Consider the following 115,343-nt stretch of genomic DNA (forward strand, 5'->3'; position numbering starts at 1 on the left):
CGAACACGGAAGTTAAGCTCTTTAGCGCCGATGGTAGTTGGGGGCTTCCCCCTGTGAGAGTAGGACGTCGCTAGGCAACAAAGCAGTCAGCTGTGTGCTGGCTGTTTTTTTATTTGCAACTATTAGTAAGAAACCATCCAAGCATGAAAACTCTTTCTATGTATAGGTCCAATCATTCAAATTCTTTTTAAACTAAAGTTGCAGGCTAGTCCAATAATCAATCTTTATAACGAATTTAATAATAATTAAGGTGAATCGTACATAAAGACAGTATTCACGACTTGTGAATAGACTTTCACCACCTAACTATACATGTCAGATGCACAATAGAAAGTACCATAACCATAAAAGTTCGGTAATCCAAAATGTTCGCCTATCTAGCAGGATTCTTTACAGGTATGTACCGAATCAGTAGTTTGCCTAGTGAATAATTGAAAGGTATTGTGCAAAGAAAAAAATCAGGTATTTCACCAGATTTATAATGCTAGACATATAGTGTTGACAAACATTAAGTAGGAGTCCATCCCAAATTCCCCATTATCTATTTTACAGTAAGTCCAATTGTTTAAGTGCTTTATCCCTATTAATAGTTCAACTTGATTAATTGTTAGTTCATGGGCTGAACAATCTTGATGCAATATCAGGGTTATTTAGGGTAGTTAAAATTTTCCTCTGAATCCATCCTTCTTTATTTGTAACCATGAATTTATAAAAAATCAATTTGAGTAATTGAGTGTATTCTTTTCCTTACAATACGTCTTGTCTTTTTTTAAAAGATAGGGTTAGAGTAATTAGAAATGTGTGCGTTAATTACAGTGTATCTTTGCAAATTTAAATTTCACCTTTCTTATAATTTAAGGATAAACAGTAAGTTAAGGTTATTGCCATTTAATTTGAGATTATAAATGGTTTCTTGAACAGCAGTGAAAAATGGTTTGATGGTGTAAAGAGAAAAGAAAAGTTTAAAAATGTCATGAAGACGAGTGTTATAACATAAGGTATGTATGTGTTCCTGGTTCTTTAAATTCTGTTTAATGTTATTTTTATGCTCGTATTAATAGGAAAAATCTATTTGTTGCTAGACACCAAATTTTGAGAATGCTATATTTATATGGTCATAGTATTTTTATAATTAGGAAAAAAAAGAATTCTTTTATGAAAGAGAGTTGTTTTCCTGATTATAAGGAGTGATGGAGTATAGAGCTAGACGAAGGATGATAGGGCCTATGGTAAAGAAAACATTAAAGCAAAGAATTGTAGACGCTTCAGTTGAGCTGTTTCAGCAGGATGGTTATCACAATGTAACTGTTGATCGTATCGTTGAATATATAGGGGCATCAAAAGGTGGATTTTATCATAATTTTAAATCAAAAGATGAATTGTTGTATGAAATTCATGATGTTTTTATTTCATATGTTATTCAACAATCACAAGATGCATATGACAAATACGATACGCCCATTACCAGGTTATGTGCGATGCTACAAACGCTGACGCAAGTATTTGATATGTATCAAGCACATATTACAATTTTTTATGAGGAAAGTCGTTCACTCTCAGAGGAGTATAGTGAGATTATTCATAAAAAACGAGATCATTATCTGGACATCTTGCAAAAAGTGATAGCAGAAGGCCAAGAAAAGAAGGTTTTTCGTACAGAATTGCCTTGTACCATTGTTACGATGGCGATTGTGGGGATGATTAACTGGACATATAAATGGTTTAAGCAATCCGGGCCATTAACAATGGTGCAAATTACAGATGTTTTTACGGACATGGTACTACGTGCGATTGTAACAGAACAAGCAATGGAGGAAGCAAAGCAATTTATGATAAAGGGGTAGCCAGTAGAAAACACTGGTTTTATTATTTGCTTTTACAAACCGACTAGTCGGTATTTACTTGAAGGGAATTATCTTTGAGCTAAATCTACTATGGCAAATTTGACATTAGGGGGATTAGGGATGAATTTTGAATTAACAAAAGAGCAAGTGATGATTCGAGACATGGTACGTGATTTTGCTGAAAAAGAGATTAAACCGTATGCTCGTGAGGTTGATGAGACATCGACAATGAGAATAGAAAGCTTTAAAAAGATGGCGGAACTAGGCTTATTGGGTATCCCGTTCCCTGAAGAATATGGTGGTTCAGGTGGTGATACGGTGTCCTACGCTTTAGCTGTAGAGGAAATTGGTCGTGCATGTGGGGGCACTGGCTTAAGTTATGCAGCTGCTGTTAGCTTAGGCGCTTCGCCAATTTACAACTTTGGTACGGAGGAGCAAAAGCAAGAATGGCTTGTTCCATTGGCAAAGGGTGAGACATTAGGATCATTCGGTTTAACAGAGCCTAATGCAGGTTCAGATGCAGGCGGTACACGCACTACGGCTGTCATTGATGGAGATGATTATGTTATTAATGGAGAAAAATGCTGGATTACCAATGCAGGATACGCTCGACAAATAATCGTAACTGCAGTAACGGGAAAACGGGAGGATGGCAAAAAGATTATTTCTTCTATTATTGTGCCAACGAATACTCCAGGTGTAACGATTAATTGTAATTATGACAAAATGGGTGTCCGTGGTTCTAATACATGTGAAATTGTTTTACAAAATGTTCGCGTTCCTCGATCCAATCTATTAGGCGATGAAAAGCGAGGCTTTAGCCAGTTTTTAAACACTTTAGATGGTGGTCGTATTTCAATTGCAGCTCTTTCTGTAGGAATTGCACAGGCCGCTTATGAGAAGGCACTGAAGTTCGCAAAAGAACGCGAGCAATTTGGTGCACCTATTTCGAAGCTACAGGCGATCCAATTTAAATTAGCAGATATGGCGATGGAAATAGAGCTTGCTCGTACGCTTGTACATAAAGCGGCATGGCTAAAAGATCAAAAGAAACCATTTGGTAAAGAAGCGGCAATGGCTAAATTATTTGCTTCTGAAATGGGCTTCCGTACATGTAATCAAGCCATTCAAATTCATGGAGGTTCTGGATATATGAAAGAATACGATGTAGAACGTCATTTACGTGATATTAAATTAATGGAAATTGGTGAAGGAACATCTGAAATTCAGCGTCTTGTTATTTCTCGCTTAATTGGCTGTTAATGATTTTCAACACATTGTGTCCGGGAGCAGCTTTGTGCTGCATAGAGCACTTCTTTCCGATACCGAGACACCTACTAAAAAATAGCTTAAATCCGCATTTATTTCATTGCTGAAAGACGTTTAATAGCATTAACAAGGGGGATCTTCATGGCAGAACTTGTGTATCAAACAATTGGTCAATTGCTAGATGAACAATCTAAAAAGTACCCGCAAAATGAGGCTTTGGTCTATGCAGATAGGAATTTACGAATGACTTATGAGCAGCTAAATCGTCAAGTACGATTGGTAGCAAGGGGCTTAATGGCTTTAGGGATTGAAAAAGGAGACCATATTGCTGTATGGACGACCAATGTTCCTGAGTGGGTACAGCTTCAATTTGGTACAGGCAAGATGGGGGCTCCAATCGTTACAGTAAATACTAATTATCGTGCTAGTGAATTGGAGTATCTATTAAAGCAGTCTGATGCCAAAACGATATTTTTAATTGAAAATTATCGAGACCATTCTTTTATCCATACACTTCAAGAGTTATGTCCGGAGCTTGAACATTGTGAACCAGGTAATTTGCAATCAAAGCGACTACCTTTATTAAAAAATGTTATTTTAATCGGCGAGACTAAGTATCCCGGTGTATTGAATTGGTCAGATGTAGTAGCAGCGGCCAATCAAGTAACAGAGGAACAATTAGAACAAAGAGAGCAATCTCTTCATTATAATGATGTGATTAATATTCAATATACATCTGGTACGACAGGTTTTCCTAAAGGTGTGATGTTAACACATTTTAACTTAGTTAACAATGCGGTCAACATTGCAGAGTGTATGCGTTTAACAGCAGAGGACCGCTTATGCATTCCTGTTCCATTTTTCCACTGCTTTGGCTGTGTTATCGGAACATTAGCTATTACAACTAGTGGTGGAACGATGGTGCCAGTACAAGAATTTTCACCTGAAGAGGTGCTAAGGACGGTTCAACAAGAAAAGTGCACAGCCTTACATGGCGTTCCAACGATGTTTATTAGTGAGCTTAATTTACCGAATTTTGAGTCTTTCAACCTTTCAACTTTACGGACAGGAGTCATGGCAGGCTCTAATTGTCCGATAGAGGTAATGAAAGCGGTCATTGAGAAAATGGGCATGACAGATATTACGATTTGCTATGGTCAAACAGAATCATCTCCAGTGATTACACAAACGAGAACGGATGATCCGTTAACGTTAAAAGTGGAGACGGTTGGCCGTGCCTTACCAAACTTAGAGGCGAAAATTGTTGTTCCTGGGACGAACGAGGAAGCACCCACAAATGAACAAGGGGAGCTATGTACAAGAGGGTACCATGTAATGAAAGGCTACTATAAAAACCAAGAAGAAACCGATCTTGCCATTGATCAAGATGGCTGGCTGCATACTGGTGATTTGGCTACGATGGATGAAGCGGGCTATGTCCGTGTAACCGGTCGTTTAAAGGATATGATTATTCGCGGTGGTGAAAATTTATATCCCCGTGAAATTGAAGAGTTTCTTTATACACACCCAAAAATATCAGATGTTCAGGTTGCAGGGGTTCCTGATCCTGTGTATGGGGAGGAAGCGGCAGCTTGGATTATTTTAAGAGAAGGTGAGCAGGCAACAGAAGAGGAGATTCGAGAATATTGTCGGGATAAAATCTCTAGACATAAAATCCCAAAACATATTTTCTTTATCGATCATTATCCAATGACTGCTTCAGGAAAGGTTCAAAAATATAAATTACGAGAAAATTTTGTCATGACCGTCAGATAAGGAGGGGCAGTGAATATGTTTAATAAAGTATTAATTGCAAATCGTGGGGAGATTGCTAGACGTGTTATCAGAACATGCAAGCGCCTAAATATTAATACGGTTGCTATTTATTCTGAGGCTGATGCTGAAAGCTTACATGTGAAGGATGCGGATGAGGCATATTGTGTAGGGAAACCGCCTGTTGCACAAAGCTATTTAAATATAGAACGTATTCTAGAGATTGCACTAGAAAATGGCGTCGAGGCTGTTCATCCTGGCTATGGTCTACTATCAGAAAATGCAGAGTTTGCAAAGCGCTGTGAAGAGGAAGGTTTAATTTTTATAGGACCAAGTGCTGATGTAATTGCTTCAATGGGAAGTAAATTAGAAGCACGAAAAACAATGAAAGCCGCTGGGGTTCCCATTGTAGAGGGTGTAGAGGCACCTATAAAGGATGCAGAAGAAGCTACTGAAATCGCTGAACGTTTAGGCTATCCAATTATGTTAAAGGCATCGGCAGGCGGTGGCGGTATCGGTATGCAACTTGTTGAAAATGCAGAGGAACTAGCAAAAGCATTTGAGGGAAATCAAAAACGTGCCCAGTCATTTTTCGGTGATGGCACGATGTACATGGAGCGATTTATTGCTAACCCTCACCATGTTGAAGTACAAATTATTGCTGATCATCAAGGCAATGTAGTTCCGTTATTTGAACGTGAATGTTCGATCCAACGAAGAAATCAAAAAGTAGTAGAAGAAGCACCATCACCATTCATTTCACAGGAAACAAGAGATAGGATGCTTGAAGCCTCAGTGAAGGCAGCGAAGCATATTGGCTATGTCAACGCTGGAACGATTGAGTATTTGGTGGATGAGAATCAAAACTTTTATTTCTTAGAAATGAATACAAGATTACAAGTAGAGCATCCTGTGACAGAGGAAATTACAAAGCTTGATTTAGTAGAAGAGCAATTAAAAATTGCTGCACAGCAACCTCTCTCATTTACAAAAGAAAGTATTACGAAACAGGGTCATGCGATTGAAGTGCGTATATACGCTGAGAATCCTTCTACATTTTTCCCGTCTCCAGGTACGATCACAGCTCTAGAATTACCAACAGGGGAAGGGGTTCGACATGAGTGTGGTGTAGAGACAGGTTCTGCAGTTACACCATTCTATGACCCCATGATTAGTAAATTGGTAGTGTGGGGAGAAACAAGGGACATTGCCTGTGAGAAATTAATCCAAGCACTGAAAACATATAAAGTGGAGGGTATTCAAACGAATATTCCGATGCTGCTGAAAACTGTTACGCATGAACAGTTTTTAAAAGGCTATACGACAACAAAATTTGTAGAACAATTTTATTTACCTCAATTAGCAGAGTCAAAGTAAGTATGTAATAGCATTCGCGCTTCACAGAGAGTGCGAATGCAAAATTAATGAATAGTAGGAGTGAGTGTTAATGGCAACAGTAAAAGCAAGCATGGCCGGTACAGTATGGAAAATCGTCGTAGCAGAAGGTGAAAAAGTAACAGCAGGTCAAGATGTAGCTATTTTAGAATCAATGAAAATGGAAATTCCGATTGCAGCCGAAGAAGATGGCGTGGTAACAAAAATCATCGCCAATGAGGGAGATTTTATTAACGTTGATGATGATATTTTAGAAATTGAATAAGAGGAGGCCTCTTAATGCAACTACCTAAGCAGGTCGTGATTAAAGAAGTTGGTCCCCGTGATGGCTTACAAAACGAAAAAAAACATATTACAACAGCAGATAAAATACAATTAGTGAATTTGTTAAGCCAAACGGGATTAAATTACATCGAAGTGACTTCATTTGTTCATCCGAAATGGATTCCACAGTTGGCGGATGCTGTCGAGGTTCTTCAAGCCATTAAAAGGAACAATGATATTACTTACGCGGCACTTGTACCTAATATGCGAGGGCTAGAAAGGGCGTTGCAGGCGGAAGTAGATGAAGTAAGTATATTTATGTCTGCTAGTGAAAGTCATAATCAAAGTAATATTAACAAAACCATTGACGAAACATTTCCTATTTTAGAGGAAGTAGTATTAGGAGCTAAAGCGTCAAAAAAGAAAGTTCGAGGCTATATTTCTACAGTTCTTGGCTGTCCCTATGAGGGATATATACATCCTGATAAGGTGCTACGTGTTACAGATAAATTATTGGAGATGGGTGTAACGGAGATTTCCCTAGGCGACACGATTGGCGTTGGTGTACCAACTCAAGTTGAGTTTCTTTTAGAGGAACTATTAAAAAGGTATTCCGCTGAAAACTTTGCTATGCATTTTCATGATACACGTGGCACGGCGCTTGCCAACATTATGAAATCTTTAGAGATGGGTGTAACCAAATTTGATAGTGCGCTTGGTGGTCTAGGGGGCTGTCCATATGCAAAGGGAGCTTCTGGTAATGTAGCCACGGAAGACTTACTTTACTTATTTGATGAAATGGGTGTTCAAACTGGTGTGGATCAACAAAAAATACTAGAGGCTGCACTCTTTATTGAACAGAAATTAGGCAAAGCTGTAGCTTCAAAGCAAATGGCGATTGTCCGTAATGAAAGGAGTGCGAATCCATTATGACTCAACTCGTTCGTTTTGAATTACTGGAGGGAAGTATTGGACTGATTACTCTCTTAAGACCAGAGGCTGCGAACGCGATGTCAGTACAGTTACTGCAAGAGCTATCTGGGACGTTGGATCAAATCAACGGTGATCCAGCAGTGCGAGTAGTCTTACTAACAGGTGCTGGGGAAAAAGCATTCTGTGCAGGGGCTGATTTAAAAGAACGTAAAGGTATGTCTGATCGACAAGTGAAGCAAATCGTCCAGTTGATTGGTGCCACAGTCGCAAAAGTGGAGACACTCGCTCAGCCTGTCATTGCAGTACTAAATGGAGTAGCTTTTGGTGGTGGTCTAGAATTAGCCTTAGCTTGCGACTTACGTGTGGCAGCAGCACATGTCAAGCTAGGTCTCACTGAAACCTCTCTCGGTATTATTCCAGGGGCAGGAGGAACGCAACGACTTCCACGTCTAATTGGCCTTGGGAAGGCAAAGGAATTAATATATACAGCACGTCGCTTAAATGCTGAGGAAGCCAAAAATTATGGCATCGTTGAGTATGTTCATGAGGCACATGAGGTAATGGAAAGGGCACAGCAGCTTGCACTAGAAATGGCAAAAAATGCACCATTATCGTTAGTACAGGCTAAAGTAGCTATGAATCAGGGGGTTGAGGTAGATTTAGCTACCGGTTTGAAAATCGAATCACTTGCATATAGTGCACTGATCCCAACTGAAGACCGATTAGAGGGCTTACTTGCCTTCCAAGAAAAGCGAGCACCACAATATTCAGGAAAATAAGTAAGAGAATCCAATCAGATTAATCACTCTGACTGAAATCTAAGTTGATTTTTTTGCGCATTGACAAAGGGAATAGGGGCGCTAAAAAAATAATTTGGCGTAATTGAATGGGCAAAGGGAGGAAATAAAATGAGCAATATTTCAACAGAAAACACGCCACCTACAATGAAAGATAAAATTCTTTCTGGCGGTTTACCAAAATATCATGATAAAAATGCACAGCAAGGGAAGCTATTTGTACGTGAACGACTTGAATTATTATTAGATGATGGTCTTCAATCAGAGGATGGCCTCTATGCAAACTGTTTGGCAGGCGACTTACCTGCTGATGGTGTCGTCACAGGGATTGGTAAAATTCATGGTCGTACCGTTTGTATATTAGCTAATGACTCAACGATTAAAGCAGGATCATGGGGAAAACGTACCGTTGAAAAGATGATTCGTATTCAAGAAACTGCAGAAAAACTTAACTGTCCGTTACTATATTTAGTCGATTCAGCAGGGGCACGTATTACAGATCAGTTAGAAATGTTCCCAGGTAGAAGGGGTGCTGGTCGCATTTTCTACAACCAAGTCAAGTTATCAGGTAAAGTACCACAAATTTGTTTACTATTTGGTCCGTCCGCGGCAGGTGGCGCCTACATTCCTGCATTTTGTGATATCGTTGTCATGGTTGAAGGGAACGCATCCATGTATTTAGGATCTCCTCGAATGGCTGAAATGGTTATTGGAGAGAAAGTAGATTTAGAAACGATGGGTGGCGCAAAAATGCACTGTTCAGTTTCCGGCTGTGGAGATGTGCTTGCCAAAACAGAACAAGAGGCCATTGCCTATGCTCGTAAATATTTAGGCTATTTCCCTAATAACTACGCTGAACGTAGCAAGGTGGAGGTACCTAAGCCACCTGCTACATTCGATAAATCGATTGAGGAATTGATACCACAAAATCAAAACGTTCCTTTTGATATGTATAAGCTAATTGAACGTATTATTGATGAAGATTCGTTTTGTGAGGTGAAGAAATTATTTGCACCGGAATTAATTACTGGTCTAGCACGTATTAATGGGCAATCAGTAGGAATTATAGCGAATCAGCCTCGCGTTAAGGGAGGCGTACTATTCCACGATTCTGCGGATAAAGCGGCTAAGTTCATTTCACTTTGTGATGCTTTCAATATACCGCTTCTATTTTTAGCGGACGTCCCAGGCTTTATGATCGGCACACAGGTCGAAAAAGCTGGGATTATCCGTCATGGCGCAAAAATGATTTTTGCGATGAGTGAAGCAACTGTTCCAAAGCTAACAGTCATTGTTCGTAAAGCATATGGAGCTGGTTTATATGCCATGGCTGGTCCTGCCTTTGAGCCAGACTGCTGTATCGCATTATCAAATGCTCAAATTGCAGTAATGGGTCCAGAAGCTGCAGTCAATGCAGTTTATGCCAATAAAATTGCTGAGCTTCCAAAAGAAGAGCAAGCAAGCTTTATTGCTGAAAAACGAAAAGAGTACCAAGAGGAGATAGATGTGTATCGATTAGCATCAGAACTAATTATTGATGATGTCATTGAGCCAAATGATTTACGTAAGGTGCTTGAAAATCGTTTAGAGCTTTACATGTCAAAATACTTACTTTTCTCACAGCGTAAGCATGGGGTAAACCCAGTATAAATACTTACTGGGAAGGCTGTCTCTCTATCAGGAGGCAGTCTTTTTTAGTTGATAAAAATTTAACAGCTACTTGCATGGTGTAGAGGAGCATATTAAAATATGGGAAGGAATAAAGGGAAGAGGGTGTTTAGCATGTCTAAAAACAACATAACGGATGTTCAAGGTAATGCCAAGCTCCCATTACCATATCGAGATGTTATTGATACATATTATTTGCCAATAAAAATAGTGGGTTGGATGTTATTTAGCATCTATTCTTGTTTGGCTTTTTATAAATTGGTGATTGATCGCTTAGTTAATGTAGTCGTTATATTATGGAAAGGTGATTATTCAGTCGGTGATTTAGGGCTGTTTGATTACAGCAGTTGGCGATTAACTACTAATTTTATTCCCTTTGAAACGATATTCCGCTATATTAACTACTCTCAGTATTTTAATTGGGATACAATAATTATTAACTTACTTGGTAACTTATTAATTTTCACCCCTATGGGCTTTTTACTGCCATTACTATCGAAGAAATTCCGCAAAGCAGGCGTTATACTTTGCTTAGGCTTTTTTTCCAGCCTTAGCGTGGAAACTATTCAATTTATTTTTACAGTAGGCTCTGCCGATATTGATGATTTAATTTTAAATACAATTGGTGCATGGCTCGGGTATTTAGCTTATAAGGGGCTATTGCTTACACCGAAAAAATGAGAAAACAGCCAGTTACCCCGTAAAAGGTTTAGACATCAATCTAACTTTTATGGGGGTTTTTTTTATTTATTAACACTATTTATTTTGTGTAAATGGTAGTAATTTTTATTGAAATCGAAATGAAAGTAATAAACGACTGAGGAGTATATTCTAAGATAGTGGGTATTTTAACCTAAAAATGATATTAATTTTTGCTTCTTTAGGTGGTTAGTAGTCATTTATGCTTGAATTTAATAATGAAAATTCCGATAATAAGTGTATAGAAGCTGTTTCGGAGGAATAGATTTTGTCATAAAAGATGTTCATATCTAGTAACAAGTTAGCATATGAAGATAGAAGGATGAGGTGAAAACTATGAAAATATATAATTCAATGGAGCAAGAGAGATTATCGTCCCCATTTAATCGTAAAAAGTTTCTGCAACGTAAAGAAGCGGGAGATGCATATCGAAAGAATGCCATGTATTTTCAGCCAAAGAAAAATCCATTATTGCTGGAACTTGAAAACCTACTATTAGGGCGCACAGATCAAGATTTATACGAGCAGCAACAAGAAGATACAGAAGTAGTAACACCCCAACAGCAGGCCATTATGGATGATTTGCAGCAGACTTCAAAGAATGTCCATGCACATGAGCAGGCTTATAAATGGGCAAGTGGTAATCATGACGGAGCACCTGTTGTAAATAATCCGGATTTGAATGATACGTTACAGGTTTTAGAGCAAATGCGAAATGCAGCATTATCATCGTCAAAGCCATCTGCTCAAGATGTAAGGTTAGCAGAAAACGTGAATGCTCAAATTCAGCATATTCTACATGAAGTTAACTCAACAGATGAACAGGACCAACCTTTTGTCAATGAAGTGACTACAGTTAAGGTTCCTGAACGTTTCTCGAAGGAATTGAAATTGGACCCATTTGCAGATACAATTTTCCGTAAGAGCCATGATGCTACTTTAAAATTGAGAGCCTTCAAACAGGCATCTGAAAAGTATGCAGCACATGTTCAAATGACGAAGAATGGCTATCGTCCAGGAAATGATTCGATGTTCTCTTTGATAGCCTAATGTTGTAGATAGGAGATTACGGTTATGGCGAAGGCAAAGCATGCCAAAACAAATGCGATAAGATTATTAGAGCAGCAAAAAATCCAATTTGATGTGATGGAATATGAAATTGGAGACGGTCAAGTAGACGGTGTATCTGTTGCCGAAAAAATTGGTCAGCCGGTTACCCGTGTTTTTAAAACATTAGTAGCAAAGGCAAGTGCACAAAAGCTATTTGTATTTGTTATTCCAGTGTCTGAGGAACTGGATTTAAAGGCTGCCGCAAAGGTAGTTGGAGAAAAGAAAATTGATATGCTACCTGTAAAAGATTTACTTAACTATACAGGATATGTCCGTGGTGGATGCTCGCCTGTAGGCATGAAAAAATTGTATCCTACGGTAATCGATAAAACTGCTCAACAACAAGGCAGTATTATTGTAAGTGCAGGGAAAATAGGTATGCAAATCCATGTTCAACTTAATGATTTGAAGAATATTACAAAGGCCCAGCTTGCGCCAATTACAACTATCCATTAGTGAAAAATGGGTAGTTTTTTATTTTAATAGAATAGGGTTATCCATCCTTCCATTTACAAGCACGATTTCACGATATTTGCAGAAAACATGATACAGTTAGAGCATTATCAAATATAAAGAGAGGGATAGGCAATGCGCAAAATAATGGGGTGGCGCTGGACATTTTTTATTGGCGGCTTGATTGTGATGTCATTGGGGATTACGATGTCTATTAAAGGGAAGATAATTGGAACGAGCCCTTGGGATGTCTTGCATGTAGGGTTATTTCAAAACTTTGGATTAACGATTGGTACATGGTCTATATTAACAGGTCTTTTTATTGTCGCATCTACATCAATTGTATTGCGTGAGTGGCCTAAAATTGGTACATGGCTGAATATGCTACTAATCGGTTCATTCATCGATGTATTTAACTGGCTATTGCCTTCAACAGATGTGTATGGTCTGCAAATGACATATTTCACCATTGGTTTATTTGTCTTAAGCTTTGGCTGTGGTATGTATATTGCTCCAAATATGGGTGCAGGCCCTCGCGATACTTTAATGATGATACTTGTCGAAAAATTTGGCGGAACTATTAAAACTGCGAGAATGGGGATCGAAGTTCTAGTAACTATTGTAGGATGGCTACTAGGTGGCCCGGTTGGAGTGGGAACAGTATTAATTGCTTTAACTTCGGGATATATTGTGCAATATTCATTACCTTATTGCCGCAAAGTATTAATGAAATGTATTGGTCATATTGAAGACATGAAGCCTTTTTATTAAACTGTAAAGCTACTTTTATCTGTTAAGGATAGGAGTAGCTTTTCATCTTTTTTAGTGTTCCTTCATATAATGCAAGGCAGAAACAAAAGGAGGAACGACATTTGAACGGAAATGTGACGTATTATTTTGGACATGCATTGACTGGGCAAGGTGTGAAACATTTATATAAAGAAATGATGGAGGAAGCGGAGCTAGTTTATTTTTTACAAGGTGCCTCCACATCTAAAGGATCAGAACTATTGAAAGAGCTAGGTTATTTTTATGTTAAACAAGGCTTTGCTGTCGAATGGTTTAAGCATGCGTTATTAGAGGAAGTAGTCGAGGCTGTTTATGTAAAGGGTTGTAATAGACTGTATGTCTGGGCATCGGAATGGGGTATTGGGCCAACATTACTTGGTACGAAGCATCGTGTTATGTCTTTTTATGATTGCTTGGAAGATATCCAGCTTGAGAAAATAGGAGAGCAACTTGCTGAAGCAGTACAGGAACGTACGGCTTGGCGTGATAAATGTATTGCCAAGCTAAATCAAGCTATCAAGCTCCACGATGATTGGGAGGTTGTGACGCAAAGCTGCATGAATTGGCAGGCATTAAATGAACAGGTGGAAAATTTAAAATCGGAAGTCTTCCAATCTATTGTTTTAAATAAAACGGGTGAGCGAACACACCGTTTACTTGGAACATTGACTCCTAGAGGGGCAGAAAATACAGTGGAAAGCATAACGAAAAATATATCGACAAGATTAATGATTAAAGGTAAACCGGGTACAGGCAAATCCTCCTTGATGAAAGGTCTAGCAGACGAGGCGAATGCAAGGGGACTCGATGCACAAATTATATGGTGTGGCTTAGATGCAGGATCTGTTGATATGGTCATTATCCCTGAACTAAATTTCTGTATCTTTGATAGTACAGAACCTCATATTTTTAACCCACAGGATGGTCGATTAGGCGATAAGATATTTGATATAGGACAACATTGTGCGCTTACGGAAGAGGCAGAATTAGCAATTGAGGAAGTACGAGCGTGCTATAAAGAAGCCATGCAAGATGCGATGGGCTACTCAAAGCGTTATGCAGAGGCAGAATATACAGTGCGGCGTTTATTGGATAATTGCCTATCTGCCTCTTTGTGGCGAGAAAAAACAGCGTCATTATTCGAAAGATTAACAAAATAATTTAGCTATAGGCTTGCTTATGCTAAACTAGGAACTAGAACTGTTTTCCTAGGAAAGGATGATACGCTTGTCAAAAGTATTGAATGCATTTTTAGACGAAAACCTACAAGCCCTACATGAACAAGGCTTATACAATGAAATTGATCCAGTAGAGGGTGCAAATGGCCCGATAATACAGGTACGTGGCAAAAATCTTGTTAACTTATCTTCTAACAATTATCTAGGCTTAGCAACGAATGAAGAATTAAAGCGTATTGCCAAAGAAACGATTGAAAAATATGGTGTTGGGGCAGGTGCTGTTCGTACCATTAACGGGACACTGGACTTACACGTTAAATTAGAAGAAAAGCTTGCTGAATTTAAAGGAACTGAAGCAGCTATTTCTTATCAATCTGGCTTTAATTGTAACATGGCAGCTATTTCAGCTGTTATGGATAAAAATGATGCAATACTTTCTGATCAATTAAACCATGCCTCTATTATTGATGGTTGTCGTTTATCTAAGGCGAAAATCATTGCGTTTAATCACTCAGATATGGATGATTTACGTGCCAAGGCAAAAGCGGCAAAAGAATCTGGTTTATACAATAAAGTGATGGTTATTACGGATGGTGTATTCTCAATGGATGGCGACATTGCTAAATTGCCGGAGATTGTGGAAATTGCCAAAGAATTTGATTTAATTACTTATGTTGATGATGCACATGGTTCAGGTGTAACTGGTAAAGGCAAAGGAACTGTGAAGCACTTTGGACTTGAAAAAGAGATTGACTTCCAAATTGGTACACTATCAAAAGCAATTGGTGTTGTAGGGGGCTATGTAGCTGGTAAGAAGAATTTAATTGATTGGTTAAAAGTTCGCTCTCGTCCATTCTTGTTCTCAACTGCTTTACCACCAGGTGATGTGGCAGCCATTACAGCTGCTGTACAAATGCTAATTGATTCTACAGAGCTTCACGATAAGCTGTGGGATAATGGTAACTATTTAAAAGCGGGACTAGAGAAGCTTGGCTTTAATATTGGTGAATCTGAAACACCAATTACTCCTTGTATTATTGGAGATGAAAAGCTGACACAAGAGTTTTCAAAACGCTTATTTGAAGAAGGCGTTTATGCGAAATCAATCGTATTCCCAACCGTTCCTAAAGGTACAGGTCGTGTTCGTAATATGCCAACTGCAGCTCATACAAAAGAAATGCTTGATAATGCGTTAGCAATTTACGAAAAAGTTGGTCGTGAACTAGGTGTAATTCAATAATACGAAAAGGCTACCTCCACAGCTGAGGTAGCCTTTTTTAAAACGAGCGCTTCGTTCCAATTAAATTCTATAAAGTGATCTTTAAAATAAAGGGGTACTTATTTTGAGCTAATTACATGCGCTTTTTTTAGCTGTTGAACTTCATGATCAGTGATGTTTAATGCCTGCAAAATTTCTTCATTATGCTGTCCTAAAGTGGGCGCTGCACTAGTTAATTGTCCCGGTGTGCGTGAGAATTTTGCTGGGAAACCTAATGTCCTCATTGGCCCAGCAGTCGGATGGTCATAAGACAAGACCATGCCACGCTCTAAAATATGGGGATCATTCAATGTTTGGTCATAGGAATAGATTGGGCTGGATGGTACGCCGTGCTCATCTAAAAGCTCCAGCCAGTAGGTCGCTGGATGTTTCGCTAATTCGCTCTCTATTTCTACCTCTAAAGCTTTCACATGTTGGGCACGTGAATAGTTAGTAATAAAGAGGGGATTGTCTAACCAATCAGGACGTTTGACAACCTTTGTCGCAAAGATTTCCCACAGCTTTTGATTGCCAGCACCTAATAAAATATAGTCATCCTGTGTTTTAAAGCCTTGATAGGGTGCGGATACTCGATGGGCAGTTCCTGTTCGTTCTGGTAATTCGCCTTGACCAAAGTAGGCAGCAGCCTCCCAAACAGTCCAAGCAAGCCCTGACTCTACTAAAGAGACATCTATATATTGTCCCTCGCCACTACGTAGCTTATAAATATAGGCCATTAAAATAGATTGTAAGGCCGTTTGGGCAGCAGCAATATCATTGACAGCAAAGCCAACTTTTACAGGCCGACCCTGCGCTTCGCCAGTCATATGCATTAAGCCACTTAAACCCTGTGCCATAATATCATAGCCACCTTTTTGGCTATAAGGACCCGTTTGTCCGTACCCAGAAATAGAGCAGTAAATGAGTCCGGGATTAAGAGCCTTTAAAGTATCATAATCAATACCTAGTTTTTCCGTAACACCTGGCCGGTAGTTTTCCACCAGCACATCTACAGACTGGATAAGCTCTTTGAATAAAGCCAAACCATCTGGCGTTTTTAAATTTATACAAACACCTTTTTTATTGCGATTAACCATCATATACATATGACTTTCTTCATTAATAAACGGACCCATTGCTCGGGTGTCGTCTCCGTTTGGATATTTCTCGATTTTTATGACTTCTGCGCCCATATCTGCTAAGACCATCGTACAATAAGGGCCAGCTAAAACTTGAGATAAATCTACAACTTTTAAACCGTCTAATGCTTGTTTCATTTGACCTCAATCCCATCATTTTTGACTAATGTAATCGTACGTAACCCTTCGATGGAGGTTGTGCCTGCTAATGCAATGGAAACCTTTAATTCATCATAGATATTTGTCATGACTCTTTCGACACCCTGTTGTCCTTCAAGGGCTAGACCATAGATGAAGGGCCGCCCAATTGCCACAGCATCAGCTCCTAAAGCAAGCGCCTTTAAGGCATCCATCCCGCGATATACACCGCTATCTAAAATAATAGGGATTTGTCCTTTGACAGCACTCACGATGGAGGGAAGGGCATCAAGTGACCCAATAACACCGTCTAATTGTCGGCCGCCATGGTTCGATACGATAATACCGTCAACCCCATTTACAATTGCTAGCTTTGCGTCTTCAGGATGTAGAATTCCCTTTAATAATATAGGGAGATTTGTACGCCGTTTTAATTCACGAACATGCTCCCAATTGAGTGTAGGGTGGAAGACATTTTGCAAGACGCTTTGTACATACGATTCAAATGAATCATTAGGCAAAGAAGCCATAAAGACAGGATCATTTATGTAATTTCCTTTTGCGTAGCCTAGCTTTAATGGTGAAAATTGATTGCGTACATCTTCTTCTCGCCACCCAAGCATTACTGTATCGACTGTTAAAACAATGGCTTCAAAGCCTGCTGACTCTGCTCGTGCGGCCATACTAAATGCAATTTCCTCATTTGTAGACCAATACAATTGAAACCATTTTGTTGCTGAAGGGGCAGCTTCGGCAACATCTTCGAGTGCATAGGTGGAGACTGTGCTTTGAATATAGGGCATATTTAATTGCTGGGCAGCGCGTACAGCGGCAAGTTCACCTTCCTCGTGAACCATTCCGTTCATGCCTACAGGTGCAAAGATCAATGGTGTTGGATATGTTTTTCCGAATAAATTAATGGATGTATGAACGTTTGAAACATCATTTAAAAAGCGGGGAACAATGGAGTACTTTTCAAAAGCTGAACGATTATTGCGTAATGTTTGTTCACCGCCAGCTCCTGAGCGAATGTAGCCGAATGGTCCGGCGGGAATTTTTTCCGCTACTGCTTTTTCTAAATCTGCAAAGCAAATGGGGAAGGGCGCTTGGGCAGTGATATTTTTTAAGAGTAGGTCACCATCAGTTGTATTTGTCATCGTTACTACCTCACTTATTTATTGAAAATAGGCTTTCTTTTATTTAAAAAAGCTTGAATACCTTCGTTATAATCATCAGAACTAAATGAATCGAGAATCAATTGAGCCAGTTCATCACTCTCTTCATTTTCACCATCCACAATAGCTTGAATTATTTTTTTACTACCTGCATTGGCAATAGGTGATTTCTTTAAAAGATGCTCTGCAAAATGCAAAGTGGCATTTTCAATTTCCTGCGGCTCATGAAGGGCAGTAATCAAACCAATGCTTTTTCCTTCCTCCGCTGTAAAAATGTTTGCTGTGTATAAAATCTCTTTAGCCTTCGCGACACCCACAATATTTATAAGTCGTTTAGTGCTTTCAAGATTATAGACAATCCCAATGTTCGCAGCGGTAATGCCAAGCTTACTCTTTGGTGTTGCCAATCTAAAGTCACATGCATTGGCTAACTCTAAGCCGCCGCCAATCGCTAAGCCCTGAATCATGGCAATCGTAGGATGTGGAAATTTATAGAGGACATCAATGGCCTTTAAAGCTAGATTATTATAGGCTTTAGCATTATCTGACGCATAGCGGATATCTAAAAATTCACTAATATCTGCGCCTGAGGAAAAGGCGACTTCATTGACACCCCGTACAATTAATAGCTTGATAGACATATCTGTACGTAACTCTTCTAGCTCGTCTATGATCGCTTGGAACATTGCTCTCGATAAAGAATTCCGTTTGTCGGGACGGTTTAACACTAGCGTTGCGATATAGCCGTTTTTCTCTACATAAATCTCAGTTGCCATGGATATCTTCCCCCTAGTCTTTCTTCAATTTGGCTGAAATGCGATTGCCTATGGATTGTATGCTTTGTACAAGGATGATTAAAATAAACACCGTTGCATACATGACATCTACCTCGTAGCGTAAATGACCATAACGGTAAGCGAGGTCGCCTAAACCACCAGCACCAACCATTCCCGCCATTGCTGTTGCGCCAATCAATCCAATTGTAGCAATCGTTAAGCCTAAAATAATGGATGGGCGTGCTTCACGTAATAATACATGCCAAATGATATGGCGACGTTTAATACCCATGGCTGTGTAGGCTTCGATAACGCCAGAATCAACCTCTAAAAGCGCTGACTCCATCAGTCTTGCAATATAAGGAGCTGTATAAACTACAAGCGGAACAATAACGCCTTTAACACCAATCGTTGTACCGACGATAACCTTTGTAAAAGGTAAAATGAAGAATAGTAAGATGATGAATGGCACTGAACGGATAATATTGATGATTAAATTAAATAATTGATAGAAAAATTTATTTTCAAAGGATTGACCAGGTCGTGTTAAAACAATTAAAAGACCTAAAGGTATACCGATTAGAATGGAAAAGAATAATGAAATTCCGACCATTTGAAATGTTTCGATAATTGCTTTGCCAATAACCTCAGACCAATCATGAAAGAAATTATTCATGGAATTCTCCTCCTAACTCTTCAACAGTAACGCCATTCTCTGCAAAATAGGTTAGCGCTTTTTGAACAATGCTTGGCTCTCCGTTTAAATGCACCACAATATTACCGACAATGCCGTTTTTTAATTCAATAATATTGGCTGTTAGGATGTTTGGTTGTACATCATATACTTTGCTGACTTCAGCTAATAATGGCTTCCCAGTACTTTCCCCAAGAAATGTTAAACGAATGACGCTACCTGAAACATTTAGCTGCTCAATAAGAGAAGGAGTTAAGTTACGCTGTGAAATGGTACTTAAAAACTTTCTTGTAGTAGGGTGTTGGGGCTTTGCAAAGAGCTCAATAGCCGTACCAAATTCAACTACTTTCCCGGCCTCTAGAACAGATACCTCATCACATATTTTCTGAATAACATTCATTTCATGTGTAATCAGTAGGATTGTAATTCCTAATTCACGATTAATTTTTAACAATAGTTCAAGAATGGCCTCTGTCGTTTCAGGATCAAGGGCACTTGTTGCTTCATCACTAAGTAAAATCTCTGGCTCTTGCGCTAGAGCGCGTGCAATTGCGACACGTTGCTTTTGTCCACCTGAAAGCTGATTGGGGTAGCTATCTAGCTTTTCTGTTAAACCTACAATTTCGGCATATTTAGCCACACGATTTTGGACTTCTGTTTCGTTATAACCAAGTAGCTTTAAGGGAACCGCAATATTGTTATAAACTGTTGCTGTCTTTAAGAGATTAAAATGTTGAAAAATCATGCCAATCTTTTGCCGTGTTTGACGTAAGTCATGAAGTGAAAGGGTAGTAATATCCACATTATCAATCAAAACCTTGCCTGCTGAGGGACGCTCTAGTAAATTAACACAACGAATAAGCGTACTTTTACCGGCACCACTATACCCAATTACACCATGAATTTGTCCTTTTTTTACATGAAGATTAATTCCGTCCACTGCCTTAATACTGCCTTTTTTCGTCTTATATTCTTTTGATATATTTTGTAATTGAATCATCAGATTACTTGCTCCTTTCTTAGCTTCTAAAAAGCAAGAATCTGCGCGATTTCCATAGTGGACAATTGGCAGATTCTCAGCCTTATATCAGCTTTTGGCATGTATTACCAGCTAGGGATTACAGAACCTTTGAATTCCTCTTCAATGAATTGGCGCACTTCATCAGACTGGTAAGCCTCAACGAATTTTTTAATTGTTGGGTCATTTTCATTTTCAGCACGAACGACAATGTAGTTCACATATGGAGAGTCAGTAGATTCTAAAAGAATAGAGTCCTCTTGTGGATTAATGCCAGCTTCCAGCGCAAAGTTCGTATTAATAGCAGCTACATCTACTTCACTAAGCTGCTTAGGAATTTGTGCGGCTTCTAATTCTATGAATTTTAAATTCTTTTTGTTTTCTTCCACGTCACGAACAGATGCTGTTAAGTCCGCTCCATCTTTTAATTTAATATAGCCTGCCTCTTGTAAAACAAAGAGAGCTCGCGCTCCATTTGTTGGGTCATTCGGTAAGCCAAATGTTGCGCCTTCAGGAACGTCATCCAATGATTTATATTTTTCAGAGTAAATCCCCATAGGATTTAAAATTGTTTTGCCAACTGGTACTAAATCTGTATCGTGATCTTTATTAAAAGTATCGAGGAAAGGTTTATGCTGATAGCTGTTTGCATCAAGATCTCCTTCAGCTAAGGATGTATTGGGTAAAACATAATCAGAAAAAGATTTTAGTTCTACTTCTAGCCCCTTTTCCTTTGCGACTTTAGCAGCTACCTCTGCAATTTGCTCATGAGGTCCTGAAGTGACACCCACGACAATTTTATTTTCATCGATAGCGTCGCTTTTTCCTGTACTATCTTCTTTAGAGCCACAGCCCGCTAGTGCTGCTACTAATGTAAGACTTGCTAAACCTACTAAAAATTTATTTTTCTTCTTCATGAAAACTACCTCCAAAAATTGTTTTATCGGTTTTTTGAAAATAAAAAAACTCTCTTATAAATTAAGAGAGGCTCATGAAAAAAAGTCCTCTCTTATCTATCAAACGAATTTCGTTTGCAGGATTTAGCACCTTCCTTCATAAAAGGAGGTTGCCGAGCTTCATAGGGCCAGTCCCTCAGCTACTCTTGATAAGAGATTCATATTATATTTTTGTATTTCCGATAGAACTAATATAATTTATAGGGTATAGTAAGTCAATAAATATTTTTGAAATTTTTTATATTGTTATAATATTTTGTCGCGAAGGAGGGGGAAGAATGCCAGTAAGAGTTAATTATGGCATAGGTTCATTTGGTAAGGTGATTAGTGCACGTCTTCTCATGGGGACAGACATCATTGAAGGAATAGAGGCACTTTGTGAAGAGAATAATATTGATTCAGCAACCATTATTAGTTGTATTGGTAGTTTTCAAAAAAGTAGCTTTGTTTATTTAGTACCCGATGAAACCTCCCACATTAAAGTTCGATTTAGTGATGTGGTAGAGAAAGAGGGGCCACTCGAGTTTATCCAAGGTTCAGGAGTGGTTTGTAAGCGTGATGCAGGATATGAAACGCATTTCCATGGTTCCATGAGTGATCAATGGGGAGTGGTTTCAGGCGGTCATTTTATAAAGGGCGGAAATATCGTCATAACAGCAGATGTAGTACTGGCAGAAGTGCAAGGCATTCAGCATATCCGTCAGATGGATGATGAAACAGGTCACGTACAATTTTATCCATTAGAACATGGGTTAGATTTTCCAAGGGAAATTGAAAAATAGTAAGTCCTGTAGCTAGTGAAAGCTACAGGACTCTATATGGTTACATGTTAAAATAATTTCAATTGCTCAATTCTTTGGATGGCCTCTCGTAAACGTTCCTCGCTTACAAGCAAGCCAATACGCACATAGCCTTCCCCATATTGACCAAAGCCATTACCTGCGGCTACTGCAATATCAGCTTTGTCGAGCAATATATCGGCGAATTGTTCGCTTGTAAAACCTAATGGGACAGGGAGCCAGGCAAAGAAGGAGCCTTTTGGTGCTGTTACTTGCCAGCCAATTCTATGCGCTTCTTCGATTAGAACATTTCGACGACGCTCATAGGTAGCTCTTAGCTCATCTGCACATTCCTGTGAAGATGTAAGGGCAATAGCTGCTGCTTGTTGAATAGCTGGAAATTGACTACAAAACAAATGATCCTGAATAAGATTAATCGCAGCAATTAAATCAGCATTACCAACAGCAAAGCCTATACGCCAACCTGCCATATTATAAGTTTTTGATAATGTGTACATTTCGATTCCAACTTCTTTTGCGCCATTGGCCTGTAAAAAGCTAATAGGCTTATTGCCATCAAATCCAATTGCACCATATGCAAAATCATGTGATACGATGATATTATGCTCCTTAGCAAAGCGAACAGTTTCTTCAAAAAATTCAAGTGTTGCTGTACCACCCGTAGGATTATTTGGGTAATTTAAGTACAGTAACTTGGCCTTTTCCTTAACTTCTTTAGGTAGGGCATCATAATCAGGTAAGAAATGATTCTCAGCAAAAAGTGGCAACACTTCAAAATTTACATCACCTAATACAACACCTGATAAGTAGTCTGGATAGCCAGGGTCTGGTAATAGCATTGTATCCCCTGGATTTAACACAGCCAAAGGTAGCTCAACAAGACCAATTTTTGTGCCACCAAGAATCGCTACTTCAGTATCGGGATTAATCTCCACATCATATTCCCGTTTATAAAAGTCGGCAGCCGCTTGACGTAGTTCGGCGATACCACGAAATGGCGAATATTTGTGGTTTTGAGGATTTTCAGCTGCTCCCTGTAATGCTTGAATAATATGAGTAGGCGTAGGCTGGTCGGGATTTCCTTGACCAAGATTAATCACATCGCGTCCTTCTTCCAAGGCATTGTTTACTTTTTGGACAAGCGCCGCAAAAAATTGAGTGGGTAATTGCTGTAGTTTTTTCGAGAATTCCATGCATGATCACCTTTTTCAGAATATAATAATTATTATTAAAGAATATGAAGCAAATAGTATTACTTTTTTTGTTAATTGTCTATAGGAGGAATTATTATGAAAATCGGTTGTATTCAGTTAAACATTGGCTTCGGCAAAGTAGAAGAAAATTTTACACGGGCGGAGGACAAGATTCGTGAAGCAGCAAAACTAGGGGCAGAAATTATTGTGCTACCGGAAATGTGGAATACAGGCTACGCATTGGAGAAACTACCAGAATTGGCGGATGTTAATGGTGAGCGTTCAAAAGTATTTTTAGCTAACTTAGCGAAGGAGCTTAGTGTACATATTGTCGGTGGCTCCGTTTCCATAAAAAAGGACGACAAGTTTTACAATACGATGTATACATTTGATAACAATGGAGTACTTGTTGGGGAATATAGCAAGGCACATCTTTTTCGTTTAATGGACGAGCATCTTTATTTAGAGGCTGGAGATGATATGAATCGATTTGCGCTAGGACCAATTGAAGCGGCTGGTGTCATTTGCTATGATATTCGTTTCCCTGAGTGGTTACGTGCACATGCCCTCCAAGGAGCGAAGGTGCTGTTTGTACCAGCTCAATGGCCGACACCTAGAATTGATCATTGGAAAACATTGCTGCAAGCGCGAGCGATTGAAAACCAATGCTTTGTTATAGCAGTTAACCGTATTTCGAGAAAAGTAGAAAACTTTAATGGGCAATCGATGATTATTCAGCCATGGGGTGAAGTGCTTTGGGTTGGTGCTGAAGACGAGGAAGTTGCAGTAATTGATGTGGATTTCTCCATAGTTGATGAAGTACGTGGAAGAATTCCTGTATACGATGATCGTCGACCAGGACTTTATCAAGATGTTGTGGTGAAAGGATAATGAGATGGCACGTTGAAGGGGAGATGCCTCTTGAACGTGCCTATTTTTTAACTCTTGTCATCAATTAAGGAGTTTGCAAGGAGCATAAATTCTAGAGTGATGCGATTATGACCCTTCATGAAATTTTCTCCGAGTAAACTTTCAAGCTTTTTTAAGCGGTGATACAGTGTTTGACGAACAATAAACAATTGGTTAGCCGTTTGCTGCTTGGAGCCGTTTGATTGTAAATAGACTTGTAATGTTTCAAGGAGCTTGCTGTTATATTTTTCATCATACTCAATAACTGGCTGTAAATAGTCATTTATAACTTCCTTTAAATTCACCTGCATTTGTAATTTATAGATTAAATGATACAAATGCAAATCGTCGTAAAAGAATGATGAAGCTTGCACCTTGCGGCAAATATATAATGTTTCTAAAGCAGTTTGATAGCTTTTGAAGATATCTTGTACATCTGCAACAACTTTACCAACTGCTATTTGAAACTCTTGAGTTTGCTGTTTTTTATAAAATTCAGTTTTAGGAAGCGAGGTGAAGATGCTATTTAGTATTTCACGAATCGCTCGACAATCTTTGGCATGAAGTAAAATAAAAATGACATAGCTTTTTCTTTCGAATAAAAACGGGATAAAGCCATGCTGTTCAAAGAGATTACGGTAATAAAGTTTACTATAGACAATATCCTCCTGCGCTTTCATGACTGTACTAGGAGTGGCCAAAATAAAGACAACGCCACTAGATTGTGAAAAGTTGGTATAGTGGGAAACGATAAATTTATAGATTTCTTCCTTGGATAGCTTTTGGTCGATCCAATCAGCTAAAATGGAGGCGTCCTCAATATTTTTTTTCTCCTCAATATAGAACTCTCGCATTAATAATTGTGCTAATGCTGTTGCTGTACGGTCTAAAATTAATAATTCAAACTCTGAAAATAGACCATCTTCACGGAATAAGGTTAAATCTGCATAATGCTGATCAAAAATATAGATGGGCTCATGTTTAAATTGCTGAGCATATTTATTCAATGCTAATAATTGCTGACGTTTACTTTTGGTCATATTAGGATATAAGACGGGTTCCCGTCCCTTAATAGAAAACATAATTTGTGTTTTTAATTCGATATACATATTTTGTAAGATGTCTTCCGTATTTTGTCCTAACACCGTATTTTTATTTAAAGTTTGTGAGTAGGATTCTAGTGTCGAAACCATTAAATACTGCTGATTTATAATTTGACTATGTAAATCCTGTGTAATGCGAACAAAAGGAACCGCTTCATGAAAAACAATAATCGGGAACTGATGACGATTTGCAATAGCAAGTATTGCTTCTGGAACTGCTTGAATAGAAGAGCCATACTCAATACAAAGGGCAGCACAATTTTTTTCAATTAAGGATTCAATAAACGTCATAAAATCTTCAATGCCATGTTGAAGACTGATCCCCGTCGTTAACACCAACTCTTCTCCAACTAAAAAATTATCTACATGGACTATTTCAAGAACATGTGCCCACTTTACGATTCTTAATAACCCCTCATGACCTGCAACTACCTCTGCATTCTGAAAGTATTTATTGTCTAAAACATGAAGTACTTTAAGTTGGAATTGGCTCAATATAGCTCCTCCTTTGGAAACATCTTTTATGACTTTTTTATCTATTATTGCTGTTTACCGTTATTAAATAGCTAGAAAACTAAATAAAGTAATATTTTAAGAATATTTAGTCTATTTTACATTATGTTTAAAACAATTGTATAGAAATTTACAGTTTGTCTATTACTTCAACGATATGAAACATGTAAGATTTTTGTAAGCGATAATCCAATCTAATAAAAGAGGTGTCAGATATGGAGCAACAAACGCATTTACAAAGAGGATTAAAGAAACGGCATATGACGATGATCGCGATAGCGGGTGTAATTGGGGCTGGCTTATTTATGGGCAGTGGCTCAGTCATTAACTTGGCGGGTCCAGGAGCAATTTTGTCGTATATATTTGCAGGAATTATTGTCATCTTAGTGATGCGTATGCTAGGTGAGATGGCGGCTGTCAATCCAACAAGTGGGTCGTTTGCACACTATGCACATGAAGCAATTGGTCCATGGGCAGGCTTTATGATTGGTTGGCTGTATTGGTTTTTCTGGGTCATTGCTATCGCATTAGAGGCAACGGCAGCAGCGGCGATTATTCAATATTGGTATGACGGAATTCCTTTATGGCTCTTAAGTTTACTTTTAACAGTAGCACTTACTTTAACAAATGTTCTTTCTGTAAAAGCCTTTGGCGAATTTGAATATTGGTTCTCTCTTATTAAGGTTGCAAGTATAGTAGTTTTTTTAGGTCTAGGCGCATTTATTATTTTTGGTATAGCACCAAACTTTAACGCTGTTGGTCTGACGAATCTAGTTGAGCAGAGTGGATTTTTACCAAACGGCTTTGGCGCTGTATTAATGGGTGTTGTCATTGTTATTTTTTCTTTTATGGGGACAGAGATTGTGGCTATCGCTGCTGGTGAGTCAGATGAACCGTTAGCAGCTGTCACAAAAGCTACGAATTCGATTACTTGGCGCATTTTAATTTTCTATGTAGGCTCAATAACAGTTGTTGTGACGTTATTGCCTTGGCACTCCTCTGATATTTTAACAAGCCCTTATGTAGCAGTGCTAGATTATATTGGTATTCCTGCCGCTGCACAAATTATGAATTTTGTTGTTTTAACAGCTGTGCTATCGTGTTTAAATTCTGCACTTTATGCAACATCACGAATGGTATTTTCTTTAGCAGAGAAGGGGGAGGCACCGAAAGCTTTTTTAAAATTAAATAAAAATGGTGCACCAGTGAATGCAATTTTAGCCGCAACATTTTTCTCTTATATTGCCGTTATTATGAATTATGTTTCACCTGATAAAGTATTTATGTTTTTGCTAAGCTCTTGTAGTGCTATTACTTTGATTCTTTATTTAATCATCGCCTTTTCACAATTGAAAATGCGTAGAAAGATTGAACGCGAAAATCCTGAGCTACTGAAGGTGAAGATGTGGCTATTTCCTTATCTAACGTATTTCACCATAGTAGCTACAACTGCCTTATTAATGGCCATGTTCTTTATTGAGTCTATGCGCTCACAAATTCTATTTACATGTGTTGTCGTTGCCGTGGTCATGATTTTTTATTTACTTACGCAAAGAAATAAGGTGATAAAACAGGTCGATGAATCAAGCTCTATTTTTAACAAAGACGAATTTGATTTTGAACAATAATCCCATGTAAGGAGAGGTTAAATGATGACAGTACAACAAAAAATGAAAACGCTAACACATTTTATCAAAGGGGAAGAGGTAGCTGGTACTAGTGGGAGATTTTCAGATGTGTATAATCCAACAACAGGTGAAACGATAGCGAGAGTACCGCTTGCTTCAAAAGATGAAGTACAGCAGGCCATTCAACAGGCTAAGGAAGCCTTTCCTGCATGGAAAAAGATGTCCATTGGGAAGAGGGTTGAGGTTTTACATCGATTCCGTCAATTGTTAGTAACAAAGCAGGAAGAGCTTATTGAAGTGATTTGTCAGGAAAGCGGGAAAACTAAAGAGGATGCGAAGGGCGAAATTATTCGAGGGATTGAATCGGTAGATATGGCGATTAGTGCCCCACAATTACTAAAAGGGGAGTATTCCGTCAATGTAGGTGGCAATATTAATGCTTTTTCTGCCAAATCACCACTCGGTGTAGTGGCAACGATTGCGCCTTTTAATTTCCCTGTTATGGTCCCTTTAGCTATTACAAGTATGGCTGTGGCAGTAGGGAATGCTGTTATTTTAAAGCCATCTGAACGTGTTCCTCATTCTGCATTATTTTTAAGTCAATTATGGAAAGAGGCGGGACTCCCTGATGGTATTTGGACAGTAGTGAATGGCGATAAAGAAGCGGTCAATGAGCTTCTAGAAAACAAAGAGATTCAAGCCATTTCCTTTGTAGGCTCTACGCCAGTAGCCGAATATATTTATCAAACGGGAACAAAGCATAATAAACGTGTGGCTGCTTTTGGTGGTGGTAAGAATTTTATGATTGTTATGCCAGATGCCAACTTGGAGCAAACTGCGAACGCCTTTTTAGGTGCTGCATACGGGGCAGCATCACAGCGCTGTATGGCGATTTCTGGAGCGCTTGTTGTTGGTCAAGATACCGAGCAGCGTTTTACAGACATATTGAAGCAGAAGATTTCACAGCTAAAGATAGGTCCTTATACAGAAGATGATGTCGATTTTGGTCCAGTAATTAGCCAACAATCGAAGGAAACGATTATCAGCTATATTGATGGGGCTGTTACTGAGGGGGCAAACCTTGTCATTGACGGACGAAATCCTAAAGTATGCGAAACATCTAATGGTTTTTATGTTGGACCAACACTACTCAATAATATTACGCCTGATATGACTATCTTCAAAGAGGAGGTATTTGGTCCAGCCCGCATAGTAGTGGGTGTAGAGACATTACAAGAAGCTATTGAATTAATTAATGACCATGAACTTGGTAATGGTGTAACGATGTTTACCAGCAGTGGTGCAGCAGCTCGTAAATTCCAAGAAGAGATTGAAGTGGGCATGGTAGGGGTTAATGTACCGATTCCAATTCCTGTCGGCTACCATAATTTCGGGGGATGGAAGCGCTCTAAGTTTGGTGAAGGGCATATGTTTGGTCCGGATCAAGCGAGATTTTTTACAAAGGCTAAAACAATCTCGGAGCGTTGGCCAGATGAAATGGAAGATGCAACAAGCTCCTTTGCCTTCCCAAGTAATAACGATGCAAAAAGCTAATCTACTGAAAAAATAAATGAGAGGGTGTTCGGCAATGACACAGATCAATCTTAAAAGTGATGTTTTAACAAAGGATGAGCAATATGTATGGCATTCAATGAAACCCTACAATCCACAAGCAACCTATGTAGTGGAAAAATCAGATGGTGCAAGAATAATAGATACAGATGGCATCGAATATATTGATGCCATGGCTGGGCTATGGTGTGTAAATGTGGGCTATGGACGTAAGGAACTGGCAGATGCCGCACATGAGCAAATGATGAAGAATGCCTATGCACCATTATCGCAGGGACATTTACCAGCCGTACAGCTAGCTGAAAAACTAAATGACTTGCTTGGTGGGGAGTACGTTATTTTCTTCTCTAATAGTGGATCAGAAGCGAATGAAACAGCTTTTAAAATAGCACGACAATATCACCAGCAAAAAGGGCAAAGCTCCCGCTATAAGATTGTCTCTCGTTACCGCGCCTACCATGGAAATTCCTTTGGGGCATTAGCAGCAACAGGGCAAGCGGAACGGAAATATAAATACGAGCCTCTGTCTCCTGGCTTTATCCATGTTGCACCGCCTGATCAATACCGTGAACATGAAGATGATGCTATTGCGCCATTAGATTTAGCCAGCGTAAGGGCTGTCGATAAAACGATGACATGGGAACTGAGTGATACGATTGCAGCCATGATTTTAGAGCCAATTATAACAGGTGGCGGCGTCATTATGCCTCCTGAAAACTATTTAAAAGGCATAGAGGAAGTATGTAAAAAGCATGGTGCTTTAATGATAGTGGATGAAGTTATTTGTGGCTTTGGTCGAACAGGTAAGCCATTTGGATTTATGAATTATGGTGTGAAACCAGATATTATTACAATGGCTAAAGGGATTACGAGTGCATACTTACCATTATCAGCAACTGCCGTAAAGCGTGAGATTTATGAGGCTTTCACTGGCACAGATGCCTATGGCTATTTCCGCCATGTCAATACATTTGGGGGCTCTCCAGTGGCATGTGCAGTTGCATTAAAAAATATTGAAATTCTAGAGCAAGAAGCGTTGTTCGACCGCTCCAAGGAGATGGGGAAGGCCACATTACAAACATTGCAAGAAAATTTACAGGATCATCCGAATGTAGGAGATGTGCGGGGCAGAGGTTTATTAATTGGGATTGAGTTAGTAGTAGATAAAGTCTCGAAAGAACCTTTACCAGTGGAGAAGGTAAATGCTGTTATTGCTGCATGCAAAGAACAAGGGGTGATTATTGGGAAAAATGGGGCAACAGTAGCCGGCTTTAATAATGTTCTGACACTATCACCACCACTAAATATTGTGCAAGCAGATCTTCAGCACATACTTGATGTAGTCGTTGAGAGTTTAAAGAAGCTTTAATAAATACTATTGGTTCTAAAGGACTCTAAATAAGAGCTTTTAGAACCTTTTTATGAAATCAGAAAAAGGTTCAATCAATAAAATAACAATCAATTTATGTAAAATAATACTGGAAAAAGGTGAACTGTAGTTTATAAAATTTTTTTTGATAATTATCTATCAAAAGTGTCCTGGCGAGGGATATTCTTTTAATTACTTCTTTTTAAACGAACAATCAATCAGAATAATCCCTTTTTATCTAGCAAGTAGAGAAAATCCTTCTCTACTTGCATCTCTTAGTCTTCTCTTTTAAACATATACCCCTTATAGGATTTATGAATAATCATGACAATTCCCATTAGCATGAAATTTGACAAAAGTGAGCTGCCCCCGTAGCTTAAAAAAGGCAAAGTAACTCCCGTGACTGGTAAAAGTCCAAGGGTCATGCCAATATTTTGAGTAATTTGGAAGGCTAATAAGCTTGATATTCCTGCGCCCATTAATGTCATAAAAGGGTCTTTTGCTTCAACTGTAATAAGCACAATCCTGTAGATGACAAAAAACAGTAAAGCAATGACGAATGCACCGCCAGCAAACCCTAATTCCTCAGCAATAGTAGAAAAAATAAAATCAGTATGTTTTTCTGGTACATAAACATTGTTATTCAGATAGCCTTTCCCGATAAATTCACCCGATCCAATGGCTAAAAAGCCCTGGCGTACTTGAAACGAAGAATCTATGTAATCATAAGGCTGCAGCCAACCATAAATACGAGATACTTGATGTCCTGATAGGGCACCTAAAATTTTTTCCGTGAAAAAATCATTAAATCTGACATAAAGTACTACAACTGTACTGATAAGAACTAGAGGAATGGCCGTAAACACAATCAGTAACTTTCTATGAATACCCGAAAAAAGTATCATGGGTAGAATCATTGCCATGTATAACATAACCATGCCTGTGTCGGGTTGTTTATAAACAAGGAGCGATGGAGGAAGGACGATGAGTCCGATTTTTACTAATAGCCATAAATCAGCTAGATAAGAGGGGCGTCCATTTTTCTCTTGATGAGAGATAATGACTTTACTCACAACAATTAAAAAGGCGAATTTTAAGAACTCAGATGGCTGAAGGGAGCCTAGAAATGGTATTTGATACCAAGATTTAGCCTCGTTTATCGTCCGTGCAATACTTTCTGGTGCTACTATGAGTCCAGCAGTTAATGCTACGGCTAATCCATAAAACGGCCATCCAATCTTTTTTAATTGTTCAATATCAAGTAAGGAAATCCCAAACATGATCATAAACCCAATGAGATAAAAGATAAATTGCTTCATAATGAAGGAACTGGTATATTGTCCGAAATTGACACTGCTAGAATGGACAAAAAGACAGCTAAAACCTCCAATGAAAAAGAGGCTCACAACTAAACTTCCATCCAATTTCTTAAGCTGCGACAAATGTAACACCTTCTTTCTATAGTTAATATTATAAACGCTGGTAATGTGTGGAAGGTTGCAACTATTTACATGATGCAAATAAAGGATATTTGTACATGTTGATTTGTACGGTAAATTACCTATATGGGATGAGTGAGTGGGCATAATTTCTTAATTCTTCGTCTAATCTTTACAAAAATATAACACTGGCTTTATATCTTCATACTATCATTATTGGTAAGAGTTGGAGGAGGAGCCAGAGATCATGCATTTTTTTCGTTTCATTAAGGTGAAGGACAAGTTACTTGTACTTATGATTGTTTGTGTATTATCGAATGTATTGCTAGGTGTATTTAGTGTGGATTATTTGAGAAAAATGTCGTGGCATGCAAGTGAGAGTTACAAACAGGGGCTTGTTCCAATTGGATGGCTAAATGAGCTGGAGGAATCGCAACGTCAATTAGATTTTATCGTTGATTCTGATGGTGATTATAAAAGAATGTCAGCCATTTTAAAAGACGTGGATAAGCCGTTAGACCATTTAAAAGGGCAAGAAATTGATAAAAAAATGAGTCATCAAATTAATAAGTATAAATCCTTGCTAGGAAAGCAGAGAGAAAAGATTGAGGGCTACCAGCAATTGAAACAAAGTGAACAAGAGAAATTTTATTCACAGACGTTTCTACCAATAAGTCAGGAAATTCATACATTATTAGAAGAAACTCAAAACTATCTTGTTCAACGAGCAAAAGACCAACAACAGTCCTATCAAGAAGATGTACAATTTGGTTATTGGCTGCTTGGTGGGGTGTGTTTAACAGTTGTGATGCTAGTTATTATTATAGGATTTATAGCAACAAAGGCAGTCAATGTACCTACACGACAATTGAAATCATTATTAAAGCAAGCTGAACAGGGTAATTTCACTGCCAATGCAAGTTATGTGGCTCATGATGAGCTAGGTGAGGTAGTGCTTTCTTACAATCAAATGGTCACAGAAGTGAAACGTTTACTCCATACAGTTACGGACAGTGCCTACGAAGTGGAGAAAATGACCGGGAAATTGCAGGAGTCCTCAGAGGAATCCTCTACAACAACATTAAAAATAGCTAAAGATGTACAGTCTATTTCAGATTCAACAGCCGCGTCTACTAATAAATTGGCCTCCAATACATCATCACTAGAAGAAGTTTTAAATGATGTACAGGTCATATTAGAGAAAATTCAAATTGTGGAAAATTTCGCCCACAAAACTGCTAGAGATGCGGAGAGCGGTACTGAAATTGTGCAGGCCAATTTGGCGCAAATGCAGACGATTAAGCAAGCTGTCGAGAAATCCAATACAGCCATTTTTAATTTAGTTCAACGAGCATCATCTATCGATCAAATGATAGAGGTCATCGAAAGAATAACAGCTCAAACAAATCTATTGGCGTTAAATGCATCTATTGAAGCGGCAAGAGCGGGCGAGCATGGCAAGGGATTTGCAGTAGTAGCGAATGAGGTACGTAAGCTTGCGGAGCAAACCGTCCATTCTACACAAACTATTACATCCATTGTACAAAACATTCATTTGGATTCAAGCTATGCAGTGCAAATGATGGAGGGCGTTCTAGTGGCAACCGAGAAAGGCGTTACTGTAACAGGACAAACGGCTTCAAGTTTTGATCAAATTTTAGAAAAAGTACATACAATCAAGCCTTATATTATGGAAGTATCTTCTACAGTTCAAGAGATTGCCAATCATACAAAAAAAGTTAGTGATGATGCGGTTATGTTGACATCGTTATCTGATACGAATACAGTATCGACAAAGCATGTTGCTGCTTTAACAGCCAATCAATTAACAGCACAGCAACATTTCCATAATTATATTAAAGAATTACGAAAGGTATCAAAAGTGCTACAAATAGCCGTTAAACGTTTTTCAATATAATTTAGTCATTCATATCTTAATGGGCGATTGAATCTCCTTTGTAAAGTTAGCAAAGGGGATTCTTTTTATTTGCTCTAATAACTTGTTGGATGGTAGTTTTAAAATATGTCCTCTGTGAATATACAAATGTATTTGATATATTTTTGTAGCACAATAATTTAAAATGTTCATATACTGAGAAGTAAGGGATAGTATGTTTCTTTTATGAATATTTTTAATATAATTGTTGTATTTTCAAAACGAACACATTATAATGAATTTCATTGAAAGTGTTATTAAATCAATGTTTGTTAATATATTTTTGTACTTTCCATAAGTACAATTGTTCACATGTGGAGGTTTTGAGAAATGAAAAAAATTATGGTTACCGGAGCACTTGGTCAAATTGGTTCTGAGCTTGTAGAAAAACTTCGTAGTATTTATGGAGAGGACAATATACTTGCTACTGACATTAGAAAGCTTGACCATACTGAGGGCCCGTTTGAGATATTGGACGTTACAGATGGACAAAGAATGCATGATTTAGCAAAGGACTTTGGTGCTGATACAATGATGCATTTAGCAGCACTATTATCAGCTACAGCTGAAAGAAATCCTTTGTTGGCTTGGAATTTAAATATGGGTGGATTAATGAATGCTTTGGAAGTTTCACGAGAGTTAAATATGCAATTCTTCACACCAAGCTCAATAGGGGCATTCGGACCATCTACACCGAAGGAAGACACACCTCAGGATACATTGCAACGCCCGACAACTATGTATGGTGTTAATAAAGTGGCTGGCGAATTATTATGTGATTATTACTTCAGCCGTTTTGGAGTAGATACACGTGGTGTCCGTTTCCCAGGTTTAATTTCTTATGTAACACCCCCTGGCGGTGGTACAACTGATTATGCGGTAGAGATTTTCTACGAAGCGATTGAACAAGGTAAGTATACATCTTATATTCAAGAAGGTACGTATATGGATATGATGTACATGCCAGATGCTTTACAGGCAATTGTCGATTTAATGGAAGCCGATGGTAGTAAGCTTGTTCACCGTAATGCTTTTAATATAACAGCAATGAGTTTTGAACCATCGCAAATCGCAGCTGAAATAAAAAAACATTTACCGAACTTTACAATGAACTATCAGGTTGACCCAGTTCGTCAGGCAATAGCAGATAGCTGGCCAAACTCAATAAATATTGAAGCGGCACAAAAAGAGTGGGGCTTTAAAGCAGAGTACGATTTGTCAAAAATGACGGTAGATATGTTAGAAAAGCTAAAAATTAAACTGCATAAAAGAGCGATTTCAAAATAGCGATTGAACGGATGATGTGATAGACTTCATCCGTTTTTTTTATGAAATAAATGGGGGATATATATTCTTATTGGAATAGATTCGTTTATACTTGTGTTTCAAGATCAGCAGACATTACATCATTAGTGAAAGTTGAAGAGCGATTTCCGGTTTAGGAAATCGCTCTTTCAGGTTTAAATCATTTATTTAACATATGAAAAACTTGCTCAACGTCCTTATCGCCACGACCTGAGATATTAATAATAATAATGTCATCAGTTGTAAGAGTAGGCGCTAGTTTTAGTGCATGGGCAACTGCATGAGAGCTTTCGAGTGCAGGAATAATACCTTCTACCTTCGATAGCACCTGAAATGCCTCTAGGACTTCTTCATTTGTCACGGTAACATACTCTGCACGACCAATTGTTTTTAAGTGACTGTGCTCAGGTCCCGCACCTGGGTAATCTAACCCTGCGGCAATCGAGTATGTTGGTAGAGGGTTTCCCTCTGCGTCCTGTAGCACTAAGCATTTGAAGCCGTGCAGTTCTCCAGGCGTTCCTTCGTTAAGTGTAGCAGCTTGATCTGGCTCTATTCCGATAAGACGAACATTTTTATCAGCAATAAACTCTGCGAATGCCCCTATAGCATTACTTCCACCGCCAACACAGGCTAGGACAGCGGTTGGTAGTTTTCCTTCTTTCTCCAAAATTTGCTCGCGGCTTTCGCGGCTAATAACTGATTGGAAATGTTTAACCATTGAGGGGAATGGGTGCGGCCCAACAGCAGAGCCCAATAAATAAAATGTCGTTTCGTAGTTTGCCACCAAATCAGCGAATGCTTCATCAACGGCATCCTTTAAACGTCCTTGCCCCTTATCAACAGCTACTACCTTTGCTCCAAGAAGCTCCATTCGAAATACATTTAATGCCTGACGTTTAGTATCCTCTAACCCCATATAAATAGTACAATCCATCCCGAACATGGCACAGGCAGTAGCGGTTGCCACACCGTGTTGTCCTGCACCGGTTTCAGCAATAACGCGATTTGCTCCCATACGTTTTGCTAATAAAATTTGACCCAATACATTATTGATTTTATGTGAGCCCGTATGGTTAAGATCCTCACGCTTTAAATATATTTTTGCGCCAGCCAATTGCTTTGTTAAATTTTCTGCAAAATAAAGAGGGGATTTGCGACCGACATATTCATTGAAATAATAATTCAATTCTGTATTAAAGTCTGCATCATCTTTGAATTTTTGGAAATTTTCATCCAAAATAGTTAATACATGCTGAAGCTCCTCTGGAACGAAGCTTCCACCAAATTCTCCGAAATATCCTTTATTCTCTGCTACTGTACTCATCTTTTCTCGACTCCTCTGCACTCATTTTTTCATAAAAAAAAGCCACTCCAATCCTCTGTAAAAAGGACGAGTAACCGTGGTGCCACCTTTATTCGCAATTGATGCGCGCTTTCTAACTCCGATAACGGGGAGCCAATCGGCCTTACATTGGAGTAAGGCTGCTCTGAAGTCCATTCACAAGTACGTACTACTGGTTTACACCGACCACCAGCTCTCTTTAAGTAACGATGCTTGCTACTACTCTTCTTCTTCGCATTTATTAGAAAGAATTGTAGAATGTTTTCAGAATATTGTCAAGAAAAAAAGACGAATCTTGTAAGACTCGTCTATTCAATCATCTCTTTAAAGTGAAGGCGTTTATTGAGTATATACATAATAGGTGCACCCACCGCTAAAACAACGAATTCACCTGCTGCCACCGTTAGCCAAGTCCAAAAGAATGGTAGCTCTAAGGCTAAATTCAATTCAAAGGCAATTATAAACATTGTACAAGTAAATAAGAATGTATTGATGATTAAGCGTGCCCAAATATTTTTAACAAATTTACAAATCAAAATGAACAAACCCAATGTAATCATAGAATGTCCAACACCAAATACTAAGTCGTAGATACCAAGTGGTGAAAAGATATTAGCAATAAATACTCCAATTATGATACCAACGGCAAAGCGTGGATTAAAGGCCACTAAATGGTTAAAAATTTCAGATACACGGAACTGCACCTCTGTAAAACCAAATGGTGCAACAAGCATCGTCACAGCAATGTATAGAGCTGCAATAATACCACTTGCTGCTAAAAACTTTATTTTCATATTCATTTCTCCTTAGTTTTTTTTCGTGGGATGGTTACGAACCACGTAGAGCAAGTGCAATCATATCAGTATTCATGCGGGTTTGTAAATAACTATGTGTAAATAATGTGTAAAATAATAAAGCGGCTAAAATATTCATTGTATTTCTCATGAATTCAATTTATCAGGAATTAGAGCTAACACCAGAAGAAGGAACAGCAATTTTTTTTGCTAACAACTTACGTAAAAAGAAAGTTTCGAAGGTTGAAATTGCGTAGGGTGAAAGTAAAAGTGAACTAGTTAGACGATGCGCTGTGATACCGAGCCAATGACGGTATTTAGTACAAATTTTCAATTACAGGGAAATCACGTTGCAATGATTGGACTGCCATTTCTAGAATTAAGAATTTATGAAATAGTCGCCGTTGTTCAGGTTTCAGCATACAACGGAACGCTCCTTGTGAATGACTGGAACAACTGCCAATACACTATCAATCATAAATGTGCGCTTGGCTTGCCTTGTAAAACAATACGCCTGAAAGGAACCGCCAACAATTTTAATTATCTTGATACGCCTTTGTGACACAGTGCCGTCTTTAGCCATATACATCATGTTCAAAAATTGATTTCGCTGCATTGCTTTTATAAGTTGTTCTTTCATCATTCCACACCTCTCAAACAAGAACATTAAATTACAAAAATACCTATATTTACCTTTATATATGTAATAATAGAATCCTATTCTACAAAAATATAATTTCAGAGGTAATTAAGAAGGAAAAAAATTTTTACTTTATTAAGTCTTTTAGTTTTATTCAGCACTACTATTTCAGTTCCTTTTGCTAGTGCAAATGAAGAAGAGTTTCTGCACTCTACCAATGCTAGCCAAATGGAAGTAGACACACAAAGTGAGTATGATTTGAAAGCGCTCGAGATAATAAAAGAATTAGAAACATCAGATGAAGGTGTTATAGTAGAAGAATATCAAGCAGAAGAATATAAGATAGATGAAGAAGTTGAGAATGCTATAATTTTAAAAAAGGGTAAAAAGCCACCCAAAAAGGATCCATCTAAATCTGGACCTGTTTACAAGACAGATAAAGAAGCAACTACAGCTGCAAAGAAACTCGGTTATACTAAAATATCAGAGACATGTGGTAAAGCTGCAATTTTCAGAAACAAAAAAGGAAAACCTGAATATATATATCGTGATATAGATGGTCATATTGGTGGAGCTTGGAAAGGTGGCTCTTCACCTAGTACTATCTGTTCAAAAGACACTAGGAGTGGTACATATGATAAAAACCTCACAAGGATTGGCGACTAAATCTATTCATACTAAGTCTGGGGTTCCCATTACTGAACCGTGGAGTTCTTCAATGTATTTTAATGCGTCAATGGAAAACCGTGTTCGATTCTTAACGGATTATTTTAAAGAAGTTCGAGTGGATGGGATTCGAAAGTTTATTAATGACCTCACACTGGATGATCCCACTGTTGATCTATTCATTTCTTTAGAATACGATAATAAAAAGAAATACATCTCTAATAACTTATCCAAGCGTATACGCTTAGTTAATTGGAAAGAATATAAACTTACAAGTGAAGAGTTTGATCTTTATGAAGGCTTTGGTAAGATTGCATTAATAAAAGATGTAGCAGTAAATGACACCATTTTATATACAATAGATGCGCTTCTCAACAAAAATAAGTGTGCCTCTAATGCTGTATTTTTTATTGTCACGAGTAAGTATTTAGTTCATTTCGGAGCGAGTGGGGACGTAATTAATATACTTTCTACAGATTCTATAAATATTAAAAACCTAAAAATGAATTATAAAGGTATTTTTGATACTTTTTATGATGAACCTTTAAGCTAACTTCAGTAATTAAATATGTAAACGCAAAAAGCCCGTCATCACTGTGATTTGAATATTAATGACGGGCATTGATTTATATTTAACGTTACGTTCAATATAAATCAATGCATACTCCAATATTTTCTCTGTTGAATAATTATCAACATCAGTATGTGGCGATGTAAATGTACCATCCGCTACTGCTTTACGAATTAAATTACGTCCTTTGTCCTCCACAGTTGATGATGTGGAAGGCTTCAGCATTTTACCGACCGCTTTTGCTAGTTGTCCTGCAATCGCTTGGCATATCTTCTCAAAGTCTCACTTGTACATTGCAACATCTACGCTATCATTTACAAAGCATACTTCAATCAAGTAACAAGGTTTATTCGTACCTTTTAGCAATCCTAAATCAGTACGAATTTTCACCCCACGATTCTGCAATCCACTCGCATTACTAATCGCATCTGTAATAGCTGTAGCTGTATCAATATTTTTCCCACTATAAATAAGTGTCTCTGTGCCGATGCCTTTGTTGTGTGTGCCTGGAACTGAATTAAAGTGAATAGACACATCAATTTCTCGGCTCGATTTATTATGTTGTGCAATCAACCATTTGATGTTTGCTGCCTGCGATTTACTCACATTATCCTCAATGTAATTTGTAATAATACCTGCTGCACGTAAAATAGACGTTACACGCTTTGCTACGTTGATTGCTTCGGTTCCTTCGTCGATTAATCCCATAGCTCCAGTATTCTTTCCTAATGTCCTGGGGAAACTGTAATCATTTATTACCACCGTCCTTATAGGTCCAAAACCTCCAGTTGTACTAACTGGAGGGTCAACTGAATCGTCGTCTCTGCTATCATGCGTAGGAGAAGTATAATCAGTTGGATCTCTCCTAGTGTCGAGTCCTCCAGTAGCAAATGGATCTCCACTCGAATCTTCGTTCCTCATTTTGTTTTTCATTTTTTTCACTTCCTTTCTCTATATTCTTCACAAAGTAAGTGTTATATACAAAAAATCAGTGAAAAGGGAAAAGAAAATGACCACCCTAAATAGAGTAGTCATAAATTTTAAATGTGTAAAAAATGTGTAAAACAAAACAGAAACTAAACTCAACTCAACTAAATCAAACTTAAATTTGTGCAAAAAGTTGTTAACTGTTGATATTGCTAGGTTTTCATTTTTAATGAAATTACTCAATGCAAGTAAGTTTAGCCCAATTTTTTCGTGGGATGGTTACGAACCACGGTGCTTTCACACAAGTCAATATTTTATTATACATATCTAGCAGAAGTCAAATGTCAGACTTTTTATCTATATGACTAAATTCGCAAAATTGTCATAAATATTTTTTACTATTTTTTAAAAAGGAATCGAATAACAAAAATAGCGTAGTTTAGCGGTTTAAAGCGTCAAATTAAATGGAATACTAAAATTTTTTGTGAAATACAAAAGTCAGAACATTCATAATGTTGTTGACGGAGCTCAATAATAACGATAATATAGCGATACATTCACACTTTGTTTGGATAAAGTGTGATAGATATTCCAGAACTTAATCGGGGGGATTAATGGTGAAGAGCAATGTCAAAAAGCTTTCATTCCTACTCTTTGGACTAGTATTACTACTGGCTGCTTGTGGTAGTGGTGGGTCTAGTTCAACAGAATCAAAGGGAAACGAAACGAATAACGCAAGTGACAGCGGGAACGCAGATGATAAAACATATAAAATCGGAATTACGCAAATTGTAGAGCATCCATCGCTAAATGCAGCGACGGAAGGCTTTAAAAAGGCGATTGAAGATGCAGGTTTAAAAGTTGAGTATGATTCACAAATCGCACAAGGCGATAATAGTCTTAACACAACGATTGCTAACAATCTAGTAAGTGCAAACGTAGATTTAATATTTGCTAACTCTACACCTTCTGCACAGGCCGCGGCAACAGCAACAAGTGATATTCCCATTATCTTCACATCTGTAACAGATGCTGTAGGTGCTCAGCTCATAGAGTCAATGGAGAAGCCAGGGAAAAATGTTACAGGTACTATCGATTTACATCCTGAAACGATTTCTAAAACAGTGGCCTTTTTAAAAGAGCTAGGTGCTAAAAACGTTGGTATGGTCTACAACGCTGGTGAGCAAAACTCCGTAGCACAGGTGAAAGAAGTAAAAAAAGTGATGGCTGAGCAAGGTCTTGAGGTTAAAGAGGCATCTGCAGCAACTTCTGCGGAAGTAAAGCAAGCCACTGAATCCTTAATTGGTAAGGTCGATGCATTCTATATTATTACGGATAATACAGTAGTTTCTGCATTAGAGTCTGTTATTGATGTAGCAAATGCCAATAAATTACCTTTAATTGTTGGAGAGCTTGACTCTGTAGCGCGTGGTGGTTTGGCGGCTTATGGTTTTGAATATTTCGATATCGGATATGAGGCTGGGCAAATGGCAGTGAAAATTTTAAAAGGTGAGGCAACACCTGCTGAAACGCCAGCGCAATTTCCACAAAATCTAAAGCTATTAATTAATAAAAAAGTAGCAGATGATTTAGGAATTGAAATTAAAGATTCTTGGGGTGCAGAACTTCTAGAAAAATAGATTGAAGCGGGGGAACCATCCCCGCTTTATCTTCATTTACAAGCAGTAGAATAATAAAGAGATTTAGGAGATGATTCAACGATGTTTTTAGCATTATTTGGCGCAGTGGAGCAAGGAATCATCTATGCAATTATGGCACTTGGTGTATATGTAACATTTCGGGTGTTAGATTTTCCGGATTTAACGGTTGATGGAAGCTTTGTAACAGGGGCGGCAACAGCAGCAACAATGGTTTTGCTTGGCTACCACCCAATCTTAGCGACTTTAGTGGCAATTGTTGCTGGATTTATTGCTGGATGTATGACAGGAATTCTTCACACAAAAGGGAAGATTAACCCACTTTTATCAGGGATTTTAATGATGATTGCTTTATATTCCATTAACCTACGGATCATGGGGTTAACTGCAGAAAATACGATAGGTCGCCCAAATATTCCATTACTAAACTCTGAAACAATATTTTCAAAGTTTCAAGCGTTTTGGAGTAATTTAGGGATTGATGATGCTCTCAACAGCCTATTAAAAGTCATGGGGATTCAGCAAGTACCAGGTACTTGGAGTGTACTAATTGTTATCGTAATTATTACGATTTTAATTAAAATAGGAGCAGATTGGTTCTTAAAAACAGAGGTTGGGCTGGCTATTCGGGCTACTGGTGATAATAAACGAATGATTCGCAGCTTCTCAGCTAATACAGATACACTTATTATTCTAGGGCTAGGACTTTCCAATGCACTTGTCGCATTTTCTGGAGCTTTAATCGCACAATATTCAAAGTTCGCTGATGTAAGTATGGGAATCGGTATGATTGTGATCGGGCTTGCATCTGTTATTATCGGGGAAGCAATTTTTGGTACAAAGACCATTATTCGTACCACTTTTGCAGTCATCGCTGGAGCTATTATTTATCGTATTATTTTAGCGCTAGCATTACGTGTAGACTTCCTGGATTCTGGCGATATGAAATTAATTACAGCTATCATTGTCATTTTGGCGTTGATTTTGCCTCAATTTATTAACAAGCGTAAGGAACGAAAGCGTAAGGCAAAACGAGCTGCCGAACTTACACAAGTCAAACCAGTAGAGCAAGGAGGAAAAGGCCTTGCTTAAATTACACGGTATAAATAAGGTGTTCAATGAAGGGACACCGGATGAAAAGATCGCTCTAGCAGAAATTAACTTACATTTAAAGCCTGGTGATTTTGTTACTATTATTGGGAGTAATGGGGCAGGTAAATCAACGATGATGAATATGATTTCTGGCGCCTTAACACCAGATTTTGGCACGGTCTCGATTGATGGTAACAATGTTACTCATTTGCCAGAGTATAAGCGCTCGCAATTAATCGGTCGTGTTTTCCAGGATCCAATGGCAGGGACAGCACCTGCTATGACGATTGAGGAGAATTTGGCACTAGCTTACTCCCGCAATAAGAGTAGAGGATTGAGAAGAGGTGTAGACAAGAAACGTCGTGAGTTTTTTATTGAATCGTTAGAGATGCTTGGATTAAATTTAGAAAACCGTCTTTCTGCAAAGGTTGGGTTACTTTCAGGTGGGGAACGACAAGCTTTGTCTCTCTTAATGGCCACTTTTACAAAGCCATCCATATTATTGTTAGATGAGCATACAGCTGCGCTGGATCCTTCACGTGCAGAACTAATCACCCGCATTACAAAGTATTTAGTAGAAAAAGATCATTTGACGACATTGATGGTTACGCATAATATGCAACAAGCTTTAGATTTAGGGAATCGTCTAATTATGATGGATAAAGGTCAGATTATTTTAGAAGTTGGAGAAAATCGTAAACATGAATTAACGATACCTGATTTAATGGCTGAATTTGAACGCATTCGTGGAGAGAAAATGAATTCGGACCGTGCTTTATTAGGATAAAGGTATATCGTTCATACATTCGTATGAGTATAAGACTATAGGCAAACTCAATGACATTTGGGTTTGCCTATAGTTTTTTCATTTACAATGATGTGAGGGTCGTGCTTCTTCCCTCGCTCCATTCATCTATATAAATGGTTGAGAAAGATGCTGTTGAGGTGACTCTCAAATATTTAAACATAGAAAAAGCCTCACTTGCTAAAAGTGAGACTCCTTCTTTTAGACGAGTAGGCCAAATAGCTGAATATCATTGTTAACTTCTTTATATTTGAAGCCAAACTCATTCATTCTCGCTAGTAATCCCTCGTAATCCGATCGATCGCCGAGCTCAATACCCACTAGAGCAGGGCCGCTTTCTTTATTGTTTTTCTTAGTATATTCAAAGGTAGTAATATCATCATTAGGACCGAGTACGCTAGTTAGGAATTGACGAAGTGCGCCTGCCCGTTGAGGGAAGCTAACGATGAAGTAGTAAAGTAAACCTTCATGAATAAGAGACTTTTCTTTAATTTCCTGCATTCGGCCAATATCGTTATTCCCACCACTGATGATAACTACGACAGACTTTCCTTTGATTTCTTCTTTATAAAAATCAAGAGCTGCGACTGACAATGCACCGGCAGGCTCAGCAATAATCGCATGCTTATTATACAAATCTAAAATGGTTGTACATACTTTTCCTTCAGGTACAAGAATAATGTCATCTAAATAACGGCGACAAACATCATAAGTATGATGACCGACACACTTTACAGCAGCTCCATCGACAAATTTGTCAATCCAATCAAGAGCAACTGTGCCACCTTCAGCAAAGGCAGCCTTCATACTGCCAGCACCGGCAGGCTCTACACCAATAATTTTGCTAGATGGAGAAAGGTTTTTAATATAGGCAGAAACACCAGACATTAAGCCACCACCACCGATACTGCCAAAAACGTAGTCGATTGGCTCTTCCATATCATTCATGATTTCTACCGCCACAGTTCCTTGCCCAGCAATAACATCGAAATCGTCAAATGGATGAATGAAGATTTTACCTTGTTCTTCACAGAAGCTTAGTGCGCTTTCAGCAGAGTCATCGAACGTATCACCCGCTAAAATAATTTCCACATACTCACGTCCAAACATACGCACTTGGTCTATTTTTTGCTTAGGTGTAGTTTGAGGCATAAAAATGCTAGCTTGAATTTTTAATTGGGCACAGGCATAAGCTACACCCTGTGCGTGGTTGCCTGCGCTGGCACAAACAACGCCAACATTGCGCGCTTCTTCCTCGATTTTTTTAATTTTATAATAGGCGCCACGAAGCTTGAATGAGCGTACATGTTGTAAATCCTCGCGTTTAAAATAAATATTTGCACCATATTTCTCTGATAAATAGTCGTTTCTTTGTAGAGGTGTATGCACAACTACGTCTTTTAAAAAATGGTGTGCAATGAGAACATTCTCCACTTGCACGGTTCTAGTATCAGCAACTTCCATAGTATTCATCCTCCATTTTACGTTTAAAACATTTATCTATGATAGCACACTTTATTTGCTTTTTGGACTTAATTTTTAGTAAATTCTAAATTTTCCGTGTCCATTTTGTTATGTAAGCGTTTTATCTTAATTCAACATACTTTTTATATCAAAAAAGGTATCAAACACGGTCATATATCACTTCTATGATAGTGCTCCTACTAGCAAATCACGTTTAAAAAAGAGCTCTTTTTAGAGGGGTGTCCACAATATCTTTGATCAAAAAAATACAATTTTCATATCAAAATTGGTCAAGCATATACTAGATTAGCTTAGGACAAGTGGGAGGGTAAGCAGTGGAAATCATTCAAGGAATTCTATCTACATATAGTCAGTTTTTTGATTGGGCAATGTGGAAGGAAGTATTAGTGGACCCTGTATCCTGGGGACTAATATTTTCCTTAATTATTATTGAAGGATTGCTATCAGCAGATAATGCACTTGTATTAGCAGTACTTGTCAAACATTTGCCGGATAAGCAACGAAAACGAGCTTTAATGTATGGGATGCTAGGAGCCTACTTTTTTAGATTTTTATTTATTGGAATAGGGGTTTATCTTGTAGAGTTTTGGTTTATTAAAGTGTTAGGAGCGTTGTATTTAGGATGGCTTTGTATCGCTCATTTTCTTCAAATTGGAAATGAGGATAGTGTGAAGGTGGTAAAAAAATCAGGCTTGATGGTTCGTTTCTTTGGGACCTTTTGGGCAACAGTTATTTCCGTAGAGCTGATGGATATTGCTTTTTCTATTGATTCAATATTTGCTGCCTTTGCTGTTTCAGATCAAGTATGGGTGCTTTTAATTGGAGGTATGTTAGGAATCTTAATGATGAGAACAATAGCGGGTGTATTTTTAATTATGATCGAAAAAGTACCTGAGCTAGAAGCAACTGCTTTCATCATTATTGGGGTAATAGGGTTAAAAATGTTAGTAAGTGTTGTTAATCTTCATATACCTCATTATTTTTTCTTCCTGTTTTTATTGATTGCCTTTTCCATCACGTTTATCGTGCATAAAGTAAATAAAGTAAATAAAGTAAAATCTACCTAATAAAATGAGGCTCTGTTCTCCAATCATAAGAGGACAGAACCTTTTATTTATTTTACATATTTATCAGGATCAATAATGTAGAATCTTTCAACATTTAGCCAGCTCTCGCTCATCGGTTCACCATCATCAATGCGCTTTTCTGTTTCTTGCATCATCCAACCAGTTTGTGATGCGTGTGCCTGTAAAGCTTGTAATTTATCCATTCGCATTTCGCGAATATCATAGACCACATGAGGTTCGCCATTTTTTTCAATAGTATCGTTTGCGAAGGCACAGCCAAATACTTGCGGACGTGCAGCCTTAGGCATGCGACGTACAGCTTCAACGACAGCACGTGCGGTTGCTTCATGATCTGGATGTACCGCAAAACCAGGTAGGAACGTAATAATTAATGAAGGCATTAGCTCTTCAATTAAACCTTCTACCAGCTTCACCATCTTCTCATCGTCTTCAAATTCGATTGTTTTATCACGAAGACCCATCATACGTAAATCTTGAATACCCATTGCTTCAACGGCTGCAATTAATTCTTTACGACGTATTTCTGGTAATGATTCGCGCGTTGCAAAGGGAGGATTACCTAAATTACGGCCCATTTCACCTAATGTTAAGCAGGCATATGTAACAGGTGTATTCATTTTTTTTGTATAGTAGGCAATCGTGCCAGCAACTGAAAAAGCCTCATCATCTGGGTGAGGGTACACAATTAAAATATGACGTTGTGGTTGTAAATTCAAAGAGTCGTCCCCCTTAGTAAGTAAATGGCGTTTCACTTATTTCAAGCGCAATCGCCAATTTTCCAGAGTAATCTAATCCAGCCATTAATAAACGGCCTAAATCATCTAATTCATAATGAGTAATACCTTGTGCATAAACCCAGCCATGAGGTAATTTTAATCCAACACGATGAGGTGTCTTGTCTACAACTTTAGCAAGTTCATAATTAATTTTTGCGTTGCGTATAAAGGCACCTGCATTAAAGAACTTTTCATCATAATGTGCTGCATAAGATCCGTTTGTCGTCTCAAGATGAATATAAACGTCTTTGTTGGCAAAAGAATTTAGTAATTCTTGCAACGTCTCTACTTGTACTTCTTGCATCTTAACACTCCTCTCGATCATTTCTCCTTTAAGTATAGTAAAAAAAATTAGCAAAGGGAAATTGATTGCTTCATACGTACAAATTAATGATTTGTGTAACTTACATCCCTCCCACATAATTTCATCTAGATTAATCTAATTCTAAATCAGGGCAAGATGAATCATTAACTATTAATCTATGACAAGTTTCCAAGCAATATTCTTGAAAAAATTATTGTAATGTATCAATATAAGGGGTGTGAAAAAATATGTACAAAATGTGTCGTTTTGTATACGGTTTCACACCTGAAAGATATTGCAACCATAGCTTCTTCCTAAATCGTGTGTAGACAGCACAAAATGCTAAAGGATGGCAAAACTAGGTAAAAACGAATTCTATCTTGGTACAATAGATGACGTTCCTTCAGCATCTCAGATTGTGCTGTAGAATAGGGAGAAGAATGAAGCTCATTATCATAGTATAATAAAAACCGCGTTTCTCTTTATGACGGAGATTCGCGGTTTTTTATTAAAATTACGGATAGGCTATGTATTGGTTAGAACCGATTAAGCTTTCTTTCGATCGTTTCTAAACGATTATTGACATTTTGCAACTGTTTAAACATTTGTCTCATATATAGATTTTGATCTTGATTTTCGGTCTTTTTTTCTTGTGCTAGTTCTTCTTCCTCCTGAAGTGCCATTATTGTGGCGAGGGTGGACAATGAGTAGCCGAGTGTTAAGACAATGGAAGCTAGTACTTCTACTTTTGAAGAGGTTATTTCTCCAGCTAATAAACCTGATTCTTCAGTTAAGTTCTCTGCCTTATGTTTTTTCATTTTTTTCCCTCCCATCTAAAGCTAATATATGGGGGATGAAGTCCTAACGTATCTTGTCCGATTTTTTATCTTTAGTCAGCAAAAACTCTAGAAAATAACGCATTATTTGTTTTGTAGTAGTGGTATTTAAATAATTACGTTTTTTTCTCATAGTGTTAGGTAATATTTTCAGCGAGTTACTGGATGTGAGTATGGCTGAGGTGACTTAGAAACCTCCCTTGTGTAAAAAGGGATGTCTCTATCTTTGAGACATCCCGTTCACATGGTTATATTTCAGTCACTGTTACTTGTGGAGCACCAAAGCGGGATTTTGCACCATGCATGACAGGACCAACGTAATCGTTAAGAGCCCAACCATGTGCAATGGCTGCGGATACAAACTCTTTTGCTTCAATAACAGAATCCATAACAGACCGTCCATTTGCCAGATTTGCAGTAACAGAAGCAGCAAAAGTACAGCCTGCCCCATGGTTATTTGTAGAAGCGATTTTTTCAGATTCTAATAAATAGAATGTTTGTCCATCGAAGAATAGATCTGTTGCTTTTTCAGTGGCTAATGCTTTCCCGCCTTTAATGACTACAGCTTTAGCTCCTAGTTCATGGATTTTTCGTGCGGCTGTTTTCATTTCATCAATCGTTTTTGGAGTACCTGTACCAGCCAATTGACCAGCTTCAAAAAGATTTGGAGTTGTGACTGCTGCTAATGGTAAAAGATGTTGTATCATTGCATCTGTATTGCCAGGATTTAGAACTTCATCGTCACCTTTACAAATCATAACGGGATCAATGACAACATTTGTAGTACCTGATGTTGCAATAGCTTCTCCAGCTAGACGAATAATTTCTTCCGTAGATAGCATGCCAGTTTTGATAGCATCAATTCCTGTTGAAAGAGCAGTATCGATTTGTTTTTGTAAAAGTTCAGTTGGTAATGGTGTAACATTGTGTGTCCAACCATTCGGGTCCATTGTTACAACAACTGTTAATGCCACCATACCGTACGTACCGTGCTCTTGAAATGTTTTAAGATCGGCTTGCATACCTGCGCCACCGGATGTATCTGAACCAGCAATTGTTAATGTTTTTTTTAGAGTCATGAAAAGATCTCCTTTATTGTTGAGAGTGTTAAAATTACCATTTAGTATAGTCTTATTCTGATTCTATAAAAATAGTCAGAATTAGATAATTTTAAATGGTCAGTTTGAACTGAGGCTTGAATTCAAGGTTGGTTTTTTGTACCGTTGTAAGAAAAGAAAGGGGCTTAAAGGACAATGAAACAAGTATTCCCGAATGATTGGCAAGAAATACTTGCAGACGAGTTAGAAAAACCATACTATCATGCGCTACGTCAATTTATTGCTAATGAATATTCAACGCAAACTATTTATCCGCCCATGCAGGATGTGATGAATGCATTTTATACAACAGCTTATCAAGATGTGAAGGTCATTATTTTAGGACAAGACCCATACCATGGTCCTAATCAAGCACATGGCTTAAGCTTTTCAGTCAAGCCAGGTATCCCGCATCCACCTAGCTTACGAAATATGTTACAAGAACTACAAGATGATCTAGGCTGTCCTATTCCTCAAGATGGGACCTTGACGAAGTGGGCAGAACAAGGTGTCATGCTTTTGAATACAGTGCTTACTGTACGAGCAGGACAGGCGAATTCCCATAAAGATCAAGGCTGGGAGCAGTTCACTGATGCGGTTATCGATAAACTAGCCGCAAGAGAGGAGCCACTTATTTTTGTACTATGGGGTAAACCAGCGCAGCGAAAAAAACAATTAATTTGTAAACATGCAACGCCCCATGTCATATTAGAAGCACCACATCCTAGCCCGTTAAGTGCTTATCGAGGATTTTTTGGTAGTAAACCTTATTCAAAGATTAACCAACAATTAGTGGAATGGGATAAACGACCAATAGATTGGTGTTTAGCATAGATTGGCACAAATCGTTTACTTTATACACTACATAAATCGTGATACAGTTAGAATAGAAGAAAGAGAGGGACAACGATGAAGGCGAATTGTTTTCAATGTCAATTTTTTAAAGTAACCTGGGACCCTCAAACTCCACGTGCCTGTGTCGCATATGGCTTTAAAACAAAGCAAATTCCATCCGTTGTCGTGAAACAATCCTCAGGTATGGAATGTTTAAAATTTGTACCAAAAGTAGAAAGTGGGAGAATGTAATGATTCCTTATCAAGCCGTTATACAACAACTTGAAAAACAATTATCTGGTGCAAAAAATGCAGGGAATGATCAGCAGATCCGCGAAGCTCTTACAGCCATTCGTGCATTATGTGATGTGGTGTTAGATTCTCCTGGTAATACGCCATCTATCACGCCACCTTCTAAGCATTTACCACAAATGCTTGGATCAGAGATGAAGCTACCAAGTTTATCTACATCCAAAGTTGAAGAAGATGGAGCAAATGGTGATTCAATTTTTGATTTTTAAACAATATTAAAGGTAGGGTAACGAGCAATGAAAAAATTTATCGTGACAGGGGCTCTTCACGGCCTATTAGCAGTAGCCTTTGGTGCCTTTGGTGCACATGCTTTAAAAGAAATTTTAGATGATTATAGTCGAGGTATTTGGGAGACGGCTGTTCAATATCAAATGTTCCATGCTACTGGTTTGTTGGTAATCGGATTATTAATGAGTTCCAAATTATTTGGTGAAGTGAAGCAATTAAATTTGGCAGGAATTTTCTTTAACCTTGGGATTGTCTTCTTTTCAGGTAGCTTATATGTACTAGCGATTAGTGGTATAAAAGTATTGGGCGCAATTACACCAATCGGTGGTGTTCTATTTTTAATTGGGTGGATACTTATTATTTTATCGGCTTTAAAACATGCTCGTTAATTTTAAATTATGACTCTCTTACATGATTTGTAGGAGAGTTTTTTCTTTATTTTGTAAGAATACGATTTAAATCCTATTCTTTTTGTAAGAATTTATAGTACACTACTACTATTACTTGCAATATTTCGAAAATACAAAAAGAGAGGTTGTGTAGGATGGAAAAGCTATTTACATTATTAGATGAAAATTATGAAGAAATGGTAGGGATTCGTCGTCATTTGCACGAGTATCCTGAACTATCCTTTGAAGAAGTGGAGACACCAGCCTATATAGCTGCCTATCATAAAAAATTGGGTCATGAGGTACGTGAAGGGGTAGGTGGAAGAGGTGTAGTAGCGCTGCTACGCGGTGCAAGGCCAGGAAAAACTGTGGCGTTACGCGCTGATTTTGATGCATTAGCGATCCAAGAAGAAAATGATATACCCTTTAAATCAAAGGTTGCTGGTAAAATGCATGCTTGTGGACATGATGGTCATACAGCAACATTACTAGGATTAGCTAAAGCACTCAATCATATGAAATCTGAAATTACAGGCAATATTATATTTATTCATCAGCACGCTGAAGAGGTGGCGCCAGGTGGGGCAAAGCCGATGATAGAGGATGGGTGCTTAGATGGTGTAGATGTTATTTTTGGTACTCATCTATGGGCTCCCACTCCAATAGGGGAAATTTTAGTGAAAGATGGCGCTATTATGGCAGCTGCGGACAAAGTAGAAATTGCCATTCAAGGGAAGGGTGGACATGGTGCCGAACCACATCACTCCATTGATGCGGTTACTCTTGCTTCACAGTTTGTAATCAGCGCACAACAACTTATCTCGCGACGTATTGATCCATTAAAGTCAGCTGTTTTAACAATTGGTCATTTCGAGGCGATTAATCCGTTTAATGTTATTGCTGATCGTGTTAAATTGGCAGGAACAATTCGCACCTTTGAGGAAGATGTGCGTACACAGATGGAGCAGGAACTAGAAGCAGTTCTAAACGCTACTTGTCTAGCCTTTGGTGCAAGTTATGAATATCGTTATACTAGGGGTTATCCACCTGTTTATAATCATCAGAAGGAAACTGAGTTTGTGGCACAGCTAGCGTCAACTGTCCCAGGCGTAGAGCAAGTGAAAACTTGTCCACCATTTATGGTTGGAGAGGATTTTGCTTATTATTTAGAAAAAGTACCTGGTACATTCTTCTTCACAGGTGCGAAAAGCCCAGAATGGGAAACGGCTTATCCACATCATCACGCACGCTTTGATTTTGACGAACGCGCAATGCTTATAGCTGCTAAAACTTTAGGTAAAGCTACATTGGAATATTTAAAAGATTAAAAAATAAAAATCCGCATACTCTCATCGACGGTTGTCAGTGAGAGTATTGCGGATTTTTAAGACACATGATTGCTCTTATGGATTTTGGTTAAAATAGGCCATTTCTTCATCATATTCAGCGAAATCAAAGTAAATCATTGGGAATAAGAAGCGGTGATTGGATTTAAGTTCACGAATGATAACATGATCTCGTCCAGCAGCTTCTACCACACCACGTACAGTTTTTGTGTTTTTTCCTTGTTCCACTGCATGCTCAAAAGAAAAATGGAAGGTAGCTGGTTTTCCGCGATTCAACCGTAAAATATTTTCTATATAGGACTCTTCACGGCCAGGCGGTCGTCCGGTCGGGATTGTGACTGGGGGAGGAGTCATTTGTTGTTGCGTTGTTGGTGTCCAATAATAAGGCATCATCAATAATCAACCTACTTTCTTTTTAAATTTGAGGACAATCTTCTTCAGTTGGCGAGAAGAAGCAATGAGATTTGTATCTGCCTGTATTCCATTGGCCATACCATTGTGCAGGACAATCACCCGCAGGCATGAAAAACCACAAGGAACGGTTAGCTGGATGGAATCTCTCACCTTGAATTACTCTTTTGGCTAACCGGATATCTTGATCACGTGCTCGTTGATAAAAATAACTTTTTTGAGTTGCTTCAAAGCCACCTGGACGTTGATAAACCATCTGTTCAATTGTTCGAATATTACCAAAATCTAAACAATCCCCCCTTACACGATTAACGCCAACATTCCCAACCATCAGCATGCCTAACTCACCTTCGCCTTCTGCCTCGGCACGCATAAGCCTTGCTAGCAGGGCTGTCTGGGCATCATTCGTCTTAATAACAGCGATTTTCATACCTCCTCGCTGTCAGTATATGCATGATGGTATTGTAGACATGTTCAATTTTCTGAAGAAAGAAATTCACACAACAAAGGTACTATGCATACAGTAGTAATAACGACAAGTCCGTAAAAAATAATCTGAAAGCCATTCATGTTAGATACTTTTTATGAAAAATTGGGTAAATAGAAAAAGATATAAATAGGGGAATAGGAAATCAGTAATTTGCATGTGTAGTCCATACATGTGAGGTGATTCTATTTATGGAAATTGGGGTATGGTTTGGTATATTACTAAGCGCGGTCCTAGCCTTTTTACTAGGAGCGTTTTATGGACAGCCGCTCCATTGGTATCTATTTATTTTAATTATTGTGACAGGTTTTTTTATACAAATGGTCATCTTAATTTTAAAAGTAAAGGATGAAAGCTCTTAAGAAAAAATAAATTCATGGATTAAGGAAGTGTCATCGCAGAGGGGTGACATTTTCTTATTTTTATAGCTAATTTAGCTTGGCCCGTATAGTAACGTTGTTCCGAGACATACTAATGTTGAATTTATTTTTGCATTCATGAAGGAGCGTTACAATGCGTATTTTTAGTATGTTTGTAGCAATAATTATTAGTGCCTTTATGGCAGTCGGGATAGCAGAATACTACCATCAACCCTATAATTGGTATTTGGTCTTTCTGATGATACTTACCGGATTTTTTATTCATACTATCATATTAATATTTGAATCCGAAAATGCGGAGGAAAATGAAATTTAAAATGCGAGTCCTCACTGGGGACTCGCATTTTAACATTTTTAATTGTAATTATTAAACCGTTAAGAATGTAACTAATTTATCGTTATCAAGTAGGTTTCCGACGAAGAATGCGCCAAACTCACCGTAGCGAGCAGAAACTTCATCAAAGCGCATTTCATACACTAATTTTTTAAATTGTAAAACGTCATCAGCAAATAATGTTACGCCCCATTCGTGATCATCAAAGCCAACAGAGCCTGTAATAATTTGCTTTACTTTACCTGCATAACCGCGACCAATCATGCCGTGAGAACGCATTAATGATTTGCGCTCATCCATTGATAGCATGTACCAGTTATCATTTCCTTGACGGCGTTTATCCATAGGATAGAAGCATACATATTTAGAGCGAGGAAGCTCAGGGTATAGACGTGCACGTACATGTGGATTTTGGTATGGGTCTTCATTTGATTCGCCAGCTAAATAGTTTGAAAGCTCAACAACAGATACATAAGAATATGTAGGAATTGTAAAATCAGCAATGGCTAATTTATTAAATTCTGCTTCAAGCTCTTGTAGCTCATCCATCGTTTCACGCAATGTCATAATCATAAAGTCAGCCTTTTGACCAACGATTGCATAGAAGGCATGAGCACCTGTTTTAGCAATATCTGCTTCATTTAATTTCTCTAAATAAGCAAGAAATTCTTCTACTGCTGCTTGACGTTCTTCAGCAGAAACGAGCTTCCATGAAGCCCAATCAATTGAGCGAAAATCATGTAAAGCGTACCATCCATCTAACGTAATTGCTGCTTCATTCATTATTGAAAACACTCCTTTATAAGTGAATACCATTCAAAATTAGTTTATCATAGTTTGTGCAAATTCCCTAAGTTCATGAATGTTATTCACGAATTTGACACCAACTATAGATGATGTATGCTAAAGAGTAGAGATGGAATTAGAGGAGCACCAATATGAAAAGTATTTTACAGCAGCCAATTTGGCGTTATTATGATCAATCAATTAGTGCAAAGCAGCGATCTCCGTTAGAATCCTTTGCCACTGATGATACGCTGTGTCAACTAGTTGGACAATTAGTATCACCCCCAACTATTCGGACGTGGGTCCATGAGGCATCCGTTGTGCTTGGTATCCAAGATCATCGTTTACCATATGTACAGCAGGGAATGGATTTACTAGAATCAAGAGGTTATCAACCTATCGTTCGGAACTCTGGTGGATTAGCCGTTGTCCTTGATGAAGGAATTTTAAACATTTCTATTGTATTATCTGAACAAATGGATTCATTAAGTATAAATGATGGCTATGATGTGATGGTTGACCTCGTTAAAGGTTTGTTTCCAGAGGTGGCAGAGAAGATTGAAGCCTATGAAATTGTAGGCTCATATTGCCCAGGTTCGTATGATCTAAGTATTGAAGGGAAAAAGTTTGCGGGAATTTCACAAAGACGTTTACGCCAAGGTGTAGCTGTGCAAATCTATTTATGTATAGAAGGTAGCGGCTCACAGCGTGCTGCACTCATTCGTGATTTTTATGAGGAAAGCTTACAACAGGAAGAGACGAAATTTAATTATCCACAAATAGTTCCCGAAGTCATGGCATCATTATCGGAGCTTGTCGATCTACACTTAACTGTAGAGGGAGTCGTTATTCGTCTACAGCAATTACTTCATCGCTTAGCTGGTGAAGTACATCCAGAATCTTTTCATGACGAAGAATTAACGTTATATGGTTTCTATTTAAAGCGTGTTTTTGAGCGAAATGCTAAAATGCTAGAACGACATGAATAGACTGATATTAACAAACATAAAAAAGGCGATGCTGCTAATTAAGCGCATCGCCATTTTCAGGCTGGAAATTAGAACTACTTACTACTAGATTTCCGTTTTTCTCCATTTTAAAAACAGGTGCAACACGTTCTTCCTCTTCATCTAACGTAACAAGTCGTCTAGCACGATTCATAATTTGAACGAATTGTTCATAATCTTTGCGAATTGCTCGATTTTCTTCTTCTAGCTTTGTAATAGTTTTCTCTAGTTTTTTATTTTTCTCAGATGTTACATGGACAAGCTGTCTCCATTTTGAAGATTCATTGCCTACTTCACCAGAATGCTGTAAACGCAGTAAATAAGCTATAACAATATCAAGAGAAAGAGCAGATAGCGGAATTGATTTTCCTTCTGCAGCACTACTATTCACTGTAAACATACTAGAAGTGCGACGTCTTGCAGGAGCTCCTAACACTCGCATTCTTTCTTTTCTTTCTTTTTTAGCTTCAGCTAATTGTTCTTCATATTCTTTACGAACAACAGCATTCCAACGGAAACCACAGGCTGCAGCAGTACGATTTAACGCATCACCAGCTTCTTCAAAGGCATTTAGCTGTGTACTCCCCTCCGTTACGTGACGAATTACCGCCTCTGCTAACAATTCATCATTTTCTTCTAGCCAAGCATCTTGTCTGATTTTACTCATATTAAAAACCTCCACCTTTTTTGGTACTTGTTATTTAAGACTAGCATGACCAATCTTTTAACCTTTTATTCATCTATGTAAAAGGAATTATGCTTGAATAGAAGGGGAAAAGTACGATACAATACCCGTTGTAGGTTTGTACGTATGCTGCATACTTAAATATGTGAAGGTCATGCGTTCCATAGAGCGAGCGATTTTTTGTTTGAAAAATACTATATAGAAAGGGTTGTTGACAAAATGGCAAACGAATTTAAAGTTTGCGATGAATGTCAGGCCGTTAACTTAAAAACGTTAATTCCAAAATTAAAGGAAATCGATCCTGATGCAACCATCGAAATTGGCTGTCATTCTTATTGTGGTCCAGGACGCAAAAAAACATTTACCTTTGTAAATAGCCGCCCTGTTGCTGCATTAACCGAAGAAGAACTAATGGAAAAGGTTTTAACAAAATTAAAGAATAAGTAAACAAAAAGCTGTCTCTACTTGTTGGAGAAAGCTTTTTGTTCATTTATAGCAATAGAAATAAAAAGGTTGTAAGTATCTATAGAAAAATGTGAATAAGTATGCTAGTCCTAGATTTATCGCATATAATAGAACTATAACAAAATGGGGGTGCTATACAAATGACATATGCAAACGCTAAATTACAAGAAGAAAAGGTATTTAAAGACCCTGTTCACCGTTATGTGCATGTAAGGGATCAGGTGATATGGGATTTAGTAGGTACAAGAGAATTTCAGCGTTTACGTAGAATTCGTCAGCTTGGTACCACATTTTTAGTCTTTCATGGGGCAGAACACAGCCGCTTTAGTCATTCACTTGGTGTATATGAAATTGTACGTCGTATAGTGGATGATATCTTTGTTGGCCGTGCTGATTGGGATGAAGGTGAACGACTTTTAGTGCTATGTGCGGCGCTCTTACACGATTTAGGACATGGGCCATTCTCACATGCCTTTGAAAATGTCTTTGAACTGGATCATGAATATTATACAAGACAAATTTTATTGGGTGATACAGAAGTAAATGCTGTGCTGAAAAAAGTGGCAGCTGATTTTCCTGAAAAGGTATCTCAAGTAATAGGAAAGACATATCCAAACAAACAAGTAATTAGCTTAATTTCAAGCCAAATTGATGCGGATCGTATGGATTACCTACAACGTGATGCTTATTTTACTGGAGTTAGTTATGGTCACTTTGATATGGAACGGATTTTAAGAGTGATGCGTCCTCGCAAAAACCAAGTGGTCATAAAAGCAACAGGTATGCATGCAGTAGAGGATTATATTATGAGCCGCTATCAAATGTACTTGCAAATTTACTTCCATCCTGTGTCACGTAGTGCAGAGGTTATTTTAAATAAAATTTTAAAACGAGTAAAACAATTAAGTTTGGAAGGTTATACATTTAAGCATGAACCTACTCACTTCCTAGCATTTTTCCGTAATGCAATTACGCTCGAAGATTACCTTGCCTTAGATGAGAGTATTCTTTTTACATATTTTCAACTATGGATGCGAGAGGAAGATACGATTCTAAGTGATTTAAGTCGCCGTTTTGTTAATCGCAAGCTATTCCAATACATTGATTTAGATCCTGGTGTCGAGCTTGATAAATATCAAAAACTACAGGAACTTTTCAAAGAGGCAAACTTGAACCCAGACTACTATCTTGTTCATGATACAACGGCTGATTTGCCCTATGATTTTTACAGACCTGGTGAAGAGGAAGTACGCGTGCCGATTTTCTTAGAAATGAAAAATGGTGAGCTACGTGAGCTTTCACGTGAATCAATTATTGTTGATTCTATTTCAGGACGGATGAAGAGGGACCATAAAATATATTTTCCTTTAGATTTTTTAGAAGATGATTCTACGCACGCGACCGTTAAACGGAGAATATTAACCTTGTTAGGAAAAGACGGAAAATAAAATATGAAATAGAAAGCAGTAAACACGTTCAAAGGAGCGATGTTTACTGCTTTTTTTGTATGTTTAGATGATTGTTTAGAATTTGTTCAGCGCTTTTAGTTATAATGTATCAAAAATGATAAAAGGTGGTGATGTTTATTTTTATATGCGTCACAAAAGTAATGCTTCTAAAATAAAATAAAGGAAAGTTTATAATTTGTTAATTCTTATGTCCTATGTTAGGATACAATTTGGCTTTTATTCACAAGAATGACAAGTTAATTTCAGGGAGGAGAGAAACCGTTGTTTGTGGCAGGCTTTATCTGAAAATGAAAGGAAGCTATCGTCGCAGCAAACAATCAAGCTCTCTATCTATTAAGAAAAGAGGAGTGTCATGAGAAAAAAATGAACATTGCTATGCTGACCATGTTGTTAGTGTTCCAAACACTACTCAGCCCACTGTCAGTATTTGCTTCTGAAGACATTTCGACACCACCAGTCGTGAATGACAATGGTTCGGTTGATGAAATGGAAAAAAATCCATCTACACCTGTGAGCAATGACACAGAGTTGTCAGAAGATAACATAGGTGAGGAAGAGCTTTCTACAACACCGCAAGAAAATGAAAATACGGAGCAAGCTCCTGAGGGCCAAGCTCCTGAAGAAGAAAAAGTGGATGATGAACCCGCTAAAACATTGCCAGTGAATCATACACCATTGGCTGCTCAAGAAATTCCAGCTTCACTATTATCATTTGTAATGAAAATTGGTGAAAAAACAGTTGGAGCAGGTGAATTTGGTGCAGAATTAGATCCTAATACAACTGCTAACTTCACGGTTAAATTTTCCGTGCCAATGCAAGATAGTCAAGCAGAAGCTTGGGGAGACGGGAGTTGGTTTGAATTCCAATTGCCGCAGTCGTTAATTGATTTTGATGGGGCATTCACCGGTAGCAAGACAGTAAACGGTATCACATATAATTATGTAACTACGGATAATAAAGTTCGTGTAGAGTTAAGTGGAATGGAGCCCGGCTCAGGAAGCTCTCAACCAGAGGAATTAACCATCATATTTAATGCTGGTTTTAATAACCTTTCAGACGACATTGAGCAAGATCTGGAAATTCCGGCAGCCACAGGTGGTAGTGAGATCATTAAAGTTAAATTTACTTTCTTACCTTCAACGAGCAACAAAAAGGTAAGTAAGGAGAAAATAGGGACTCCTTCACCAACAATAAGTGGTAATCATGAGATGGAATGGCAGGTATGGTTTAATGAAGCTGGTAAATTATTAAGTAATCCAACTTTAACAGACGAGCCAACATCACATGAAATTATGGCTAATTCCGTGAATGTTTATCAATATGAGGTTGGTCTTAATGGAGTGAGAACAAGTACAGAAAAAAATGTTCTGACAAATGGTAGTTGGAGCGATATTGAAAGTACGCTGACTGGTAAGTATGCATATAAAATTACGTATAAAACGTCTGTAACATTAGAGGCGGATAAACGTGATGGTGCAGTTAATTTTAATAACAGGGTACAATTTACTAACAATGGACAAATAGAATCTTCTAATATGGCAACACACACCATTACGTATGGTAAAGCGCTAGATAAAAAGTTAGATAAAAATACAAACTATGAAACAAAGTGGCATATTGATTACAATCATAATTTGTTAAGTATCGATCAATCTGATGCATATGTTATAGATACAATTAAAGGTCCTCACGAAATCGATGCATCAAGCATTAAGGTTTATAAAATGAACGATGCAGCTGGCCATGTGGCGACAACAGTTTCGGAAGCTAATAGAGTAACAAATGGATTTACTATTACTCCTGCAGCTGGAAATGTTAAAAGCTTCACATTAACCTTTGATAACGATATTTCAGATGCCTATACAATTGTGTATGATGCGAACTATACTAAACAGGATTTTTATGAAAATGAAGCAGGGCTGTTTAATAATAGTGTGACAAGCGGTTCAGGTAAAGAGAAGAATATAAACTATGTACTTACTGAAAACCTATTAAAAAAATCATATACCGTTGATTTTGATAAAAAAGTAATTACATGGACGGTCAACATTGTATCTGATAATCCAACTAAATCAATTAACAACCTAACACTAACAGATACATTTACAGCTGGTGCTGCAGATGGGGTGCATGAGTTAATAGACAACACTGTAAAGCTTAATGGTATAGCAACTACTTATACTCTAATTGGTGGAGATAAGAAAAAAGGCTTTACAATTTCAGGTATTAACGTACCAGCAGGTAGTACATCAACTATCACTTATCAAACGAGCTTCGCAATTGGTGATGAGGGTACTGTACAAAAGCAAGGGTACGGAAATACAGCCGCTACAGAGTGGACAAGTGGCGGTAAAGTATATGAAAAATCAGCTTCTGCGAGCTATATTCCACAATCAACTACTGTTAATAATGGCAGTAAATCGGGATCGTTTGACTACTCCACACAGCAATTTACATGGGATGTAAAAGTGAATATCAATAAAAAGGATATTAATGGAGCTATTTTAATTGATACAGTTGGTGAGGGACATAAGTATTTACCGGGAACAATTGAAGTATTACCTTTAACTAATTTAGGTGGTAGTGATACAGGCGGAACTATTGGTACTACACCGATTGACCCGAACAATTACACAATTTCAGCTGAAACAGATAAAGGCTTTACATTAACATTCAGTGATTCCTTATCAGGAGACATAAACTACCAAGCATATGTGGTTCGTTATAACACAATGGATGACGATCACATTTTAGGTATTGGTTCTGATACGGCTACTGAAAGAGGGAATGTATATACGAATGATGCCACATTCAAAACAAAGGGTACGCAAGAATTTACGCTGGAATCAACGCCAGTAAAAATTGATGAGAATGTAGCGAACAATTTAGTGACAAAAAATAAACCACAACAAAACGCAAGTAAAGAAACAATCACTTGGACATTAGATGTGAATAAATCTCATTCTGATTTAGGTCAAAATGTCATCTTAACAGATTTACCAGGTAATAATTTAATGTTATTGGAAAGTAGTATTCTATTAGCACCATATACAGTATCTAAAACTGGTATTCAAAATGCATCTACCTGGCAAACACCTTTACAATTAGGGGTAACTGTCAAGTTTGATACTCAAGGAGGCTTTAGCCTCGAATTCCCTGATTTAAATCGAAAAGGGTATCAAGTACAGTATAAAACAATAGGCTTTGGTCAAATGGGTGATGCATTAGAAAATACAGCAACATTGCATTATACGGGGCAAACAAAGGCTAATCAAAAAACTGAGAGTGACTTTAAGGGTAAATTTAGCTTTAGTAGCTCTGAATCAGATTTTTCGTCAACACGAGGCAGTGCGAAATTCAAAAAGATTGGTATCGACTCAGCTACAGGTCAATTTAAAGAAAATTTAGCGGATGTTGAATTCCAACTAATTAAAAAAACCGCAAAACCAAATGAATATATCATACAAACAGCTACTACAGATGCAAATGGGGAATTCACATTTGAAAATGTGCCGTACAATGACTATCTCATCCGTGAAGTAGCAGCACCAACTGGTTATACTAAAATGTCTGATTTTAAATTTAAGTTAGATGAAAACACGACACTAAATAAGCAGCCAGACTTAATAACACAACTTGTCAATACGACACCAATAGTGGGTGGTAGTTGTACACAATTCGAAATAGCAATTAAGGATATGGATGGTCATTCAATTACTACAGGGACAGTTACATTAAAGGATCCCAATGGTACAGAAACAGCACCATACAACGTAACAAATGGCAAAGTGACATTACCTAATCATTTTACTGCTGGTGAGTATACTATATCTCATTCAGTTGAAGGTGAATTAGGAAAGGTAACAGTGAAATATGATGGTGGATGTAAAGCTGTAGTTCAACCAGTGCCGAAATGTGAAAACTACACAATTGTTGTGAGAGATGGTCAAGGTAATATTCGTACAAATATTTTAGAATTAACATTAAAGCAAGGTACTACAGTAGTGACAAAGGTATCTCCTGACGCAGGAGGTAGGTTTATTGTTCATTCAAATGATCCTACTAATAGTGTAAAACCAGGTGAATACACAATATATGAGGGTAACCAATTTTTAGGTACAGTTACACTGACATACAAGAAAAGCTGTGGTTATGAATTTACAATTATACAAGCACCAAAATGTGAAACATTCGATTTAACGGTCAAAGATGTTGATGGAGAATTAATAGAAGATAAAACGAAAGTAACTATTAAAGATATAGATGGCAAAACGGTAGCTACTGAAGAAACAAAAGATGGGAAAGTTGAGATAAAAGATTTAGAGCCAGGTGTTTATAGTGTATTTGATAAGGATGGAAATAAAATTGGGGAATTCTCCAGCAATATTGATTGCCATGCTGAAGTTCAGCAAAAACCAGCCTGCGAGCGCTTTACAGTAGAGTTAAAGGATAAAAATAATGTCCTAATTAAGGCTGGAAAAGACGTTGTTATTAAAGATAAACAAGGTAACGTTATTTCAACAGTGATTGAAGCTGATGGTAGCATGACATTTGTTTCTAAAGATGTACCGGCAGGTAAGTATAATGTTTATGACAACAAAGTGTATTTAGGTGAAATTGTAGTTTCTTATAAACAAATTTGTAAAGTAGAACTGCCTATTGCTCCAGCTTGTCCAATTTTCACATTAACCATTAACAATATGTATGGTCAGCCTCGTGAAGGTGTTAAAGTAACATTTACAGATGAAAATGGTGAAGTGGTAGAAGAAAGTGGTACTAAAGAATTTATAACAAATAATATAGGTCAAATTACAATAAGTAATTCATTCATAAAGCCTGGTAAATATATTGTGAAAGAGAATGGAAGTACAATCATTGGGACAGTCGAGGTAGGTAATACTTGTGAGGCTAAAATTCAGCCTACACCACCTGTAACAAATCCTACAACTGATCCGGATCATCCAACATCAGAGCCAGGGCAACCAGTTGACCCAAACAAGCCAAATCCAGAGAAGCCGGTTGAGCCAAATAAGCCAAATCCAGATCCAGAGAAGCCGGTTAATCCAAACAAACCAAACCCGGATCCGGGGAAACCAATCGGTCCAAATAAACCAAATCCAGATTTAGAGAAGCCGGTTGAGCCAAGCAATCCCAAACCAGATACAAACAAACCTACAACTCCTGGTAATGGTGGCACTTCAGCACAAAATGTTATTGATCAAGGGAAACAATTACCACCGTATAATCCATCAAACGTAACTAAAAATACGTTAGATGCTTATAAAGATTTCCTGAATAAATATAGTAAGCTATCAAAAGATGAGCAAACTGAGGTAGCTCAAGCTATTGATATCAATAAAATTAAAGCGGATGCAGAGCGCTTAGAAGCACAGTTGAGAGCACAAGGTAAATTACCGCAAACAGATGGAGCCAATCAAACAGCTCTTGTATTTGTTGGTTTACTGCTTGTAGCTGGGTCAATATGGTTCTTGCGTCGCCGTACAACAGAGATATAATCAAAAAAGCGCCATCTTATAGTGATGGCGCTTTTTGTATGATTTAAAAGGTTCCTTTGGCATTTTCTAAAGAATAGCTTTGCACAAAATCTGCCTGTAAGGCCAGTCGTTTGGAGCCTTTTTCTGCACAAGTAATCAAGGTTAACGTCGTCTGGTTGGGGATATCGTCCAAGATGAAAACATCGGTTGCTGCAATAATTTTTTTAGTCGTTAATTTATACTCGTAGACATTACTCATGTCTGTAACATAAATGATATCGCCAATTTGCGCTTGATAGAGGGGACTGAATAAAATATCTTTCTCTTCAAAATAATGACCTGCCAAAGCATAGTTCCCTTGACCGAGTTGTTGATTAGGCTTCATTGTACCTGCTCCAATAGCAAGAACAGCATTGCCTACCCCCTTCAAAATGGGAAGTTGCATATGGACACTAGGTACGGCGATACTGCCAATAACGGGCATTTTACTAGCCTTTATTTGGGCTTGGAGAACCTCGGCGATGGACAGTGATTGCACAGCTTCGAACTCAAAATCTGCATCAAGCTGGTTGTTCTTTTTGATATCGTCTGTGCTGTATTCAACTGCATTTAATTTGTCACTCATCCGTGCGATCATCTTATTTTGAATAGGTGTGATAAATATTAGTAACAGGCCGATGATAAGCACGCATAGGAGTAAGGTCAGTTTAAGTTTATTCATTTTCATTAATCACATCACATCCTAGCCATAATTATGTAATACCGAAAAGTTTAAAAATGGGTAGAGCATTAGGTGGCTCTACCCAAGTTCAATTTATTTATCACTTAAACGAACGCCTGCAACGCCGTAATGGTTTTTAGACATTTCTTCAATAAAAACTGTTACATTTTCTGCAGGTGCATTCACTGTGCGAGAAACGGCTTCTGTAACTTCTTTTACAAGGGCACGTTTTTGTTCCTCTGTACGACCTTCAAGCATTTTAACTGTTACGTATGGCATAATATTGCCTCCTTTATAGAATAATGTTGTATAGTTAGTTTATAAGAAAGTAGTATAAACTTCTTACTTGCATTGAGGCATACGTGCCAGGTTAATTGTGGCTATATGCTTCCTTATATAATAGCAGAATGGAGGGTATTTAAGTATGGCAAACGAAGAAAAACCAAAACAAAAAATGGGCTTTACTATTATAAAAAATGATCCAACCGATGGACATAAGGGGTTTGGGATTGGCTCGCTTTCATTAGAAAATGTATCGCCAGTCATTATAGATATCGAAGAGGGTACAGCATCTGTTGAGATTGGTGCTATGCATGCGCGTAGCGATGTGGAACGCGGAATTAAATTTACAACGGATCGTGCTGATTCAGAGGGTGGAAAGCCATATTGGCTAGTATGGGTGACAATCGATCATAAAGAGGATGGACCTTACTATGCTGGTATAACAGCTTGTGAAATGGTAGTTAACCGTGAAAAACGCCGTGGCTATAAAATTTTGGCTGATCATGTGAATAAAATGGATAAATCCATGAAGCGTCATATTATCGTAGAGCATATGGATATACCGTCTAAAAAAGTGTTAGCTACTTTCCTAGAACAACTTAATCCAGACCTGTGGGAGCGAAGTAGCGAGCAATTGCGTCAAGACTTATTTGTCGAATAGACCTTTAATGATTGAACAAACTGTGACATTTTGCAATCGTTTTCGATATTAGGTTGAAAGTGAGTTTGAAACAAAGTAAACTTGAGGCAGAGCTTACATTTTAGTAAGCTAGGACACTTGGTTTCGCGAAAGTGATGAGCGCTATGCGGCATTTGAACAACCCAAACCCAAGCCAAATGCCCCATGATGCTCATACTTCGCAAACCATAAAAAGAAAAGCTTTCTGTTCCCACGGACACGTCTCCGGGGAAGAGAAAGCTTTTCTTATTTTTCGTATATCTGTTACTTTGTCGAGAGCCTTCATAGCTAAAAACGTATTAGGTTTAAAAAGGTTTCCTGATTAATGCTGGTTTTTCTTAGTCCTTAAAGATCGAGAATGGAAGCATATTCCAAAATTCTCCCCATGTATTACTGTCAAGAATGTCGAAGTTTGTACATTTTTCAGTTGGTACATCCTTAGATTCCATATATACAAGGCGTTGTTTAGGACAAGCATCGGTCGCTAATTTACCTGTTTCGATATCAATGACAACACCTTCAACACCTTTTGGCTTTTTGAAGTCTTCATTTTTTGTTCCTTTATTTACAGCCTCCATAAAGTCTATCCAAATTTGCTTTGTCGCTGCAGTATCTTCTTTTGTCGTTAGATTTTTCCCTTGGTCATAGCCATTCCAGACTCCAGCAGTTAGACTTGGTGTAAAACCAATGAGCCACTGGTCGCTATTGGTAGACCCTGATTTTGCTGCATAAGTATGGGTCATACGTGAGCGAATGCTTATACCTGTTGCAGGTGAGTAATCGCTGAATACAGGGTCAAAAATACCTGTCATCATTTCCGTTAAGATAAATGCATTCTCTTTGGAAATAGCGGTCTCCGACTTTTTCGTAACACCCTTGTTTTCATAAATCACATCTCCATTAGCATTTTTTATGGATACAATTGCCGTCGGAGTTGTTTGCTGCCCTTGTGATGCTAAAACATTGTAGGCATTTGTCATTTCATATAACGTTGTTTCGATTGTGCCAAGTGCTATTGATAAATTATCCTTTGCACCAATTCCAACATTAAAACGGTTCGCCATATCGTGAAATTCCTTGAAGCCAATGTCCTCTAATGTCTTCACAGCATAAATATTATCTGAAATTGCAATAGCTTGTGCCATAGTCATATCATGATCAGCAAACTGCCCATTCACATTTTTAGGGGCATATGTTCCTCGTCCGTTATCATAAGTAAATGTTGTTTCACCCACATCTAAAAAAGTAAGTGGAGTGTATCCGTTTTCTAAAGCAGCCGCATATAAAATAGGCTTAATAGTAGAACCTGGTTGACGTTTAGCCTGTGTCACACGGTTAAAGGAACTTACTGCATAGTCACGTCCACCTACTAATGCCGTGACAGCACCTGTTTTAGATTCCATGCTAACAAAGGCTGTTTGAAGGTCATTAGCAGGCATGTTTTTTGCCACTGCTTCTTCGGCTGCTTTTTGATGTTCAAGATTCAAGGTCGTTTGAATCGTCCAGCCACCCTCACTAATATCCAGGTTTTTTGATTTTAAAATTTCACTCGCTTCTTGCCAAGCAACATCTAGGAAATAGGGGGCAACAGATTTGGTTGCTACCCAACTATCATTTTTCAAAACAAGTTGTTCATTTTCTGCACGAGTTTTTTCTTCTTGTGAAATGGCTCCTTGATCTGCCATAAGCTTTAAAATAACATGTTGGCGATTTGTAGCCTTGTCCAAATTAGCGATTGGCGAATAGATACTTGGACCCTTTGGTACACCTGTTAACATGGCTGCCTCTGCAAGCGTTAAATCACGAGCAGACTTTCCAAAGTAAAATCGACTGGCTGCTTCAACACCATACATCCCATGACCGTAATAGACTGTATTTAAATAACCCTCTAAAATTTCGTCTTTATCATAAAAAACTTCTAATCTATAAGCATACAGAGCTTCATTTAATTTACGTGTCCAAGATTTCTCATGAGAAAGATAGAGGTTACGTGCATATTGCTGGGTAATTGTACTCGCTCCTTGTACCTTTCCTCCAGCTTTAATATCCACTAAAATCGCACCAGCAATACGTGAATAGTCAAAGCCACCATGTTTATAAAAATCTTTATCTTCAACAGCTACTACTGCTTCTTTTAAATAAGGTGACATCTCTTCGAGGCCAACCCAATAACGTCGTTGATTTGTAAAGTGGTCTCCAATTTGGTTCTCATTTTCATCTAAGAAAATGGAGGCTTTAGGTACGGTTAAAGGCGGTGCACCAGCCACTTGAACATAGATGCGTAGTGCTACAAATGCTACGACAATTGCAGTTGCAAAGGCGACAAAATAAGTAAGTGATTTCCGTGTGCGCTTTACACGCTTTTGCTTTCGATGATAGCTTTTTCGTTTCATCCGACTCTCACCTCGTTTTCTCACAACTTCGAACTTAATGTTAGTATGTGTTCGAACATTCATCTTTAATCGAAATTCTACCTAAAAACTATTGCACTTTATTCAAAAACATCTATACTTTTTTTGTACTACTTGAAACGCTGGCATTCGACAAGAAAATTACGCTTTGTAGATTTTAATCGAATTTTGCTAGACGTTCCAATAATGTATACGAGGATAAAAGGATACAGGTTTCATTACAATCCTGTAAGCCATAATAATGGACTTTAAGATAAGTTGTTTTTCAAAATAATATTTTATTTATAACGGAGGTCTAGCAATGAGATTTGATGAAGCGTATTCAGGAAATGTATTTATAAAAAGTCATCCTACATATAAGGATGCTCAGGCAGTCATTTATGGTATGCCAATGGATTGGACAGTAAGTTATCGTCCAGGTTCACGATTCGGCCCACAACGTATCCGTGAGGTATCAATCGGACTTGAAGAGTACAGCCCATATTTAGATCGTGAGCTTGAAGAAGTAAAGTATTTCGATGCAGGCGATATTCCATTGCCATTTGGAAATGCACAACGTTCATTAGATGAAATTGAAAAATTTATTGAAAAGTTATTAGCTGATGGGAAAATCCCTGTTGGTATGGGGGGCGAACACTTAGTGTCTTGGCCTGTCATGAAAGCAGTATCTGCAAAATACGATGACCTAGCTATCATTCACTTTGATGCTCACACAGATTTACGGGTGGAGTATGAGGGAGAACCACTTTCTCACTCTACACCGATTCGCAAAATTGCCGAACATATCGGGCCAAAAAATGTTTATTCATTTGGTATTCGTTCAGGGATGAAAGAGGAATTTGATTGGGCGAAGGAAAACGGTATGCATATTTCTAAGTTTGAAGTATTGGAGCCGTTAAAGGAAGTTCTACCAACGTTGGCAGGTCGTAATGTTTACGTAACGATCGATATCGACGTGTTAGATCCAGCCCATGCACCGGGCACTGGTACAGTTGATTGCGGTGGTATTACGGCGAAAGAATTACTAGCTTCCATTCATGCCATTGCAGCAAGCGGTGTAAATGTTGTAGGCTTTGATCTAGTGGAAGTAGCACCAATTTATGATACATCTGAAATGACAGCTAACACAGCTTCTAAGTTATTGCGTGAAATGATTTTAGGCTGGGTAAAATAATTTAAATAAACACAATTAGATGGGGGTAGCTATGGCTAGCCCCACTTTTTAATTAGTCGATTTAATAAGAAAAAGGTATTATTTGACTCAATATTCACAATACGAATATAATTTTTATATATAAAAAGGGAAGGAGGAGTATTGTGATTTGGTCTCTTCTCATGAATGATTTATTTATCTTTATGAGCACAATGGAATATTTTTGGCTATTAGCTTCGTTCGTTTTAACCGTTTTCTGTGTTAATTTACAGCTATATTTCGCCAATAAATTAATGGTTCAAGAAATACAAGATGAAGAGATTGAAGTAGATTATGACATCACTAATACTTGGACTCCACCTTTGCTAACGTGGTTCGTTCTATGTATAAGAACGTCAGAAAACAATGAAGAAGAAAGTATGTCTCCTAGTTTTATTTAAACTTTAAAACTAGGAGGAGAATCATTGTTTACTTTTTTAACGCAACCAATCATTTATTTCATTCATTTCATTCATTCTTTTACAGGAAGCTATGCAATTGGTGTCATTAGCATCACGATTGCGGTGAGAGTCATACTTATGCCGCTTTTTATTAAATCGGCCAAGCACCAAAAGCATTCAAAGGAATTAATGACAGTTATTAAACCTGAATTAGATGTACTTACTGCTAAATTGAAGAATAGTAATGATGAGTCAGAAAAAATAACGGTTCAACAAAAAATACAAGAATTAACTTCAGATTCATTGAAAAGCTCATTATTAGGTTGTTTACCAATCATCATTCAATTGCCTGTGTTATTTTCACTGTACTATGCGATTAAGCTAGATACAGTGATTGCCAGTGAAAATTTTCTTTGGATGAATTTGGGCACAGTGGATATCGGGATTTCAATAATTGCTTGTGTCATCTATTTCATGCAAAGTTGGCTCTCGTTAGATAAAAACCAACCAATGAATGTGAAGGTGCTGGTGTTCATCAATCCTATCATGATTCTAATTTTTAGTTTGTTTAATCCAGCGATTATTCCTATATATTGGACTGTGAGTGCTTTATTATTAATGATTCAGCAATTGATTATAAAAAAATGGTATAGATAAATTGCGAAAATCCTCTCTCTTTAGAAGGGAGGATTTTTTATTGCATGAATATCCTTAGTAGTTTCGCCCTGATTGACTTCTATCTTGAAAAAACATTGGTATTCATCCTATAATAAAAAGGTTATAGTAAAAGATTAAAAAGGGAGCGTCCGTTATGGCGAACGAAGTAAGATCGCAAGTAAACATTAAGCTCATTTCTACGATTCGTCCAAGTGATGGAGAATCAGAAAGTTATGAAATGTGGCTCAAAGGGCAGCTACTTGAAAAAGCAGGAAGCTTGTATTTGAAATATGATGAAGTGCAGGAGGATAAAACCATCCGCACGACTATGAAGTTAGGCCATGAGAAGGCACTTATTATGCGTGCTGGAGCGGTCAGTATGCGGTTACCATTGAACATAATTGAACAACAAAAAGGGCATTATGAAGGTGAGTTTGGCTCCATGCCACTCGTTATCGATACGAAGAAAATGTCGTTTACGAACAGGGCAGAAAGCGGAGATTTCCATGTACAGTACGATTTACTAATGGGTGGGCAATCCTTTGGCAATTATACATTAGATATTACATTTACGGAGGTACAATGATGAACGCAGTAGAACAAGTACAACAGGCTATAAAAGCAGCGTTGGCTCAAGCCGTTAAAAAGGCTGGCTTAGTGGAGGCCGACACAGAATTAATGATTCACCTGGAAACACCAAAGGATAAAGCAAATGGTGATTATGCAACAAACATTGCTATGCAGTTAACAAAGCTAGCGAAGAAGCCACCTCGTGCTATTGCAGAAGCTATTTTAGAAAACCTAGATACTGCAGGAACAGATATTGAAAAAATTGATATTGCCGGTCCTGGTTTTATGAATATTACAGTCCGTAAAGATTTCCTGACAGGGGTAGTTACACAGGTGCTTGAGCAAGGTAATGACTATGGTCGTTCAAATGCCGGCGCAGGGGAGAAGATTCAAATAGAGTTTGTTTCGGCTAACCCTACAGGAGATCTTCATTTAGGACATGCACGGGGTGCCTCTGTTGGAGATTCATTATGTAATGTATTAGATATGGCTGGCTACAGTGTCTCTCGCGAGTACTATATTAATGATGCAGGGAACCAAATTAATAATCTGGCTTACTCATTAGAAGCTCGTTATAAGCAGGCACTAGGATTGGATGCTGAAATGCCAGAAGACGGTTATCATGGCCCAGACATTATAGAAATTGCTGGCAAGCTAGCAAAGGAGCATGGTGATGCAATCCTAGCAAAATCAGATGAAGAACGTTTTGCATTCTTCCGTCAGCATGGTTTAGCGTTAGAATTAGACAAATTAAAAACAGACCTAGCAAACTTCCGTGTGAACTTTGATGTCTGGTATTCTGAAACTTCTCTTTATGAAAACGGGAAAATTGAAGTGGCATTAGATAAATTAAAAGCAAATGGTCATGTGTTTGAAGAGGATGGTGCCACTTGGTTCCGCTCAACAACTTTTGGTGATGATAAAGACCGTGTATTAATTAAAAACGATGGTTCATTCACATATTTAACGCCAGATATTGCTTATCATGAAGATAAAATTGTCCGTGGCTTTGATAAATTAATCAATATTTGGGGAGCTGATCATCACGGCTATATTCCACGTATGAAAGCTGCCATTCAAGCACTGGGCTATGATCGCGATACATTGGAAGTAGAAGTAATTCAGATGGTTCAGCTTTATAAAAATGGTGAGAAATTCAAAATGTCTAAACGTACAGGCAATGCGGTAACAATGCGTGAGCTTGTGGAAGAGGTTGGTTTAGATGCTGTTCGTTACTTCTTCGTAAAAACAGCAGGCGATTCTCATATGGACTTTGACCTTGACCTTGCTGTATCGCAATCCAATGAAAATCCAGTGTATTATGCACAATATGCACATGCACGTATTTCATCAATCTTACGCTCAGCCAATGAACAAGGTTTTGCTGCTACAAGTGAAAACCTTACCCTGTTAACAGCTGAGAAAGAAATTGATTTACTGAAAAAGATAGGCGATTTCCCACAAGTGGTTGCTGACGCGGCGAAACACCGTACACCACATCGTATCGCAAACTATATTCAAGAAACGGCTGCTGCTTTCCATAGCTTCTATAATGCAGAAAAAGTATTAGATGCTTCAAACAAAGAGCTAACAGAAGCTCGCTTAGCATTAATTACGGCTGTTCGTACAACAATTGCCAATGCACTTCGTTTAATCGGCGTATCAGCACCAGAAAAAATGTAATAATCAATTTTGGCCCCTAACAGGTAAAATGTTAGGGGCTTTTTTAATGGATAAAAGTGGTTAACACCATTAAAAAATGGCAGATAGATATACAAAAGTTTCGGCTAACCCTGAAATTTCTGCTTCGAACTATATTTTTCTGTTAATTGCGAAAATTTTGTTGAAGTTAACGTTAACGTCAATGGTATACTGATGCCATATAGGAGGGGGGAGACGATTATGAAGACGATTCAGGAGGTGGCTCAGGAGTTCGATGTGTCCACACGCACAATTCGTTATTATGAGGAGCTTGGTCTTCTTTGTCCTCAACGTTCATCTACGAATCAACGAACCTTTTCGAAAAAAGAATTAGCGAAGCTCAAGCTTATTTTAAGAGGGAAGCGTTACGGCTTTTCATTGGAGGAAATCAAGGAGATGGTGTTACTTTTTGACTTTGATCGCTCTGGGATTCAGCAATTGGAGCGAACCGTTGAATACGGAGAGCAAAAAATTCAAGAGATTGATAGTAAAATAGCTGAGCTTACGCAAATGAGAAATGAATTACAACAAATGCATGGCATGTTTAATGAAAAATTAACGACTTTAAGGGGAGAGATGCACGATGAATAGTTCCGATTTATTAGCACGTAATGCCCGTAAGTATCCTAAAAGGGAAGCTGTTATTTGTCATGGTAGAAGAGTGACCTATCATGATTTAGATGAGCAAGTGACCCGTTTTAGTCATGCTTTATTAGAACAGGGTGTAAGGCAGGGAGATAAAGTTCTGATTTTTATGCCTAACGTTGTAGAGTTTGTCGTGAGCTATTTTGCTATTCAGCGAATGGGTGCTATTGTCGTTCCGGTCAATGCTAAGTTTACATTACAAGAAGTAGAGTATGTGGCACAGCATGCTGAGGCAAAAGCAATTATTGCTCATGAAGCCATTTTTGCGGCAGTCCAGCATATTGCCGTAATCCCGTTGAAAATTAAAACAGGGCAGCAAGTAGCGGGCTGGCTTCAGTATGAAACAATGATTCAAAGTGCCTGTGCTCATACGATTGAATGTCAGTTAAACGAGGATGATGCTTCGACTATTTTGTACACATCAGGTACAACTGGGAAACCGAAGGGCGTATTGTTTAGCTATCGAAATATTTTAACGGTTGCGCAAATGATTGCAGTTGAAATGGAGGTCAAGCCTGAAAGCCGTATATTGCTGATGATGCCATTAACCCATTCCGCACCATTACATTTATTCTTAATGGCAGGTGTACTTGTAGGTTCTACAAATGTATTAACACCAACTTTCACGCCAGACTTATTGATGGATTCCATTGAACAGGAAAAAACGACCCATTTTTTTGGAGCACCTGTTGCTTATTTATTAACAGCACAGATGCCAAGATTGCAATCAGCTGATTTGTCCTCTATGAAATGGTGGGTATATGGAGGAGCACCGTTATCCGAAAACGAAGTTCGTTTTATTCAACAGTCATTCCGCACAACTAATTTAACATGTGTTTATGGATTAACAGAGGCGGGGCCAAGTGGATCATTGCTTTTTGGTAAGGAGCATGAAGAAAAGGCTGGGAGTATTGGTCAACGTGCACCTTTAGGTACAGAGATACGTATTGTTAACGACCATGGCGAAGATGTACCAGCAGGAGAAGTAGGGGAAATCGTTTTATTTGGTGAGGGTAATATGCTCGGTTACTACAGAGATGAAGTGGCAACCAATGCGGCATTTATAGGCGGCTGGTTAAAAACAGGGGATCTCGCTCGTATGGATGAAGACGGTTTTATTTGGATTGTTGATCGAAAGAAAGATGTGATTATTTCTGGTGGAGTCAATATTTACCCGAAAGAAATAGAAGATTGCCTTTTAAGCTTTGAGGGGATATTTGAAGCGGCAGTAATTGGTGTTCCACATCCACAATGGGGTGAGACAGTGAAGGCTGTTTATTCGGCTAAACAGGATATTGATGAAGATGCTCTAAAAGATTTTTTAGAGGGGCGGCTTGCTAAGTATAAATTACCACGTATTTTTGAAAAAGTGGAAGCGCTACCACGGAATGCCTCAGGCAAAATTTTAAAGCAATCTTTGAAAGGACAAGAGGTGAGATAGCATGAAAGTTTTACAACAGGAAATAGCACGTACAAGCAATTTCTTTACAGGTGATGAAACGCTTCAGAAAGTGTTGGAAATGATGTTGGATAAAGAATTTTCATCTTATGCGCATCGAGAATTGACGGACTTTGGTGAGCTATGTGCTGATGCTATAGACGTGAGGGCGAAACATACCGATCGACAAGGGGAGCCTCGCCTTCAAAGGTATAATGCCTATGGTGAAGAGGTCTCAGAGGTGTGGGTCAATGACGGCTACAAAAAAACAATTGAAGAGACATATAATACGGGTATTGTTGGTTATGTGCATAAGGATATTCCCCAACTAGGTCACAAGGGGAATTATGTCTATAGCTTTGCGCAAGGTTATTTACTGTCACATGCAGAGCCCGGTTTTTATTGCCCTGTGACATTAACGATGGCCACTGCCTATTTATTAGACCATTATGCAGAGGAAGAAGTTAAGCAGCGTTTCTTACCACATGTTTGTGCAACAGGCGATTTAGAGCTATATGAGGGGGCGACATTTTTAACAGAACGTCAAGGAGGCTCAGATGTTGGTGCAAATGTAGTAGAAGCAAAACTTGTAGGGAATGAGTACCGCCTCTATGGTGAAAAGTATTTCGCGTCTAATGCTGGAATGTGTGGGGTTGCAATGGTGTTGGCACGAATAGATGGTGCACAAGCAGGCTCTAAAGGATTAACTCTATTTGCAGTTCCATGGCGAAATGAAGATGGATCGGTTAACCATCTTCGTATTCGACGACTAAAAGATAAATTAGGTGTGAAAGCCGTTCCATCTGGTGAGGTAGAGTTTGATGGAGCACTCGCCTATGTAGTTGGTGATCCAAATAAAGGGATTTATTATATGTTGGAGGCGCTTAATTTATCAAGAATTTGTAATGCAGTGGCATCCATTGGTATTATGCGCCGTGGCTTCTTGGAGGCGAAGCATTATGTGTCAAATCGATATGCCTTTGGTAAACCTTTAACACAGTACCCTATGATTCAGGATACATTGGGTAAATATGCTGCTAAGCTGCATGTTGAAGTAGCCACGATTTTTGATCTTATTCAATTATACGACAAAGTGACAAGTGGTCAGGGGACAGAACAAGACATCATAATGAATCGTTTATATATTGCCATTATGAAAAAGGAAACGGCAGAGCAGGCAGTTCATTATGCAAGTGAAGCAATTGAGCTACATGGCGGGAATGGCTATATTGAAGACTTTGTAACACCACGCTTACTAAGGGATGCGCAAGTGTTGACTGTATGGGAGGGTACGGCTAATATACTAGCGTTGGAGCTTATTCGCTTAGTGGATAAATACAGAGCACATGAATTGTTTGTTCAAGAGATGAGCGAGCGATTAGAAGTATTAACAGACCATTCATTAGTGAAAATCGTTCAAGAGCAATTAACTAAACTATCGGCAACATTACAAATTTTTAGTGCTCTCGATGAAGCTACAAAAACGTTTGAAGCAAAGGATGTTGCCCAAAAAATGGCTCATTTATATGAAAGTGTCATCGCAGTTGAATGGGCACAAAAATTTGGTGGGAAATATGAAAAACTTGCGGATGTTTATTTAGAGCAAACTTGGTCATTACGACCGATTGGTGCTTCGATGAAAACCGTACAGTATTTTGATGAAATTGTCTAACAGCCTTTGGAGTCGCCTTGATATAGAGGCGACTTCTTTTAATTTCATGTATAATATAATTCAACTGAATATTATAAAGGTTCTTTACTTATGTAAAGTGAAAAGGGAAATCGGTGTAATTCCGATGCGGTCCCGCCACTGTAAGTGTGAGTTTTTTCAAATAATGCCACTGAAAATTTCGGGAAGGCTTGAAAAAACGTAATGAGCACAAGCCAGGAGACCTGCCTTTATAGCATAGACATGACAGCCTACGAGGATAGGATGGTGGATTTTGTATCAGTTTTTTGGTGCGATTTTGACCCCTCATCATTCGAAGATGAGGGGTCTTATTTTGATGGAAGAACACTTCTAACACATGAACGCACAAATCTACGAAGGAGGATTCACATGAAGAAATTTTGGAAAATAGGAGTATCGGCATTTTTAACGATAGGGTTGCTAGCAGCTTGTGGACAAGAGGCGAAAAATGATAAGTCCGCAGCTACAGAGGAGCAAACACAACAAGAAACATCTAAGGTGGAAGAAGCAACATTTCCAATAACTATAACGGATGCTATTGGAAAGGAGATGACTCTAGAGGCCCCTCCTGAGAAAATAGTGTCACTTATTCCAAGTAATACAGAGATATTATTTGGCCTAGGTTTAAAGGATGAAATAGTCGGGGTTACAGACAATGACGATTATCCACCAGAGGTAGCTGAAAAGGATAAGGTTGGTGGCATGGAGTACAATATTGAACAAATTATTGCCTTAAAGCCAGACATCGTTTTTGCACATGAATCTAGCATGTCTCTTTCAGAATCAGCCATTGCACAACTTGAATCGGCGGGCGTGAAAGTATTTGTTGTAAAAAATGCCCAGAATTTTAATGAAACCTATACAACGATTGAACAGCTTGGTCGTGCCACAGGGAAATTACCAGAGGCTGAAAACATCATTGCTGACATGAAGGCGAAAGTAGAAGCAGTACAGGAGAAAGTGAAAGACGTTGAACCTAAGAATGTTTTTGTAGAGGCCTCTGATGAACCTAATATTTATACAGCTGGTCAAGGCACATTTATGAACGCAATGCTGGAGATGATTCATGCAAAAAATGTAGCAGCAGATGGTGATAATTGGTATGAAATTAGTGCAGAACAAATTATCACAAAAAATCCAGATGTCATCGTGGTGACATATAGCTATGTACCTGATATTTTAACAAAAATACCAAAGCGTGCTGGTTTCGATACAATAAATGCAGTGAAAAATAATGCCATTGTGCAAGTAGATGAAAGCACAACAAGCCGTCAAGGACCGCGTTTAGCGGATGGTCTTGAGGAGTTAGCAAAAGCCATCTACCCTGAGGTATTTAAGTGAAAAAAGTAGTAACAGCCTATGTATTAACATGTACGCTTTTTATCATTAGCATTTGGTGTGGCGTAGCTATAGGCTCTGTTCATATTCCGATAGAAGTGCTGTGGAATCAGTCAGTTGATGAAACGGCTGCCAATATCTTTTGGAAAATTCGCTTGCCTCGTGTGCTTTTAGCAGGGCTAGTAGGGGCTGCCCTCGCTATTGCGGGAGCAGCTTTCCAGGGCTTGCTAAAAAATCCGCTAGCAGATCCATATACATTAGGTATTTCATCCGGTGCTTCTGTCGGTGCAGTCATGACAATTTTTTTTAATATTTCGATACCTGTTGTAGGCTTGTATGCCTTACCTACCTTTAGCATGATAGGCGCAATCATTACAATGGTTGTAGTTATGAGCTTTGCTAGAATAGTAGACCGTTCGCTAAAGATGGAAACCCTTATTTTAACGGGCGTTATCTTTAGTTCATTTTTAGGGTCGTTAATCTCGTTAATGATTGCCTTATCGGGAGAGGAGCTACGCCAAGTAATCGGCTGGCTACTGGGTTCTGTATCTATGCGTGGTTGGCCGTATGTTCAAATGATTATCCCATTCGTTATTGTGGGTTCCCTTATGCTGTGGACGCAGAGACGTGAGCTTAATGTTTTATTATATGGGGAAGAAAGAGCGAAGCATTTAGGTGTCAATGTAAAACGTAGTAAGTATTTGATTTTAGTAGGTGGTTCTATGCTGACTGGAGCAGCGGTAGCTGTTTCAGGCACAATTGGCTTTGTAGGGTTGGTTGTACCACATATGACAAGAATGATTTGGGGTTCTGATCACCGTCATTTACTGCCATTATCATTTTTTAATGGTGCAACATTACTTATAATTTGTGATTTAGTCGCAAGAACAATCATCCTGCCAAGGGAACTGCCCATTGGTGTCATTACTGCATTTATTGGAGCGCCTGTTTTTTCCTATATTTTTTATAAACAACGGAGAAGCAAGGGGGTGCGGGCGTGATTTTTGTTGAACATCTATCAGGTGGTTATGAAGACGTACCAATCGTCAAGGATATAAGCTTTACGGTTGAGAAAGGAAAAATTCTTGGCATATTAGGGCCAAATGGTAGTGGGAAATCCACATTATTAAAGGTAATGAGTGGTATTCTACCAGCTGTTGAGGGCACAATTTCTATTGATGGACAAAACATTCTGTCCTACAATGCCCGTGCTTTAGCAAAAAAAATGGCTGTTTTACCACAGCTTCATGCGAATGCTTTCTCAAACAGTGTAAGAGAGACTATTTCGCTTGGACGTTATCCACATCAAACGGGCTTTTTTTCAAGTTGGTCTGAGCAAGATGAACAAGCGGTTCAACATGCAATGCTGCAAACAGGTATAAAACGTTATGAGCATACACCTATGGAATTTTTATCGGGAGGCGAACAGCAAAGAGTTTTTGTTGCACAGGCCCTTGCTCAATCTGCGGAAATTTTACTGCTAGATGAGCCGACAAATCATTTAGACATTGCCCATCAACGTCAAATTTTAGATATGGTTCGGAAGGAAGCAGTCGAGTGTGGATTAACAGTAGTGATGGTATTACATGATATGAATTTAGCCTCTCTCTATTGTGATGAATTATTGCTCATGGAGAGTGGACAAATGAGAGCTTTTGGGGCACCACATGAAGTATTAATTGCTTCACAGATAGAAGAAATTTACCAAGCACGAGTAGCTACTTATGCTCATCCAGAAATTCCTAAACCACAAATTACAATGATGCCTGCTGCAAGCGACCATCAACAGCGAGCTGTAATAAAAAAAGAACATTTTAAAATAACGGAACAATTTATACAACTTCAATCAGAGATTCCTTTAAAAACGGTATCATCTGCTGTCCATAACCCCGGTATAGGATGGCATAATTGCTTGTTAAACCGCTCTGTACCTGGTGACTATGTGATCAGTGATGTAAAAAGAGAAGTTAATGAATTTTTGCAAAAAGGTCATTTTTCACCCACGAATACAGTTGTCATGCTGACGGCAGTGCCAACAGCCCTTGTGGCGATCAATGAATGGGCTGCACCATTTGGCAGTGTAATAGTAGCTGTTACTGCTGGAGTAGGCAATGCAGTAGATGTATCCCGTGTGCATGAAAGGCAAGATCAGCCATATATTGGTACTATTAACACATGGGTAATTATAAATGGCTGTTTATCAGAGGAAGCATTTTTTCAAGCTATGATGACAGCTACGGAGGCGAAAACGAAGGCTCTGCAATCAGAAAATATTCGTGATGAGCGTAGTGGAACTATTGCTACTGGTACTGCTACAGATAGTCTTTTAATTGCTGCAACTCAAAAAGGAAAAGAAATGTTATATGGTGGCCCCATTACGGAGGTTGGTAAAATGATTGCAAAGGGTGTTTTTGAAACTACAGTTCAGGCTATCAGAAATTATAAAAATGAATTTTAGGAGATGAGCGAAATGAAGCTTTACACAAAAACAGGGGATACGGGTAAAACAAGTCTTATCGGAGGACGCGTTGATAAAGATAGTTTGCGTGTTGAAACGTATGGGGCGATTGATGAATTAAATTCTTTTATTGGTAAAGCAGTAAGTGAATTAGACCAAGCACTTTTCAAAGATATTTTAACAGACCTAGAAACCATTCAACATGAGCTGTTCGATGCTGGTGGTGATCTGGCAAACGTGATGAAAGAACGACATTATAAGCTTACAGAGCAACCAATTGAAGTGCTAGAGGCTCGTATTGATGCACTATCAGATGAAGCGCCACCATTACAACGTTTTATTTTACCAGGAGGGGCCCCAGCAGCTGCGACTTTACACATTGCACGTACGGTTGCTCGTCGAGCAGAGCGTGAAATGGTCACACTTATGAAAGAAGTTGAAGATGTGCCGAAAGTTGTACAAAAATATTTAAATCGATTATCAGATTATTTATTTGCGGCTGCACGTGTTGTAAATGCTCGATTACAGGTTGCGGATGTTGAATATATTCGCAGTGGTAACGTCTTTAAAAACTAAAATATAGTTTTCTACAGAAAGTAAAAAAATGCTACTTTGAAAAAATTCAGGGTGGCTTTTTTTCTTGTAAAATGTAAGAATATAAAATTATCAGAAATATTTCCGTTTTATGTTGACTGAATGCTCACTCATTTATTAGAATAGGAATATAATATCGAAATGATGAACATTTTCGTATGAGCTAGCAAATTTATCACAAAGAGAGAAAAATTACGACAAACAAGGGGGGATCAACCATGAGTCCATTATTAATTGCTAACATTGTCTTAACAGTCGTGGTTGTACTTTATGCAGTAGGATTGTTCTTCTATCTGTTGAAAACACGCTATAAGTATGTGCAGTTGGGGAAAAAGGTTGAGTTTGATGAAAGTGTAAAAGAGCGTCTTCGCTATATTATGGTCAACGTATTTGGCCAAAATAAGCTATTAAAAGATCCAAAGAGTGGTTTAATCCATGTTATGTTCTTCTATGGATTTTTAATGGTACAGCTAGGGGCAATTGATTTAATTTGGAAAGGATTAGCACCAGGCTCACATTTACCACTAGGTATTTTCTATGGAGTCTTTACATTCTTCCAAGAACTTGTGGTTTTAATGATTTTGGTAGCGGTTGTCTGGGCATTTTACCGCCGCTATGTTGAAAAGCTAGTACGTTTAAAACGTGGCTGGAAAAACGGTCTTGTATTAATTTTCATTGGTGGCTTAATGGTATCGACGTTAATTGCGAATGGTATGGGACTAATTTGGCATGGAGAGGGATTAACTTATACGGAGCCAGTCGCTTCTAGTATTGCTGCTATTTTTGGTTTCCTACCTGCGTCAGTAGCCGCTGGTGTATTTTATGTCATGTGGTGGGCACATTTATTAATTCTTTTAACATTCCTTGTGTATGTACCACAGTCTAAGCATTTCCATTTAATTGTAAGTCCGCTAAATGTTTATATGAATCGTTTAGATCGAACAGGAACTTTAGCACCCATTGATTTCGAAGCATTAGAAAATGCTGAAAGTGAAGAGGATATGCCTTCTATTGGGGTGGGACGCATACAGGACTTCACACAAAAACAAATGCTAGATTTGTATTCTTGTGTAGAATGTGGACGTTGTACAAACATGTGTCCAGCAACAGGGACAGGAAAAATGCTGTCTCCTATGGATTTAATCGTGAAATTACGAGATCATTTAACATTTACAGGTGCTGTTGTAACTAAGCAAAAGCCTTGGGTGCCTTATCAATTCTTTGCCAATACAAAGGGAAATCAGCTTGCGATGGCAGCTGGTGCTGAAGGTGCAGTGATTGAAGATATCTACAGCCCAGCATTAATTGGTGATGTGATTACAGAGGAAGAGATTTGGGCTTGTACGACTTGTCGTAACTGTGAAGATCAATGTCCAGTAATGAACGAGCATGTCGATAAAATTATTGATTTACGTCGTTATTTAACAATGACAGAGGGAAAAGTAAATCCTGATGCGCAACGTGCGATGACGAATATCGAGAGACAGGGAAATCCTTGGGGACTAAACCGTAAAGAAAAAGAAAATTGGCGTGATCTAGATCCAACTATCCATATCCCTACAGTAAAAGAATTGAAAAAGTCTGGCGAGGAAATGGAATACCTATTATGGGTTGGGTCAATGGGAGCATTTGATAACCGCTCTCAAAAAATTGCATTAGCATTCTGTCGTCTATTAAACGAAGCAGGTGTGAAGTTCGCAATTTTAGGAAATAAAGAGAAGAACTCTGGTGATACGCCTCGTCGTTTAGGAAATGAATTCTTATTCCAAGAGTTAGCTACCGCCAATATCGATGAGTTTGTTAAAAATGACGTGAAAAAAATTGTTACAATCGACCCTCATGCATACAATATCTTTAAAAATGAATACCAAGATTTTGGTTGGAAAGGCGAAGTATATCATCATACTGAATTATTAAATCAGCTGATTGAAGAGAATCGTCTAGCATTAAATCACGAGGTGCATGAAACAATAGTTTTCCATGATTCATGTTATTTAGGTCGTTACAATGATGTCTATGATGCACCACGAGAAATTTTGCGTGGCATTCCTGGAGTGAAGTTAGTCGAAATGGAACGTAATCGAGAAACAGCGATGTGCTGTGGTGCAGGTGGAGGTCTTATGTGGATGGAGGAGCATGTCGGCAATCGTATTAACGTAGCCCGTACAGAACAGGCTTTAGCAACCAATGCATCAGTTATTTCATCTGGCTGTCCTTACTGCTTAACAATGCTGGAGGATGGTACAAAGGCTAAAGAAGTGGAAGACTCGATTGGCACATTCGACGTAGCAGAGTTATTGGAGCGTTCAGTGTTTGGGGAAAAAGTAAAGACTGCCGACAACACTACTGAGGAAGTAGAAGACACAATGGAAGAAGTTGTGATGACAGTTGAAAATACAAATCAAAATGAAAATACTGAAATAAGCGCAGAAAAATGATTGCTATTGTAGAAATATTTTAGTTATCTGAAAAATATAAATTGCACAATAAAAAATTGTTTTGTAGAATAAGATTAAATGGAAATGGGAGTTGAAATAAAAACTCCCATTTTTCATCGATAGAAGTCGAGCGAGCGTTCAGTCAATAAAATGCTTCACTACTTCATCGAGAACGTAAAACAAAAGGGGTGTTTTACTTGAATAGAGCAGTAATATTAGCAGGAGCAAGAACGGCATTTGGTAAATTTGGTGGTTCTTTATCAGCAGTACATGCAAGTGATTTAGGAGCCACTGCAATTAAGGGTGCATTAGAGAAATCCAATGTGAGACTTGATGAAGTCGATGAGGTAATTTTAGGCTCGGTTTTACAAGGGGGACAGGGGCAAATTCCTTCTCGACAAGCGGCAATAAAAGCAAATTTACCAATAGGGGTAAAAACAGAAACTATTAATAAAGTCTGTGCGTCTGGGATGCGTGCAGTGACATTAGCAGATCAACTGATTCGCTTAGGGGACGAAGAAGTGATTGTAGCTGGTGGAATGGAGTCCATGTCTAATGCACCGTATTATCTGTTAAATGGTCGAACGGGCTTACGAATGGGTGATTCAACGATGGTCGATGGGATGCTTTATGATGGGCTAACATGTGCTTTCGACCCAGCAAGACCACATATGGGCAGCTATGGTAACTCGACAGCAAAAGAATTCTCTCTAAGTCGTGAGGAACAGGACGCTTGGTCAGTTCGAAGCCATGAACGTGCACTAGCAGCGATGGACAAAGGATATTTTACAGAAGAGATCGTTCCTGTTGAAATTCCTCAACGAAAAGGTGAGCCACTTGTTGTGATTAAAGATGAGGCACCAAGACCAGGTACTTCTTTAGAAATACTGGCAAAGCTTAAACCAGCCTTTGATAAGGATGGTACCATTACTGCAGGTAATGCACCTGGTGTAAATGACGGAGCATGTGCACTCGTCATGATGAACGAGGAACGTGCCATACGCGAAGGTAGAGAACCATTGGCAATAATTATAGGCCATGAAGAGCTAGCGATTGAGCCAGAAAATTTCCCTCAAACACCAGGTCTGGTCATTAATAAGCTATTGAAAAAGACGAATAAGTCATTAGCGGATATTGATTTGTTTGAAATCAATGAAGCCTTTGCAGCAGTAGCTTTAGTGAGTAAGCAGTTAGCGGATCTAGATGCAGAAAAGGTGAATGTTAATGGTGGCGCCGTTGCTTTAGGACATCCAATCGGGGCTTCTGGAGCACGTATCATTTTAACGCTTGCACAGGAATTGAAGCGTCGGGGCGGTGGTATCGGCATTGCGGCTATTTGTTCAGGTGGTGGACAAGGCGATGCAATCATGATTGAAGTACCGAAAACAGGGGGACTGAACTGATGGGAATTCAAAAAGTAATGGTCATTGGTGCAGGGCAAATGGGCTCTGGCATTGCACAGGTTTGTGCACAAGCAGGCTTTGACGTGAAATTGAACGATATTAAACAAGAGTTTTACGAGCGTGGACTAGGCGTTATTGTTAAAAACCTATCACGTGATGTTGAAAAGGGTCGTAAAACAGAGGATGAAAAGACGGCAATTCTGGGTCGCATTACGATGTCACTAGATTTACAGGATGCTAGTGATGTAGATATTGTCATTGAGGCAGCTGTAGAAAATATGGAAGTGAAGCAATCTATTTTTAAACAACTCGATCGTATTGCGCAGGCACATGCTATATTAGCTACCAATACTTCTTCACTACCTATTACAGAAATTGCCGCTGTAACAAATCGACCAGAGCAAGTTATTGGCATGCACTTTATGAATCCTGTACCTGTCATGAAGCTTGTAGAAATTATCCGTGGTTTAGCCACAACCGATGAAGTATACAAAGCGGTGGAAGAGATGACAGTCAAGTTATCGAAGACGCCAGTTGAAGTGAATGACTTTCCAGGATTCATTTCAAACCGAATTTTACTTCCGATGATTAATGAAGCTATTTATGCTTTATACGAAGGGGTAGCATCGAAAGAAGCGATTGACGATGTCATGAAGCTTGGAATGAACCATCCAATGGGACCGCTAACATTGGCGGATTTCATTGGTTTAGATACTTGTCTCTCCATTATGGAGATTTTACATGAGGGCCTAGGAGATAGTAAATATCGACCTTGTCCACTGCTTCGTAAATATGTAGCAGCTGGTTGGCTAGGAAAGAAATCTGGAAGAGGCTTTTATATTTACGAATAATCCTATGGGGATGGGGTTATCGAATTGCTACAGGACAACTTAGAGGGGTGACATAATAGATGCATTTGCAATTTACAGATGAGCAAATTATGATGCGCGATATGGTTCGTAATTTTGCTCAAGAAAAAATTCAACCATGGGTAGAGCGAATGGAAGCTGGGGAGTTTCCACGTGAGTTACTTCAGCAAATGGGTGAGCTTGGTTTAATGGGTATCACAACGCCAGAAGAGCTTGGAGGCTCTGGCATGGATTTTACGTCGTATATTATTGCGATTCATGAATTATCAAAGGTAAGCGCTGTAATGGGCGTTATTTTATCGGTGCATACCTCAGTTGGAACAAATCCAATCATTTACTTTGGGAATGAGGAGCAAAAGAAACGCTATGTACCTAAACTTGCAGCAGGGGAATATTTAGGTGCTTTTTGTTTAACAGAACCAGGTGCTGGTTCGGATGCAGGCTCTCTTCAATCAAAAGCAGTACGTGATGGTGATGAATATGTCATTAATGGCTCCAAAGTATTTATTACTAATGGTGGGGAGGCTGATGTGTATATTGTATTCGCATCAACGAATCCTGCAGAAAAAACAAGAGGCATTTCTGCTTTTATTGTGGAAAAGGGAACACCAGGCTTAATTATTGGAAAAGACGAACATAAAATGGGCTTGCATGGCTCTCGTACAGTTCAACTAACCTTTGATAATTGCCGAATCCCTGCCGACAACCTCTTAGGGGAAGAGGGAGAAGGCTTCAAAATAGCGATGGCTAATTTAGATGTGGGCCGCATTGGTATTGCGGCACAGGCTTTAGGGATAGCAGAAGCGGCACTTGAGGCAGCTTCTGCTTATGCTAAAGAACGTGTTCAATTTGGTAAACCAATTGTTGCTCAACAAGGCGTTAGCTTTAAACTTGCCGACATGGCAACAGCTGTTGAATCATCCAAACTACTAGTCTACCGTGCTGCAGATTTACGTGCAAAAGGTTTACCGTGTGGTGCAGAAGCTTCAATGGCGAAACTATTTGCATCACGAACAGCTGTCCAAACGGCGATAGAGGCTGTTCAAGTATTCGGTGGCTATGGTTATACAGAAGATTACCCAGTAGAGCGTTATTTCCGCGATGCCAAGGTAACTGAAATATATGAAGGAACAAGTGAAATTCAAAGACTAGTCATTAGTAAACATTTACTGAAATAGAGCCTGGTATAAGGTAATTGTAGCTAATACAAATGAATCAAATGTGCCAAAGAGGATGGGAATCGTTCGATATAGAAAGAGAACCGCTTAATAAAATGCTAAATCTAATTTAACATTATTCAGAGCAGAGTCTAATAAAAAGGGGAAATGGACAATGAACTTTCAGTTAACAGAAGAGCATGAGCAATTACGTGAAATGATTCGAGATTTCGCTATTAATGAAGTGGCTCCAACAGCAGCAGAACGTGATGAAAATGAAGAATTTGACCGCGCCATTTTCGATAAAATGGCGGAGCTTGGATTAACAGGTATTCCATGGCCAGAGGAATATGGCGGAGCTGGATTTGATTACCTTGCGTATGTCATTGCTGTTGAAGAATTATCGCGTGTGTGTGCATCAACAGGCGTAACATTATCTGCCCATACATCACTGGCAGGCTGGCCGCTTTATAAGTTCGGTACAGAAGAACAGAAACAAAAGTATCTTCGTCCAATGGCTGAAGGAAAGCATATTGGTGCCTACGGTTTAACAGAACCAGGATCAGGTTCTGATGCGGGTGGTATGAAAACTTACGCAAAGCGTGATGGCGATGATTATATTTTAAACGGCTCAAAAATCTTCATTACCAATGGTGGAGTAGCAGATACATATATTGTATTTGCAGTAACAGATCCTGAAGCCAAAAACGGTACATCAGCATTTATTGTTGAAGCTGGTTTTGAAGGCTTTTCGGTAGGTAAGAAGGAGAAGAAATTAGGGATTCGTTCATCTCCTACGACAGAAATTATTTTCGACAACTGTCGTGTGCCGAAAGAAAATTTACTAGGAGCTGAAGGGGAAGGCTTTAAGATTGCGATGACGACACTGGATGGTGGACGTAATGGAATTGCGGCTCAAGCTGTAGGAATTGCACAAGGAGCACTTGATGCAGCAGTTGACTATGCAAAAGAACGTGTCCAATTTGGTAAACCAATCACGGCAAATCAAGGTGTGTCCTTTAAGCTAGCGGATATGGCAACTCAAATTGAGGCATCTCGACTTCTTACATACCAAGCGGCTTGGTTAGAATCTAATAACCTACCATATGGTAAGGCATCTGCAATGGCGAAATTAATGGCTGGCGATACGGCGATGAGTGTAACGACGGAGGCGGTTCAAGTATTTGGTGGTTATGGTTATACAAAAGATTATCCAGTAGAACGCTTTATGCGTGATGCAAAAATCACACAAATTTATGAAGGTACGCAAGAGATTCAACGACTAGTTATCTCGCGTATGTTAACTAAATAATTGATGACCGAAAAAGATAAAAGGCCCCAAGTACAGTCAACTGTAAAAGATGAAAATTTAATCGCCATTCGTCGTGAGCAAATGATTCAGGGAGCTATTAAGTTATTCAAAGAAAAAGGCTTCCATCGGGCCACAACGAGAGAAATCGCAAAAGCTGCAGGCTTTAGTATCGGTACCTTATATGAGTACATTCGAACAAAAGAGGATGTTCTTTACCTTGTATGTGATAGTATCTATCATCATGCAATGGAACGACTTTCAAGTTACGAGATTAAAGCAGGAACAATCGAAGAGCTGAAGGAAATGATCCGAGAATACTTCCTTCAAATCGATAGCATGGTTGATGAGCTCACAATCATGTATCAAGAAACAAAATCATTATCAAAAGAAGCGCAACGTTATGTCTTTAGTAAAGAGTTTGAAATGGTTGCTACTTTTGAAAGATTGCTAAAGCGCTGTGTACAGTCTGGTGACATATCAATGACAGACAAGCAGATTCATTTAGCAGCCAATAATTTAGTGGTGTCTGGACAAAGTTGGGCATTCCGCAAATGGGCATTACATCGCCAACATTCAATTGATGAGTTTATCGACATGCAAATCACATTGTTCATTTCAGGCATAAAGGGGTTTTAATATTTCGTTAGGGGGTTGTCGGTAATTGCATAAAGCGACATTGCAATTGCCGGCTTTTTTTATTCATTAAGGGGAGAGAGTGGGGATTTCATATGACAAAGGTAGAAGTATATCGTCCAAAAAATCACGTACGTTTTGTGACAGCATCGAGTCTTTTTGATGGACATGATGCTTCGGTCAATATTATGCGACGCATTTTGCAATCGAGCGGTGTAGAAGTAATCCATTTAGGTCATAACCGATCAGTTGAAGAAGTCGTAAATGCTGCGATACAAGAGGATGCGCAAGGTATTGCTGTTTCTTCTTATCAAGGCGGGCATATGGAATACTTTAAATATATGTATGATTTACTGCGTGAAAAAGGGGCACCACATATAAAAATATATGGCGGTGGGGGTGGAGTAATTCTACCGCGTGAAATAAAAGAGCTTCATTCTTACGGCATTGCAGGAATTTTCTCGCCAGAGGATGGCCGTGTTTTAGGGCTTCAAGGAATGATTAATGAGCAAATTAAAGGAACAGATTTTCCTACTGCAACTGGTAGCTATTTAGAAAAATTAGAGTCTTTAACAACAGAGACTCCAGAAATTTTAGCTAATTTAATTACAGCTGCCGAGTCAAATGACGATGAAGACACGAAAAAAATGCTGGAGGAAGCACGGAAGCGTTCAAAAGGAACACCTGTTATGGGAATCACCGGAACAGGGGGAGCAGGTAAATCTTCATTAACGGATGAACTAATCCGCCGCTTCTTAAAAGAATTCCCGGAAAAACGTGTGGCAATTTTGTCCGTCGATCCAACAAAGCAAAAAACGGGTGGGGCATTACTTGGAGATCGTATTCGTATGAATGCCATCTTTAATAACCGTGTCTATATGCGTAGCTTAGCCACACGAGGCTCTCGTACGGAATTAACCGCATCCATTGGGGACGTAATAGATGTAGTACGTGTAGCAGGTTATGATTTAATTATCGTTGAAACAAGTGGTATTGGTCAGGGTGATGCCGAGATTACAAAATATACCGATTTATCGATGTATGTGATGACTAGTGAGTTCGGTGCACCAACACAGCTTGAGAAGATTGATATGATTGATTTTGCAGATGTTATTGCTATTAATAAATTCGAGCGTAAAGGTTCAGAGGACGCACTACGCCAAGTACAAAAACAATATCAGCGTTCGCGAGAACTTTGGGATGAATCACTTGATAATATGCCAGTTTACGGTACAATTGCTAGCCAATTTAATGATAAAGGAACAAATGCATTATTTGCCGCGCTAGTGCAAATCATTAACCAAAAAGTGGGTAGCGATTGGGAAACGAGCTATGAGCAATTTGCTAAAACACAAAAGCAAGATGTAATTATTCCAAATGATCGTCGTTATTATTTACGAGAGCTTACTGATACAGTGCGTGGCTATCATAAAAAAACAGAGCAGCAGGTAGCATTTGCTCGTCGTCTATTCCAATTAGAGGGGGCTATCGCTGCTGTTAAGGAAAAAGCACCGGATGATGCACTTATCACATCGCTTAATTCTTTAGCAGAAGGTGTCCGAGACGAATTAACGGCTGAATCCAAGCGTATATTAGACAATTGGCAAGCTTTAAAGGATGCGTATGCTGGGGATGAATTTGTGACGAAAGTTCGTGATAAAGAGATTCGCACAATATTGAAGACAACAAGTCTTTCAGGTACGAAAATTCCAAAGGTTGTATTACCAAAATTTGAAGACTACGGTGAAATTTTGCGCTGGGTTTATAAAGAAAATGTGCCTGGTGAATTTCCTTATACGGCCGGTGTTTTCCAATTCAAACGCGAGGGAGAAGATCCGAAGCGCCAATTTGCTGGTGAAGGGACACCAGAGCGTACAAATAAACGCTTCCACTATTTATCGAAGGACGATGACGCGAAACGTTTATCTACAGCATTTGATTCCGTAACATTGTACGGGGAGGACCCGGATTATCGACCAGATATTTATGGTAAAGTTGGAGAATCGGGTGTATCAATTTGTACGTTAGAGGATATGAAAAAACTGTATGCAGGCTTTGATTTATGTGCACCATCTACATCTGTATCTATGACAATCAATGGTCCAGCACCTATCATTTTGGCTATGTTCATGAATACAGCGATTGATCAGCAAATAAAATTACGTGAGCAAGAGTTAGGGCGTACTTTGACAGTTGAAGAATTTACAGAGACACGTGAAAAAACACTACAGGTCGTTCGTGGAACAGTGCAAGCAGACATCCTGAAAGAAGATCAAGGTCAAAATACATGTATTTTTTCTACAGAATTTGCCTTACGTATGATGGGGGATATTCAGCAATACTTTATTGACCATAAGGTTCGCAACTACTACTCCGTTTCGATTTCTGGTTATCATATTGCGGAGGCGGGAGCAAATCCTATTTCTCAATTAGCCTTTACTTTAGCGAATGGTTTCACGTATGTAGAATATTATTTAAGCCGAGGCATGAATATTAATGACTTCGCGCCTAACTTATCGTTCTTCTTCTCCAATGGACTTGATCCGGAATATACAGTTATCGGACGTGTAGCTCGTCGTATTTGGGCGATTGTGATGCGTGATAAATATGGTGCAAATGAGCGTGCCCAAAAGCTAAAATATCACATTCAAACTTCAGGTCGTAGTCTACATGCGCAGGAGATTGATTTTAATGATATTCGTACAACATTACAGGCTTTGATGGCCTTACAGGATAACTGTAACTCCCTGCATACAAATGCCTATGATGAGGCGATTACAACACCTACTGAGGAATCTGTACGTCGTGCAATGGCTATTCAAATGATTATTACGAAAGAGCATGGTTTAGCGAAAAACGAAAATCCACTTCAAGGTGCATTTATTGTGGAAGAGCTGACAGATCTTGTAGAGGAGGCTGTCCTCGAAGAATTTGATCGCATCAATGATCGTGGTGGCGTGTTAGGAGCCATGGAGACGCAATATCAGCGAGGGAAAATCCAAGAGGAGTCCATGCATTATGAAATGTTAAAACATTCAGGGGAGTTACCGATTATCGGGGTTAATACTTACTTGAACCCAAACCCAGCTTCTGATGCTGATATTGATAATATGGAAATTGCTCGTGCATCGACGGAAGAGAAGGAAACACAAATTCACAATTTACAAGCTTTCTGGAAGGCCAATGAAGCTAAAAGCGAGGCGGCCATTAAACGATTACAAGAGGTAGCTGTTCATAATGGAAATATCTTCGCGGAATTAATGGAAACTGTCAAAGTAGCTAGCTTGGGACAAATTACGAAAGCTTTATATGAAGTTGGTGGACAATATCGTCGTAATATGTAGACAGAGATAAACAATTTTACACGTTTACAAATACTTTTTTAATGTATAAGCTTCTCTAGTTTTTTAGTGTCTAGTCTTAGGATTAGGCACTTCTTTTTTTTTTCGCTATAATAGAAATGTAAAAAAAAGGGGAGGCGCGGTAGAGGATGAAATCAGCTATTCACTACATAATTGTATTAGCTTTAGTATTGGGAGCCATTTTCCTGTATAATAAGCAAATTGGCGCTATTCCTTTACTACTATTATCTGTCTATTTGTTTTATCTTGGCATTAAAAAAATGCGTAATATAAAAAACAGTAATTGAAGCTAGCAAAGGGGCTAAAACTTTGTATATAATGGGTATTATGCTTATTGTATGGAAAGTACCTTTTGCGTGGCCATTTTGCTGCGCTTGGAAAATAAAGCACCATGTAATTTTAAAACGTCCATTGTGATGAGGGAAAGGAAGTGCACGAATTGAATTTTCGTGAAATGACAAAGGAACAATTAACAGAAGAGTCGTTAATTAACTTAGCGTATGTAATTTTAAATGAAAAACGTGCCTCAGTAACTTTTAATGATTTGTTAAAAATAATTCAAGAGCTTGTAGGCTACAGTGATGAAGAAATTAAATCCCGCCTACTACAATTTTACACAGATCTTAATGTAGATGGCCGCTTCTTATATAACCAAGAAACAGGCTGGGGCTTACGTGAATGGTTTAAAGTAGAGCAGATTGAGGAAGAAACAGCACCGTCTGTTAAAACTCAAAAGAAAAAATCTAAAGCTTCTGCGGATGAAGATGATGATCTAGAAGAAGATATCGATTTGGATGAAGAAGATATCGACTTCGACGAGGACTATGAAGAATTCGTGGATGAAGAAGAGATAGACGAAGAAGATGAAGATAAAGAAGATATTGATTTTGATGAAGACGAAGATTTAGAAGATATTGAAGAAATCGATGAAGAGTTTATTGATGAAGAAGAAGAGGAGTTCGAAGAAGAAGAGGAAGAAATCTAAAACCTCACTCTTAGAATTTTCTTACTTTTATGCTTGATGTAAAAATTCTTGACTTCTATCACGGTTACGTTTAATCTTTTACTTGGGCTCCTTAAAAAAAGGAGAAAGACCGTGTATATAATACGCTCCCCCTGCAGACCTTGCAGGAGGAGCGTTTTTTTTGTTTTTAACTTTATTCAGACTAGCTCTCCCATACTTTTTGCGCGGATATGAATATAAATGTTTTAAAGTATTCATGATGTATAGTAAACGGTGACTGAATAAATGTTAAAGTTTTAAGGTTTAAAGGAAAGTGGAAAAGAGATAGAAACGATGACAGCTTCGAATCGACTACAAATTTGTAGACATTCTCGGCTTTTCTTTTTTTAGGGTGTTTGACTGTCAGATGTTCTAATCCCTAACAAAACAACTTATCTAGCAATTCTAAAGGAGGAATTTTTTCATGACGAAGTATATTTTTGTAACAGGTGGGGTTGTATCATCACTTGGAAAAGGGATTGTTGCAGCATCTCTAGGCCGTTTATTAAAAAACCGCGGTTTAGAAGTTACGATTCAAAAATTTGACCCATATATTAATATCGATCCAGGTACAATGAGTCCTTATCAACATGGTGAGGTTTTTGTAACAGATGATGGTGCTGAGGCTGACTTAGATTTAGGACATTATGAACGTTTTATTGATATTAACCTAGGAAAGCATTCTACAGTAACTTCAGGTCGTGTGTATCAATCTGTATTACAGAAGGAACGTCGTGGTGATTACAACGGTGGTACTGTACAAGTTATTCCTCACATTACAAATGAAATTAAAGATCGTATCCAACGTGCTGGTCGCGAGACAAATGCAGACGTTGTTATTACAGAAGTAGGTGGAACAGTAGGCGATATTGAATCCTTACCTTTCCTTGAAGCTATCCGTCAAATGAAAACTAATTTAGGTCATAACAATGTAATGTATATCCACTGTACATTGATTCCTTATATTAAAGCAGCTGGTGAACTAAAAACAAAGCCAACTCAGCATTCCGTAAAAGAGTTACGTTCTTTAGGTATTCAACCAAATATTATCGTTGTGCGTACTGAACAAGAGGTTCCACAAGATATGAAAGAGAAATTAGCTTTATTCTGTGATGTTCAACCACATGAAATTATTGAATCACGTGATGCGGAGCATTTATATGAAGTACCATTAAACCTACATGCCCAAGATATTGATGATATCGTTCTTGACCATTTTGGTATTACAGCTCCAGAAGCTGATATGGAAGAATGGCGTGAGCTGGTAGACAAAGTGAAAAACTTACCAAACAAAAGAAAAGTAGCGTTAGTCGGGAAATATGTAGAACTACAGGATGCTTATATTTCAGTGGTAGAAGCATTGAAGCATGCAGGCTATGTTTATAATTCTGATATTGAAATTGACTGGATTAATGCAGAACATGTCAATGCTGATAATGTAGCTGCACTATTAAAAGATGCTGATGCGATTTTAGTACCAGGTGGCTTCGGTGATCGTGGTGTAGAAGGGAAAATTTTAGCAACGCAATTTGCGCGTGAAAATAATGTACCTTTCTTAGGTATCTGCTTAGGTATGCAGCTTGCAACAATTGAATATGCACGTAATGTACTAGGCCTAAAAGGTGCTCATTCTACAGAGCTTGATGCAAACACAGAGTACCCAATTATCGACTTCTTACCAGATCAAAATGATAGTGTAGACATTGGCGGAACATTACGTTTAGGATTATACCCATGTAAATTAAAAGACGGATCTAAGGCAAGTGAAGCATATGGCAAAGAGCTTGTTTATGAGCGTCATCGTCATCGTTATGAATTTAACAATGAATATCGTGAAGCAATGGAAGCAGCTGGTCTTGTCTTCTCAGGTACAAGCCCTGATGGTAAGCTAGTTGAAATTATTGAGCTACCAGAGAATAATTTCTTTGTAGCATGTCAATTCCACCCAGAGTTAGTGTCACGACCAAATCGTCCACAACCTCTGTTCCGTGACTTTATCGGCGCAACATTTAAATAAACAAAAAAGAGTTGTCTCGGAATATGAGACAACTCTTTTTAATTGAATTATTACAATTCTTCCTCATCAAAACCAAGCATATCATCATAGGCCATTTTGACAGCCTCATAAACAAAAAGCCCTGCAAGTGCATGTGGTACAACTATCCGTTGACCTAAATCATTTGGCAATAAACCACCCTTTATACGAGTAGAAACATACGTATAGGCTAAGTCCATAAGAGGGTTTTCTGCACTGGCTGGTTCACTTGCAACAGCAGCGAAGGGAATAAATTGTGTATTTAATTTCTGAGCTAAAGCTAGTGCTTCTTCATCGTGTGCACTACGAGTAAAAATGCAAACTCGATCAGCTTCTGTTAAGTTTGTATCAGAAGTCCAAGGCGCTAACTTACTAAATGGTTCCACTGCTTGCAGAGCATTTAATTCCACTGTCTGCATTTCTCCAAAGCAAGCGAAATAGACATTACCTTCGCCAATTGCAGCTTGTGCCAATAGCCTTGCAGTCTCCTCGATAGCATCCTCTTCATTTTGTGTAATTCTTTGTAATAATCCACTTACTTGTGTTGTTAGAATTTTTGACATGATCCCACCTCTACCCATATTATAGGGGTGAAAAAGGTAGAAAGCAAAAGCAGATAATTTATAATACTAGAAGGTATTAAGCTGAAAAAGTAGAATTATACATAATAAAGAATATTTTTGTGTAAGAATAAAATATAAAAAGGGCGGAATGAAATGTGAAACGATTACTAATTGTCGATGATCAGCAGGGAATTCGTTTGCTTTTAAATGAAGTGCTGAAAAAGGAAGGATATGTTACATATTTAGCAGCCAATGGCTTAGAGGCATTAAAGTATGCAGATGAACAAGACATGGATTGCGTATTACTAGATATGAAGATACCCGGAATGGATGGTATCGAAATTTTAAGACGTTTAAAAGAAAAGTTCCCAAAGCTTCCTGTATTTATGATGACAGCGTATGGCGAGCTAGATGTTGTACAAGAAGCTTTAAATCTAGGAGCGATTCGTTACTTTACGAAGCCTTTTGATATTTTTGAAGTACGTGATGAAGTCAACAAAGCGTTACAAGCATAAAGAACAGGCAGTGAGTACACGCCTGTTTTCTTTATGCTTAAAAAAAGAGGGAGATTTTTTCAGGTTCAAGCGCTGTGGTTTAGTTGCCTACACATTGGTGTACACTGCCGCTTTGTTGGACTGCGCTTTCATGTAGAAAATAATAGCCCTGCTTTTCAGGTTCAAGCGCTGTGGTTTAGTTACCTACACATTGGTGTACACTTCCGCTTTGTTGGACTGCGCTTTCATGTAGAAAATAATAGCCCCTGCTTTTCAGGTTCAAGCGCCGTCGTTACGTTGCACTGCACTTTGTCGACACTGCCGCTACGTTGCACTGCGCTTTCGTGTAGAAAATAATAGCCCCTGCTTTTCAGGGGCTATTATTTTTGCTATGATTGAGGAGCATATTTATGTAGAAAGAATAGTCCTAAGAGGAGGATTTTTAGTATGGCATTAGTATCTATGAAAGAGATGTTAATTAAAGCAAAAGCAGAGGGTTATGCTGTTGGTCAATTCAACATTAACAACCTTGAGTGGACACAAGCAATTTTACAAGCAGCTGAAGAAGAAAAATCTCCAGTGATTCTTGGTGTATCTGAAGGTGCAGGGAAATACATGGGCGGATTTATTTCTGTTGTTCACATGGTAAAGGGTTTAATGGAATCCTACGGTACTACAGTTCCAGTAGCCATTCATCTTGACCATGGTTCTAGCTTTGCAAAATGTAAAGAGGCAATTGATGCAGGCTTTACTTCTGTGATGATTGATGCTTCACACCATCCATTTGAGGAAAATGTGAAAATTACTTCAGAAGTAGTAGAATATGCACATGCTAAAGGCGTTTCTGTAGAAGCGGAATTAGGAACAGTTGGTGGAGATGAAGATGGCGTAATCGGCGGTATTATTTATGCTAACCCTGAAGAATGCCGTAAAATGGTTGAGCTTACAGACATCGACTGCTTAGCGCCAGCACTTGGCTCAGTACATGGTCCTTACAAAGGAGAACCAAATCTAGGCTTCAAGGAAATGGAAGAAATCTCTAAATTGGCAGATCTTCCGTTAGTATTACATGGTGGTACAGGTATTCCAACAAAAGATATCCAACGTTCTATTTCATTAGGTACAGCAAAAATTAACGTTAATACTGAAAATCAAATTGAAGCAACAAAAGCAATCCGTGAGATTCTTGACAATGACAAAGTTGTTTACGATCCTCGTAAATTCCTTGGTCCTGCAAGAGAAGCAATTAAAGCAACGGTTATTGGTAAAATTCGCGAATTTGGTAGTGCACAAAAAGCATAATTTTTGCATTTAATATGTTACAAAAGCATAGATAAATACACATAATAAGAGAAGTGTTGATGCTTTCAATCGACCTTCTCTTGTTTTTGAAATAAAGAAATTTTGGAAAAATATTTAATAATATAAGATAAATGATCAGGAGGAAATAATATGAAATTTTTTATTGATACAGCAAATTTTGAAGAGATTAAAGAGGCACATGCATGGGGGATTTTATCAGGAGTTACAACAAACCCATCATTAGTGGCTAAAGAAGAAAATGTTTCTTTCCATGATCGTCTTCGTGAAATTGCTGAGCTTGTCGATGGCTCGGTAAGCGGAGAAGTTATTGCATTGGATGCAGAAGGAATGATTAAAGAGGGCTTGGAATTAGCTGCTATTGCTCCTAACATTACAGTGAAACTACCAATGACTCCAGCGGGATTAGAAGCTTGTCGTTTCTTTGCAAACAAAGGAATTAAAACAAACGTAACATTAATTTTTAGTGCAAACCAAGCATTAATGGCTGCGCGTGCAGGTGCTACATATGTATCACCATTTATCGGCCGTTTAGATGACATTGGTCAAAATGGTGTAGAGCTAATTGAAACAATTGCTGACATGTTTACAATTCATAATATTGATACACAAATTATTGCTGCCTCTGTTCGTCACCCTCAGCACGTTACGGCTGCAGCTTTAGCTGGCGCGCATATTTCAACAACTCCATTTAAAGTTTTAAAACAACTTTTCCACCATCCATTAACGGAAAAAGGAATTGAAGGATTTTTAGCGGATTGGAATAAGAGAAAAGGCGAATAATAAGAATATACAGTGAGCCAATTGCAAAAAATACTACTTTCCAATCATGAGGGAGAACGCAAAATGGATGTTTATAAAATTACTGGCGAAAATCGTCTACAAGGTACAATTAAAGTTAGTGGTGCAAAAAATAGTGCAGTCGCCTTAATTCCTGCATCAATTTTGGCGAACTCTCCAGTGACTATTGGAGGGATACCAGAAATTTCAGATGCATGGACGTTAAAGGCTTTATTAGAGGAAATTGGTGGGGAAGTATCGTTTGAGGATGGGAAGATGACAATCGATCCAACAGACATGATTGCATTACCATTACCAAACGGCAATGTTAAAAAGTTACGTGCCTCTTATTATTTAATGGGGGCCATGCTAGGGCGTTTCAAGAAAGCTGTCATTGGTTTACCTGGTGGCTGTTTCTTGGGTCCTCGACCAATTGATCAACATATAAAGGGCTTTGAAGCATTAGGCGCTAAAATTACGAATGAACATGGCGCAATTTATTTACGTGCAGATGAGTTGATTGGGGCTAAAATTTATTTAGATGTCGCAAGTGTCGGTGCAACGATTAACATCATGTTAGCTGCTGTCCTTGCGAAGGGTCGTACCGTTATAGAAAATGCAGCGAAGGAACCTGAAATTATTGATGTAGCAACACTATTAACAAATATGGGGGCCAATATTAAAGGGGCAGGTACAAGTGTCATCCGTATTGAAGGGGTAGAAGAACTACATGGTACAGAGCATACGATTATACCAGATCGCATTGAAGCGGCGACATTTATGATAATGGCCGCAGCCGTAGGTGATGGTATTACAATTGATAATGTAATTCCACTGCATTTAGAAGCAATTATAGCGAAGCTTCGTGAAATGGGTGTGAAGATTGAAATTGGTGAAGAAAGTATTTATGTACCAAAAACAGACCTTTCCACTTTGCAAGCTGTTGATGTAAAAACATTGGTGTATCCTGGTTTCCCAACCGATATTCAGCAACCACTTGCTGTGTTAATGTCACAGGCATTCGGTTCCTCAAAAGTAACAGATACTATTTATACAGCTCGATTTAAACATATTGATGAGCTTCGTCGTATGAATGCTGATGCTCGTGTAGAAGGCAATACGGCCATTATTAAAGGGCCAAGTAGACTACACGGCTCAACAGTAACAGCTACAGATCTACGCGCAGGTGCAGCTTTAGTTTTAGCTGGTCTATTAGCTGAAGGCGAAACGGAAGTGCAAGATATCTATCATATCGAACGTGGCTATAGCTCACTTATTGAGAAATTACGTGATTTAGGCGCTGATATTCGACGTGAAACAATCCTGGCACGCGTAGCTGAGACAAAGGAATAATGAGAGCTAAAAGTTTTCACTCAATTATGTTACAATAGAGGTAATTTGAATGTTTCGGTATGAAAAACGGCCGATAACGGGAGGCAAAGCAACAATGGAACGTAGTTTATCGATGGAAGTAGTACGAGTAACAGAAGCAGCAGCAATTGCATCCGGGAAATGGATGGGACGCGGTTTAAAAATTGAGGCAGATGATGCAGCAACAACAGCGATGCGCAAAATGTTCGATACAATTCCAATGCATGCTACAGTAGTAATTGGTGAAGGTGAAATGGATGAAGCACCAATGCTTTATATTGGTGAAGAACTTGGCTTACGAAGTGGTGGTCCAAAAGTAGATATTGCTGTGGATCCATTAGAAGGTACAAATATTGTAGCAAAAGGTACGAATGGTGCCATGACAGTCCTTGCAATTGCAGATAAAGGTAATCTGTTAAATGCACCAGATATGTACATGGAGAAAATTGCTGTAGGGCCAGAAGCGGCTGGTAAAGTAGATATCAATGCTTCTGTCACTTATAACTTATTACAAGTAGCAAAAGCAAAAAATAAAGATATTTCAGATGTCGTTGCTACTCTATTAGATCGACCACGTCACCAAGCAATTGTTGATGAAATTCGCGAGGCTGGTGCACGTATTAAGTTTATTCAAGATGGCGATGTTGGTGCAGCAATTAATACTGCCTTTGATGAAACAGGTATTGATATTATGTTTGGAACAGGCGGCGCACCAGAGGGTGTTATTTCGGCTGTAGCCTTAAAATGCCTGGGTGGAGACTTCCAAGCAAAATTAGTACCCGAAGATGAGGAGCAATTAGAACGCTGCCATAAAATGGGTGTAGATGTGGATAAAGTTCTTTATTTAGACGATCTAGTAAAAGGTGACGACGCTATTTTTGCTGCAACAGCTGTGACAGATTGTGAGCTTTTAAAGGGTGTTCAATATAAAGGTGCTTACGCATTAACGCACTCGGTAGTTATGCGTGCTAAGTCTGGTACGGTTCGCTTTGTAGAAGGCCGTCACGCACTTGAGAAAAAACCTAGATATTAATGATATTATCTTCTAAAATATACCTAGTACATTTATTGTGCTAGGTACCTTCTTCTTAAAATAAACCATCCCGTAGTTTGTAAGGCAATGTTATATTATATGGTGGATTTGTTATTGACCTATAGAGGTAACCGTATACTATGAACAGAGCTATTCGTTCGTAAAAAATCTTCGATGATAACCCCAATAATTGTATTATATTTTGAAAAAGACTGGAGTTGTGCATATGTCTGCATTGACAATCGCTCAATTAGAAAACATGACGTTAAAAGAGCTTTACGCTCTTGCACGCCAATATAAAATTTCATATTATAGCAAGCTAACGAAAAAAGAATTAATATTTGCTATTTTGAAAACGCGTTCAGAGCAAGAAGGCTATTTCTTTATGGAAGGCGTACTTGAAATTGTTTCGCAAGAGGGCTTTGGCTTCCTTCGACCAATAAACTACTCTCCAAGTAAAGAAGATATTTATATTTCTGCATCTCAAATACGTCGCTTTGATCTTCGTAATGGGGACAAGGTATCTGGGAAGGTGCGACCACCTAAAGAAAATGAACGTTATTACGGCTTATTACAAGTAGATGCCGTCAATGGCGAGGATCCTGAAGTTGCAAAGGAACGTGTGCATTTCCCTGCTTTAACACCGTTATATCCAAACAGACAAATTAAACTGGAAACAACTCAGCGTAATTTATCAACACGTATTATGGATTTAGTGGCGCCTGTAGGTTTTGGTCAGCGTGGATTAATCGTAGCTCCGCCGAAAGCGGGGAAAACATCTTTATTAAAAGAAATTGCAAACGCTATTACGACAAATCATCCAGAAGCAGAGTTAATTGTCTTACTGATAGATGAACGTCCTGAGGAAGTAACGGATATTGAGCGATCTGTAAATGCAGATGTTGTTAGCTCAACGTTTGATGAAGTTCCAGAGAATCATGTCAAAGTAGCAGAAATCGTTTTAGAACGTGCACGCCGTTTAGTGGAACATAAACGTGATGTCATTATTTTAATGGATTCTATCACACGTTTGGCACGTGCATTTAACCTAGTTATTCCTCCAAGTGGACGCACGCTTTCAGGGGGGATTGACCCTGCTGCCTTCCATAGACCTAAGCGTTTCTTCGGATCGGCTCGAAATATTGAAGAAGGCGGTAGCTTAACGATATTAGCGACTGCTTTAGTAGATACTGGTTCACGTATGGATGAGGTTATTTACGAGGAATTTAAGGGGACAGGTAATTTAGAGCTTCATCTAGATCGCCAGTTGGCAGAGCGCCGAATTTTCCCTGCGCTTGATATTCGCCGTTCAGGTACACGTAAGGAAGAGTTATTGCTTGAGCCTGAACAGCTTGAAAAACTATGGGCAATTCGTAAAACATTTTCAGACGCGCCTGATTTTGCGGAACGCTTCTTGAAAAAACTTCGTACAACAAAATCTAATGAAGAATTTTTTGAAAAACTGAACGAAGATATGAAAAAAGCAACAAAAGGTAAAGGTTTATTATAGAACTGCCATCACCATTGACAAATAATTGTCAATGGTGATTTTTTTTGTATATGTTTGAATGAAAAAATGTTTATTGAAATTGATAATCATTATCAATATAATGAAATTAATAAATATCTTTTTGAAGGAGATTCGGATGAATTATGATGCCTATATGCTGCTTTGGCAAAATGCCTATGTTCAAATGAAGCATATTAACTACATAAATAAATCAAAAGTTCAAGTTTCAAAGGTATTAACTAATAGTTCGTTTCTTATCATTACAGCAGGCGAGGCGCAAATTGTCATTGATGAGCAGCCTTATTATGTACAGCGTTTCAGTATTTTTCACATTGGTAAATCTCAGTGTTTGCAGATTAATGCACAGCATAGTGTTAGCTACTTCCTCATACGTTATGAAGGAGATGTCATCTATAAAGATGCCTTTATGCAGCATTTACAGATGCAATATCAACCTTTTCAAATAAATTTCTCTTGTGTGCCTGCTAATCCAATAGCCATTCATAACATTCTTCAAGATATGTATAGCAGATGGATATCTGGCTCTATTCAAGATCATTTTTCAGTCAAAGCTTCTTTGTATGAATTTGTTTATCGTATGTTTCAGGAATTAGCAGATGGGCAGGGCAACCCACATGAAATGGATAAGGCAGAAGTAGCACGGCTGTATATTCATCAGCATCTTCACCAACCATTATCTATACAATCACTGGCAGATACGCTCCATATTAGTACACGGCATTTATTACGAATTTTTAAAGCACGCTATGGGGTAGGACCACAAATTTATTTACAGCAATTGAGAATTGAGCAGGCAAAACAATATTTGTTAGAAAATCAATTTGGTATAAAGGAAATTGCTATTTCACTTGGCTATGAAGATGAATACTATTTTAGTCGTGCCTTTAAAAAGGCTACAAATATGGCACCAAGTAATTTTAGGCTGAAATATACATCATTTATGTCTGAAATGGCCATTACAAATGAGAATCATTTTCAATACAATAAAAATCAGCTCGCGCAAGCACACCGATTTGAGATTGGAGAAAATGAGATGATGATGCAAAAGATGATTCAACATATAAAACTGCCTTTTTTTCTGAGCCTGTTTGTTTTATTAGCTGCATGTAATGAAAATTCGGTCTCAACAAAAGTAGACCACACTACTTCAGATACTATAGAGACGAGAATGGTGACAGATGACAGTGGTCGTGAAGTAGAAATTCCAGTAAGAGCAAAAAGAGTCATCACAGACTGGTATCTAGGACAAATTTTAGCGTTAGATATTGTACCAGTAGGAGGCGTAACAGCTAACCTCGATTATGCAGCATTTCTAAAACAACACTACAAGGATGGGGAAATTACCAATATTGGTACTGATGGTAAGGTATCATTGGAAAAAATTCTAGAGCTAAAGCCGGATTTAATTATTACATGGAATCCAGAAGATGTAGGCAAGTATGAGAAAATTGCACCTACAATTGTTTTTGCTGAGGATGCTCATTCATCAGCTAGAGAGGAAATTGAGGCAATGGGGAATTATTTAGGAAGACAAAAAGAAGCAGAAATCTTTATGGATGAGTTTGAAGAACGTTTAGCCCAAGCTAAGGAAAAAATTAATGATGTAATTCCAGACGGAGCGACTTTTACTATTTACGAAATGTTTGAAAAAAATGCAACTATTGTTGGAAATTCAAGTGTATCGGGTGGTAGAGCACTCTATCAAATTTTGGGCATGAAACCACAAGAAAAAGTGCAGGAGTTATTTGATGCAAAAGAGGCGAGTGGTGGACGTTATGAGATCTCCTATGAGGTAGTAGGTGATTATGTAGGTGACTATAACTTCATGATTAACTTCTTTAACAAAGATGGGAAGTTGCCAGGCACTTGGACAAACTTAGATGTCGTAAAAAATAATCAAATCATAGAGCTTCCATCGGAATATTATTTTGCCTCAGATCCACTTTCGGGTCTCCATCAAGCTGAAGAGCTAGCTGACAAAATAGTAGAGTTTACCAAGGTTCAACAAAAATAACTAGATAGTAGATATGAAGATTGATATTGCAATAGGAGGCTACCAACCATGTTATTACAGCGATTTTTCTCATATTACAAACCGTATAAACGCTTATTTATTTTAGATTTTAGCTGCGCCATTTTAGTAGCATTAATTGAATTAGCATTTCCAATTGTTTTAAATAAAGTAATTGATGATATTTTGCCAGATGGCGAGCTAAAGTGGATTATTATGGCGAGTTTATTGCTTTTTGCTTTATATATCTTTAACTCCATTCTCCATTTCATCGTTTCCTACTGGGGGCATATGCTAGGGATTAATATTGAAACGGATATGAGAAAGGAATCCTTTAGCCATGTACAAAAACTTTCCTTCAGATACTTTGATAATAATAAAACGGGGCATCTTGTTTCCCGATTAACAAACGATTTAATGGATATCGGTGAGCTTGCTCATCATGGTCCAGAAGATATTTTTATTGCTGCTATGACCATTATAGGGACATTTGGTGTCATGTTTTACATAGATCCAACCTTTACAATACTTATTTTCCTACTTGTGCCGATCATCCTAGTTTTGACAATTATTTTCGGAAAGTTAATGTCCAAAGCATTCCGTCAAATGTTTGGTGATATTGCTGACTTTAATGCACGTGTTGAAAACAATGTCAGCGGTATTCGCGTTGTACAGGCTTTTACAAATGAGGATCATGAAATTAAACGCTTTAAAGTGAATAATGAAAGATTCCGAATGACCAAGTTGTTCTCTTATAAGGTTATGGCTTGGAATGAAGCAATTTCAGGTATTCTGACAAAGGTATTATCATTATTTACATTATTTGTTGGTGCTTATTTTGTGTTAAATGGTGATCTATCAAATGGGGACTTTATCGCATTTATTTTACTTTCCGGGATTCTGCTAGGCCCTATTAATAAAATCAATATGTTTATAGAAAGCTATCCAAAAGGGATGGCAGGATTTAGACGTTATATTGAATTCCTTGAAACAGAGCCTGAGATAGCGGATCGACCAGGAGCGAAGGACATCGATGAAATTGACGGAGAAATTACGTTCACAGATGTATCGTTTGGCTACTCGGATACAAATCGTGCTTTACATCAAATTAATTTAACGGTTCGTTCCGGTGAGACTGTTGCCCTTGTAGGTCCATCCGGGGCAGGGAAATCTACTATTTGCAGTTTGCTTCCCCGTTTTTATGATGTCAATGAAGGCTCCATTAAAATTGATGGTGTGGATATACGCGATTTCAAATTGCAATCATTGCGTGGCCATATTGGGATTGTTCAACAAGATGTCTTTTTATTTGATGGCACTATTCGTGATAATATCGCATACGGTAATTTGAATGCCAGTGAAGAAGATATTTGGTATGCCGCACAGCGCGCACAGCTGACTGATGTCATTAAGGCGCTCCCAGAGGGTATGGATACATTAATTGGTGAGCGGGGTGTGAAGTTATCTGGTGGTCAAAAGCAAAGATTATCCATTGCGCGAATTTTCCTGAAAAACCCAAAGATACTCATACTTGATGAAGCAACATCGGCATTGGACACTGAAACCGAACAAGCTATTCAACAAGCATTAAACGAGCTTTCCATTGGTCGTACGACGTTGGTAATTGCCCATCGATTAGCAACGATCAAAGATGCAGATAGAATTGTTGTTGTATCGAAAAAGGGCATTATTGAAGAAGGAACACATGAGCAATTAATGGAACGAAAACATGCTTATTATGGCTTGTATACAGCTCAATTTGGTCTACAAATATAAGGTTAGTTATAAGCTACTCTCAACAATGAAAGGAAGTTAATTATGTCAGTACTAGAAATAGATCGTGTGGCGATTGGTTATTCCTCGACGCTCATTGTCAATGATTTAAGTGTGGAAATTCCAAAAGGGCAAATCTCCACAATTATTGGACCGAATGGTTGTGGGAAATCTACTTTATTAAAGGCCGTGGCTCGTGTACTTCATACCCAAAATGGAGCTGTCTATTTAGATGGTAAAGCCATCCATCAATTGAAGACCAAGGAAGTTGCCAAAAGAATGGCTATTTTGCCTCAAACGGCAACAGCTCCAGGAGGCTTAACTGTATTTGAGTTGGTATCATATGGTCGCTTTCCTCATCAAGTCGGATTTGGCACATTACGCAAGGAAGACTATGAGTATATCCATTGGGCTATTGATGTGACAGGATTAAGGGATTTTAGTGATCGACCAATTGAAGCATTGTCGGGTGGCCAACGCCAAAGGGTGTGGATTGCCATGGCATTAGCACAAGGCACCGATATTCTAGTACTGGATGAACCAACCACATATTTAGATTTAGCCCATCAGCTAGATATTTTATTGCTTCTACAGAAGTTAAATAAAGAAGAAGGTCGAACAATAATCATGGTATTACATGATTTGAATCATGCGTCACGATTCTCCCACTTTATCATGGCCATGAGAGACGGGAATTTAATGGTAGATGGAAGTCCAGAAAAAGTAATGACAAAGGAAAATTTACAAAGCGTTTTTAATATTGATGCTGAAATGGCTGTTTGTCCATATAGTAATAATCCAATCTGCCTATCCTATCAGCTATACGATATGAAGAAATAAAATCTAGTCCGTATGTGTATTGGGAAGTTTATAAGGAGGAAATAGAATGACTACGTCGACAGGAGTAGGAGAGCTCAACGATTTAGAGGAGCTACAGAAACGATCTCATCCGATCCGTGGAGTAGTGGCTTTAATTGTAGGAGTAATTGGATTAATTTTAGCTATTGGCTTATCGATTTCTTTTGGTGCAGCAGATATTTCACTAGGTACTGTTTGGACAGCAGTTACCCATTTTTCACCGGAATTAACGACACATCAAATTATTCATGATATTCGCTTACCACGAGTACTTGGGGCTGCTCTAGTAGGAGCAAGCTTTGCAGTAGCCGGGGCGATTATGCAAGGTATGACACGTAACCCATTAGCAGATTCAGGATTGTTAGGCTTGAACTCAGGAGCCGCATTTATGTTGGCCGTGTGCTTTGCCTTTTTCCCTGGTATGCCATATATATTTTTAATTTTATGGTCCTTTATAGGTGCAGGTCTTGGGGTGGCCATTGTTTATGGTATTGGGTCACTGTCTAAAGGTGGCTTAACACCAATGCGACTTGTTTTAGCAGGTGCGGCTGTTAGTGCATTGCTTGGAGCGCTAGGAGAAGGAATTGCCCTTTATTACCGTATTGGTCAAGACCTGGCCTTTTGGTATGCAGGTGGTGTCTCGGGAACAAAATGGAGCCATCTACAAATATTATCACCTTGGATTCTTATTGCGATGATAGGAGCTCTTATTTTATCACGATCAATCACTGTGCTGAGCTTAGGGGAGGAAATTGCTGTTGGACTTGGTCAAAGAACGGCTGTTGTGAAAATATGGGGCATGATTATTGTGTTAATTTTAGCAGGTGCAGCAGTTTCTGTTGTTGGAGCAGTTGGTTTTGTAGGCTTAATAGTTCCTCATTTAACGAGATACATAGTGGGTCATGATTATCGCTGGATTATCACATGTTCTTTAGTATATGGAGCATTGCTTGTGGTGTTAGCTGATTTAGTAGCACGCATTATCAATCCACCTTATGAAACGCCGATTGGTGCTTTAATTGCCTTTATTGGTGTACCCTTCTTCCTTTATTTAGCGCGTAAAGGAGGGAAAGAGTTATGAGTAACAGCTACTTAACACCAAGTCAGCAGAAAACAAGAAAGAAAAATTTTATCATCATTGCTACATTGCTTGTTTTAATCTTCGTTACCTTTGTGATTAGTATGAATACTGGGGTGATTAAGCTAACGCCGTTGGAGGTTTTTAAGACTCTTTTTGGACAAGGAGATGCACAACAACAATTAATCTTATTTGAATTTAGGCTTCCACGAATTGTGATTGCTGTATTAGTGGGAATGGGCTTAGCTATTTCAGGGGCAATTTTACAAGGCGTTTCCAAAAATGCTTTAGCAGACCCAGGTATTTTAGGGATTAATGCTGGTGCTGGTCTTGCAGTTATGCTGTATATTTCATTTTTTCCAACAACGAAGGCAGCACCTGTTTATTTACTCCCTGTACTTGCCTTTGTCGGAGCAGGCTTAACAGCAGTGCTAATTTATTCACTTTCTTATAAACGACACGAAGGTATTACACCGATGCGCTTAATTTTAACAGGGGTGGCTATAGCAGCCGGAATTAGCTCGGCAATGATTGTGCTAACACTACGGCTATCACCTGAAAATTATCAATTTGTGGCTACATGGCTGGCGGGGAGCATTTGGGGTTCAAATTGGAGATTTGTTCTCTCGCTGCTACCATGGCTAGTGATCTTATTACCATTTGTTTATGCGAAATCGCGGGTATTAAACATTTTAAATTTAGGCGAATTAACAGCTGTTGGATTAGGTGCCTCGATTGAAAGAGAGCGCCGTTGGCTATTAGCGGCAGCTGTTGGTTTAGCAGGAGCTAGTGTTTCTGTAAGTGGTGGTATTGGCTTTGTAGGGCTTATTGCCCCACATTTGGCTCGCCAGCTGGTTGGAGCAAAGCATCAATTTCTACTTCCTGCGGCGGCATTATTGGGTGGTTTCCTCGTATTAATGGCTGATACGATAGGTCGTTCTATTCTCGAGCCTTCAGAAATTCCTGCAGGGATTGTAGTAGCCGTTATAGGCGCTCCTTATTTCTTGTATTTATTAGCACGATTAAAGGAATAAATAGTGAAGGTACCTTGGTGAACAATAAAAGTGTATGAGCCGAGTGCAAGTAATTATTGACGGAATTAAGATGAAGGGGATGGAATGTAAAAATGGAGAACGAACTCTATGATGTAACGATTGTTGGCGGTGGCCCAGCAGGTCTCTATACAGCCTTTTATAGTGGGATGCGAGATTTAAAAACGAAAATTATCGAGTATAGCTCTCAGCTTGGTGGTCGTATGTTAATTTATCCCGAAAAAATGATTTGGGACGTTGGTGGAGTTACCCCTATTTTAGGTGGACAGCTCATCAAACAGCTTGTTGAACAAGCCCAAACCTTCGATCCAACAATTATATTAAATCAAAAGGTGGAAGGATTAGAAAAGCAACCAGATGGAACATTTATTTTAACGTCCTCAACGGGTGAAAAGCATTTTTCCAAAACAGTGATTTTGGCGGTTGGTTATGGCGTTCTGACGATGCAAAAGCTTGAAATAGAAGGAGCAGATCGCTATGAAGTAACTAATTTACACTACACTGTACAGGAATTAGAGATTTTTCGGAATAAACATGTCTTAATTTCAGGTGGTGGTAATTCAGCTGTCGATTGGGCGAATGAGTTAGAGCCGATTGCAGCAAGTGTGACGATCGTTCATCGTCGTGAGGACTTTGGTGGTCATGAAAAGAACGTTTTACGGATGAAGGAATCCTCCGTATGTGTAAAAACACCATTTGAAGTAGTGCAATTACATAGTGATGGGGATTTAATACAGTCTGTATCGATTATGAATAAAGAGACGAATGAGATAGAGCGAGTTGAAGTAGATGCCGTTATTGTGAACCATGGCTTAAAATGTGATTATGGTGCACTAGAAGAATGGGGATTACATATTAAAGATGGTGTGGCACTCGTCAATGAAAAGAGGGAAACTAATATAGAAGGAATCTATGGTGCAGGTGATTTTATTGATCATCCAAGTAAAGTTAGGTTAATAGCAGGTGCCTTTACAGATGGAATATTAGCGTTAAATAGTGCAAAGCTATTAATAGAACCTGATGCACCAAAGGTTGCTTATGTGTCTTCTCATAATATCCGATTCAAAGAGCGAAATGAAAAAATAGGGTTACAAGACAATGATTATCGAGAAGTTCGAGGATAAAAACGATAGATATCTTTCTTTTGATATTTTTTTCTTGAAAATAATAAAACGACTATGCTATACTTCTTAGGTATGCAACGTGTACATATATAGCTGATGGTTTCACTCATATTCGGGCTATGTAAGGTACAGTTCGATAATACTCTGTTCCAGATGGTTCAGGGCGAGAGGAGAAAACGAATATGAAACAAGGAATTCATCCAGACTACAAAGAAGCAACAGTAACTTGCTCTTGTGGGAACACTTTCAAAACTGGTTCAGTAAAAGAAAACATCGTTGTCGAGTTCTGCAACGAATGTCACCCATTCTATACTGGCCGTCAAAAATTCGCGTCTACTGATGGTCGCGTGGATCGTTTCAACAAAAAATACGGTCTTAAAAACTAATGTTAGTTTAATACCTGCCAAGCATGTGCTTGGCAGGTATTTTTTTCAGTAAATATGACACGTTGATGCAAGTCTTTTCAAAATACAGATCGACCAAAAGAAAGGGAGAAGACAGTATGGCGCAGCTATATTTTAAACATGGTGCAATGAATAGTGGAAAATCAATAGAGATTTTAAAAGTTGCCCATAATTACGAAGAACAGCAGAAACCTGTAATGATGTTTACATCAGGTTTAGATACACGTGATGAGGTTGGCTTTGTTTCTAGTCGAGTAGGTTTAAGACAGCAAGCCATTCCTGTTTATGAAGATACAAATATTTTTGAGCTTGTGCAAAACAATGCGGTTAAACCATACTGTGTACTTGTGGATGAAGTTCAATTTTTAAAAAAAGCTCATGTTTTACAACTAGCTAACATTGTGGATGAATTAGATATTCCAGTTATGGGCTTTGGCTTAAAAAATGATTTTCAAAATGAGCTGTTCGAAGGCAGCCAATACATGCTTACATATGCAGATAAAATTGAAGAAATGAAAACCATTTGTTGGTTCTGTCATAAAAAAGCAACGATGAATTTACGAGTAGATGGAAATGGACAGCCTGTATATACGGGAGATCAAATTCAAATTGGTGGAAACGATTCCTATTATCCTGTATGTCGAAAATGTCATGCTCATCCTTCGCTATAATGGAGGACTAAGAAAAAGTGGCGTAGATGCGAAAAGTTTTTTATACTAAGTAGTGGACATAAACATTGTAAATAACCATTATGCATTAGCGTAATTTTAATGGAGAGCTCTTGAAAAATAGGAGCAATTTAAGAAACTAAATTGAGGTGAAATCCATGTTTGATCGATTACAAGCAGTGGAGGATCGCTATGAAAGGCTGACAGAGCTTTTAAGCGACCCAGATATTGTTAATGACAGTAAGAAATTACGTGAATATTCGAAGGAACAATCAGATATCCAAGAAACTGTGGATACGTATCGTGAATATAAAAATGTCAAAGAGCAATTAGTAGATACACGTGAAATGTTAGATAGCGAAAAAGATCCTGATATGCATGAAATGGTAAAGGAAGAATTTAACCTATTAAAAGCTCAGCAGGAAGAACTTGAAGAACGTTTACGTATTTTATTAATTCCCAAAGATCCTAATGATAATAAGAACGTTATTATGGAAATTCGTGGAGCAGCTGGCGGAGATGAGGCAAATATTTTTGCGGGTGATTTATTCCGCATGTATTCTCGTTATGCAGAAACACAAGGCTGGAAAATTGATATTATGGAAGCCACTCCAAACCCGATGGGCGGCTATAAAGAAGTAATCTTTATGATTAACGGACAAGGTGCTTATTCAAAGTTCAAATTTGAAAATGGTGCCCACCGTGTACAACGTGTACCAGCTACCGAATCACAAGGACGTATCCATACATCTACAGCAACAGTAGCCTGTTTACCTGAGGTAGAGGAAGTAGACGTTGAAATTCATGAAAAAGACATTCGTGTAGACACATTCGCATCTTCAGGTGCAGGTGGTCAATCCGTAAATACAACGATGTCTGCGGTCCGTATGACCCATTTACCAACAGGTGTTGTAGTTTCCATGCAGGATGAGCGTTCGCAAATTAAAAACCGTGAAAAGGCAATGAAAATTTTACGCGCTCGTGTAGCAGATATGTATATGCAAGAGGCACAAAAAGAGATCGATGCCACACGTAAGTCTGCTGTGGGTTCTGGTGATCGCTCTGAGCGAATTCGCACATACAATTATCCACAAAACCGTGTAACAGACCACCGTATTGGGTTAACAATTCAAAAGCTAGATCAAATCGTCGAGGGTAGATTGGACGAAATTATCGATACGCTTATTTTAGAAGAACAAGCATCGAAGCTAGAGCGTTTAAATGATGACTTATAAAAATGTGATGGAGGCCCTTGAGTGGGCTTCTTCTTTTTTAGTGGATAATGGTCGGGAGCAAACTGCGGCACGTATTGTTATGCAGCATATACTTGGTACAAGCTATTCAGAGGTTATGCTACATTTACAGGATAAATTAACAGAAGCACAGCAAGTAAAATTTAAAGCCCTTATAGAGGAACATGTCAATGGTCGCCCAGTTCAGTATTGTGTGGGAAGTGAGGAGTTTTATGGTCGTTCATTTATCGTCGATGAATCAGTATTAATTCCTCGACCGGAAACGGAAGAACTGATTCTTGGCACTATCAATCGTATGACTAAACTATTTCAACACCAAGCATTGAAGGTAGCTGATATAGGTACAGGCAGTGGTGCTATTGCCATTTCAATGAAGCTGGAGTGTCCTACGTTAACGGTCGTAGCTACTGATTTATCTGAAGCTGCATTAGCGACAGCACAAAAAAATGCACAGAGATTAGAGGCTAATATTGATTTTAGGCTGGGAGATTTAACTGCTCCGCTCGCAGGTGAGAAGTTTGATATTGTTTTATCGAACCCTCCCTATATCGCTTTTGAAGAGGCGCAGGCTATGTCGGATGTTGTATTAAAGCATGAGCCTCATAGCGCGTTATTTGCTGAGGAAGATGGTCTTATTTTATATCGACAATTAGCAGAGCAATTGCCAGCGTATATGAATAGACCAGCATTAATTGGGTTAGAAATCGGTTATACACAAGGTGAAAAAGTAGCAAAGTTCTTTCAAGATAGTTTTCCACAGGCTACGATTTCGATAGAAAAAGATATTAATGGTAAACCGCGAATGATTTTTTGTGAGATTCATGTATAAAGTGTCTTCATCTTGCCAACAATGTTGAGCAAGGAGGGATTTACATGTTAAATGAATACAAGATTATTAGATTACCTAAACAAAATATCTTTCTAGCGTTTGCTAGATTAGTAGTAGTGGCCATTGCTTTACAGCTATGTGTTTTATATATTCCATCATTAGTAGGTTTTGCAAAAGAGGCTACTAATCAAGAACAAGAAAAAGATTTTAGAATTCGTGTAATTGCTAATAGCAATACAGCACAAGATCAGCATGAGAAAGAGCAGCTTGTTGAAGAATTAAAACCCTATTTTATGCAAGTAGTATCTGCAGGTGTTGCAGGGAATGAGCAAATTCAAACGTTAAAGCAACAAATTGAAACAGAATTAAGCAAAAATTATCCACAGATAGATACACAGGTAGTGGTTGGGGATAACTTATTTCCGCCTAAAAGACAGGGAGCGGTATTATATCCACAAAATGTGTATCACTCCATTGTAGTTAAAATTGGTGATGCGCGTGGTGATAACTGGTGGTGCAGTATATTCCCATCCATTTGCGAGCCCGAAAAAGAAGAAGTAAAAGCAGAAGAACCAGAAGAGGAAGAGCAAGTAACATTCTTTATTTGGGAATGGATTAAAGGACTTTTTGCATGAATTGTTCACAAATTCAGATAACTTATGCACATTTTTTAAGCAGTTATAAACAATTTGTGGATAATTCAGTAAGAATCAATAAATGAAGGTAGGTTTTAAACATGGAAACCGTTTGCAAGGTTGTGGACAGTAATGTGAATAGTCAAATAAATTATACACAAGCTGTGGATATCTTAAATGCGGGAGAGGTAGTAGCATTTCCGACAGAAACGGTTTATGGGCTGGGTGCTGTTGCAACAAATGATACGGCAGTGAAGAAGATATTTGAAGCGAAGGGCCGCCCTTCAGATAACCCTTTAATTGTTCATGTTGGTACAAAAGAGGAAGTAACGAACTATATAGAACATATTTCTGAAATAGCCAAACAATGCATCGATTTATTTTGGCCAGGACCGTTAACGCTTGTAATGCCTGCTAAACCAAATGTGCTGGCTCAAAGTGTAACGGCTGGATTATCGACTGTCGGCATCCGTATGCCAGACCACCCAGTAGCACTTGCCTTATTACAGCAGCTTCAAAAACCACTTGCTGCGCCAAGTGCTAATCGTAGTGGTAAGCCGAGTCCAACAGAAGCTATCCATGTTTTAGATGATTTGGGAGGGTACATACCTTATATTTTGGATGGAGGTTCCACAGGCATTGGGTTAGAATCCACTGTATTAGATGTGACACACGAGCCTCCAGTAATTTTACGTCCGGGTGGCATTACGAAGGAGATGCTTGAAGCAACAATTGGTCCGGTTATTCAACCAACCAAAATAGAGCAGAAACTAGAAGAGACACCAAAGGCTCCAGGCATGAAATATACACATTATGCACCAAATGCGCCGGTATACTTAATCAATTGCCATGATGGGGAAGTAAGCGAAGCTGTTCAACAATTACAGCAGCAAGGACATGAAGTAGCACTTCTTGCACCTCAAAATTTCCAACATATTAAAGCTGATTTTTACTTCTCAGTAGGTGAAGAGGGAAGTAAAGAAGACATGGGTGCTTCGTTATACCATGCACTTAGAGCATGTGATAAAACAACAGCTACCGTTATTTTAGCTACGACAACTTCGACGGAAGGCGTAGGGGCAGCTATTATGAATAGGCTTGAAAAGGCTTCAGGAGGCAAATGGTATTCATTGTAAATAAAAATGAGTGACAAAAGACATTAATAAATTTACATGTCTTTTGTCCTTTTTTTATAGGCAGGGATCCTCTTTATAAAAAGGAAAATCTTATGTGGACAAATATGATAATAATGTATTTTCGAGCATAAAATGATAATATATTAGGGAGAGAAGGAGTGTATTCTTGCAGGGAATTCTTGCAGGTATATTAACGTCTGTTGATGTTATTGGTCTATATGTATTGCTGCCAAATGTTAGATATCGCTTATTTTTATCACTATGGACGGCTGCACTGCATATGCTTTTTCCTTTGTTGGGATTTGAATTAGGAAACTATTTAGTTCGTTTTCTATTAGAATGGGGACAATGGATATCGAGTATTTTGTTATTTTGCATGGGCATGCATTTACTATTATTCTCTCATCGGGATGAAAAAGTAACAATTTCCCCCGTACTTTTAGCTGTGACTGCAAGCCTAGATACCTTTTCAGTTAGTGTTTCTTTTGGTATGCTAAACTTAGAAAAAACCATTTTTATAATGAGTGCAGGCTTGAGTGCCTTGATTTGTGCCTATGGGTCATTAGTCATTGCACGTAGGAGCCAAGTCTTTTTTGGAAATAAAATTCAAATCATTGCTGGCATTATATTTATAATTA

105 protein-coding genes, 1 rRNA gene, 3 riboswitches and 1 other annotated feature (1 of these 110 running past the window's edge) are annotated in these 115,343 nt (G+C 38.4%); of the genes, 79 read left to right on the plus strand and 27 right to left on the minus strand.

Translation table 11 applies throughout. The annotated features are described in order from the left end of the window. The 15 genes from rrf to ACP3VS_RS13515 form a co-directional block, all read left to right on the plus strand. Positions 1 to 76 (plus strand): 5S ribosomal RNA (gene rrf, locus ACP3VS_RS13445); the annotation flags it as partial. Positions 77 to 1,226: 1,150 nt separating this feature from the next. Next, the gene (locus tag ACP3VS_RS13450) at positions 1,227 to 1,844 is read left to right on the plus strand and encodes a TetR/AcrR family transcriptional regulator (RefSeq protein WP_031418404.1); all 618 of its coding nucleotides are present in this window, start codon (positions 1,227 to 1,229) and stop codon (positions 1,842 to 1,844) included. A gap of 120 nt (positions 1,845 to 1,964) precedes the next feature. Continuing rightward, complete coding sequence (locus tag ACP3VS_RS13455; protein WP_031418406.1) at positions 1,965 to 3,107, plus strand: acyl-CoA dehydrogenase; 1,143 nt, start codon at positions 1,965 to 1,967, stop codon at positions 3,105 to 3,107. 147 nt (positions 3,108 to 3,254) lie between these two features. Beyond that, a complete protein-coding gene (locus tag ACP3VS_RS13460; RefSeq protein ID WP_426388929.1) occupies positions 3,255 to 4,889 on the plus strand; it encodes an AMP-binding protein in 1,635 nt (544 codons plus the stop codon). 15 nt (positions 4,890 to 4,904) lie between these two features. Then, entirely contained in the window at positions 4,905 to 6,263 is a 1,359-nt protein-coding gene (locus tag ACP3VS_RS13465) for an acetyl-CoA carboxylase biotin carboxylase subunit (RefSeq protein WP_036218140.1), read from the plus strand. A 70-nt stretch (positions 6,264 to 6,333) separates the two neighbouring features. Further along, complete coding sequence (locus tag ACP3VS_RS13470; protein ID WP_031418413.1) at positions 6,334 to 6,546, plus strand: acetyl-CoA carboxylase biotin carboxyl carrier protein subunit; 213 nt, start codon at positions 6,334 to 6,336, stop codon at positions 6,544 to 6,546. 14 nt (positions 6,547 to 6,560) lie between these two features. Beyond that, the gene (locus ACP3VS_RS13475) at positions 6,561 to 7,478 is read left to right on the plus strand and encodes a hydroxymethylglutaryl-CoA lyase (RefSeq protein WP_031418414.1); all 918 of its coding nucleotides are present in this window, start codon (positions 6,561 to 6,563) and stop codon (positions 7,476 to 7,478) included. After that, positions 7,475 to 8,257 carry an enoyl-CoA hydratase gene (locus ACP3VS_RS13480; protein ID WP_012292663.1) on the plus strand — a complete coding sequence of 261 codons (783 nt, stop codon included), beginning with the start codon at positions 7,475 to 7,477 and terminating at the stop codon, positions 8,255 to 8,257. The genes ACP3VS_RS13475 and ACP3VS_RS13480 overlap by 4 nt, the downstream gene beginning before the upstream one ends. Positions 8,258 to 8,386: 129 nt before the next feature. Continuing rightward, positions 8,387 to 9,925, plus strand: coding sequence for an acyl-CoA carboxylase subunit beta (locus ACP3VS_RS13485; RefSeq protein ID WP_012292664.1), 1,539 nt, complete (start codon positions 8,387 to 8,389; stop codon positions 9,923 to 9,925). Between the two features lie 132 nt (positions 9,926 to 10,057). Continuing rightward, on the plus strand, positions 10,058 to 10,624 hold the full coding sequence (locus ACP3VS_RS13490) for a VanZ family protein (protein WP_031418416.1): 567 nt from the start codon (positions 10,058 to 10,060) through the stop codon (positions 10,622 to 10,624). A gap of 354 nt (positions 10,625 to 10,978) precedes the next feature. After that, complete coding sequence (locus ACP3VS_RS13495) at positions 10,979 to 11,692, plus strand: hypothetical protein (RefSeq protein WP_099806404.1); 714 nt, start codon at positions 10,979 to 10,981, stop codon at positions 11,690 to 11,692. Positions 11,693 to 11,716: 24 nt separating this feature from the next. Continuing rightward, positions 11,717 to 12,208, plus strand: coding sequence for a Cys-tRNA(Pro) deacylase (gene ybaK, locus ACP3VS_RS13500; protein WP_426388933.1), 492 nt, complete (start codon positions 11,717 to 11,719; stop codon positions 12,206 to 12,208). A gap of 132 nt (positions 12,209 to 12,340) precedes the next feature. Beyond that, positions 12,341 to 12,976: a YczE/YyaS/YitT family protein gene (locus ACP3VS_RS13505; protein WP_012292668.1), complete on the plus strand. Its 636-nt coding sequence runs from the start codon at positions 12,341 to 12,343 to the stop codon at positions 12,974 to 12,976. 101 nt (positions 12,977 to 13,077) lie between these two features. Beyond that, entirely contained in the window at positions 13,078 to 14,154 is a 1,077-nt protein-coding gene (locus ACP3VS_RS13510) for a nucleotide kinase (RefSeq protein ID WP_036160713.1), read from the plus strand. A 58-nt stretch (positions 14,155 to 14,212) separates the two neighbouring features. After that, complete coding sequence (locus tag ACP3VS_RS13515) at positions 14,213 to 15,412, plus strand: glycine C-acetyltransferase (protein WP_012292670.1); 1,200 nt, start codon at positions 14,213 to 14,215, stop codon at positions 15,410 to 15,412. A gap of 98 nt (positions 15,413 to 15,510) precedes the next feature. On the opposite strand, the gene ACP3VS_RS13520 is transcribed toward ACP3VS_RS13515, so the two are convergent. The 6 genes from ACP3VS_RS13520 to ACP3VS_RS13545 form a co-directional block, all read right to left on the minus strand. Then, positions 15,511 to 16,707 carry a CaiB/BaiF CoA transferase family protein gene (locus ACP3VS_RS13520; protein ID WP_012292671.1) on the minus strand — a complete coding sequence of 399 codons (1,197 nt, stop codon included), beginning with the start codon at positions 16,705 to 16,707 and terminating at the stop codon, positions 15,511 to 15,513. Then, the gene (locus ACP3VS_RS13525) at positions 16,704 to 17,864 is read right to left on the minus strand and encodes an alpha-hydroxy acid oxidase (protein WP_426388936.1); all 1,161 of its coding nucleotides are present in this window, start codon (positions 17,862 to 17,864) and stop codon (positions 16,704 to 16,706) included. The genes ACP3VS_RS13520 and ACP3VS_RS13525 overlap by 4 nt, the downstream gene beginning before the upstream one ends. Before the next feature lie 14 nt (positions 17,865 to 17,878). Further along, complete coding sequence (locus tag ACP3VS_RS13530; protein ID WP_036166791.1) at positions 17,879 to 18,658, minus strand: enoyl-CoA hydratase/isomerase family protein; 780 nt, start codon at positions 18,656 to 18,658, stop codon at positions 17,879 to 17,881. 13 nt (positions 18,659 to 18,671) lie between these two features. Then, complete coding sequence (locus ACP3VS_RS13535; RefSeq protein WP_031418426.1) at positions 18,672 to 19,334, minus strand: methionine ABC transporter permease; 663 nt, start codon at positions 19,332 to 19,334, stop codon at positions 18,672 to 18,674. Then, positions 19,327 to 20,352, minus strand: coding sequence for a methionine ABC transporter ATP-binding protein (locus ACP3VS_RS13540; protein WP_012292675.1), 1,026 nt, complete (start codon positions 20,350 to 20,352; stop codon positions 19,327 to 19,329). Before ACP3VS_RS13540 ends, ACP3VS_RS13535 begins: the two co-directional genes overlap by 8 nt. 104 nt (positions 20,353 to 20,456) lie before the next feature. Beyond that, positions 20,457 to 21,287 (minus strand): MetQ/NlpA family ABC transporter substrate-binding protein, encoded by an 831-nt coding sequence (locus ACP3VS_RS13545; protein WP_012292676.1) that lies wholly within the window; start codon positions 21,285 to 21,287, stop codon positions 20,457 to 20,459. Between the two features lie 89 nt (positions 21,288 to 21,376). Further along, a riboswitch (SAM riboswitch) is annotated at positions 21,377 to 21,482 on the minus strand. A 122-nt stretch (positions 21,483 to 21,604) separates the two neighbouring features. Here ACP3VS_RS13545 and ACP3VS_RS13550 point away from each other — a divergent pair. Continuing rightward, positions 21,605 to 22,108, plus strand: coding sequence for a PPC domain-containing DNA-binding protein (locus ACP3VS_RS13550; protein ID WP_099806409.1), 504 nt, complete (start codon positions 21,605 to 21,607; stop codon positions 22,106 to 22,108). 47 nt (positions 22,109 to 22,155) lie between these two features. Here ACP3VS_RS13550 and ACP3VS_RS13555 read toward each other — a convergent pair whose 3' ends face one another. Beyond that, positions 22,156 to 23,319 (minus strand): pyridoxal phosphate-dependent aminotransferase, encoded by a 1,164-nt coding sequence (locus ACP3VS_RS13555; protein WP_031418428.1) that lies wholly within the window; start codon positions 23,317 to 23,319, stop codon positions 22,156 to 22,158. Positions 23,320 to 23,415: 96 nt separating this feature from the next. On the opposite strand from ACP3VS_RS13555, the gene ACP3VS_RS13560 reads away from it, so the two are divergent. Continuing rightward, on the plus strand, positions 23,416 to 24,210 hold the full coding sequence (locus ACP3VS_RS13560) for a carbon-nitrogen family hydrolase (RefSeq protein WP_012292679.1): 795 nt from the start codon (positions 23,416 to 23,418) through the stop codon (positions 24,208 to 24,210). 47 nt (positions 24,211 to 24,257) lie between these two features. On the opposite strand, the gene ACP3VS_RS13565 is transcribed toward ACP3VS_RS13560, so the two are convergent. Continuing rightward, positions 24,258 to 25,826, minus strand: a complete 1,569-nt coding sequence (locus tag ACP3VS_RS13565; protein ID WP_012292680.1) for a PucR family transcriptional regulator — start codon at positions 25,824 to 25,826, stop codon at positions 24,258 to 24,260. 233 nt (positions 25,827 to 26,059) lie between these two features. Between ACP3VS_RS13565 and ACP3VS_RS13570 the strand changes: the two genes are divergently transcribed. Genes ACP3VS_RS13570 through ACP3VS_RS13580 form a run of 3 tightly spaced genes read left to right on the plus strand, consistent with a single transcriptional unit; the run spans position 26,060 to position 30,413 of the window. Further along, positions 26,060 to 27,472 carry an amino acid permease gene (locus ACP3VS_RS13570; protein ID WP_426388939.1) on the plus strand — a complete coding sequence of 471 codons (1,413 nt, stop codon included), beginning with the start codon at positions 26,060 to 26,062 and terminating at the stop codon, positions 27,470 to 27,472. Between the two features lie 24 nt (positions 27,473 to 27,496). Beyond that, positions 27,497 to 29,026, plus strand: coding sequence for a CoA-acylating methylmalonate-semialdehyde dehydrogenase (locus ACP3VS_RS13575; protein WP_036166826.1), 1,530 nt, complete (start codon positions 27,497 to 27,499; stop codon positions 29,024 to 29,026). A gap of 34 nt (positions 29,027 to 29,060) precedes the next feature. Further along, the gene (locus tag ACP3VS_RS13580) at positions 29,061 to 30,413 is read left to right on the plus strand and encodes an aspartate aminotransferase family protein (RefSeq protein ID WP_207889612.1); all 1,353 of its coding nucleotides are present in this window, start codon (positions 29,061 to 29,063) and stop codon (positions 30,411 to 30,413) included. 275 nt (positions 30,414 to 30,688) lie between these two features. Here ACP3VS_RS13580 and ACP3VS_RS13585 read toward each other — a convergent pair whose 3' ends face one another. Beyond that, a complete protein-coding gene (locus ACP3VS_RS13585) occupies positions 30,689 to 31,855 on the minus strand; it encodes an FtsW/RodA/SpoVE family cell cycle protein (RefSeq protein WP_031418432.1) in 1,167 nt (388 codons plus the stop codon). Between the two features lie 244 nt (positions 31,856 to 32,099). Here ACP3VS_RS13585 and ACP3VS_RS13590 point away from each other — a divergent pair, with 244 nt between their 5' ends. Together ACP3VS_RS13590 and ACP3VS_RS13595 are read left to right on the plus strand one after the other, a co-directional pair. Next, positions 32,100 to 33,770 (plus strand): HAMP domain-containing methyl-accepting chemotaxis protein, encoded by a 1,671-nt coding sequence (locus tag ACP3VS_RS13590; RefSeq protein ID WP_012292685.1) that lies wholly within the window; start codon positions 32,100 to 32,102, stop codon positions 33,768 to 33,770. Between the two features lie 348 nt (positions 33,771 to 34,118). Next, positions 34,119 to 35,075: an L-threonine 3-dehydrogenase gene (locus ACP3VS_RS13595; RefSeq protein WP_426388942.1), complete on the plus strand. Its 957-nt coding sequence runs from the start codon at positions 34,119 to 34,121 to the stop codon at positions 35,073 to 35,075. A gap of 178 nt (positions 35,076 to 35,253) precedes the next feature. On the opposite strand, the gene trpB is transcribed toward ACP3VS_RS13595, so the two are convergent. The 3 genes from trpB to ACP3VS_RS13610 all read right to left on the minus strand — a co-directional run bounded on the left by trpB (position 35,254) and on the right by ACP3VS_RS13610 (position 37,869). Then, positions 35,254 to 36,417, minus strand: coding sequence for a tryptophan synthase subunit beta (gene trpB / locus ACP3VS_RS13600; RefSeq protein ID WP_031418434.1), 1,164 nt, complete (start codon positions 36,415 to 36,417; stop codon positions 35,254 to 35,256). Between the two features lie 59 nt (positions 36,418 to 36,476). Continuing rightward, positions 36,477 to 36,677, minus strand: a binding site (T-box leader). Between the two features lie 66 nt (positions 36,678 to 36,743). Continuing rightward, on the minus strand, positions 36,744 to 37,229 hold the full coding sequence (locus tag ACP3VS_RS13605; RefSeq protein WP_031418436.1) for a QueT transporter family protein: 486 nt from the start codon (positions 37,227 to 37,229) through the stop codon (positions 36,744 to 36,746). A gap of 6 nt (positions 37,230 to 37,235) precedes the next feature. Beyond that, positions 37,236 to 37,280, minus strand: a riboswitch (PreQ1 riboswitch). Positions 37,281 to 37,644: 364 nt separating this feature from the next. Next, positions 37,645 to 37,869: a transcriptional regulator gene (locus tag ACP3VS_RS13610; protein ID WP_031418437.1), complete on the minus strand. Its 225-nt coding sequence runs from the start codon at positions 37,867 to 37,869 to the stop codon at positions 37,645 to 37,647. A 228-nt stretch (positions 37,870 to 38,097) separates the two neighbouring features. On the opposite strand from ACP3VS_RS13610, the gene ACP3VS_RS13615 reads away from it, so the two are divergent. Both ACP3VS_RS13615 and ACP3VS_RS13620 read left to right on the plus strand, forming a co-directional pair. Further along, positions 38,098 to 38,535: a toxin C-terminal domain-containing protein gene (locus ACP3VS_RS13615; RefSeq protein WP_426388945.1), complete on the plus strand. Its 438-nt coding sequence runs from the start codon at positions 38,098 to 38,100 to the stop codon at positions 38,533 to 38,535. Beyond that, on the plus strand, positions 38,504 to 39,088 hold the full coding sequence (locus ACP3VS_RS13620) for a hypothetical protein (protein WP_031418441.1): 585 nt from the start codon (positions 38,504 to 38,506) through the stop codon (positions 39,086 to 39,088). The genes ACP3VS_RS13615 and ACP3VS_RS13620 overlap by 32 nt, the downstream gene beginning before the upstream one ends. 9 nt (positions 39,089 to 39,097) lie before the next feature. Here the strand turns inward: ACP3VS_RS13620 and ACP3VS_RS13625 are convergent, their stop codons facing one another. Both ACP3VS_RS13625 and ACP3VS_RS13630 read right to left on the minus strand, forming a co-directional pair. Further along, entirely contained in the window at positions 39,098 to 39,331 is a 234-nt protein-coding gene (locus tag ACP3VS_RS13625) for a hypothetical protein (protein ID WP_426388946.1), read from the minus strand. Positions 39,332 to 39,388: 57 nt separating this feature from the next. Then, a complete protein-coding gene (locus tag ACP3VS_RS13630; RefSeq protein WP_426388948.1) occupies positions 39,389 to 40,039 on the minus strand; it encodes an N-acetylmuramoyl-L-alanine amidase in 651 nt (216 codons plus the stop codon). A 611-nt stretch (positions 40,040 to 40,650) separates the two neighbouring features. Here ACP3VS_RS13630 and ACP3VS_RS13635 point away from each other — a divergent pair. From ACP3VS_RS13635 to ACP3VS_RS13645, 3 genes are all read left to right on the plus strand, one after another. After that, entirely contained in the window at positions 40,651 to 41,673 is a 1,023-nt protein-coding gene (locus ACP3VS_RS13635; RefSeq protein WP_031418444.1) for an ABC transporter substrate-binding protein, read from the plus strand. An 81-nt stretch (positions 41,674 to 41,754) separates the two neighbouring features. After that, on the plus strand, positions 41,755 to 42,783 hold the full coding sequence (locus ACP3VS_RS13640; RefSeq protein ID WP_012292688.1) for an ABC transporter permease: 1,029 nt from the start codon (positions 41,755 to 41,757) through the stop codon (positions 42,781 to 42,783). Continuing rightward, entirely contained in the window at positions 42,776 to 43,570 is a 795-nt protein-coding gene (locus ACP3VS_RS13645; protein WP_031418445.1) for an ABC transporter ATP-binding protein, read from the plus strand. Before ACP3VS_RS13640 ends, ACP3VS_RS13645 begins: the two co-directional genes overlap by 8 nt. A gap of 219 nt (positions 43,571 to 43,789) precedes the next feature. On the opposite strand, the gene ilvA is transcribed toward ACP3VS_RS13645, so the two are convergent. After that, complete coding sequence (ilvA, locus tag ACP3VS_RS13650; protein WP_012292690.1) at positions 43,790 to 45,052, minus strand: threonine ammonia-lyase IlvA; 1,263 nt, start codon at positions 45,050 to 45,052, stop codon at positions 43,790 to 43,792. A gap of 335 nt (positions 45,053 to 45,387) precedes the next feature. Between ilvA and ACP3VS_RS13655 the strand changes: the two genes are divergently transcribed. Continuing rightward, on the plus strand, positions 45,388 to 46,140 hold the full coding sequence (locus tag ACP3VS_RS13655) for a TerC family protein (protein ID WP_031418446.1): 753 nt from the start codon (positions 45,388 to 45,390) through the stop codon (positions 46,138 to 46,140). Positions 46,141 to 46,187: 47 nt separating this feature from the next. On the opposite strand, the gene bshB2 is transcribed toward ACP3VS_RS13655, so the two are convergent. The 4 genes from bshB2 to thiD all read right to left on the minus strand — a co-directional run bounded on the left by bshB2 (position 46,188) and on the right by thiD (position 49,156). Further along, a complete protein-coding gene (bshB2, locus tag ACP3VS_RS13660) occupies positions 46,188 to 46,877 on the minus strand; it encodes a bacillithiol biosynthesis deacetylase BshB2 (protein ID WP_012292692.1) in 690 nt (229 codons plus the stop codon). Between the two features lie 13 nt (positions 46,878 to 46,890). Further along, positions 46,891 to 47,241: a YojF family protein gene (locus ACP3VS_RS13665; RefSeq protein WP_008176033.1), complete on the minus strand. Its 351-nt coding sequence runs from the start codon at positions 47,239 to 47,241 to the stop codon at positions 46,891 to 46,893. 536 nt (positions 47,242 to 47,777) lie between these two features. After that, positions 47,778 to 48,059, minus strand: coding sequence for a hypothetical protein (locus tag ACP3VS_RS13670; RefSeq protein ID WP_031418447.1), 282 nt, complete (start codon positions 48,057 to 48,059; stop codon positions 47,778 to 47,780). 266 nt (positions 48,060 to 48,325) lie between these two features. Then, complete coding sequence (gene thiD / locus ACP3VS_RS13675) at positions 48,326 to 49,156, minus strand: bifunctional hydroxymethylpyrimidine kinase/phosphomethylpyrimidine kinase (protein WP_197149102.1); 831 nt, start codon at positions 49,154 to 49,156, stop codon at positions 48,326 to 48,328. Positions 49,157 to 49,330: 174 nt separating this feature from the next. Here thiD and ACP3VS_RS13680 point away from each other — a divergent pair, with 174 nt between their 5' ends. The 5 genes from ACP3VS_RS13680 to ACP3VS_RS13700 all read left to right on the plus strand — a co-directional run bounded on the left by ACP3VS_RS13680 (position 49,331) and on the right by ACP3VS_RS13700 (position 52,265). Beyond that, complete coding sequence (locus ACP3VS_RS13680; protein WP_031418449.1) at positions 49,331 to 50,008, plus strand: uracil-DNA glycosylase; 678 nt, start codon at positions 49,331 to 49,333, stop codon at positions 50,006 to 50,008. A gap of 75 nt (positions 50,009 to 50,083) precedes the next feature. After that, positions 50,084 to 50,260 carry a hypothetical protein gene (locus ACP3VS_RS13685; protein WP_012292696.1) on the plus strand — a complete coding sequence of 59 codons (177 nt, stop codon included), beginning with the start codon at positions 50,084 to 50,086 and terminating at the stop codon, positions 50,258 to 50,260. Beyond that, positions 50,260 to 50,529, plus strand: a complete 270-nt coding sequence (locus tag ACP3VS_RS13690; RefSeq protein WP_012292697.1) for a YwdI family protein — start codon at positions 50,260 to 50,262, stop codon at positions 50,527 to 50,529. The genes ACP3VS_RS13685 and ACP3VS_RS13690 overlap by 1 nt, the downstream gene beginning before the upstream one ends. A gap of 27 nt (positions 50,530 to 50,556) precedes the next feature. After that, complete coding sequence (locus ACP3VS_RS13695; RefSeq protein ID WP_012292698.1) at positions 50,557 to 50,937, plus strand: DUF423 domain-containing protein; 381 nt, start codon at positions 50,557 to 50,559, stop codon at positions 50,935 to 50,937. A 155-nt stretch (positions 50,938 to 51,092) separates the two neighbouring features. Beyond that, positions 51,093 to 52,265, plus strand: a complete 1,173-nt coding sequence (locus tag ACP3VS_RS13700) for a M20 family metallopeptidase (protein WP_031418450.1) — start codon at positions 51,093 to 51,095, stop codon at positions 52,263 to 52,265. A 75-nt stretch (positions 52,266 to 52,340) separates the two neighbouring features. Here the strand turns inward: ACP3VS_RS13700 and gerQ are convergent, their stop codons facing one another. Together gerQ and ACP3VS_RS13710 are read right to left on the minus strand one after the other, a co-directional pair. Continuing rightward, positions 52,341 to 52,676, minus strand: coding sequence for a spore coat protein GerQ (gene gerQ / locus ACP3VS_RS13705; protein WP_008176019.1), 336 nt, complete (start codon positions 52,674 to 52,676; stop codon positions 52,341 to 52,343). Positions 52,677 to 52,698: 22 nt separating this feature from the next. Continuing rightward, the gene (locus ACP3VS_RS13710) at positions 52,699 to 53,124 is read right to left on the minus strand and encodes a cell wall hydrolase (protein ID WP_012292700.1); all 426 of its coding nucleotides are present in this window, start codon (positions 53,122 to 53,124) and stop codon (positions 52,699 to 52,701) included. A 248-nt stretch (positions 53,125 to 53,372) separates the two neighbouring features. Between ACP3VS_RS13710 and ACP3VS_RS13715 the strand changes: the two genes are divergently transcribed. Next, entirely contained in the window at positions 53,373 to 53,543 is a 171-nt protein-coding gene (locus tag ACP3VS_RS13715; RefSeq protein WP_012292701.1) for a hypothetical protein, read from the plus strand. A gap of 385 nt (positions 53,544 to 53,928) precedes the next feature. On the opposite strand, the gene hemQ is transcribed toward ACP3VS_RS13715, so the two are convergent. Then, positions 53,929 to 54,678: a hydrogen peroxide-dependent heme synthase gene (hemQ, locus tag ACP3VS_RS13720; protein WP_031418454.1), complete on the minus strand. Its 750-nt coding sequence runs from the start codon at positions 54,676 to 54,678 to the stop codon at positions 53,929 to 53,931. A gap of 155 nt (positions 54,679 to 54,833) precedes the next feature. Here hemQ and ACP3VS_RS13725 point away from each other — a divergent pair, with 155 nt between their 5' ends. After that, positions 54,834 to 55,670: a lipoate--protein ligase family protein gene (locus tag ACP3VS_RS13725; RefSeq protein ID WP_012292704.1), complete on the plus strand. Its 837-nt coding sequence runs from the start codon at positions 54,834 to 54,836 to the stop codon at positions 55,668 to 55,670. 34 nt (positions 55,671 to 55,704) lie between these two features. On the opposite strand, the gene ACP3VS_RS13730 is transcribed toward ACP3VS_RS13725, so the two are convergent. After that, positions 55,705 to 56,355 (minus strand): RsfA family transcriptional regulator, encoded by a 651-nt coding sequence (locus tag ACP3VS_RS13730; RefSeq protein ID WP_025115432.1) that lies wholly within the window; start codon positions 56,353 to 56,355, stop codon positions 55,705 to 55,707. Between the two features lie 237 nt (positions 56,356 to 56,592). On the opposite strand from ACP3VS_RS13730, the gene ACP3VS_RS13735 reads away from it, so the two are divergent. From ACP3VS_RS13735 to ACP3VS_RS13745, 3 genes are all read left to right on the plus strand, one after another. Further along, positions 56,593 to 56,820 (plus strand): DUF1450 domain-containing protein, encoded by a 228-nt coding sequence (locus ACP3VS_RS13735; RefSeq protein WP_008179127.1) that lies wholly within the window; start codon positions 56,593 to 56,595, stop codon positions 56,818 to 56,820. Between the two features lie 158 nt (positions 56,821 to 56,978). Continuing rightward, complete coding sequence (locus ACP3VS_RS13740; protein WP_332292617.1) at positions 56,979 to 58,286, plus strand: HD domain-containing protein; 1,308 nt, start codon at positions 56,979 to 56,981, stop codon at positions 58,284 to 58,286. 384 nt (positions 58,287 to 58,670) lie between these two features. Further along, positions 58,671 to 63,824, plus strand: coding sequence for a collagen binding domain-containing protein (locus tag ACP3VS_RS13745; protein ID WP_426388956.1), 5,154 nt, complete (start codon positions 58,671 to 58,673; stop codon positions 63,822 to 63,824). Between the two features lie 43 nt (positions 63,825 to 63,867). On the opposite strand, the gene ACP3VS_RS13750 is transcribed toward ACP3VS_RS13745, so the two are convergent. Both ACP3VS_RS13750 and ACP3VS_RS13755 read right to left on the minus strand, forming a co-directional pair. Then, positions 63,868 to 64,428 carry a class A sortase gene (locus ACP3VS_RS13750; RefSeq protein ID WP_232900810.1) on the minus strand — a complete coding sequence of 187 codons (561 nt, stop codon included), beginning with the start codon at positions 64,426 to 64,428 and terminating at the stop codon, positions 63,868 to 63,870. Positions 64,429 to 64,617: 189 nt separating this feature from the next. Further along, positions 64,618 to 64,803, minus strand: a complete 186-nt coding sequence (locus tag ACP3VS_RS13755; RefSeq protein ID WP_012292709.1) for a 2-hydroxymuconate tautomerase — start codon at positions 64,801 to 64,803, stop codon at positions 64,618 to 64,620. Between the two features lie 145 nt (positions 64,804 to 64,948). Between ACP3VS_RS13755 and ACP3VS_RS13760 the strand changes: the two genes are divergently transcribed. Continuing rightward, on the plus strand, positions 64,949 to 65,467 hold the full coding sequence (locus tag ACP3VS_RS13760) for a YwhD family protein (RefSeq protein WP_012292710.1): 519 nt from the start codon (positions 64,949 to 64,951) through the stop codon (positions 65,465 to 65,467). A 356-nt stretch (positions 65,468 to 65,823) separates the two neighbouring features. On the opposite strand, the gene ACP3VS_RS13765 is transcribed toward ACP3VS_RS13760, so the two are convergent. Beyond that, on the minus strand, positions 65,824 to 67,878 hold the full coding sequence (locus tag ACP3VS_RS13765) for a transglycosylase domain-containing protein (RefSeq protein ID WP_036218165.1): 2,055 nt from the start codon (positions 67,876 to 67,878) through the stop codon (positions 65,824 to 65,826). Positions 67,879 to 68,197: 319 nt separating this feature from the next. Here ACP3VS_RS13765 and speB point away from each other — a divergent pair, with 319 nt between their 5' ends. From speB to ACP3VS_RS13870, 21 genes are all read left to right on the plus strand, one after another. Then, positions 68,198 to 69,070 carry an agmatinase gene (gene speB, locus ACP3VS_RS13770; protein WP_012292712.1) on the plus strand — a complete coding sequence of 291 codons (873 nt, stop codon included), beginning with the start codon at positions 68,198 to 68,200 and terminating at the stop codon, positions 69,068 to 69,070. Between the two features lie 143 nt (positions 69,071 to 69,213). Continuing rightward, complete coding sequence (locus tag ACP3VS_RS13775) at positions 69,214 to 69,489, plus strand: hypothetical protein (protein WP_031418464.1); 276 nt, start codon at positions 69,214 to 69,216, stop codon at positions 69,487 to 69,489. A 24-nt stretch (positions 69,490 to 69,513) separates the two neighbouring features. Continuing rightward, entirely contained in the window at positions 69,514 to 70,146 is a 633-nt protein-coding gene (yidC, locus tag ACP3VS_RS13780; RefSeq protein ID WP_012292714.1) for a membrane protein insertase YidC, read from the plus strand. A 154-nt stretch (positions 70,147 to 70,300) separates the two neighbouring features. Further along, positions 70,301 to 70,732, plus strand: coding sequence for a DUF1934 domain-containing protein (locus ACP3VS_RS13785; RefSeq protein WP_332292611.1), 432 nt, complete (start codon positions 70,301 to 70,303; stop codon positions 70,730 to 70,732). After that, positions 70,732 to 72,399, plus strand: a complete 1,668-nt coding sequence (gene argS, locus ACP3VS_RS13790; protein WP_031418468.1) for an arginine--tRNA ligase — start codon at positions 70,732 to 70,734, stop codon at positions 72,397 to 72,399. The genes ACP3VS_RS13785 and argS overlap by 1 nt, the downstream gene beginning before the upstream one ends. Before the next feature lie 219 nt (positions 72,400 to 72,618). Further along, positions 72,619 to 73,008 carry a MerR family transcriptional regulator gene (locus ACP3VS_RS13795; protein ID WP_031418470.1) on the plus strand — a complete coding sequence of 130 codons (390 nt, stop codon included), beginning with the start codon at positions 72,619 to 72,621 and terminating at the stop codon, positions 73,006 to 73,008. Next, positions 73,001 to 74,503 (plus strand): class I adenylate-forming enzyme family protein, encoded by a 1,503-nt coding sequence (locus tag ACP3VS_RS13800; protein WP_036166851.1) that lies wholly within the window; start codon positions 73,001 to 73,003, stop codon positions 74,501 to 74,503. Before ACP3VS_RS13795 ends, ACP3VS_RS13800 begins: the two co-directional genes overlap by 8 nt. A gap of 1 nt (position 74,504) precedes the next feature. Then, on the plus strand, positions 74,505 to 76,172 hold the full coding sequence (locus ACP3VS_RS13805; protein WP_012292719.1) for an acyl-CoA dehydrogenase family protein: 1,668 nt from the start codon (positions 74,505 to 74,507) through the stop codon (positions 76,170 to 76,172). Positions 76,173 to 76,232: 60 nt separating this feature from the next. Continuing rightward, positions 76,233 to 76,415: riboswitch (cobalamin riboswitch) on the plus strand. Between the two features lie 144 nt (positions 76,416 to 76,559). Beyond that, a complete protein-coding gene (locus tag ACP3VS_RS13810; protein ID WP_031418474.1) occupies positions 76,560 to 77,531 on the plus strand; it encodes an ABC transporter substrate-binding protein in 972 nt (323 codons plus the stop codon). Further along, positions 77,528 to 78,529: a FecCD family ABC transporter permease gene (locus tag ACP3VS_RS13815; protein ID WP_031418476.1), complete on the plus strand. Its 1,002-nt coding sequence runs from the start codon at positions 77,528 to 77,530 to the stop codon at positions 78,527 to 78,529. The genes ACP3VS_RS13810 and ACP3VS_RS13815 overlap by 4 nt, the downstream gene beginning before the upstream one ends. Further along, positions 78,526 to 79,986, plus strand: coding sequence for an adenosylcobinamide amidohydrolase (locus tag ACP3VS_RS13820; protein WP_426388960.1), 1,461 nt, complete (start codon positions 78,526 to 78,528; stop codon positions 79,984 to 79,986). The genes ACP3VS_RS13815 and ACP3VS_RS13820 overlap by 4 nt, the downstream gene beginning before the upstream one ends. Positions 79,987 to 79,998: 12 nt before the next feature. After that, positions 79,999 to 80,562 (plus strand): cob(I)yrinic acid a,c-diamide adenosyltransferase, encoded by a 564-nt coding sequence (locus tag ACP3VS_RS13825; RefSeq protein WP_031418478.1) that lies wholly within the window; start codon positions 79,999 to 80,001, stop codon positions 80,560 to 80,562. Positions 80,563 to 80,798: 236 nt separating this feature from the next. Continuing rightward, positions 80,799 to 83,018 (plus strand): heterodisulfide reductase-related iron-sulfur binding cluster, encoded by a 2,220-nt coding sequence (locus tag ACP3VS_RS13830; RefSeq protein ID WP_031418479.1) that lies wholly within the window; start codon positions 80,799 to 80,801, stop codon positions 83,016 to 83,018. 197 nt (positions 83,019 to 83,215) lie between these two features. Next, positions 83,216 to 84,421, plus strand: a complete 1,206-nt coding sequence (locus tag ACP3VS_RS13835) for an acetyl-CoA C-acetyltransferase (protein ID WP_200990840.1) — start codon at positions 83,216 to 83,218, stop codon at positions 84,419 to 84,421. Then, complete coding sequence (locus ACP3VS_RS13840; protein ID WP_012292727.1) at positions 84,421 to 85,272, plus strand: 3-hydroxybutyryl-CoA dehydrogenase; 852 nt, start codon at positions 84,421 to 84,423, stop codon at positions 85,270 to 85,272. Before ACP3VS_RS13835 ends, ACP3VS_RS13840 begins: the two co-directional genes overlap by 1 nt. A 59-nt stretch (positions 85,273 to 85,331) precedes the next feature. Next, positions 85,332 to 86,468 (plus strand): acyl-CoA dehydrogenase, encoded by a 1,137-nt coding sequence (locus ACP3VS_RS13845; RefSeq protein WP_099806121.1) that lies wholly within the window; start codon positions 85,332 to 85,334, stop codon positions 86,466 to 86,468. 154 nt (positions 86,469 to 86,622) lie between these two features. Beyond that, entirely contained in the window at positions 86,623 to 87,759 is a 1,137-nt protein-coding gene (locus tag ACP3VS_RS13850; protein ID WP_031418482.1) for an acyl-CoA dehydrogenase, read from the plus strand. Positions 87,760 to 87,762: 3 nt separating this feature from the next. Then, complete coding sequence (locus tag ACP3VS_RS13855; RefSeq protein WP_012292730.1) at positions 87,763 to 88,395, plus strand: TetR/AcrR family transcriptional regulator; 633 nt, start codon at positions 87,763 to 87,765, stop codon at positions 88,393 to 88,395. Positions 88,396 to 88,487: 92 nt separating this feature from the next. Then, complete coding sequence (gene icmF, locus ACP3VS_RS13860; RefSeq protein WP_332292599.1) at positions 88,488 to 91,736, plus strand: fused isobutyryl-CoA mutase/GTPase IcmF; 3,249 nt, start codon at positions 88,488 to 88,490, stop codon at positions 91,734 to 91,736. 457 nt (positions 91,737 to 92,193) lie between these two features. Next, positions 92,194 to 92,739: a DNA-directed RNA polymerase subunit delta gene (rpoE, locus tag ACP3VS_RS13865; RefSeq protein WP_031418485.1), complete on the plus strand. Its 546-nt coding sequence runs from the start codon at positions 92,194 to 92,196 to the stop codon at positions 92,737 to 92,739. A 442-nt stretch (positions 92,740 to 93,181) separates the two neighbouring features. After that, positions 93,182 to 94,774 carry a CTP synthase gene (locus ACP3VS_RS13870; protein WP_012292734.1) on the plus strand — a complete coding sequence of 531 codons (1,593 nt, stop codon included), beginning with the start codon at positions 93,182 to 93,184 and terminating at the stop codon, positions 94,772 to 94,774. A gap of 50 nt (positions 94,775 to 94,824) precedes the next feature. On the opposite strand, the gene ACP3VS_RS13875 is transcribed toward ACP3VS_RS13870, so the two are convergent. Beyond that, positions 94,825 to 95,355 (minus strand): DUF2529 family protein, encoded by a 531-nt coding sequence (locus tag ACP3VS_RS13875; protein WP_031418486.1) that lies wholly within the window; start codon positions 95,353 to 95,355, stop codon positions 94,825 to 94,827. 155 nt (positions 95,356 to 95,510) lie between these two features. On the opposite strand from ACP3VS_RS13875, the gene ACP3VS_RS13880 reads away from it, so the two are divergent. The 19 genes from ACP3VS_RS13880 to ACP3VS_RS13970 form a co-directional block, all read left to right on the plus strand. Then, positions 95,511 to 95,870 carry a response regulator gene (locus ACP3VS_RS13880; protein ID WP_012292736.1) on the plus strand — a complete coding sequence of 120 codons (360 nt, stop codon included), beginning with the start codon at positions 95,511 to 95,513 and terminating at the stop codon, positions 95,868 to 95,870. Between the two features lie 426 nt (positions 95,871 to 96,296). Then, the gene (locus tag ACP3VS_RS13885) at positions 96,297 to 97,151 is read left to right on the plus strand and encodes a class II fructose-bisphosphate aldolase (protein WP_012292737.1); all 855 of its coding nucleotides are present in this window, start codon (positions 96,297 to 96,299) and stop codon (positions 97,149 to 97,151) included. A gap of 150 nt (positions 97,152 to 97,301) precedes the next feature. Next, positions 97,302 to 97,952 (plus strand): fructose-6-phosphate aldolase, encoded by a 651-nt coding sequence (fsa, locus tag ACP3VS_RS13890; RefSeq protein ID WP_012292738.1) that lies wholly within the window; start codon positions 97,302 to 97,304, stop codon positions 97,950 to 97,952. A gap of 63 nt (positions 97,953 to 98,015) precedes the next feature. Further along, on the plus strand, positions 98,016 to 99,302 hold the full coding sequence (locus ACP3VS_RS13895) for a UDP-N-acetylglucosamine 1-carboxyvinyltransferase (protein ID WP_036123013.1): 1,287 nt from the start codon (positions 98,016 to 98,018) through the stop codon (positions 99,300 to 99,302). Positions 99,303 to 99,396: 94 nt separating this feature from the next. Continuing rightward, complete coding sequence (gene glpX / locus ACP3VS_RS13900; protein ID WP_008179010.1) at positions 99,397 to 100,353, plus strand: class II fructose-bisphosphatase; 957 nt, start codon at positions 99,397 to 99,399, stop codon at positions 100,351 to 100,353. Between the two features lie 226 nt (positions 100,354 to 100,579). Next, the gene (rho, locus tag ACP3VS_RS13905; RefSeq protein ID WP_012292741.1) at positions 100,580 to 101,863 is read left to right on the plus strand and encodes a transcription termination factor Rho; all 1,284 of its coding nucleotides are present in this window, start codon (positions 100,580 to 100,582) and stop codon (positions 101,861 to 101,863) included. Between the two features lie 136 nt (positions 101,864 to 101,999). Further along, complete coding sequence (locus ACP3VS_RS13910) at positions 102,000 to 103,898, plus strand: helix-turn-helix domain-containing protein (protein WP_426388966.1); 1,899 nt, start codon at positions 102,000 to 102,002, stop codon at positions 103,896 to 103,898. 48 nt (positions 103,899 to 103,946) lie between these two features. After that, a complete protein-coding gene (locus ACP3VS_RS13915) occupies positions 103,947 to 105,671 on the plus strand; it encodes an ABC transporter ATP-binding protein (RefSeq protein ID WP_197224537.1) in 1,725 nt (574 codons plus the stop codon). A gap of 42 nt (positions 105,672 to 105,713) precedes the next feature. Next, a complete protein-coding gene (locus ACP3VS_RS13920; protein WP_012292745.1) occupies positions 105,714 to 106,508 on the plus strand; it encodes an ABC transporter ATP-binding protein in 795 nt (264 codons plus the stop codon). A 46-nt stretch (positions 106,509 to 106,554) separates the two neighbouring features. After that, positions 106,555 to 107,607 (plus strand): FecCD family ABC transporter permease, encoded by a 1,053-nt coding sequence (locus tag ACP3VS_RS13925; protein WP_031418493.1) that lies wholly within the window; start codon positions 106,555 to 106,557, stop codon positions 107,605 to 107,607. Further along, entirely contained in the window at positions 107,604 to 108,638 is a 1,035-nt protein-coding gene (locus tag ACP3VS_RS13930; RefSeq protein WP_012292747.1) for a FecCD family ABC transporter permease, read from the plus strand. The genes ACP3VS_RS13925 and ACP3VS_RS13930 overlap by 4 nt, the downstream gene beginning before the upstream one ends. A gap of 92 nt (positions 108,639 to 108,730) precedes the next feature. Next, complete coding sequence (locus tag ACP3VS_RS13935; protein WP_036160729.1) at positions 108,731 to 109,780, plus strand: NAD(P)/FAD-dependent oxidoreductase; 1,050 nt, start codon at positions 108,731 to 108,733, stop codon at positions 109,778 to 109,780. Between the two features lie 182 nt (positions 109,781 to 109,962). After that, on the plus strand, positions 109,963 to 110,166 hold the full coding sequence (gene rpmE, locus ACP3VS_RS13940; protein ID WP_025114780.1) for a 50S ribosomal protein L31: 204 nt from the start codon (positions 109,963 to 109,965) through the stop codon (positions 110,164 to 110,166). Positions 110,167 to 110,282: 116 nt separating this feature from the next. Then, complete coding sequence (locus tag ACP3VS_RS13945; RefSeq protein ID WP_012292749.1) at positions 110,283 to 110,855, plus strand: thymidine kinase; 573 nt, start codon at positions 110,283 to 110,285, stop codon at positions 110,853 to 110,855. A gap of 155 nt (positions 110,856 to 111,010) precedes the next feature. Beyond that, entirely contained in the window at positions 111,011 to 112,087 is a 1,077-nt protein-coding gene (gene prfA, locus ACP3VS_RS13950; RefSeq protein ID WP_012292750.1) for a peptide chain release factor 1, read from the plus strand. Further along, positions 112,074 to 112,934, plus strand: coding sequence for a peptide chain release factor N(5)-glutamine methyltransferase (prmC, locus tag ACP3VS_RS13955; RefSeq protein ID WP_036160731.1), 861 nt, complete (start codon positions 112,074 to 112,076; stop codon positions 112,932 to 112,934). The genes prfA and prmC overlap by 14 nt, the downstream gene beginning before the upstream one ends. A gap of 44 nt (positions 112,935 to 112,978) precedes the next feature. Further along, positions 112,979 to 113,569 (plus strand): stage II sporulation protein R, encoded by a 591-nt coding sequence (locus ACP3VS_RS13960; RefSeq protein ID WP_036166897.1) that lies wholly within the window; start codon positions 112,979 to 112,981, stop codon positions 113,567 to 113,569. A gap of 101 nt (positions 113,570 to 113,670) precedes the next feature. Then, positions 113,671 to 114,705, plus strand: a complete 1,035-nt coding sequence (locus ACP3VS_RS13965; protein ID WP_099806127.1) for an L-threonylcarbamoyladenylate synthase — start codon at positions 113,671 to 113,673, stop codon at positions 114,703 to 114,705. Between the two features lie 166 nt (positions 114,706 to 114,871). After that, positions 114,872 to 115,343: the 5' portion of a manganese efflux pump gene (locus ACP3VS_RS13970; RefSeq protein WP_012292754.1), read on the plus strand. 26 nt of this gene lie beyond the right edge of the window; the window shows 472 of its 498 coding nt (coding positions 1–472); the start codon lies at positions 114,872 to 114,874; the stop codon falls past the right edge of the window.

Origin of the sequence: Lysinibacillus sp. VIII_CA (assembly GCF_049943995.1) — a bacterium.
Lineage (GTDB): Bacteria > Bacillota > Bacilli > Bacillales_A > Planococcaceae > Lysinibacillus > Lysinibacillus pinottii.

What these genes read in the sequence shown, in the direction of transcription:
- ACP3VS_RS13450 (WP_031418404.1), top strand. Translation starts at nt 1,227, where the DNA reads ATGGTAAAGAAAACATTAAAGCAAAGAATTGTAGACGCTTCAGTTGAG.
- ACP3VS_RS13455 (WP_031418406.1), top strand. Translation starts at nt 1,965, where the DNA reads ATGAATTTTGAATTAACAAAAGAGCAAGTGATGATTCGAGACATGGTA.
- ACP3VS_RS13460 (WP_426388929.1), top strand. Translation starts at nt 3,255, where the DNA reads ATGGCAGAACTTGTGTATCAAACAATTGGTCAATTGCTAGATGAACAA.
- ACP3VS_RS13465 (WP_036218140.1), top strand. Translation starts at nt 4,905, where the DNA reads ATGTTTAATAAAGTATTAATTGCAAATCGTGGGGAGATTGCTAGACGT.
- ACP3VS_RS13470 (WP_031418413.1), top strand. Translation starts at nt 6,334, where the DNA reads ATGGCAACAGTAAAAGCAAGCATGGCCGGTACAGTATGGAAAATCGTC.
- ACP3VS_RS13475 (WP_031418414.1), top strand. Translation starts at nt 6,561, where the DNA reads ATGCAACTACCTAAGCAGGTCGTGATTAAAGAAGTTGGTCCCCGTGAT.
- ACP3VS_RS13480 (WP_012292663.1), top strand. Translation starts at nt 7,475, where the DNA reads ATGACTCAACTCGTTCGTTTTGAATTACTGGAGGGAAGTATTGGACTG.
- ACP3VS_RS13485 (WP_012292664.1), top strand. Translation starts at nt 8,387, where the DNA reads ATGAGCAATATTTCAACAGAAAACACGCCACCTACAATGAAAGATAAA.
- ACP3VS_RS13490 (WP_031418416.1), top strand. Translation starts at nt 10,058, where the DNA reads ATGTCTAAAAACAACATAACGGATGTTCAAGGTAATGCCAAGCTCCCA.
- ACP3VS_RS13495 (WP_099806404.1), top strand. Translation starts at nt 10,979, where the DNA reads ATGAAAATATATAATTCAATGGAGCAAGAGAGATTATCGTCCCCATTT.
- ybaK (WP_426388933.1), top strand. Translation starts at nt 11,717, where the DNA reads ATGGCGAAGGCAAAGCATGCCAAAACAAATGCGATAAGATTATTAGAG.
- ACP3VS_RS13505 (WP_012292668.1), top strand. Translation starts at nt 12,341, where the DNA reads ATGCGCAAAATAATGGGGTGGCGCTGGACATTTTTTATTGGCGGCTTG.
- ACP3VS_RS13515 (WP_012292670.1), top strand. Translation starts at nt 14,213, where the DNA reads ATGATACGCTTGTCAAAAGTATTGAATGCATTTTTAGACGAAAACCTA.
- ACP3VS_RS13520 (WP_012292671.1), bottom strand. Translation starts at nt 16,707, where the DNA reads ATGAAACAAGCATTAGACGGTTTAAAAGTTGTAGATTTATCTCAAGTT.
- ACP3VS_RS13525 (WP_426388936.1), bottom strand. Translation starts at nt 17,864, where the DNA reads ATGACAAATACAACTGATGGTGACCTACTCTTAAAAAATATCACTGCC.
- ACP3VS_RS13530 (WP_036166791.1), bottom strand. Translation starts at nt 18,658, where the DNA reads ATGGCAACTGAGATTTATGTAGAGAAAAACGGCTATATCGCAACGCTA.
- ACP3VS_RS13535 (WP_031418426.1), bottom strand. Translation starts at nt 19,334, where the DNA reads ATGAATAATTTCTTTCATGATTGGTCTGAGGTTATTGGCAAAGCAATT.
- ACP3VS_RS13540 (WP_012292675.1), bottom strand. Translation starts at nt 20,352, where the DNA reads ATGATTCAATTACAAAATATATCAAAAGAATATAAGACGAAAAAAGGC.
- ACP3VS_RS13545 (WP_012292676.1), bottom strand. Translation starts at nt 21,287, where the DNA reads ATGAAGAAGAAAAATAAATTTTTAGTAGGTTTAGCAAGTCTTACATTA.
- ACP3VS_RS13550 (WP_099806409.1), top strand. Translation starts at nt 21,605, where the DNA reads ATGCCAGTAAGAGTTAATTATGGCATAGGTTCATTTGGTAAGGTGATT.
- ACP3VS_RS13555 (WP_031418428.1), bottom strand. Translation starts at nt 23,319, where the DNA reads ATGGAATTCTCGAAAAAACTACAGCAATTACCCACTCAATTTTTTGCG.
- ACP3VS_RS13560 (WP_012292679.1), top strand. Translation starts at nt 23,416, where the DNA reads ATGAAAATCGGTTGTATTCAGTTAAACATTGGCTTCGGCAAAGTAGAA.
- ACP3VS_RS13570 (WP_426388939.1), top strand. Translation starts at nt 26,060, where the DNA reads ATGGAGCAACAAACGCATTTACAAAGAGGATTAAAGAAACGGCATATG.
- ACP3VS_RS13575 (WP_036166826.1), top strand. Translation starts at nt 27,497, where the DNA reads ATGACAGTACAACAAAAAATGAAAACGCTAACACATTTTATCAAAGGG.
- ACP3VS_RS13580 (WP_207889612.1), top strand. Translation starts at nt 29,061, where the DNA reads ATGACACAGATCAATCTTAAAAGTGATGTTTTAACAAAGGATGAGCAA.
- ACP3VS_RS13590 (WP_012292685.1), top strand. Translation starts at nt 32,100, where the DNA reads ATGCATTTTTTTCGTTTCATTAAGGTGAAGGACAAGTTACTTGTACTT.
- ACP3VS_RS13595 (WP_426388942.1), top strand. Translation starts at nt 34,119, where the DNA reads ATGAAAAAAATTATGGTTACCGGAGCACTTGGTCAAATTGGTTCTGAG.
- trpB (WP_031418434.1), bottom strand. Translation starts at nt 36,417, where the DNA reads ATGAGTACAGTAGCAGAGAATAAAGGATATTTCGGAGAATTTGGTGGA.
- ACP3VS_RS13605 (WP_031418436.1), bottom strand. Translation starts at nt 37,229, where the DNA reads ATGAAAATAAAGTTTTTAGCAGCAAGTGGTATTATTGCAGCTCTATAC.
- ACP3VS_RS13610 (WP_031418437.1), bottom strand. Translation starts at nt 37,869, where the DNA reads ATGAAAGAACAACTTATAAAAGCAATGCAGCGAAATCAATTTTTGAAC.
- ACP3VS_RS13615 (WP_426388945.1), top strand. Translation starts at nt 38,098, where the DNA reads ATGGAAGTAGACACACAAAGTGAGTATGATTTGAAAGCGCTCGAGATA.
- ACP3VS_RS13620 (WP_031418441.1), top strand. Translation starts at nt 38,504, where the DNA reads ATGATAAAAACCTCACAAGGATTGGCGACTAAATCTATTCATACTAAG.
- ACP3VS_RS13625 (WP_426388946.1), bottom strand. Translation starts at nt 39,331, where the DNA reads ATGCTGAAGCCTTCCACATCATCAACTGTGGAGGACAAAGGACGTAAT.
- ACP3VS_RS13630 (WP_426388948.1), bottom strand. Translation starts at nt 40,039, where the DNA reads ATGAAAAACAAAATGAGGAACGAAGATTCGAGTGGAGATCCATTTGCT.
- ACP3VS_RS13640 (WP_012292688.1), top strand. Translation starts at nt 41,755, where the DNA reads ATGTTTTTAGCATTATTTGGCGCAGTGGAGCAAGGAATCATCTATGCA.
- ilvA (WP_012292690.1), bottom strand. Translation starts at nt 45,052, where the DNA reads ATGGAAGTTGCTGATACTAGAACCGTGCAAGTGGAGAATGTTCTCATT.
- ACP3VS_RS13665 (WP_008176033.1), bottom strand. Translation starts at nt 47,241, where the DNA reads ATGCAAGAAGTACAAGTAGAGACGTTGCAAGAATTACTAAATTCTTTT.
- ACP3VS_RS13670 (WP_031418447.1), bottom strand. Translation starts at nt 48,059, where the DNA reads ATGAAAAAACATAAGGCAGAGAACTTAACTGAAGAATCAGGTTTATTA.
- thiD (WP_197149102.1), bottom strand. Translation starts at nt 49,156, where the DNA reads ATGACTCTAAAAAAAACATTAACAATTGCTGGTTCAGATACATCCGGT.
- ACP3VS_RS13680 (WP_031418449.1), top strand. Translation starts at nt 49,331, where the DNA reads ATGAAACAAGTATTCCCGAATGATTGGCAAGAAATACTTGCAGACGAG.
- ACP3VS_RS13685 (WP_012292696.1), top strand. Translation starts at nt 50,084, where the DNA reads ATGAAGGCGAATTGTTTTCAATGTCAATTTTTTAAAGTAACCTGGGAC.
- ACP3VS_RS13690 (WP_012292697.1), top strand. Translation starts at nt 50,260, where the DNA reads ATGATTCCTTATCAAGCCGTTATACAACAACTTGAAAAACAATTATCT.
- ACP3VS_RS13695 (WP_012292698.1), top strand. Translation starts at nt 50,557, where the DNA reads ATGAAAAAATTTATCGTGACAGGGGCTCTTCACGGCCTATTAGCAGTA.
- ACP3VS_RS13700 (WP_031418450.1), top strand. Translation starts at nt 51,093, where the DNA reads ATGGAAAAGCTATTTACATTATTAGATGAAAATTATGAAGAAATGGTA.
- gerQ (WP_008176019.1), bottom strand. Translation starts at nt 52,676, where the DNA reads ATGATGCCTTATTATTGGACACCAACAACGCAACAACAAATGACTCCT.
- ACP3VS_RS13710 (WP_012292700.1), bottom strand. Translation starts at nt 53,124, where the DNA reads ATGAAAATCGCTGTTATTAAGACGAATGATGCCCAGACAGCCCTGCTA.
- ACP3VS_RS13715 (WP_012292701.1), top strand. Translation starts at nt 53,373, where the DNA reads ATGGAAATTGGGGTATGGTTTGGTATATTACTAAGCGCGGTCCTAGCC.
- hemQ (WP_031418454.1), bottom strand. Translation starts at nt 54,678, where the DNA reads ATGAATGAAGCAGCAATTACGTTAGATGGATGGTACGCTTTACATGAT.
- ACP3VS_RS13725 (WP_012292704.1), top strand. Translation starts at nt 54,834, where the DNA reads ATGAAAAGTATTTTACAGCAGCCAATTTGGCGTTATTATGATCAATCA.
- ACP3VS_RS13730 (WP_025115432.1), bottom strand. Translation starts at nt 56,355, where the DNA reads ATGAGTAAAATCAGACAAGATGCTTGGCTAGAAGAAAATGATGAATTG.
- ACP3VS_RS13735 (WP_008179127.1), top strand. Translation starts at nt 56,593, where the DNA reads ATGGCAAACGAATTTAAAGTTTGCGATGAATGTCAGGCCGTTAACTTA.
- ACP3VS_RS13740 (WP_332292617.1), top strand. Translation starts at nt 56,979, where the DNA reads ATGACATATGCAAACGCTAAATTACAAGAAGAAAAGGTATTTAAAGAC.
- ACP3VS_RS13745 (WP_426388956.1), top strand. Translation starts at nt 58,671, where the DNA reads ATGAACATTGCTATGCTGACCATGTTGTTAGTGTTCCAAACACTACTC.
- ACP3VS_RS13750 (WP_232900810.1), bottom strand. Translation starts at nt 64,428, where the DNA reads ATGAGTGACAAATTAAATGCAGTTGAATACAGCACAGACGATATCAAA.
- ACP3VS_RS13755 (WP_012292709.1), bottom strand. Translation starts at nt 64,803, where the DNA reads ATGCCATACGTAACAGTTAAAATGCTTGAAGGTCGTACAGAGGAACAA.
- ACP3VS_RS13760 (WP_012292710.1), top strand. Translation starts at nt 64,949, where the DNA reads ATGGCAAACGAAGAAAAACCAAAACAAAAAATGGGCTTTACTATTATA.
- ACP3VS_RS13765 (WP_036218165.1), bottom strand. Translation starts at nt 67,878, where the DNA reads ATGAAACGAAAAAGCTATCATCGAAAGCAAAAGCGTGTAAAGCGCACA.
- speB (WP_012292712.1), top strand. Translation starts at nt 68,198, where the DNA reads ATGAGATTTGATGAAGCGTATTCAGGAAATGTATTTATAAAAAGTCAT.
- ACP3VS_RS13785 (WP_332292611.1), top strand. Translation starts at nt 70,301, where the DNA reads ATGGCGAACGAAGTAAGATCGCAAGTAAACATTAAGCTCATTTCTACG.
- argS (WP_031418468.1), top strand. Translation starts at nt 70,732, where the DNA reads ATGAACGCAGTAGAACAAGTACAACAGGCTATAAAAGCAGCGTTGGCT.
- ACP3VS_RS13795 (WP_031418470.1), top strand. Translation starts at nt 72,619, where the DNA reads ATGAAGACGATTCAGGAGGTGGCTCAGGAGTTCGATGTGTCCACACGC.
- ACP3VS_RS13800 (WP_036166851.1), top strand. Translation starts at nt 73,001, where the DNA reads ATGAATAGTTCCGATTTATTAGCACGTAATGCCCGTAAGTATCCTAAA.
- ACP3VS_RS13805 (WP_012292719.1), top strand. Translation starts at nt 74,505, where the DNA reads ATGAAAGTTTTACAACAGGAAATAGCACGTACAAGCAATTTCTTTACA.
- ACP3VS_RS13810 (WP_031418474.1), top strand. Translation starts at nt 76,560, where the DNA reads ATGAAGAAATTTTGGAAAATAGGAGTATCGGCATTTTTAACGATAGGG.
- ACP3VS_RS13825 (WP_031418478.1), top strand. Translation starts at nt 79,999, where the DNA reads ATGAAGCTTTACACAAAAACAGGGGATACGGGTAAAACAAGTCTTATC.
- ACP3VS_RS13830 (WP_031418479.1), top strand. Translation starts at nt 80,799, where the DNA reads ATGAGTCCATTATTAATTGCTAACATTGTCTTAACAGTCGTGGTTGTA.
- ACP3VS_RS13840 (WP_012292727.1), top strand. Translation starts at nt 84,421, where the DNA reads ATGGGAATTCAAAAAGTAATGGTCATTGGTGCAGGGCAAATGGGCTCT.
- ACP3VS_RS13845 (WP_099806121.1), top strand. Translation starts at nt 85,332, where the DNA reads ATGCATTTGCAATTTACAGATGAGCAAATTATGATGCGCGATATGGTT.
- ACP3VS_RS13850 (WP_031418482.1), top strand. Translation starts at nt 86,623, where the DNA reads ATGAACTTTCAGTTAACAGAAGAGCATGAGCAATTACGTGAAATGATT.
- ACP3VS_RS13855 (WP_012292730.1), top strand. Translation starts at nt 87,763, where the DNA reads ATGACCGAAAAAGATAAAAGGCCCCAAGTACAGTCAACTGTAAAAGAT.
- icmF (WP_332292599.1), top strand. Translation starts at nt 88,488, where the DNA reads ATGACAAAGGTAGAAGTATATCGTCCAAAAAATCACGTACGTTTTGTG.
- ACP3VS_RS13870 (WP_012292734.1), top strand. Translation starts at nt 93,182, where the DNA reads ATGACGAAGTATATTTTTGTAACAGGTGGGGTTGTATCATCACTTGGA.
- ACP3VS_RS13875 (WP_031418486.1), bottom strand. Translation starts at nt 95,355, where the DNA reads ATGTCAAAAATTCTAACAACACAAGTAAGTGGATTATTACAAAGAATT.
- ACP3VS_RS13885 (WP_012292737.1), top strand. Translation starts at nt 96,297, where the DNA reads ATGGCATTAGTATCTATGAAAGAGATGTTAATTAAAGCAAAAGCAGAG.
- fsa (WP_012292738.1), top strand. Translation starts at nt 97,302, where the DNA reads ATGAAATTTTTTATTGATACAGCAAATTTTGAAGAGATTAAAGAGGCA.
- ACP3VS_RS13895 (WP_036123013.1), top strand. Translation starts at nt 98,016, where the DNA reads ATGGATGTTTATAAAATTACTGGCGAAAATCGTCTACAAGGTACAATT.
- glpX (WP_008179010.1), top strand. Translation starts at nt 99,397, where the DNA reads ATGGAACGTAGTTTATCGATGGAAGTAGTACGAGTAACAGAAGCAGCA.
- rho (WP_012292741.1), top strand. Translation starts at nt 100,580, where the DNA reads ATGTCTGCATTGACAATCGCTCAATTAGAAAACATGACGTTAAAAGAG.
- ACP3VS_RS13910 (WP_426388966.1), top strand. Translation starts at nt 102,000, where the DNA reads ATGAATTATGATGCCTATATGCTGCTTTGGCAAAATGCCTATGTTCAA.
- ACP3VS_RS13915 (WP_197224537.1), top strand. Translation starts at nt 103,947, where the DNA reads ATGTTATTACAGCGATTTTTCTCATATTACAAACCGTATAAACGCTTA.
- ACP3VS_RS13920 (WP_012292745.1), top strand. Translation starts at nt 105,714, where the DNA reads ATGTCAGTACTAGAAATAGATCGTGTGGCGATTGGTTATTCCTCGACG.
- ACP3VS_RS13925 (WP_031418493.1), top strand. Translation starts at nt 106,555, where the DNA reads ATGACTACGTCGACAGGAGTAGGAGAGCTCAACGATTTAGAGGAGCTA.
- ACP3VS_RS13930 (WP_012292747.1), top strand. Translation starts at nt 107,604, where the DNA reads ATGAGTAACAGCTACTTAACACCAAGTCAGCAGAAAACAAGAAAGAAA.
- ACP3VS_RS13935 (WP_036160729.1), top strand. Translation starts at nt 108,731, where the DNA reads ATGGAGAACGAACTCTATGATGTAACGATTGTTGGCGGTGGCCCAGCA.
- rpmE (WP_025114780.1), top strand. Translation starts at nt 109,963, where the DNA reads ATGAAACAAGGAATTCATCCAGACTACAAAGAAGCAACAGTAACTTGC.
- ACP3VS_RS13945 (WP_012292749.1), top strand. Translation starts at nt 110,283, where the DNA reads ATGGCGCAGCTATATTTTAAACATGGTGCAATGAATAGTGGAAAATCA.
- prfA (WP_012292750.1), top strand. Translation starts at nt 111,011, where the DNA reads ATGTTTGATCGATTACAAGCAGTGGAGGATCGCTATGAAAGGCTGACA.
- prmC (WP_036160731.1), top strand. Translation starts at nt 112,074, where the DNA reads ATGATGACTTATAAAAATGTGATGGAGGCCCTTGAGTGGGCTTCTTCT.
- ACP3VS_RS13960 (WP_036166897.1), top strand. Translation starts at nt 112,979, where the DNA reads ATGTTAAATGAATACAAGATTATTAGATTACCTAAACAAAATATCTTT.
- ACP3VS_RS13965 (WP_099806127.1), top strand. Translation starts at nt 113,671, where the DNA reads ATGGAAACCGTTTGCAAGGTTGTGGACAGTAATGTGAATAGTCAAATA.